Source organism: Variovorax sp. GW821-FHT06D12 (genome assembly GCF_059419205.1).
This window is the reverse complement of record NZ_JBWKRI010000004.1, coordinates 279,478-393,175: the sequence shown is the minus strand read 5'-3', so window position 1 is coordinate 393,175 and position 113,698 is coordinate 279,478. Positions and strand designations below refer to the sequence as shown.

General features: G+C 69.0%; 101 protein-coding genes and 1 pseudogene (2 of these 102 running past the window's edge). 44 read left to right on the top strand and 58 right to left on the bottom strand.

The annotated features are described in order from the left end of the window. The 6 genes from AC07SQ_RS15495 to AC07SQ_RS15470 all read left to right on the top strand — a co-directional run. Positions 1-1,745: the 3' portion of a sensor histidine kinase gene (locus tag AC07SQ_RS15495; protein ID WP_495273129.1), read on the top strand. Its footprint begins 82 nt before the window's first position; 1,745 of the gene's 1,827 nt are visible here — the last part of the coding sequence; its start codon lies off the left edge, out of view; it ends in the stop codon at positions 1,743-1,745. A 92-nt stretch (positions 1,746-1,837) separates the two neighbouring features. Continuing rightward, entirely contained in the window at positions 1,838-2,449 is a 612-nt protein-coding gene (locus tag AC07SQ_RS15490; RefSeq protein ID WP_495273128.1) for a cytochrome b, read from the top strand. Further along, on the top strand, positions 2,446-3,030 hold the full coding sequence (locus tag AC07SQ_RS15485; protein WP_307636060.1) for a YceI family protein: 585 nt from the start codon (positions 2,446-2,448) through the stop codon (positions 3,028-3,030). Before AC07SQ_RS15490 ends, AC07SQ_RS15485 begins: the two co-directional genes overlap by 4 nt. A gap of 38 nt (positions 3,031-3,068) precedes the next feature. Next, positions 3,069-3,701 carry a YceI family protein gene (locus AC07SQ_RS15480; RefSeq protein ID WP_070063738.1) on the top strand — a complete coding sequence of 211 codons (633 nt, stop codon included), beginning with the start codon at positions 3,069-3,071 and terminating at the stop codon, positions 3,699-3,701. Between the two features lie 25 nt (positions 3,702-3,726). Next, on the top strand, positions 3,727-4,374 hold the full coding sequence (locus tag AC07SQ_RS15475; protein ID WP_095743356.1) for a LysE family translocator: 648 nt from the start codon (positions 3,727-3,729) through the stop codon (positions 4,372-4,374). A gap of 173 nt (positions 4,375-4,547) precedes the next feature. Further along, positions 4,548-4,994: a hypothetical protein gene (locus tag AC07SQ_RS15470; protein WP_062480322.1), complete on the top strand. Its 447-nt coding sequence runs from the start codon at positions 4,548-4,550 to the stop codon at positions 4,992-4,994. A gap of 67 nt (positions 4,995-5,061) precedes the next feature. Here AC07SQ_RS15470 and AC07SQ_RS15465 read toward each other — a convergent pair whose 3' ends face one another. The 7 genes from AC07SQ_RS15465 to argS all read right to left on the bottom strand — a co-directional run bounded on the left by AC07SQ_RS15465 (position 5,062) and on the right by argS (position 13,190). Further along, entirely contained in the window at positions 5,062-6,678 is a 1,617-nt protein-coding gene (locus AC07SQ_RS15465) for a phospholipase D family protein (protein WP_495273127.1), read from the bottom strand. Positions 6,679-6,688: 10 nt separating this feature from the next. Next, positions 6,689-8,278, bottom strand: coding sequence for an RNA polymerase factor sigma-54 (gene rpoN / locus AC07SQ_RS15460; RefSeq protein ID WP_495273126.1), 1,590 nt, complete (start codon positions 8,276-8,278; stop codon positions 6,689-6,691). A 17-nt stretch (positions 8,279-8,295) separates the two neighbouring features. Then, entirely contained in the window at positions 8,296-9,090 is a 795-nt protein-coding gene (lptB, locus tag AC07SQ_RS15455; protein ID WP_070063734.1) for an LPS export ABC transporter ATP-binding protein, read from the bottom strand. Beyond that, entirely contained in the window at positions 9,087-9,806 is a 720-nt protein-coding gene (lptA, locus tag AC07SQ_RS15450; protein ID WP_070063776.1) for a lipopolysaccharide transport periplasmic protein LptA, read from the bottom strand. The genes lptB and lptA overlap by 4 nt, the downstream gene beginning before the upstream one ends. 122 nt (positions 9,807-9,928) lie before the next feature. Beyond that, positions 9,929-10,573 carry a thiol:disulfide interchange protein DsbA/DsbL gene (locus tag AC07SQ_RS15445; protein ID WP_070063733.1) on the bottom strand — a complete coding sequence of 215 codons (645 nt, stop codon included), beginning with the start codon at positions 10,571-10,573 and terminating at the stop codon, positions 9,929-9,931. Positions 10,574-10,725: 152 nt separating this feature from the next. After that, complete coding sequence (locus AC07SQ_RS15440; RefSeq protein WP_369644945.1) at positions 10,726-11,490, bottom strand: SPOR domain-containing protein; 765 nt, start codon at positions 11,488-11,490, stop codon at positions 10,726-10,728. A gap of 14 nt (positions 11,491-11,504) precedes the next feature. Beyond that, a complete protein-coding gene (gene argS / locus AC07SQ_RS15435; RefSeq protein WP_070063731.1) occupies positions 11,505-13,190 on the bottom strand; it encodes an arginine--tRNA ligase in 1,686 nt (561 codons plus the stop codon). Positions 13,191-13,322: 132 nt separating this feature from the next. Here argS and AC07SQ_RS15430 point away from each other — a divergent pair, with 132 nt between their 5' ends. Beyond that, the gene (locus tag AC07SQ_RS15430) at positions 13,323-13,688 is read left to right on the top strand and encodes a hypothetical protein (protein ID WP_095949699.1); all 366 of its coding nucleotides are present in this window, start codon (positions 13,323-13,325) and stop codon (positions 13,686-13,688) included. Positions 13,689-13,776: 88 nt separating this feature from the next. Here AC07SQ_RS15430 and AC07SQ_RS15425 read toward each other — a convergent pair whose 3' ends face one another. From AC07SQ_RS15425 to AC07SQ_RS15410, 4 genes are all read right to left on the bottom strand, one after another. Beyond that, positions 13,777-14,229 carry a DUF2214 family protein gene (locus AC07SQ_RS15425; RefSeq protein WP_056584391.1) on the bottom strand — a complete coding sequence of 151 codons (453 nt, stop codon included), beginning with the start codon at positions 14,227-14,229 and terminating at the stop codon, positions 13,777-13,779. A gap of 64 nt (positions 14,230-14,293) precedes the next feature. Beyond that, positions 14,294-15,220 (bottom strand): LysR family transcriptional regulator, encoded by a 927-nt coding sequence (locus tag AC07SQ_RS15420; RefSeq protein ID WP_062479733.1) that lies wholly within the window; start codon positions 15,218-15,220, stop codon positions 14,294-14,296. Between the two features lie 32 nt (positions 15,221-15,252). Next, positions 15,253-16,443 (bottom strand): CaiB/BaiF CoA transferase family protein, encoded by a 1,191-nt coding sequence (locus AC07SQ_RS15415; RefSeq protein WP_495273125.1) that lies wholly within the window; start codon positions 16,441-16,443, stop codon positions 15,253-15,255. After that, complete coding sequence (locus AC07SQ_RS15410) at positions 16,436-17,371, bottom strand: hydroxymethylglutaryl-CoA lyase (RefSeq protein ID WP_495273124.1); 936 nt, start codon at positions 17,369-17,371, stop codon at positions 16,436-16,438. Before AC07SQ_RS15410 ends, AC07SQ_RS15415 begins: the two co-directional genes overlap by 8 nt. Positions 17,372-17,460: 89 nt before the next feature. Between AC07SQ_RS15410 and AC07SQ_RS15405 the strand changes: the two genes are divergently transcribed. Further along, the gene (locus AC07SQ_RS15405; protein ID WP_495273123.1) at positions 17,461-18,201 is read left to right on the top strand and encodes an IclR family transcriptional regulator; all 741 of its coding nucleotides are present in this window, start codon (positions 17,461-17,463) and stop codon (positions 18,199-18,201) included. Between the two features lie 3 nt (positions 18,202-18,204). On the opposite strand, the gene AC07SQ_RS15400 is transcribed toward AC07SQ_RS15405, so the two are convergent. Together AC07SQ_RS15400 and hisC are read right to left on the bottom strand one after the other, a co-directional pair. Then, on the bottom strand, positions 18,205-19,173 hold the full coding sequence (locus tag AC07SQ_RS15400; protein WP_495273122.1) for a Bug family tripartite tricarboxylate transporter substrate binding protein: 969 nt from the start codon (positions 19,171-19,173) through the stop codon (positions 18,205-18,207). A gap of 46 nt (positions 19,174-19,219) precedes the next feature. Next, positions 19,220-20,203: pseudogene (hisC, locus tag AC07SQ_RS15395) on the bottom strand (histidinol-phosphate transaminase); the annotation flags it as partial. Positions 20,204-20,458: 255 nt separating this feature from the next. Between hisC and AC07SQ_RS15390 the strand changes: the two are divergent. Next, positions 20,459-22,633, top strand: a complete 2,175-nt coding sequence (locus AC07SQ_RS15390) for a malate synthase G (RefSeq protein WP_070063724.1) — start codon at positions 20,459-20,461, stop codon at positions 22,631-22,633. Between the two features lie 151 nt (positions 22,634-22,784). After that, positions 22,785-24,050, top strand: coding sequence for an MFS transporter (locus tag AC07SQ_RS15385; RefSeq protein WP_495273121.1), 1,266 nt, complete (start codon positions 22,785-22,787; stop codon positions 24,048-24,050). 16 nt (positions 24,051-24,066) lie between these two features. On the opposite strand, the gene AC07SQ_RS15380 is transcribed toward AC07SQ_RS15385, so the two are convergent. Together AC07SQ_RS15380 and AC07SQ_RS15375 are read right to left on the bottom strand one after the other, a co-directional pair. After that, positions 24,067-24,849 carry a hypothetical protein gene (locus tag AC07SQ_RS15380; protein WP_495273120.1) on the bottom strand — a complete coding sequence of 261 codons (783 nt, stop codon included), beginning with the start codon at positions 24,847-24,849 and terminating at the stop codon, positions 24,067-24,069. After that, entirely contained in the window at positions 24,842-25,069 is a 228-nt protein-coding gene (locus AC07SQ_RS15375) for a hypothetical protein (RefSeq protein ID WP_062479749.1), read from the bottom strand. The genes AC07SQ_RS15380 and AC07SQ_RS15375 overlap by 8 nt, the downstream gene beginning before the upstream one ends. Before the next feature lie 396 nt (positions 25,070-25,465). Between AC07SQ_RS15375 and AC07SQ_RS15370 the strand changes: the two genes are divergently transcribed. Further along, complete coding sequence (locus AC07SQ_RS15370) at positions 25,466-26,041, top strand: fasciclin domain-containing protein (RefSeq protein ID WP_495273119.1); 576 nt, start codon at positions 25,466-25,468, stop codon at positions 26,039-26,041. A 1-nt stretch (position 26,042) separates the two neighbouring features. Here AC07SQ_RS15370 and AC07SQ_RS15365 read toward each other — a convergent pair whose 3' ends face one another. Next, positions 26,043-26,969, bottom strand: a complete 927-nt coding sequence (locus AC07SQ_RS15365; protein WP_495273118.1) for a LysR substrate-binding domain-containing protein — start codon at positions 26,967-26,969, stop codon at positions 26,043-26,045. 82 nt (positions 26,970-27,051) lie between these two features. Between AC07SQ_RS15365 and AC07SQ_RS15360 the strand changes: the two genes are divergently transcribed. The 5 genes from AC07SQ_RS15360 to AC07SQ_RS15340 all read left to right on the top strand — a co-directional run bounded on the left by AC07SQ_RS15360 (position 27,052) and on the right by AC07SQ_RS15340 (position 31,096). Beyond that, entirely contained in the window at positions 27,052-27,408 is a 357-nt protein-coding gene (locus AC07SQ_RS15360) for a DUF2917 domain-containing protein (protein ID WP_062479754.1), read from the top strand. A gap of 168 nt (positions 27,409-27,576) precedes the next feature. Beyond that, on the top strand, positions 27,577-28,401 hold the full coding sequence (locus tag AC07SQ_RS15355) for an enoyl-CoA hydratase-related protein (RefSeq protein ID WP_495273117.1): 825 nt from the start codon (positions 27,577-27,579) through the stop codon (positions 28,399-28,401). A 7-nt stretch (positions 28,402-28,408) separates the two neighbouring features. Continuing rightward, positions 28,409-29,566 (top strand): acyl-CoA dehydrogenase family protein, encoded by a 1,158-nt coding sequence (locus AC07SQ_RS15350; RefSeq protein ID WP_307636079.1) that lies wholly within the window; start codon positions 28,409-28,411, stop codon positions 29,564-29,566. 58 nt (positions 29,567-29,624) lie between these two features. Beyond that, positions 29,625-30,881: a 6-phosphofructokinase gene (locus tag AC07SQ_RS15345; protein ID WP_492732364.1), complete on the top strand. Its 1,257-nt coding sequence runs from the start codon at positions 29,625-29,627 to the stop codon at positions 30,879-30,881. Continuing rightward, complete coding sequence (locus tag AC07SQ_RS15340; RefSeq protein ID WP_495273116.1) at positions 30,878-31,096, top strand: cysteine-rich CWC family protein; 219 nt, start codon at positions 30,878-30,880, stop codon at positions 31,094-31,096. The genes AC07SQ_RS15345 and AC07SQ_RS15340 overlap by 4 nt, the downstream gene beginning before the upstream one ends. On the opposite strand, the gene AC07SQ_RS15335 is transcribed toward AC07SQ_RS15340, so the two are convergent. Next, positions 31,087-32,418 (bottom strand): zinc-binding metallopeptidase family protein, encoded by a 1,332-nt coding sequence (locus AC07SQ_RS15335; RefSeq protein WP_495273115.1) that lies wholly within the window; start codon positions 32,416-32,418, stop codon positions 31,087-31,089. The genes AC07SQ_RS15340 and AC07SQ_RS15335 overlap by 10 nt on opposite strands. A gap of 131 nt (positions 32,419-32,549) precedes the next feature. Here AC07SQ_RS15335 and AC07SQ_RS15330 point away from each other — a divergent pair, with 131 nt between their 5' ends. Further along, entirely contained in the window at positions 32,550-34,040 is a 1,491-nt protein-coding gene (locus tag AC07SQ_RS15330; protein ID WP_495273114.1) for a DHA2 family efflux MFS transporter permease subunit, read from the top strand. 137 nt (positions 34,041-34,177) lie between these two features. Then, a complete protein-coding gene (locus AC07SQ_RS15325) occupies positions 34,178-35,263 on the top strand; it encodes an ABC transporter substrate-binding protein (protein ID WP_495273113.1) in 1,086 nt (361 codons plus the stop codon). 19 nt (positions 35,264-35,282) lie between these two features. Here the strand turns inward: AC07SQ_RS15325 and AC07SQ_RS15320 are convergent, their stop codons facing one another. From AC07SQ_RS15320 to AC07SQ_RS15285, 8 genes are read right to left on the bottom strand one after another with little or no spacing between them, the layout of a single operon-like run. Next, the gene (locus tag AC07SQ_RS15320; RefSeq protein WP_062479768.1) at positions 35,283-35,702 is read right to left on the bottom strand and encodes a hypothetical protein; all 420 of its coding nucleotides are present in this window, start codon (positions 35,700-35,702) and stop codon (positions 35,283-35,285) included. A gap of 54 nt (positions 35,703-35,756) precedes the next feature. Next, entirely contained in the window at positions 35,757-36,527 is a 771-nt protein-coding gene (locus tag AC07SQ_RS15315) for an SDR family NAD(P)-dependent oxidoreductase (RefSeq protein ID WP_495273112.1), read from the bottom strand. Further along, positions 36,524-37,321: an SDR family oxidoreductase gene (locus AC07SQ_RS15310; RefSeq protein WP_495273111.1), complete on the bottom strand. Its 798-nt coding sequence runs from the start codon at positions 37,319-37,321 to the stop codon at positions 36,524-36,526. Before AC07SQ_RS15310 ends, AC07SQ_RS15315 begins: the two co-directional genes overlap by 4 nt. Next, on the bottom strand, positions 37,318-38,709 hold the full coding sequence (locus AC07SQ_RS15305; RefSeq protein WP_495273110.1) for a transaminase: 1,392 nt from the start codon (positions 38,707-38,709) through the stop codon (positions 37,318-37,320). Before AC07SQ_RS15305 ends, AC07SQ_RS15310 begins: the two co-directional genes overlap by 4 nt. An 11-nt stretch (positions 38,710-38,720) precedes the next feature. After that, positions 38,721-39,392, bottom strand: coding sequence for an HAD-IA family hydrolase (locus AC07SQ_RS15300; protein ID WP_495273109.1), 672 nt, complete (start codon positions 39,390-39,392; stop codon positions 38,721-38,723). Then, positions 39,389-40,633 (bottom strand): Tm-1-like ATP-binding domain-containing protein, encoded by a 1,245-nt coding sequence (locus tag AC07SQ_RS15295; RefSeq protein ID WP_495273108.1) that lies wholly within the window; start codon positions 40,631-40,633, stop codon positions 39,389-39,391. Before AC07SQ_RS15295 ends, AC07SQ_RS15300 begins: the two co-directional genes overlap by 4 nt. Next, a complete protein-coding gene (locus AC07SQ_RS15290; protein ID WP_495273107.1) occupies positions 40,630-42,021 on the bottom strand; it encodes an aminotransferase class III-fold pyridoxal phosphate-dependent enzyme in 1,392 nt (463 codons plus the stop codon). Before AC07SQ_RS15290 ends, AC07SQ_RS15295 begins: the two co-directional genes overlap by 4 nt. Before the next feature lie 35 nt (positions 42,022-42,056). Then, positions 42,057-43,499 (bottom strand): NAD-dependent succinate-semialdehyde dehydrogenase, encoded by a 1,443-nt coding sequence (locus tag AC07SQ_RS15285; protein WP_495273106.1) that lies wholly within the window; start codon positions 43,497-43,499, stop codon positions 42,057-42,059. 143 nt (positions 43,500-43,642) lie between these two features. On the opposite strand from AC07SQ_RS15285, the gene AC07SQ_RS15280 reads away from it, so the two are divergent. The 13 genes from AC07SQ_RS15280 (at position 43,643) to AC07SQ_RS15220 (ending at position 57,617) form a co-directional block, all read left to right on the top strand. After that, positions 43,643-44,173 (top strand): MarR family winged helix-turn-helix transcriptional regulator, encoded by a 531-nt coding sequence (locus tag AC07SQ_RS15280; protein ID WP_495273105.1) that lies wholly within the window; start codon positions 43,643-43,645, stop codon positions 44,171-44,173. A 125-nt stretch (positions 44,174-44,298) separates the two neighbouring features. Next, on the top strand, positions 44,299-45,294 hold the full coding sequence (locus AC07SQ_RS15275) for a helix-turn-helix domain-containing protein (RefSeq protein ID WP_495273104.1): 996 nt from the start codon (positions 44,299-44,301) through the stop codon (positions 45,292-45,294). A gap of 101 nt (positions 45,295-45,395) precedes the next feature. Continuing rightward, on the top strand, positions 45,396-46,850 hold the full coding sequence (locus AC07SQ_RS15270) for an amidase (RefSeq protein ID WP_495273103.1): 1,455 nt from the start codon (positions 45,396-45,398) through the stop codon (positions 46,848-46,850). Between the two features lie 63 nt (positions 46,851-46,913). Further along, positions 46,914-47,897 carry a Bug family tripartite tricarboxylate transporter substrate binding protein gene (locus AC07SQ_RS15265; protein WP_495273102.1) on the top strand — a complete coding sequence of 328 codons (984 nt, stop codon included), beginning with the start codon at positions 46,914-46,916 and terminating at the stop codon, positions 47,895-47,897. A 107-nt stretch (positions 47,898-48,004) separates the two neighbouring features. Continuing rightward, entirely contained in the window at positions 48,005-49,339 is a 1,335-nt protein-coding gene (locus tag AC07SQ_RS15260; protein ID WP_095949726.1) for an ABC transporter substrate-binding protein, read from the top strand. Beyond that, the gene (locus AC07SQ_RS15255) at positions 49,336-50,091 is read left to right on the top strand and encodes an ABC transporter ATP-binding protein (protein ID WP_495273101.1); all 756 of its coding nucleotides are present in this window, start codon (positions 49,336-49,338) and stop codon (positions 50,089-50,091) included. The genes AC07SQ_RS15260 and AC07SQ_RS15255 overlap by 4 nt, the downstream gene beginning before the upstream one ends. After that, complete coding sequence (locus AC07SQ_RS15250; protein ID WP_495262696.1) at positions 50,078-50,776, top strand: ABC transporter ATP-binding protein; 699 nt, start codon at positions 50,078-50,080, stop codon at positions 50,774-50,776. Before AC07SQ_RS15255 ends, AC07SQ_RS15250 begins: the two co-directional genes overlap by 14 nt. Before the next feature lie 12 nt (positions 50,777-50,788). Beyond that, positions 50,789-51,655, top strand: a complete 867-nt coding sequence (locus AC07SQ_RS15245) for a branched-chain amino acid ABC transporter permease (protein WP_495273100.1) — start codon at positions 50,789-50,791, stop codon at positions 51,653-51,655. Positions 51,656-51,669: 14 nt separating this feature from the next. Next, the gene (locus AC07SQ_RS15240) at positions 51,670-52,701 is read left to right on the top strand and encodes a branched-chain amino acid ABC transporter permease (RefSeq protein ID WP_495273099.1); all 1,032 of its coding nucleotides are present in this window, start codon (positions 51,670-51,672) and stop codon (positions 52,699-52,701) included. Further along, on the top strand, positions 52,698-53,810 hold the full coding sequence (locus AC07SQ_RS15235; RefSeq protein WP_495273098.1) for a class II histone deacetylase: 1,113 nt from the start codon (positions 52,698-52,700) through the stop codon (positions 53,808-53,810). Before AC07SQ_RS15240 ends, AC07SQ_RS15235 begins: the two co-directional genes overlap by 4 nt. 63 nt (positions 53,811-53,873) lie before the next feature. Continuing rightward, positions 53,874-54,506 carry a CHAP domain-containing protein gene (locus AC07SQ_RS15230; RefSeq protein ID WP_495273097.1) on the top strand — a complete coding sequence of 211 codons (633 nt, stop codon included), beginning with the start codon at positions 53,874-53,876 and terminating at the stop codon, positions 54,504-54,506. 20 nt (positions 54,507-54,526) lie between these two features. Continuing rightward, positions 54,527-55,294: a class II glutamine amidotransferase gene (locus tag AC07SQ_RS15225; RefSeq protein ID WP_062477710.1), complete on the top strand. Its 768-nt coding sequence runs from the start codon at positions 54,527-54,529 to the stop codon at positions 55,292-55,294. A gap of 115 nt (positions 55,295-55,409) precedes the next feature. Further along, a complete protein-coding gene (locus AC07SQ_RS15220) occupies positions 55,410-57,617 on the top strand; it encodes a TonB-dependent receptor (RefSeq protein ID WP_495273096.1) in 2,208 nt (735 codons plus the stop codon). On the opposite strand, the gene gshB is transcribed toward AC07SQ_RS15220, so the two are convergent. From gshB to AC07SQ_RS15175, 9 genes are all read right to left on the bottom strand, one after another. Continuing rightward, positions 57,618-58,571, bottom strand: a complete 954-nt coding sequence (gene gshB / locus AC07SQ_RS15215) for a glutathione synthase (protein ID WP_095743317.1) — start codon at positions 58,569-58,571, stop codon at positions 57,618-57,620. Beyond that, positions 58,571-59,854 carry a benzoate/H(+) symporter BenE family transporter gene (locus tag AC07SQ_RS15210; RefSeq protein ID WP_495273095.1) on the bottom strand — a complete coding sequence of 428 codons (1,284 nt, stop codon included), beginning with the start codon at positions 59,852-59,854 and terminating at the stop codon, positions 58,571-58,573. Before AC07SQ_RS15210 ends, gshB begins: the two co-directional genes overlap by 1 nt. A gap of 41 nt (positions 59,855-59,895) precedes the next feature. Then, positions 59,896-61,764, bottom strand: a complete 1,869-nt coding sequence (locus tag AC07SQ_RS15205) for a potassium transporter Kup (protein ID WP_159273598.1) — start codon at positions 61,762-61,764, stop codon at positions 59,896-59,898. Positions 61,765-61,920: 156 nt separating this feature from the next. Then, positions 61,921-63,237, bottom strand: a complete 1,317-nt coding sequence (gshA, locus tag AC07SQ_RS15200) for a glutamate--cysteine ligase (protein WP_062477724.1) — start codon at positions 63,235-63,237, stop codon at positions 61,921-61,923. A gap of 184 nt (positions 63,238-63,421) precedes the next feature. Further along, positions 63,422-64,714: a glutamate-5-semialdehyde dehydrogenase gene (locus AC07SQ_RS15195; RefSeq protein ID WP_070063688.1), complete on the bottom strand. Its 1,293-nt coding sequence runs from the start codon at positions 64,712-64,714 to the stop codon at positions 63,422-63,424. A gap of 73 nt (positions 64,715-64,787) precedes the next feature. Continuing rightward, positions 64,788-65,858 carry a DNA polymerase III subunit delta gene (gene holA / locus AC07SQ_RS15190; protein WP_062477727.1) on the bottom strand — a complete coding sequence of 357 codons (1,071 nt, stop codon included), beginning with the start codon at positions 65,856-65,858 and terminating at the stop codon, positions 64,788-64,790. 23 nt (positions 65,859-65,881) lie between these two features. Beyond that, positions 65,882-66,403, bottom strand: a complete 522-nt coding sequence (locus AC07SQ_RS15185) for an LPS-assembly lipoprotein LptE (protein WP_062477729.1) — start codon at positions 66,401-66,403, stop codon at positions 65,882-65,884. 35 nt (positions 66,404-66,438) lie between these two features. Beyond that, positions 66,439-69,069, bottom strand: coding sequence for a leucine--tRNA ligase (gene leuS / locus AC07SQ_RS15180; RefSeq protein ID WP_159273596.1), 2,631 nt, complete (start codon positions 69,067-69,069; stop codon positions 66,439-66,441). 87 nt (positions 69,070-69,156) lie between these two features. After that, positions 69,157-70,632, bottom strand: a complete 1,476-nt coding sequence (locus AC07SQ_RS15175; RefSeq protein ID WP_495273094.1) for an FAD-dependent oxidoreductase — start codon at positions 70,630-70,632, stop codon at positions 69,157-69,159. Positions 70,633-70,762: 130 nt separating this feature from the next. Between AC07SQ_RS15175 and AC07SQ_RS15170 the strand changes: the two genes are divergently transcribed. From AC07SQ_RS15170 to AC07SQ_RS15145, 6 genes are all read left to right on the top strand, one after another. Beyond that, positions 70,763-72,421 (top strand): alpha-amylase family glycosyl hydrolase, encoded by a 1,659-nt coding sequence (locus AC07SQ_RS15170; RefSeq protein ID WP_495273093.1) that lies wholly within the window; start codon positions 70,763-70,765, stop codon positions 72,419-72,421. A gap of 5 nt (positions 72,422-72,426) precedes the next feature. Then, positions 72,427-74,607, top strand: coding sequence for a 1,4-alpha-glucan branching protein GlgB (glgB, locus tag AC07SQ_RS15165; protein WP_495273092.1), 2,181 nt, complete (start codon positions 72,427-72,429; stop codon positions 74,605-74,607). Between the two features lie 709 nt (positions 74,608-75,316). After that, positions 75,317-77,395 carry a glycogen debranching protein GlgX gene (gene glgX / locus AC07SQ_RS15160; protein WP_495273091.1) on the top strand — a complete coding sequence of 693 codons (2,079 nt, stop codon included), beginning with the start codon at positions 75,317-75,319 and terminating at the stop codon, positions 77,393-77,395. 91 nt (positions 77,396-77,486) lie between these two features. Then, positions 77,487-78,824 (top strand): glucose-1-phosphate adenylyltransferase, encoded by a 1,338-nt coding sequence (gene glgC, locus AC07SQ_RS15155; protein ID WP_495273090.1) that lies wholly within the window; start codon positions 77,487-77,489, stop codon positions 78,822-78,824. A gap of 14 nt (positions 78,825-78,838) precedes the next feature. Then, a complete protein-coding gene (gene glgA, locus AC07SQ_RS15150; protein WP_495273089.1) occupies positions 78,839-80,308 on the top strand; it encodes a glycogen synthase GlgA in 1,470 nt (489 codons plus the stop codon). Positions 80,309-80,351: 43 nt separating this feature from the next. Continuing rightward, on the top strand, positions 80,352-82,835 hold the full coding sequence (locus AC07SQ_RS15145) for a glycogen/starch/alpha-glucan phosphorylase (RefSeq protein WP_495273088.1): 2,484 nt from the start codon (positions 80,352-80,354) through the stop codon (positions 82,833-82,835). Positions 82,836-82,859: 24 nt separating this feature from the next. On the opposite strand, the gene AC07SQ_RS15140 is transcribed toward AC07SQ_RS15145, so the two are convergent. The 4 genes from AC07SQ_RS15140 to AC07SQ_RS15125 all read right to left on the bottom strand — a co-directional run bounded on the left by AC07SQ_RS15140 (position 82,860) and on the right by AC07SQ_RS15125 (position 85,606). Continuing rightward, on the bottom strand, positions 82,860-83,330 hold the full coding sequence (locus tag AC07SQ_RS15140) for an ExbD/TolR family protein (protein ID WP_099794719.1): 471 nt from the start codon (positions 83,328-83,330) through the stop codon (positions 82,860-82,862). A 15-nt stretch (positions 83,331-83,345) separates the two neighbouring features. After that, positions 83,346-84,041 carry a MotA/TolQ/ExbB proton channel family protein gene (locus AC07SQ_RS15135; RefSeq protein ID WP_095743304.1) on the bottom strand — a complete coding sequence of 232 codons (696 nt, stop codon included), beginning with the start codon at positions 84,039-84,041 and terminating at the stop codon, positions 83,346-83,348. A 28-nt stretch (positions 84,042-84,069) separates the two neighbouring features. After that, entirely contained in the window at positions 84,070-84,870 is an 801-nt protein-coding gene (dapB, locus tag AC07SQ_RS15130; RefSeq protein ID WP_495273161.1) for a 4-hydroxy-tetrahydrodipicolinate reductase, read from the bottom strand. Positions 84,871-85,045: 175 nt separating this feature from the next. Continuing rightward, complete coding sequence (locus AC07SQ_RS15125; RefSeq protein WP_062481043.1) at positions 85,046-85,606, bottom strand: outer membrane protein assembly factor BamE; 561 nt, start codon at positions 85,604-85,606, stop codon at positions 85,046-85,048. An 85-nt stretch (positions 85,607-85,691) separates the two neighbouring features. Between AC07SQ_RS15125 and fur the strand changes: the two genes are divergently transcribed. Next, positions 85,692-86,111 carry a ferric iron uptake transcriptional regulator gene (fur, locus tag AC07SQ_RS15120; protein WP_062481042.1) on the top strand — a complete coding sequence of 140 codons (420 nt, stop codon included), beginning with the start codon at positions 85,692-85,694 and terminating at the stop codon, positions 86,109-86,111. Positions 86,112-86,170: 59 nt separating this feature from the next. Here fur and hprK read toward each other — a convergent pair whose 3' ends face one another. From hprK to AC07SQ_RS15100, 4 genes are all read right to left on the bottom strand, one after another. Next, positions 86,171-87,130 (bottom strand): HPr(Ser) kinase/phosphatase, encoded by a 960-nt coding sequence (gene hprK / locus AC07SQ_RS15115; RefSeq protein ID WP_062481041.1) that lies wholly within the window; start codon positions 87,128-87,130, stop codon positions 86,171-86,173. Positions 87,131-87,234: 104 nt separating this feature from the next. Then, positions 87,235-87,702: a PTS sugar transporter subunit IIA gene (locus AC07SQ_RS15110; RefSeq protein WP_042581318.1), complete on the bottom strand. Its 468-nt coding sequence runs from the start codon at positions 87,700-87,702 to the stop codon at positions 87,235-87,237. A gap of 192 nt (positions 87,703-87,894) precedes the next feature. Continuing rightward, a complete protein-coding gene (gene hpf, locus AC07SQ_RS15105) occupies positions 87,895-88,224 on the bottom strand; it encodes a ribosome hibernation-promoting factor, HPF/YfiA family (protein ID WP_013538898.1) in 330 nt (109 codons plus the stop codon). A 321-nt stretch (positions 88,225-88,545) separates the two neighbouring features. Further along, a complete protein-coding gene (locus AC07SQ_RS15100; protein WP_495273087.1) occupies positions 88,546-90,663 on the bottom strand; it encodes an ATP-dependent helicase in 2,118 nt (705 codons plus the stop codon). Between the two features lie 225 nt (positions 90,664-90,888). On the opposite strand from AC07SQ_RS15100, the gene corA reads away from it, so the two are divergent. Both corA and AC07SQ_RS15090 read left to right on the top strand, forming a co-directional pair. Beyond that, positions 90,889-91,875, top strand: coding sequence for a magnesium/cobalt transporter CorA (corA, locus tag AC07SQ_RS15095; RefSeq protein WP_056584267.1), 987 nt, complete (start codon positions 90,889-90,891; stop codon positions 91,873-91,875). Positions 91,876-91,932: 57 nt separating this feature from the next. Further along, positions 91,933-92,685, top strand: a complete 753-nt coding sequence (locus AC07SQ_RS15090; RefSeq protein WP_062481040.1) for a YoaK family protein — start codon at positions 91,933-91,935, stop codon at positions 92,683-92,685. Positions 92,686-92,694: 9 nt separating this feature from the next. Here AC07SQ_RS15090 and AC07SQ_RS15085 read toward each other — a convergent pair whose 3' ends face one another. From AC07SQ_RS15085 to AC07SQ_RS15035, 11 genes are all read right to left on the bottom strand, one after another. Next, complete coding sequence (locus tag AC07SQ_RS15085) at positions 92,695-93,435, bottom strand: 5'-methylthioadenosine/adenosylhomocysteine nucleosidase (RefSeq protein ID WP_369632709.1); 741 nt, start codon at positions 93,433-93,435, stop codon at positions 92,695-92,697. A 36-nt stretch (positions 93,436-93,471) separates the two neighbouring features. Then, a complete protein-coding gene (locus tag AC07SQ_RS15080) occupies positions 93,472-95,103 on the bottom strand; it encodes an ABC transporter substrate-binding protein (RefSeq protein ID WP_070063394.1) in 1,632 nt (543 codons plus the stop codon). A gap of 47 nt (positions 95,104-95,150) precedes the next feature. Continuing rightward, positions 95,151-96,170 carry a peptide ABC transporter ATP-binding protein gene (locus AC07SQ_RS15075; protein ID WP_495273086.1) on the bottom strand — a complete coding sequence of 340 codons (1,020 nt, stop codon included), beginning with the start codon at positions 96,168-96,170 and terminating at the stop codon, positions 95,151-95,153. After that, positions 96,167-97,192: an ABC transporter ATP-binding protein gene (locus AC07SQ_RS15070; RefSeq protein ID WP_495273085.1), complete on the bottom strand. Its 1,026-nt coding sequence runs from the start codon at positions 97,190-97,192 to the stop codon at positions 96,167-96,169. The genes AC07SQ_RS15075 and AC07SQ_RS15070 overlap by 4 nt, the downstream gene beginning before the upstream one ends. A 17-nt stretch (positions 97,193-97,209) precedes the next feature. Continuing rightward, positions 97,210-98,118, bottom strand: a complete 909-nt coding sequence (locus tag AC07SQ_RS15065) for an ABC transporter permease subunit (RefSeq protein WP_095949747.1) — start codon at positions 98,116-98,118, stop codon at positions 97,210-97,212. Positions 98,119-98,122: 4 nt separating this feature from the next. Beyond that, positions 98,123-99,127: an ABC transporter permease subunit gene (locus AC07SQ_RS15060; protein WP_095743299.1), complete on the bottom strand. Its 1,005-nt coding sequence runs from the start codon at positions 99,125-99,127 to the stop codon at positions 98,123-98,125. A gap of 54 nt (positions 99,128-99,181) precedes the next feature. Continuing rightward, a complete protein-coding gene (locus AC07SQ_RS15055; RefSeq protein WP_070063399.1) occupies positions 99,182-100,861 on the bottom strand; it encodes a long-chain-fatty-acid--CoA ligase in 1,680 nt (559 codons plus the stop codon). 100 nt (positions 100,862-100,961) lie between these two features. Beyond that, positions 100,962-102,461, bottom strand: a complete 1,500-nt coding sequence (locus tag AC07SQ_RS15050; protein WP_495273084.1) for an NAD(P)(+) transhydrogenase (Re/Si-specific) subunit beta — start codon at positions 102,459-102,461, stop codon at positions 100,962-100,964. Then, complete coding sequence (locus AC07SQ_RS15045) at positions 102,458-102,787, bottom strand: NAD(P) transhydrogenase subunit alpha part 2 (RefSeq protein WP_062481510.1); 330 nt, start codon at positions 102,785-102,787, stop codon at positions 102,458-102,460. Before AC07SQ_RS15045 ends, AC07SQ_RS15050 begins: the two co-directional genes overlap by 4 nt. Positions 102,788-102,836: 49 nt before the next feature. Further along, a complete protein-coding gene (panD, locus tag AC07SQ_RS15040) occupies positions 102,837-103,199 on the bottom strand; it encodes an aspartate 1-decarboxylase (RefSeq protein WP_062481508.1) in 363 nt (120 codons plus the stop codon). A gap of 16 nt (positions 103,200-103,215) precedes the next feature. Then, positions 103,216-104,346: a Re/Si-specific NAD(P)(+) transhydrogenase subunit alpha gene (locus tag AC07SQ_RS15035; RefSeq protein WP_095743297.1), complete on the bottom strand. Its 1,131-nt coding sequence runs from the start codon at positions 104,344-104,346 to the stop codon at positions 103,216-103,218. A gap of 402 nt (positions 104,347-104,748) precedes the next feature. Between AC07SQ_RS15035 and AC07SQ_RS15030 the strand changes: the two genes are divergently transcribed. The 3 genes from AC07SQ_RS15030 (at position 104,749) to AC07SQ_RS15020 (ending at position 106,485) form a co-directional block, all read left to right on the top strand. Next, positions 104,749-105,471, top strand: coding sequence for a response regulator transcription factor (locus AC07SQ_RS15030; RefSeq protein WP_062481504.1), 723 nt, complete (start codon positions 104,749-104,751; stop codon positions 105,469-105,471). An 83-nt stretch (positions 105,472-105,554) separates the two neighbouring features. Beyond that, positions 105,555-105,983, top strand: coding sequence for a DUF4019 domain-containing protein (locus AC07SQ_RS15025; protein ID WP_495273083.1), 429 nt, complete (start codon positions 105,555-105,557; stop codon positions 105,981-105,983). 28 nt (positions 105,984-106,011) lie between these two features. Further along, the gene (locus tag AC07SQ_RS15020) at positions 106,012-106,485 is read left to right on the top strand and encodes an NUDIX hydrolase (protein WP_495273082.1); all 474 of its coding nucleotides are present in this window, start codon (positions 106,012-106,014) and stop codon (positions 106,483-106,485) included. Positions 106,486-106,492: 7 nt separating this feature from the next. Here AC07SQ_RS15020 and mnmA read toward each other — a convergent pair whose 3' ends face one another. Then, positions 106,493-107,593, bottom strand: a complete 1,101-nt coding sequence (gene mnmA / locus AC07SQ_RS15015; protein WP_070063404.1) for a tRNA 2-thiouridine(34) synthase MnmA — start codon at positions 107,591-107,593, stop codon at positions 106,493-106,495. 145 nt (positions 107,594-107,738) lie between these two features. On the opposite strand from mnmA, the gene AC07SQ_RS15010 reads away from it, so the two are divergent. After that, complete coding sequence (locus tag AC07SQ_RS15010; protein WP_495273081.1) at positions 107,739-109,457, top strand: long-chain-fatty-acid--CoA ligase; 1,719 nt, start codon at positions 107,739-107,741, stop codon at positions 109,455-109,457. A gap of 3 nt (positions 109,458-109,460) precedes the next feature. On the opposite strand, the gene AC07SQ_RS15005 is transcribed toward AC07SQ_RS15010, so the two are convergent. The 4 genes in view from AC07SQ_RS15005 to AC07SQ_RS14990 are tightly spaced (at most 44 nt apart) and all read right to left on the bottom strand, a layout consistent with a single transcriptional unit that may run on beyond the window. Continuing rightward, on the bottom strand, positions 109,461-110,453 hold the full coding sequence (locus AC07SQ_RS15005) for an LLM class flavin-dependent oxidoreductase (RefSeq protein ID WP_369630983.1): 993 nt from the start codon (positions 110,451-110,453) through the stop codon (positions 109,461-109,463). Positions 110,454-110,497: 44 nt separating this feature from the next. Next, positions 110,498-112,162 (bottom strand): FxLYD domain-containing protein, encoded by a 1,665-nt coding sequence (locus AC07SQ_RS15000; RefSeq protein WP_495273080.1) that lies wholly within the window; start codon positions 112,160-112,162, stop codon positions 110,498-110,500. Positions 112,163-112,179: 17 nt separating this feature from the next. After that, entirely contained in the window at positions 112,180-112,785 is a 606-nt protein-coding gene (locus AC07SQ_RS14995; RefSeq protein WP_447740413.1) for a hypothetical protein, read from the bottom strand. Positions 112,786-112,801: 16 nt separating this feature from the next. Continuing rightward, positions 112,802-113,698, bottom strand: the final stretch of a protein-coding gene (locus AC07SQ_RS14990; protein ID WP_495273079.1) for a VanW family protein. Its footprint extends 897 nt past the window's final position; the window shows 897 of its 1,794 coding nt (coding positions 898-1,794); the start codon falls outside the window, past its right edge — the gene reads right to left on this strand; its stop codon occupies positions 112,802-112,804.

Sequence of the window (113,698 nt, the reverse complement as noted above, 5' to 3'; positions counted from 1 at the left end):
TGCGGTTGTCGATCCGCCCGCTCGGGCCGGTGCTGCTGGTGCAGTACCTGCTCAACTGCGGCGTGGCGGCGCTGTTCGCCTGGCAGTTCTCGCCGGTGCGCGCGCTGGTGTGGCTGGCGCTGGTCACCGGCGTCACGGTGATGCGCGGCTTCTTTCCGCAGCGCCTGCCAGAGCCGTTCACGCCCACGAATCTGCGCGAGGCCCAGCGCCAGCACACGCTGCGCACGGCCATCTGGGAGCTGGCGCACGGCCTGGCGGGCGTGCTGCTGTTCAACCCCGAGCGGCCCGACCTGCAGCTGCTGCTGGGTCTCATCCTCATGGGCATGACGCTGTCGTCGGCGTTCTCGGTGTCGTTCTACACGCCGGCCACGCAGCTGGCCATCACGCTGCTGCTGGCGCCGGTGATCGTCACGGGCCTGTGGCTCGGGGCGCCGGTGATGATGGCGGTCGCGGTGATCGGCATCGGCCTGACCGCGATGATGTGGAAGCTGGTGGCCGACCATTCGCGCCAGCTCGAGGAGAACATCGGCCTGCGCCTGAACGAGCGCACGCTGCGCGAACAGGCGCTGGCCGGCCTGCGCGCCTCCGAGCAGGCCCAGGCCGAGCGGCTGCGCTTCTTCTCGGCGGCCAACCACGACCTGCGCCAGCCGGTGATGGCCATCGGGCTGCAGGCCGAGGTGCTGCGCCAGCAGCTGCAGCACGGCACCGACAGCGCCGCGGTGCAGCATACGGTGGCCTCGCTCTCGCGCGCGCAGCAGGCGCTCGAGGGCCTGACCAACCAGCTGCTCGAGATCGGCCGCATCGAGGCCGCGGTCGATCCGCTGCGCCCGGCGGCGGTGGCGCTGGCGCCGCTGCTGAACGAGCTGGCGCGCCAGGCCGGCGAAGGCCGCGTCGCGGTGCGCTGCCCGACCGATGCGGTGGCCTGGACCGACGCCGTGGCGCTGCGCCGCGTGCTCTCCAACCTGCTGGACAACGCCCTCAAGTTCACGCCGCGCGGGCGCGTGTTGCTGGCCGTGCGGGCGCGCCGCCGGCCCGGCACCGACACCGGGCGCGCGTGGCGCGTCGAGGTGCGCGACAGCGGCATCGGCATCGCCGCCGAGTCGCAGACCCGCGTGTTCGACGACTTCGAGCAGGTCGGCAACGTGGAGCGCAACCTGCAGCACGGCCACGGCCTGGGGCTGGCGATCGTGCGGCGGCTGGCGGGGCAACTGGGCATCGAGGTCGCGCTGCGTTCGGCGCCGGGCAAGGGCTCGGTCTTCAGCTTCGAGCTGCCGGCCGCCCGCCCCGGTGCGGCGGCCGTGCCGGCGCCCGCGCCCTCCGTGGCGCGGGACGAGCCCGATGCCGACGCCGTGCTGCGCCCCGGCCTCGCCGTGCTGGTGGTCGAAGACAACATCGTGGTGGCCGACAGCCTCTCGGCGCTGCTGCGGCACTGGCACGTGGCGCCGCGCATCTACGCCAGCGCCGCCGAGGCGCTCGCGCTGGCCGACCTGGACGCGCTCGACGTGGCGCTGTGCGACATCCGCCTGCCCGGCGCGTTCAACGGCATCGCGCTGGCCGAGCGGCTGGCGCAGCGCAAGCCCACGCTGACGATCGCACTGATCTCGGCCGACATCACCGAAGCCACGCAGCAGCTGGCCGCCACGCGCGGCTGGCACGCACTGCGCAAGCCGGTGCAGCCGGACGCGCTGCGGCGCGTGCTGCTGCGGGCCCAGCAGCAGCAGCAACAACCGCCGGCGTCGACGTAGCGCGCGGTGCCTTCCGGCGGGGGCCGGCCCCGCTGCGGTGTCATCGCTTCCGAGCTATGCTCCGCGCACAGGCCGCCGCCGCCCCTGCCCCGATGCCCGTCGAACCACTTTCCGCCCCTGCCGTTGGCGCCGCCGCCCTGCGCGAGCCCCGCTATGGGCGGGTCGCGATGACCTTGCACTGGCTGCTCGCGGCGATGATCGTCGGCTCGCTCGGCGTCGGGCTCTACATGACGGGCCTGCCCTTCTCGCCGCAGCGCCTGAAGCTCTACAGCTGGCACAAGTGGGCCGGCATCACCATCCTCCTGCTGTCGGCGCTGCGGCTGCTGTGGCGCCTCACGCACCGCCCGCCGCCGCTGTCGGCGCGGGTGCTGGCGGCCATGCCGACCTGGCAGCGGGCCGCCCACCGCATCAGCCATGCGCTGATGTACCTGCTGTTCTTCGCGGTCCCGCTGTTCGGCTGGGCCTACAGCTCGGGCATGGGCGTGCCGGTCGTGTGGTTCGGCCTGCTGCCGCTGCCCGACCTGGTGACGGTCGACAAGGACTTCGCCGAAGCCGTGCTCAAGCCGCTGCACCAGCGCAGCGCCTTCCTGCTGGCCGGCGTCACGCTGCTGCACGTGGCGGCGGCGCTCAAGCACCACTGGATCGACCACGACGGTCTGTTGCAACGCATGTGGCCCGCGCCACGCAAGGAATCCGCCGGATGACGACCCGTCTTTTGTGGGGCACCGCCGCCCTCTTCGGCTTTGCGCTGCACGCCGCGGCCGAGCCCCTGCCGGCCACCACCGCCAAGCTGGTGCCCGAGAAGAGCCAGATCGCCTTCGTCAGCAAGCAGATGGGCGTGCCGGTGGAGGGCAGCTTCAAGCGCTTCGACGCACAGGTCGCCTTCGACCCGAAGAAGCCCGAGGGCGGCTCGGTCGTGCTGCAGATCGACACCGCCAGCGCCGGCTTCGGCGTGCCCATGAGCGATGCCGAGCTGCCCAAGCCGACCTGGTTCGACACCGCGCACTTCCCGCAGGCCAGCTTCCGCTCGAGCGCCATCAAGGCGCTGGGCGAAGGCCGCTTCGAGATGGCCGGCAAGCTCACCATCAAGGGCGTCAGCAAGTACGTGACGGTGCCCGTGAGCATCGTGTCGTCGGGCGGCGCGTATTCGGTCGCCACGGGCACCCTCACGATCCAGCGGCTCGACTACAAGGTGGGCGACGGCGAATGGACCGACACCTCGGTGGTCGGCAACGAGGTGCAGGTGCGCTTCAAGCTGACGCTCGCGGGCCTCGGGCCGCTGTGACGACGATTTCATTTCCCATGCATCTCTCTTCCTTTGCCATGAACAAGCTCTTCTTCGCCGCGGCCCTTTGCGCGGGCGCGGCCCTGCCGCTGGCCGCCACGGCCCAGGAATACACGGCGCCGCCGCTGGCCGCCAAGCCCGCGGGCGGGCCGGCCAAAAATGCGAGCTACGTGATCGACCCGACCCACACCTTCGTCATGTACGAGATGGGCCACTACGGCACCACCACCAACCGCGGCCGCTTCAGCACCAAGGACGGTTCGGTGCAGATCGACGGCACCGGCGCCAGCGGCAAGGTCGACATCACGATGGACATCAGCTCCATCAACACCGGCGTCGACCTGCTCAACCGCCACGTGCAGAGCAAGGACTTCTTCAACGTCGCCGAATTCCCCACCGGCCGCTTCGTGGCCGAGCGCATCGACTTCAGCGGCGACAAGGTGACCGACGTGCCCGGCACGCTCACGCTCATGGGCCAGACCAAGCCGGTGACGCTGAAGGCCGTGCGCTTCAACTGCTACCTGAACCCGCTGATCAACCGCCAGGTCTGCGGCGGCGACTTTGAGGCCACCGTGCAGCGCAGCGACTGGGGCATCACCTGGGGCCTGAACTTCGGCTTCGAGAACAAGGTGAAGCTGCTGGTGCAGGTCGAAGCCGTGAACGTGCAATGAACCCATCCCCCACCGGAGCCCACTCATGACCGACGCCCACCTCCTGTCCCTGCTCGGCATTGCCGGCGCCATGGCCGTGGGCGCGATGAGCCCGGGCCCGAGCTTCGTGATGGTGGCACGCACGGCCGTGGCCTCGCGCAGCGACGGGCTCGCGGCGGCACTGGGCATGGGCGCCGGCGGGCTGGCGTTCTCCATCGCGGCGCTGGCCGGGCTGCAGGCAGCGTTTCTCGCGGTGCCGGCGCTGTACCTCGCGATCAAGGCCTTCGGCGGCGCCTACCTGATCTACCTGGGCTTTCGCATCTGGCGCGGCGCGCGGCAGCCGCTCGCGATCACGCCCGACACGGACGCCTCGCCCCGCAGCCAGGGCCGCAGCGGACGCACCTTCCTGCTCGGCCTGGCCACGCAGATCAGCAACCCGAAGACGGCGGTGGTGTACGCGAGCATCTTCGCGGCTTTCCTGCCGCGCGAGGTGCCGCTGGTGCTGGCGCTCGCAGTGCCGGCCGTGATCTTCTGCATCGAGACGGGCTGGTACGCGATCGTCGCGCTGGCGCTGTCCTCGGCCGCGCCGCGCGCGGCCTACCTGCGCTACAAGACCTGGATCGACCGCGCCGCCGGCGGCGTGATGGGCCTGCTGGGCCTGCGGCTGGTGTGGTCGGCGGTGCGCGGCACCTGATCGATCAGGTTCGACCGGCGATGCCGGCTCCGGGCAACGCACCCGGGGGAAGCCGCGTCTTTCTTCACGCGGTCTGGATTTCTTGAGGGGATGTGCGCGGCAGCCGGGTTGTTTTCAATCGGCAACGGCTATGGTCCCGCTTCCAGGTCCAGCTTCGTCATCAAGCCCATCGCATGCCATTCGTCCACCAACTCCTGATCGCCGCCGCTCTCACGGTTGTTGCAACACAGTCCTCTTCCGCGACGCTACAGGACGAAGATCTGAACAGGGCCCTGCAGGGCGTGTGGTGCAACTCCGATGACGGTGGAAAAACGTGCCATGGGTATGACGAATACGTCGACGGCACAAGCTCCTTTTGTGGGGCTTTTCCTGAAAGCAAGGAGCCCTACACCGCGGCAATGCGCTACAAGATTCAGGGCAATCGCATCTGCGCCGTGATCACTGCGAGCAGCAACCCGATCATTGGGCCCGGCTTTTCATTCTGCGATGAGATTCTTGAGATCGACGAACACTCCGTGCGCTCTTACATGGCCTGGTTCGATACGGTCGAGACGAGATTTCGTGTCCCGAAGTCTCAAATGACCTGCGCGACTCCCGAAAAGCCACCGCTCCCGCGTTGAGGCTCGCCGCCAGCGACCATCTGCGGCAGCGCCATGCTTGCAAAGCCTTTCGCGAAGCACCGCTGCGCTACAGCAAGCTCTCGGGCGTGAGCGGCGCCAGCAGCTCGAGCATGGTGCGGTCCCAGAAGCCCGAGTCGGGTTCTTCGTGCAGCACGGTGGTCTTGCCGCCTTCCTCGCTGACCCATTCGATGCGCCGCGAGCCGACTGCGCCCGCATCGGCGCCTTCGGCAAAGCGCAGCCGGTAGGCGCCCTGCTGCTTGAGCACGTCGAGCAGCTTCAGGGTCTGCTGCGCCATCTCGGGGCTGCGGATGAACAGGCCGATCTCGGTGTTGTGGATCTCGGAGCGCGGATCGAAATTCATCGAGCCGACGAACAGGATGCGCTGGTCGATCACCGCCGACTTGGCGTGCAGCCGCCCCACCGACGTGCCGAACAAACCCAGCCGCACGCTGCGCCGCGTGCGCGCGGAACTCAGCTCGTGCAGCTCGGCGCCCAGCGCCAGCATGTCGGCGCGGTAGCGGCGGTAGGCGGTGTGCACCAGCGGTTCGTCGGTGGCAGCGAGCGAATTCGTGACCACGCTGATCTTCACGTTGCGCCCGCGGATCTCGCGCATCACCTCGAGCCCCGACGCGCCCGGAATCAGGTAGGGCGAGACCAGCGTCACCTCGCTGCGCGCGCGGCGCATCTGCTCGACCACGTTGTAGCGCACGCTGTCCACGTCGAGCAGCGGCACGCCGCCATACGACGCGGTCTTGCCGATCACGCGGTCGGGTGAATCGGCATAAGCCTCGGCGGTGGTCCAGATCAGGCCGAGCTTGCCGGCGTCGAGGTCGTCGGCCACCGGGCTGTAGCCGAGCAGGTCGTTGGGCGCAGGCCTGGGCGGCGGCGGCGTGGTGTCGGGGCCGGTGGCGGCGTCGAAACGGCGCTGCAGCTCTTCGCGCGGCAGGTCGGTGTGCACGACCGCGCCGATCGGACGCACGTGCGGGCTGTTCCAGTACTGGTCGAACAGCACGCCCAGGCGCGGGATCAGCGCGCCCGTGACGAAGGTGTCGAGGTCGATGAAGTTCGGGCCGGTGGTGCGGCGGAAGTACTGGTTGCCGATGTTGCGCCCGCCCGCCACCGCCATCGCGCCGTCGGCGATGAAGAGCTTGTTGTGCATGCGGCGGTTGACGCGGCTGAAGTCGAACAGCGACGCGGTGAAGCGCTTGAGCAGGCTGCCGCGCCCGGCCGGGAACGGGTTGAACAGGCGCAGCTCCACGTTCGGCGTGGCGGCCAGGCCGAGCAGCAGCTCGTCTTCGCCGGAGGTGTACAGGTCGTCCATCAACAGGCGCACGCGCACGCCGCGTTGCGCCGCATCGCGCAGGGTGCGCAGCAGGTAGCGGCCGGTCTCGTCGTTCTCGATCTGGTAGTACTGCACGTCGAGCGTGCGCTGGGCGCGGCGCGCGAGCTGGATGCGGGTGTCGAAGGCGAAGTCGCCGCCGGGCATCAGGCGAAAGCCGCTCAGGTCGGGGTCGGGCTGCGAGGCCAGCGCGATGCGGCCGAGCGCGGTGTCGTTCGAGACGGCGATGGCCTTGGTGGGCGGGCGCGGCGCCTCGTCGGGCAAGGTGGCGCAGCCGGCGAACAGCGATGCAGCCACGATGGCGAAGACCCAATGCCCACAACGCGACAGCAGGCGACGGGTCATCGGTGGCTTTCTACAGGGCCTTGCGAAGGTTGGCCGGCGCGATGCGAAGCGCTTCGCGGTATTTGGCCACGGTACGGCGTGCGCACTCGATGCCCTGCTCTTTCAGCATCTCGGAGATCTGGCTGTCCGACAGCGGCTTCTTGATGCTCTCGGAGCTCACGAACTGCTTGATGAGCGCGCGCACCGCGGTGCTCGATGCGTTGCCGCCAGTCTCGGTGCCGAGCGCCGAGCCGAAGAAGTACTTGAGCTCGACCGTGCCGAACGGCGTGGCCATGTACTTGGCGGTGGTCACGCGCGAGATGGTCGATTCGTGCAGGCCCAGCTCGTCGGCGATCTCTCGCAGCACCAGCGGGCGCATCGCGAGTTCGCCGTGCACGAAGTAGCTCTTCTGCCGCTCGACGATGGCGTTGCTCACGCGCAGGATGGTGTCGAAGCGCTGCTGGATGTTCTTGATGAACCAGCGCGCCTCCTGCAGCCGCTGCGACAGCGCCTGGCTGCCCTCGCCCTTGTGCGACTTGAGCGCACCGGCGTAGATGTCGTGCACGCGCAGGCGCGGCATGACCTCGGGGTTGAGCATGACGCGGAACTTCACGTTGGTGCCGCGCCCGGTCTTGGTGACGATCACGTCGGGAATGACGATGTTGCGCTCGACGTCGACGAAACGGCGGCCCGGCTTGGGTTCGAGCCGCGCAATGATCTGCAGCGCCGAGCGCACCAGCTCTTCGTTGGTGCGCGTGAGCGTGGCCAGGCGCTTGAAGTCGCGCCGCGCGAGCAGCTCCATCGGCTGCTTGCAGATCGCGATGGCGGTCTTGCGCACGAGCGCGTCGGCCTCGGTCTCGTCTTCGCTGGCGAGCGCCTTCAGCTGGATGCTCAGGCATTCGCCGAGGTCGCGCGCGCCGACGCCGGCCGGCTCCAGGCTCTGCAGCAGGCCCAGCGCCACCTGGAAGTGGTGCACGAGGTCGTCGAACTGGTCGTTGTCGTCGCCCGCCAGGCCCGAGGCCAATGCGGGCAGCGAGTCTTCGAGGTAGCCGTCGTCGTTGAGCGACTCGATCAAAAAGCGCAGCGCGGCGCAGTCGTTTTCATTGAGCCGCAGGCTCAGCGCCTGGCGGTGCAGGAACGACTGCAGCGACTCCTGGCTGCGCGCGAGTTCGGTGGCGTCGGCACGCTCGTCGTCGCCCAGGTTGTTCTGGCGCGCGGGCGCGTCGCTGCCCCACTCGCTGTCGTCGGGCGCCATGTCGACGGTGCCGTCGCCTTCCCAGTCGGGCTCGCGCTCGGCGATCTCGGCGGCGGGGCCGTCGGTGTCGGGGGTCGAGGTGGTGGTGTCGCTGGACGTGGAGGAAGTGCTGGCGGCGGACGGCGTGAACTCGGCCTCGCCCTCGCCCGCGTCGTCGCGCGGCACCGGCGCGTCGGCCGTGTCCAGCCCGAACTCCTCGCGCGCCGCTTCTTCCGCGGTGCGTTCGAGGAACGGGTTCTCGTCCAGCATCTGCTCGACCTCCTGGCTCAACTCGAGCGTGGAGAGCTGCAGAAGCCGGATCGACTGCTGCAGCTGAGGCGTCAAGGCCAGATGCTGCGAGACGCGAAGGGACAGCCCTTGCTTCATGGAGACCCGACCCTCCCTTACATGCGGAAGTGCTCGCCCAGGTACACCCTGCGTACCTCGGCGTTGTCGACGATCTCCGAGGGTGTGCCTTGTGCCAGCACGTGCCCGTCGCTGATGATGAACGCGTGATCGCAGATGCCCAGCGTCTCACGCACGTTGTGGTCGGTGATGAGCACGCCGATGCCGCGCTCTTTCAGGAAGCTGATGATCCGCTGGATCTCGATCACCGCGATCGGGTCGATGCCGGCGAAGGGCTCGTCCAGCAGGATGAAGCGCGGCTGGGTGGCCAGCGCGCGCGCGATCTCGACGCGGCGGCGTTCGCCGCCCGACAGCGCGAGCGCGGGCGAATCGCGCAGGTGGTCCACGCGCAGGTCGGCCAGCAGGTCGGCCAGGCGCTCTTCGGTGTGCTGCTTGGTCAGCGGCATCATGCGGCCGTTGGCGTCGGGCTCGCGCTGCAGCTCGAGCACGGCGCGCACGTTTTCCTCGACCGTGAGCTTGCGGAAGATCGAGGCTTCCTGCGGCAGGTAGCTCAGGCCCATGCGCGCGCGGCGGTGAATGGGCATGTGGGCGATGGGCTCGCCGTCGATGGTGATCTCGCCGGCGTCGGCGCGCACCAGCCCGACGATCATGTAGAACGAGGTGGTCTTGCCCGCGCCGTTGGGGCCGAGCAGTCCGACGACCTCGCCCTTTTGCACGTCGAGCGAGACGTCTTTCACGACCGTGCGGCTGCCGTAGCTCTTCTTGAGGCCGCGCGCCACGAGGCGGCTGCCCGGAATGCCGTCGGCGGTCTGGGTTCCTGCGGTTTCGATCACTTGCGCCCTTCCCCTTCGGTGCCGCCCAGCGTGGTGCTCGGGCGCAGCCCGGCGCCGGGCGCGGGGGTGGGTGCCGGGGCCGCAGGCTTCTTGCCGCCCGCTGCCGGTGCGGAGCCGGGCGCCGCTGGGGCCGGCGTGGCCTTCGGCGTGAGGATGGCCTTCACGCGGCCGCCACCGCCCGCCGAGACGCCGGCGTTCGGCGGCACGAGGGAGCCGTTGACGGTGTAGGTGTCGTTGCTCTGGTCGTAGACGATCAGCGCGCCGCTGCTCTCATCGTTGGCCGTGGCGCCGATCAGCCGACGCATGACGGCGCGGCGGATGAACTTGACGTTGTCGGCGCGGCTGTCGTACTCGATGACTTCCGACTCGCCCTCGATCCACTCGTCGCCGGCGTTGCGCTTCTGCTTGTAATAGGCCAGCTTGCCGGGCGCCGCCGTGACCACGCCGTACTGGTAGCCCTCGGCGTCCTGGCGCACGTCCAGCCGCGCGCCGCGGATGATGATCGTGCCCTTCGTGACCAGCACGTTGCCGGTGAACACGCTGGTCTGTTTCAGGTCGTCGTAGCGCATCGAGTCGGACTCGATGTTCATCGGCTTGGTGCGGTCGGCGGTCTCGGCCAGGGCGCCCGAGGCGGCACCGGCCAGCAACAGCGCACCGAAAGCCAGGCGGCCGAGGCGACGAAGGGTGGGGAATGTGGGGATGGAGGGCAATGTCATAAAGGCACGAAACTTGCTCTGAAACATTGTATGCGTGGGATGGCAATTGCCCACCGCCGCCAATGAAAAAGCCCGCCGAAGCGGGCCTTGCATTCGACCAAGAAAGCAGGTCGCCGGGTCGGTCAGCCCTTCTTGGCTTCGCCGATGAGGAAGGTCGCGACCTGCAGCACCTTGGACATGCTGCCGGCGGTTTCGCCGTCCACATACCAGCGGCCCGCCACGGCCAGGGCCGGCACGCCGGCGACCTTGTAGGCCTCGGTCTGTTGCGCCGCGCGGCGGGCCTTGCTGGCCACGCCGAAGGACGCAAAGGTTTCCTTGAACTTGGCGCCGTCGAGGCCGGCACGCTCGGCCCAGGCCTGGATGTTGGCGTCGCCGTTCAGGTTCTGGCGCTGCGCGTGGATCGCGGCGAAGACCTTCGGGTGGTATTCCTCCAGCTTGCCCATGGCTTCGAGCGTGAAGTACAGGCGCTGCTTGGCTTCGACGTCGTTGCCCACGAAAGGCACCGGGATGCGGCGGAACGCCACTTCCTTCGGGGCTGCCTTGACCCAGGCTTCGAGCGAGGGCTCGAAGTCGTTGCAATGCGGGCAGTTGTACGAGAAGAACTCGACCACCTCGACCTTGCCGGCGGGTGCATCGACGGGCACGCGCTTGTCGAGCACGAGGAAATCGGTGCCGGCCTTGGGGGCGCGCTGGGCGTGTGCCGGAACGGCAGCCAGCGAAAGCAGCCCGATCGAAGTGGCGGCCAGCGAAAAGTCACGACGTTTCATGGAAAAGATTCTCCTGTGGGTACCGCAGTACAGAGCCGGCGCGCCGCCGGGAGTTCCCCGTGGGCGGCGCGACCGAGGCGCTGGAATTGACAAACGCGTGCGGCAGATGCCGCGCGGGCGAGAGCTTAAAGGCTGTTCAAGAAAGGCGTCGGTCAGCGCTGCACGCGCACCAGCGCCGATTCGAGACCGCCGCCGTCGAGCCGTTCCTTGAGCCGGTCGGCGTCGTCCTTCTTGTTGAACGGGCCGGCGCGCACGCGGTAGACCGTGCGACCGGCCTGCTCGCGTTCGGTGACCTTGGCCTCGACGCCCATGAGCGACAGCTTGGCGCGTTGCGCCTCGGCGTCGTCGGTGGTGCGGAAGGCGCCGGCCTGCACGAAGTACATGAAGGGATCGGCACCCGACGGCGACGGTGCGGCGGCCGTGTGGCTCGGCGCAGCGGACGCGGTGGTCGTGCTGCCGCCTGCGCGGGCCCGGGCGAGGTCGCCCAGCGGGTCGTTCGACGGCGGCAGCGCGTTGGCTTCGGCCGGCACCGGTGCGGGACGCGCCGGCTTGGGCGCCACCACCACGGGGGCCGGGGCGGTGACCGGCGCGGTGGCGACCGGCGGCGTGCCGGGTGCCACGGTGGCGGGGGCGCCGGTGATCGGGTTCACCGGGCCGGTGGCCGTGGCGGCCGGCGGCGTGGCGGCCGGCTTGGGCGCGCCGGCCTTGCCAGCCAGCGGCGCGTTCGGGTCCCAGTCGCGGTTCTTGCGGGCTTCGGCTTCGTCCTGCTCGGCACCGCCGCGTTGCGTCTTGTTGACGAACGGGATCGGCACCTTGGTGACGTAGACCGCGATGCCCAGGGCGACGCCCAGACCGAGCACCAGGCCGATGATCAGCCCGATGACGATGTTGCCGCGTTGTCTGCTTGTCTTCTTCATGTTCAGAGGGTGATTCACATCTTGCTCGGCGCACTGACGCCGAGGATCGCGAGGCCATTGTGCAGCACCTGCGCGGCCGCTGCGACGAGTGCGAGACGCGCCAGCTTGACCGGCTCGTCGTCCACCAGGATGCGCTCGGCATCGTAGTAGCTGTGGTAGCTGGCCGCGAGTTCGCGCAGGTAGAAAGTCACGTCGTGTGGGGCGAAATCCTTCGCCGCCGCCGTCAGCATGGCCGGGTACTTGGCCAGCAGCAGCATCAGCGCCTGGGCCGCCGGGCTGTCCAGCGGCGACAGGTCGACCGCCTTGAGCGCGGCCACGTCGCCGCCCCAGGCCGCGAGCACCGAGCAGATGCGCGCGTGGGCGTACTGCACGTAGTACACGGGGTTGTCGTTGTTCTTGGTGACCGCCAGGTCGACGTCGAAGGTGTATTCGGTGTCGGGCTTGCGGCTGAGCAGGAAGAAGCGCACGGCATCGGTGCTGGTCCACTCGATCAGGTCGCGCAGCGTGACGTAGCTGCCGGCGCGCTTGCTGATCTTGACCTCTTCGCCGCCCTTCATGACGCGCACCATGGTGTGCAGCACGTAGTCGGGGTAGCCCTCGGGAATGCCTTCGCCCGCGGCCTGCAGGCCGGCGCGCACGCGCGCGATGGTGCCGTGGTGGTCGGTGCCCTGGATGTTCACGACCTTGTGGAAACCGCGCTCCCACTTGGCGATGTGGTACGCGACGTCGGGCACGAAGTAGGTGTACGTGCCGTCCTGCTTCTTCATCACGCGGTCTTTGTCGTCGCCGTAGTCGGTCGACTTCAGCCACAGCGCGCCGTCCTGCTCGTAGGTCTTGCCGGCGGCCACGAGCTTGGCCACGGCGGCTTCGACGCGCCCGCTCGTGTAGAGGCTGGACTCGAGGTAGTAGTTGTCGAAGCGCACGCGGAAGGCCTGCAGATCGAGGTCCTGCTCGCGGCGCAGGTAGGCCACGGCGAACTCGCGAATGCTGTCCAGGTCGTCGATGTCGCCGCTGGCGGTGTACTCGCGGTCGTCCGACTTGACGGTCTTCTTGGCCTTGAAGTCTTCGGCGATGTCGGCGATGTAGTCGCCGTTGTAGGCCGGGGCCTTTTCGCCGCTGGGCCACTCGGGGTCGCCGGGCTTGAAGCCCTTGGCGCGCAGCTGCGTGCTGTTGGCCAGCGTCTGGATCTGCACGCCGGCGTCGTTGTAATAGAACTCGCGCCACACGCTCTGACCCTGCGAGGCCTGCAGGTTGCAGATGGCGTCGCCCAGCGCGGCCTGGCGGCCGTGGCCGACGTGCAGCGGGCCGGTCGGGTTGGCCGAGACGAACTCGACCAGCACCTTTTCGCCGGTGGCGGGCTGCTGGCCGAAGGTTTCGCCGGCGGCCAGCACCTCGCGCACGATCTGCTGCTTGGCGGCAGCCTTCAGGCGGATGTTGAGGAAGCCGGGGCCGGCGATCTCGATCGCCTCGACCCATTGGCCGAAAGCGGGGGTGGCGAGCAGCGCAGCGCTCAGTTCCTCGGCCAGTTCGCGGGGCTTGCGCCCCAGCGGCTTGGCGAGTTGCATGGCAGCGGTGCTGGCGAAATCGCCGTGCGCCGCCACCTTGGGCGACTCGAACGCGGCTTTGGCGCCGGCGCCGGGAGAGAGGGTTTCGAGCGTGTTCGCGAGCGCCGCGAGCAGCTCCTGTTTGACCAATAGCATCTGTGAATTTTACCGGGGGCAAACCCGGACCCAGTTAACGATCGTCATCCGATGGGCGATGTCGCCCGTTAGGATGGTCGGCCCCGAGGCGGGGCGTCTGTCACAACACAACCTTGCAAGGACATATCCACCATGAAGAAGCTCCTTTCCCTGGTCGCCTCCACCGTCGCGCTCGGCGCCTGCCTGTCGTTCAGCGCCTACGCGCAGGACAAGGCACCCGCCCCGGTCGTGGCCCCCGCTGCCGCCGCCGCACCTGCGGCAGCCCCTGCCGCCGCGGCCGCACCCGCCGGTGGCGCCAGCTGCGATGCCAAGGCCATCGACAAGAACGGCAAGCCCCTGGCCGGCGCTGCCAAGAACAGCTTCATGAAGAAGTGCACCAAGGCCGCCGCCGGACCCGCCTGCGCCGCCAAGGCCCTCGACAAGAACGGCAAGGCCCTGGCCGGTGCCGCCAAGAACAGCTTCATGAAGAAGTGCGAAGCCGACGCGGCCAAGGCCTGATCCGGCGCGGCGGCGCCGTGTGGCGCTGACATTTGTTACTCCCGAAGGGCCCGCTCATGCGGGCCTTTTCTTTTGTCTTTTGTGTTGATTACTTGCCGAAGCCGCGCGCCAGGAACACCGCCACCAGCGGGATCAGTGCGATCAGGTGCGCCTGGATCATCACCAGCTTGCGCGTCTTCAGGATGTCGGCCTCCGCCGGCAGCTTGCCCGTGGCGCGCAGCGTCTTGCGCCAGCGGAAGTAGGTCAGCGTCGGGAAGATCGACAGCACGCCCACGATGATGAACAGCGTGAGCTTCACGTGCAGCAGCGGGTTGGTCCAGTACCAGGCCGTGCCCTTCACGCCCCACCAGGTGCGCGCGATGCCGGTGGCCAGCACGGCGATGGCGGCGATGCCGTAGACCATGTCGACCTTGGCCAGCCGCTCGACCACGGCGGCATTGAGCCATTGCACGCGGCACAGCGCGGCTTCACTGGAGATGAACACGACCATCGTGAGGATGGCCAACAGATGCAGGTAGGCGAGGATGGCTTCGAGGGTCATCGGAAACTTTCTTCATCGGGGTTGCAAGCAAATGCAAAAAGCATTGTGCCGCCCGGTCACGATTTCAGGACCGCCCGCCCCAGAATTCCGGCTGCCCGTACTGCGCTTTGAGGAAATCAAGCCACAGTCGCACGCGCAGCGGCAGGTGCTTGGTGCCCGTGAACACCGCATAGATGCCGTTGGGCGGCGCGGCGAAGTCGTCGAGCAGGGGCACGAGCAGGCCGGCGTCGATCTCGGCCTCGACCTCCCAGGTGCTGCGCCAGGCGATGCCGTGACCGGCCAGGCACCAGTCGTGCAGCACCTGGCCGTCGGAACAGTCGAGCGGGCCGCTGGGGCGCAGGTGGATCAGCTCCTGCACGCCCTCCTCGCTGGTAATGCGAAAGGCCCAGCCGCGCGTCTGCGAGGCGTCGCTCGACAGCGTGAGGCAGGCGAAGCGCGACAGCTCGCCGGGGTGCTTGGGCGCGCCGTGGCGGCGCAGGAACTCGGGCGTGGCGACGCAGCGGCGGCGGTTGTCGGCCAGGCGCACGCTCACGAGCGACGAGTCGGGCAGGTCGCCCACGCGCACGGCGCAGTCGAAGCTCTCGCCCGTGACGTCGACCACGCGGTCGCTGAGGTTCAGCGAAATCGTCACCTCGGGATGCAGCGCATGAAAGCGCGGCACCAGCGGCGCGACGTGGCGGCGGCCGAAGCCGGCCGGCGCGGTCACGCGCAGGTGGCCGCTGGCCTTCACGCCGCCGGCGCTCACGCTGGCCTCGGCGTTCGCGAACTCGGTCAGGAGGCGCTGGCAGTCTTCGAGAAAGGCGCTGCCTTCGTGCGTGAGCGCGATGCGGCGCGTGGTGCGCACCAGCAGCTTGACGCCCAGGCGCTCTTCGAGCGCGTCGATGCGCCGGCCCATGATCGCGGGCGCCACGCCTTCCGCCTTGGCCGCCGCGGTGAGGCTGCCGCGGGTCGCGACCGAGACAAAGGATTCGAGCTGCTTGAGGCGGTCCATGGCGCGGGAACTATATCGCCCGCCACCGAAGATCAGTCGCCGGCCGTGACGCCTTGCGCCCGCAGCGCGGCGATGTCGCCGTCGCTGTAGCCCACTTCCTTCAGCAGCGCCGCGCTGTGCTCGCCGATGTGCGGCGGCTGCAGCCGGATGCCGGGGCGTTCGCCGCCGAGCGTGAACGGCGCGAGCGGCACCTTGGCCATGTGGCCGTCGTTCATGCGCACGGGCGCGAGGCCGCCGGTGGCGTTGAGGTGCGGGTCGTCGAACAGCTCCTGCGGCTTGGTGATGGGCGCGAAGGGCAGCTCGTTCTGCTCGAACACCGCGCTCAGTTCGGCCGCGCTGTGGTTCGCGAGGTGCGAGCGCAGGATCGGCATCATCCACTCGCGTGCGCGCACGCGGTCGTTGTTGGTCTTCAGGCGCGGGTCGGCCAGCATCTCCTCGAGGCCGAAGGCCTTGCAGAAGATGGCCCACTGCTTGTCGCTCACCGCCGCCAGGAAGATCTGCTCGCCGTCCTTCACGGTGAACACGTCGTACACGGCCCAGGCCGAGATGCGGCTGGGCATCGGGTCGGCCGCCTTGCCGGTCGCGGCGAACTGCATCATGTGCTGCGCGACCAGGAACACGTTGTTCTCGAACAGCGCCGACTGCACCTCGCAGCCCTTGCCCGTGAGCTCGCGCTGGCGCAGCGCGGCCATCGCGCCGATGGCGCCGAACATGCCGCCCATGATGTCGTTCACGCTGGTGCCCGCGCGCAGCGGGTCGCCGGCGCGGCCGGTCATGTAGGCCAGACCGCCCATCATCTGCACCACCTCGTCGAGGGCCGTGCGGTGGTCGTAGGGGCCGGGCAGGAAGCCCTTGTGGCTCACGTAGATGAGGCGCGGGTTGAGCTTGGCGAGCGTGTCGTAATCGAGCCCCAGCTTCTTCATCGTGCCGGGCTTGAAGTTCTCGCTCACGATGTCGGCGGTGGCGATCAGGCGCAGCGCGGCCTCCACGCCCTCGGGCTTCTTCAGGTCGAGCGCGATGCTCTTCTTGTTGCGGTTGAAGGTCGGAAAGAACCCCGAGCCCGAGCCCAGCAGGCGGCGTGTGTTGTCGCCCTCGATGGGCTCGACCTTGATGACTTCGGCGCCCAGGTCGGCCAGCAGCAGGCCGCAGGTCGGGCCCATGACCATGTGGGTGAACTCGACGACGCGCACGCCCGCGTAGGGCAAGGGATTGGCTTCAGACATGAGAGAGGGTTTCCTGGGCAAAGCCCTTGGGCAGGCCGGCTTCGGGCGTCATGCCGTAGACCGGCTCGCCGGGCAGGCCGGCCTTGAGCGGTGCACGCGCCGCGATGAGTTTGTCGATGTCGATGCCGGTGCGCACGCCCATGGCCTCGAACATGAAGACGAGGTCTTCGGTGACGGCATTGCCCGACGCGCCCGGCGCATACGGGCAGCCGCCGAGGCCGCCGAGCGAGGCGTCGAAGGTGCGCACGCCCTCGTCCCACGCGGCCAGGCAGTTGGCAATGCCCAGGCCGCGCGTGTTGTGCATGTGGGCGGCGCCGGCGTGCACGCCGAGTTCGGCGCGCAGCCGCTTGAAGAGGCGGCGCACCTGCGCGGGGTTGGCGTAGCCCACGGTGTCCGACAGGCCGACCTCCTGCGCGCCGGCCTCGACGCACTGCACGGCCAGGCGGATCACGTCGTCTTCCGGCACCAAGCCCTGCAGCGTGCAGCCGAAGGCGGTGGAAATGCCCGCTTCGAGCTTCACCTGCGGCGCGAGGGCGCCGCGCAGCTCGGCGATGACGCGCACCTCCTCGACCATCTCGGTCGGCGTCTTGCGCACGTTGGCCAGCGAATGCGCCACGCTGGCCGACACCGGCATCGTGAGCTTGTGCACGCCCGCCTCGAGCGCGGCCTGCGCGCCCTTGCGGTTGGGCACCAGCACCATCACCACGAGGCCGGGCAGCGTGACGGCGTGGCGCACCACCTCGGCGGCGTCGGCCATCTGCGGCAGCAGCTTCGCGGGCACGAAGGAGGCGACCTCGATCTCGCGCAGGCCGGCGGCATGCAGCGCGTCGATCCAGCGCAGCTTGTCGGCCGTGGGCATGGTGGCCTTCACGGACTGCAGGCCGTCGCGCGGACCGACCTCGCTGATGAGAACGTCGGGGGAGGTCATCGGGTGCTTTCTTGACTGTTCTATCTTGCAGAACTATATTCTGTTAAACAGAATTAAATCGGCAAGCCCGCCGACTGTCAAGCCACGCCATGCCCCGCAAAGCCCAGACCGAATCGGTGTCCGACCTCAACGCCGCCCCCGGCGGCGCCGCCGCGGTCGACCGCGCGCTGAGCCTGCTGTCGGCCTTCCGGCCTGGCGACGAGGCGCTGTCGCTCGCCCAGTTCGCCGAGCGCACGCAGCTCTACAAGAGCACGGTGCTGCGCCTGCTGGCCTCGCTCGAACATGCGCGGCTGATCCGCCGGCAGGACGACGGGCGCTATGCGCTGGGGCTGGAGATCGCGCGGCTGCACGGGCTGTACGCCGCGTCGCAGTCGCTCGACCGCCTCGTGCTGCCGGTGCTGCGCACGCTCGCCGCCGCCACCGGCGAAAGCGCGGCGTACCACGTGCGGCAGGACCAGGGCGACAGCTGGGTGCGGCTGTGCCAGTTCCGCGTCGATTCCTCGCACGTCGTGCGCGACCACGTGCGCGCGGGCGACCTGCTGCCCAACGACCGGGGCGCGGGCGCGCGCGTGCTGATCGCCTTCGGGCCTGAAGGCGAGCGGCCGCGCGGCGCCAAGGAACGCAAGCTGTACGACGCGATCCGCGCGCAAGGCTATTGCGCGCTGGTGGGCGACCGCACGGCCGAGCTGGCGGGCATCTCGGCGCCGGTGTTCCATGCGGATGGCGGCCTGGCCGCGGCGGTCACGCTGACGATGCCGACGCACCGCTATGACGCAGCCTACATCGAGCCCGTGCGCGCGGCGGCGAAAGCGCTCAGCGGGCAGGTCTGAGCATCAGGATTCAGCCTTGAAGCCTGAATTCTTGATCGGCAGTTCCCATCGCTTCAGGTGCGTCGCCTGGATGCTCGCCAGCTCCGCCGGCCCCGCATGCGCCGGCACGAGGCCCAGCGCGTAGATCTTTTCCTGCACGTCGGACAGGCGCAACGCGTCGGCCACGGCCTTGTCGATGCGCGCGACCAGCTCGGGCGACATGCCCGGCGGGCCATACAGCCCGAAGAAGGCATCGGCCGTCACGTTGATGCCGGCTTCCTTCAGCGTCGGCACATCGGGCAGCGCGCGGCTGCGCTTTTCGCCCGTCACCGCGAGGATGCGGACCTTGCCCGCGCGGTGGTGCTCGATGGTTTCCGAGGCGGTGTCCACCATCAGCGGCACCTGTCCGCCGATGAGGTCCTGCGCGGCCGGCGCGCCGCCGCGGTAGGCGACGTGCGTCATCGGCACGCCCGAGGCCTGCGCCAGCAGCTGGCCCGCGAAGTGCGGCACCGTGCCGGCGCCCGAGGTCGCGTAGTTGGCTTTGCCCGGGTTGGCCTTCATCCAGGCCAGCACCGCCTTCAGGTCGCCCGCCGGCGCGCCCGGTCCGGCCGTGACCGCGAAGTCGAAGGTGCTGCCGAGCGCGATCGGCGTGAAGTCCTTCACCGTGTCGTAGCCGAGGTTCGAATACAGCCACGGGTGGATCACCATCGCGCCGCTGGGCGAGAAGATGAGCACGCTGCCGTCCGGCGGCGAGCGCTTGAGTTCGGCCAGCGCGAGCCGGCCCGCCGCGCCGGGCTTGTTGTCGACGATGACGTTCTGTCCCAGCGACACGCGCATCTTGTCGGCCAGGATGCGCGCGACCACGTCGGCCGACCCGCCCGGCGGAAAGCCGATCAGGATGCGCACCGTGCGCTCCTGCGCGAACGCCATCGGCGCGAGCGCCGTGGCGGTGATGACGGCAGCGGCCTGCGCTGCGAACTGGCGGCGTTGCATGGGGCGGTCTCCTCGGGGTGGTTGTTCTTCGGTGTGCGTGGGGTCTTCAGCGCAGCGCGGCCAGCAGCGCCTCGTTCTGCGCCGGCAGGCCGACGCTCACGCGCAGCCATTGCGGCAGGCCATAAGGGCCGAGCAGCGAGACCTCGATGCCGGCGGCCAGCAGGCGCGCGTGCACGGCGGGCGCATCACCGACCTGCACCATCACGAAGTTGCCCGACGACGGCACGTGCGGCAGGCCCAGCGCGGCGAAGCCCGCGGCAAGCTGCTCGCGCCCGGCGGTGTTGAGTTCGTAGGTGCGCGCCAGAAAGTCGGCGTCGCCCAGCGCCGCCACGGCCGCAGCCTGGGCCGGCGTCGTCACGTTGAAGCGCGGGCGGTGCGCGTTCATGCGCGCCGTGAGCGCCGGCTGCGACACGCCGTAGCCGATGCGCAGCCCCGCCAGGCCGAAGGCCTTGGAGAAGGTGCGCGCCACGATCAGGTTGGGCAGGCGGCGCACCCATTCGATGCTGTCGTAGCGCTGCGCGGGCGACAGGTACTCGGTGTAGGCCTCGTCGAGCAGCACCGTCACGTGCGCGGGCACCGATTGCAGAAACTCGCGCAGCGGCGCAGCATCGATGAAGGTGCCGGTCGGGTTGTTCGGGTTGGCGACGAAGACCAGCTTCGTGTCGTCGCCGATGGCGGCGCGCATCGCGTCCAGGTCGTGGCCGAAATCGCGCGAAGGCACGACGGTGGCGCGCGCGTGGGCGTGCGCCGTGGCCGCCGCATAGACGATGAAGCCGTACTGCGAATAGACGACGTTCTCGCCGGGCTTGAGGCTGACCTGCGCCGCGAGCTCGAGGATTTCGCTCGACCCGCTGCCCAGCGTGAGCCACTCGGGCGGCACGTCGAGCCGCGCGGCCAGCGCCTGCTTGAGCGCGGTGCCGTTGCTGTCGGGGTAGTTGCCCGCACCTTCGAGGGCGGCGGCGGCGGCGCGGCGGGCCGACTCGGGCATGCCGAGCGGGTTTTCGTTGGAAGCCAGGAGGATCATTGCGGCGGGAGCTGATTATTTAAGAAGTTAAATATATACAGCTGCCACCGGCCCGGCCTCAGGGCCTACCCTTTGAAGCGGGGCCTGGCCCGTGGTCGATTACCTTCATTTTTGTCACAGATAAATCTCACTTTCGGCTCTTACTGGCCCGCAAAGTATCGAATACAGTTCTCCCATGGCTTCACCTGGGGCAAGTGCGCCCCACTGCTGCGCCGCCCCCGATTTCCTGTTTTTTGCATTGCGTTCCCCAAGGAGAAACACATGACCGACCGCACCACCGCCCACCGACTCCAGGTCGCGACCGAACTGCACCGCTTCGTCGAAGAGAAGGTCCTGCCCGCCAGCGGCGTGGCCAGCGACGTGTTCTGGAAGGGCTTCGACGCCATCGTCCATGACCTGGCGCCCAAGAACGTCGCCCTGCTCGCCGAGCGCGACCGCCTGCAGAGCGAACTCGACGCCTGGCACAAGAAGAACCCCGGCCCGATCGCCGACATGCCGGCCTATCGCGCCTTCCTGGAAAAGATCGGCTACCTGCTGCCGCAGCCCAAGGGCGTGAAGGCCACCACGGCCAACGTCGACTCCGAACTCGCGCTGCAGGCCGGCCCGCAGCTGGTGGTGCCGATCCTGAACGCGCGCTACGCCCTGAACGCCGCCAACGCGCGCTGGGGTTCGCTGTACGACGCGCTGTACGGCACCGACGCCATTCCCGAAACCGGCGGCGCCGAAAAGGGCAAGGGCTACAACCCGGTGCGCGGCGCCAAGGTCATCGAGTTCGCGCGCAACGTGCTCGACCAGGCCGCACCGCTGGCCAACGGCTCGCACAAGAACGCCACCGGCTACAGCGTGAAGGACGGCCAGCTGGTCGTCGCGCTGCAGGGCAGCACCACCGGCCTGGCCGATGCATCGCAGTTCGTCGGCTACCAGGGCGACGCCGCCGCGCCGTCGTCGGTGCTGCTCAAGCACAACGGCATCCACCTGGACATCCGCATCGACCGCAGCACCGCCATCGGCAAGAGCGATGCGGCCGGCGTGAGCGACCTCGTGCTCGAAGCCGCGCTCTCGACCATCCTCGACCTGGAAGACTCGGTGGCCGTGGTCGACGCGGCCGACAAGGTCGTCGCGTACGCCAACTGGCTGGGCATCGTGCAGGGCACGCTGACCGAAGAAGTCGCCAAGGGCGGCAAGACCTTCACGCGCGGCCTGAACGCCGACCGCGAGTACACCGGCGCCAACGGCCAGCCGCTGAAGCTGCACGGCCGCTCGCTCATGTTCCTGCGCAACGTGGGCCACCTGATGACCAACCCGGCCATCCTGTACGAAGGCGGCAAGGAAATCCCTGAAGGCATCCTGGACGCCGTGGTCACCACCACCATCGCCATGATCGACGTCAAGCGCAAGGGCAACTCGCGCACCGGCAGCATCTACATCGTCAAGCCCAAGATGCACGGCCCGGCCGAAGTCGCCTTTGCCAGCGAGCTGTTCGGCCGCGTCGAGCAGTTGCTCGGCCTGCCCGCCAACACCGTCAAGCTCGGCATCATGGACGAGGAGCGCCGCACCAGCGTGAACCTGCAGGCCTGCATCGCCGAAGCCGCCGCGCGCGTGGCCTTCATCAACACCGGCTTCCTGGACCGCACCGGCGACGAGATGCACACCGCCATGCAGGGCGGCCCGATGATCCGCAAGGGCGACATGAAGTCCAGCGCCTGGATCGGCGCCTACGAAAAGAACAACGTGCTCGTCGGCCTGAACTGCGGCCTGCGCGGCAAGGCGCAGATCGGCAAGGGCATGTGGGCCATGCCCGACCTGATGGCCGCCATGCTCGAGCAGAAGATCGCCCACCCCAAGGCCGGCGCCAACACCGCCTGGGTGCCCTCGCCCACCGCCGCCACGCTGCACGCGTTGCACTACCACCAGGTCAGCGTGACCGCCGTGCAGCAGGAGCTCGAGAAGATCGACGCCGACGGCGAGCGCGAGAACATCCTGAACGCGCTGCTGCAGGTGCCGATCGCTGCGCAAGCGAAGTGGACCGACGCCGAGAAGCAGCAGGAAATCGACAACAACGTGCAGGGCATCCTGGGCTACGTGGTGCGTTGGGTCGACCAGGGCGTGGGCTGCTCGAAGGTGCCCGACATCCACAACGTCGGCCTCATGGAAGACCGCGCCACGCTGCGCATCTCGAGCCAGCACATCGCCAACTGGCTGCTGCACGGCGTGGTCACCAAGGCGCAGGTCGACGAGGCCTTCCAGCGCATGGCCAAGGTGGTCGACGAGCAGAACGCCGGCGACGCGCTGTACCAGCCGATGGCCGGCCACTTCGACACCTCGGCCGCCTACAAGGCCGCGCAAGACCTCGTGTTCAAGGGCATCGAGCAGCCCAGCGGCTACACCGAGCCGCTGCTGCACGCCTGGCGCCTGAAGGTCAAGGCCGCGGCCTGACGCGCGCCTTGCGCAGTGTCGGCCACCGCCGGCACTGACGCCTCGGAGACACGCAACGAACGGCGCCCTCGGGCGCCGTTCTGCATGGGGCGCGACATGCCGGTAGCATCGACGCCGCCCTCTTCTCTCTCTCCGGTCTCCGTTTCTCTCGATGAACAAGCACGCGGCTACGCCGCCCCCGACCCGCGGGTCGACCTCGGCCGCGGCCATGCTGGTCGCACTGGCCACCGCCTTCGCGCTGAGCCAGGCCTTTCGCACCGTCGGCGCCATGATGGCCACGCCGCTCACACAGCACTTCGGCCTCACGCCGCAGGCGCTGGGCACCTGGGCCGGCACCTTCCATTTCACCTTCGGCATCATGCAGCTCGCGATGGGCGTGTCGATCGACCACTTCGGCGTGCGCCGCACCGTGCTCACCGCCTTTCCGCTGGCCATCGCGGGCGCCGCGCTGTGCACCGTGGCGCCGGGCTTCGGCGCGCTGCTGCTGGGGCAGGCACTGATCGGCGTGGGCTGCGCGCCGGCCTTCCTGGCCTGCACCGTGTTCATCGCGCGGCACTTCGACGCCGCGCGCTTCACCGCCATGTCGGGTCTGGTGATGAGCCTCGCGGGCATGGGCATCCTGTTCACCGGCACGCCGCTGGCGCTGCTGATCGAGGCCGCCTCGTGGCGCGCCGGCTATGCCGCGCTGACCGCCTTCGCCGTGCTCTCGTGGATCGTCATCTTCTGGCGCGTGCACGAGCCCGCGCGCACCACGATCGCATCGGACGACCCCGCACCCGAGCGCCAGTCGCTGCGCCAGGCCGTGCGCGACCTGCTGCCGCTGTTCGCCATGCCGCACACGCTCGGGCTGCTGTGTTTCGCCTGCGTGTCGTATGCGGCCTTCATCACGCTGCGCGGCCTGTGGCTCGGCCCCGTGCTGCACGACCGCCACGGCCTCTCGCTCGTGGCCAGCGGCAACGTGGCGCTGGTGATGACCGTCGCCGGCATGGCCAGCCCCATGCTGTTCGGCCGCCTCGACCCCGGCGGCGCGCGCCGCACGCGCTGGATGATGCGCTGCGCCTTCGCCGGCGCGGCGATGTTCGCCGCCATGGCCCTCACGCAGTCGCGCGCCATCGACATCGGCCTGCCGATCGTCTACGGCATGCTCTCGGGCTACAGCGTGCTGCTGTACGCGTACACCAAGAACGCCTACCCGGCGGCCGTCACGGGCCGCGCGATGGCGCTGCTCAACATGGCGATGTTCCTGGGCGTCTCGCTGATGCAATGGACCACCGGCGTCGCCGCCTCCTGGGCCGTGGCCCAGGGCAGCGAGCCGTTTCGCGCGGTGTTCCTCACGGTGAGCGGGATGCTGGCGGCGGGGACGCTGGCGTTTCTGCTGCTGCCGCGGGCGAAGGTGCCAGTGCGTCCCACGCCCTGATCGCCGACACGCGGCCTCACGCCGCATCCCCCAACCGCGCCCGCACCTCGCGCCGGCTCAACTGTCGCTTGGCGACGGCATAAACGTCGTGACGCCCATACATGTCGACGTGCGTAGGCAGGCCCGGCGCTGAACGTCGCGCCGCGCCGCAGCGCGTGACCATGCAACGGCGCAGCACGTCGTAGCACCTGGGCTCCGGCTGTGCCATGCTTGCGCGCTCGGGAAACTTCGCGAGCATGACCTCGAACCAGCAGCCCTCGACGCAGTGCCACTGCGTGGTCTCGTCGATCACGTGGTAGACCGCATACGGCGTGTCGCCGCGCCGCCCGGCCCGGTCCGCACGGCGCGCCGCACGCGCCTCGCGCAGGCGCCGGTTCGGCAGCAGGATGCCGGTGACCGGGTGCACGAACAGCTCGACGCCCGGCGCTTCGTGCAGCGGCACGCCGTCGCGGGTGCCCCAGCGGTGAGGCCGCACCCGCACCTCGCCGTCGCACAGCACCGCGTCGCGCGCCACGAAATCGTCGACGTGCAAAAAGATGTGCGCCTGCACCGTGCTGCGGCGATCGATGCCGCTGCACAGCTCGGCGTACACCTTGTCCCACGGCCGGTGCACCTGCTTGTGCAGCCAGCGCTTGAGCGGCTGGAGGTTTTCGCTCAGCCACTTCGGATGCTGCAGCCCGCGCTTCATGCCCAGGTGCGAACCGCGTTCGGGGCTGTTGCGCCACGGGCGGCCATCACCCTGCACGCGCCAGCCGCCGCGCGGACGCTCGACGATCACCTTGTCCATGTCGTCACGCATCGTCGGCCCTCCGCCCGAAATCGCGCGCGGCCTTCTGCAGCGCCACCTTCTGCGCGCGCCGCTCGGCGCGGTGGGTGCGCAGGTGGCGGCCTGCGCCCTGGCTGGATTCGCGGCGGGCCATCGCGGCCACCACGGGATTGCGCGGTGCCGACGCGGGCACCGCAAAGTAGAACCGGCCCAGACGCTTGTCGTCGTCGCGGGCCTTTCGTTGAGCACTCATGTGCACACACTCCGAAAAAACAAAAAGGCCCCGGCGAATGCAGTTGCGCGCGGGGCCCTTGTCGATTCGGCCGCGGCGGATGCGAAGGTGCACATCCGGCCGGGGCGGTCGGTGTGCGTCAGGTGTTCAGTGAACGGTTCATTGAATGGTGTTCTCGCCCGGGAGGTTGATCGTCGCCGTGCGCGGTGTCTGGAAAAACGGTCGCTGAAAAAGGAAGGGCGGATTCTGGCGAGGGCCTTCGCCGTGCGCAAGCCCGGCGCGGCGCGCTGTGGCGCAAAGCTGACAGCACACGTCGGTTGAATCCGCTTCGCACATCGCGCCGTATGGCATCTCAAGCGCATCGCGCCTCCGAGCTGCTGGCGGTTTCCACAGAGCCTTTCCTTCCAGGAGACATCCATGAAAAAACTCGTGATCGCCCTCGGCGTGTCGGTCCTGCTCGGCGCGTGCGCCGGCAGTGGCATGAGCAACGCCAGCGGCAGCAGCAGTGCCGCCACCCCCATGGTCGGCGGCGCGCCGATGTACCCGACGAAGGACATCGTCGACAACGCGGTGAATTCGAAGGACCACACGACGCTGGTCGCCGCGGTGAAGGCGGCCGACCTCGTGGCCACGCTCAAGAGCCCGGGCCCGTTCACGGTGTTCGCGCCCACCAACGCCTCGTTCGCGGCGCTGCCGGCCGGCACGGTCGACACGCTGCTCAAGCCCGAGAACAAGGCCACGCTCACCAAGGTGCTGACCTACCACGTGGTGCCCGGTCGCATGGACAGCGCGGCGCTGACGAGCGCGATCAACGCGGGCGGCGGCAAGGCGATGCTGAAGACCGCCAGCGGCGGCACGCTCACGGCGACGATGAGCGGCGGCACGGTGTGGGTGACCGACGCCAAGGGCGGCACGGCGGCGGTGACGATCGCCAATGTCTACCAGTCGAACGGCGTGATCCACGTCGTCAACAAGGTGCTGCTGCCAGGTTGAGTCAGCTCCGCTGCGCGGCCTCCGCCTCGTCGCGCAGCCATTGCGCGAAGTCCTGCGCGTCGCGGTTGCCCGCGGCGCGCCGCGACATCTCGATGAAGTAGCCGCGGTGCGATGCCACGCCCTGGCCGAGCGGCGCCACGAGCCGGCCGTCGCGCACCAGTTCGCGCAGCAGCGGCAGGCGCCCGATGACCACGCCCTGCCCCGCCACCGCGGCGGCCACCGCATCGGCGTACTGCGAGAAGCGCAGCGTGCTCTTCATGCGCAGGTCTTCCAGCACCATCACCTTGAGCCACGGCTCCCAGTCGGCGGTCGGGGCTTCGCTGTGGTCCGGGTACTCGATGGTCAGCAGCGTGAGCTTGGAAAAATCGGACAGCTCGCGCAGCGACGCGGCCACCTGCGGCGCGCACAGCGGGATCACCGATTCCTCGAACAGCGCCGGGCCCACGCCGCGCCCGATGGGAACGAAGCGCACCGCAAGGTCCAGCCGGCTCACGTCCAGGTCGAGCACGTCGAGCGTGGCCGACACGCGCACGTCGACCTGCGGATGCGTGCTGGTGAAGCGCGCCAGTTTCGGAATGAGCCACAGCGACGCGAAGCCCGGTGTGGTGGTGATCGACACCTGCCGCGGCGCGGCGCTGGCGCGCACGCGGGCGGTGGCGTCGCGCAGGCGCTCCAGGCTGTCGGTGACGGCGCGCTGCAGCACGCCGCCGGCCTCGGTGAGCGCGAGCGCACGGTGGCGGCGCTCGAACAGCAGCACGCCCAGGCTGGCTTCGAGCTGCTGGATCTGCCGGCTCACGGCCGACTGCGTGAGGTGCAGCTCGCCCGCCGCCAAGGTGAAGCTGAGCCGGCGCGCGGCGGCCTCGAAGCTGCGCAGCAGTTCGAGCGGCGGGAGCTCGCCGACAGGGGTTTTCACATTCTCTGGAGGCATGCAACGAGTTCCGAATGACCGCGTGTAAGAGGGGGTTCGGCTCACTATATTCATTCGTATCACGAATGCAATGGAGGTTCCCATGAGCACCACCGACCGGTCCCCTTCCACCTTTTTCTCCTCGTCGAGCTCGCGCTTCCACGTGAGCCTGCCCAGCCGCGCCGTCTTCGCCGTGCCCGACGGCGCGGGCGTGGGCATCGAATGCCGCAGCGGCGCGGTGTGGATCACGCTCGACCGCGACCCGCGCGACATCGTGCTCGGGCCGGGCGAGCGCTTCGAAAGCACCGAGCACCGGCGCGTGCTGGTGTCGGCGCTGGAGTCGTCGTGCATCTCGGTGTCGGACGCGCAGCCCGCCGCGCTGCCGAACCCGGCCTCGCGCGCACAGGCTCGCGTGCGGTCGCCTTGGCGACTGGCACTGCACGGGTTGTCCCCGGCTTGACCGCGGGCGCCGTGGCATCGAACCTCGATGCCATGGACCGCCCCCGCAGGGAGCAGCACCGCGCGCCGCCGTGACGACAGGCGGCTTTTTGCTTTGGGCGTCCGTTTTCCTTCTTTGCCTTGAAAGGGACACGCCCATGACCACCCCGACTTCCGGCGGAGCGCTCGCATGACCGCGCCGCAACAACCTCAGCAAGAGCCCTGCGTGCTGTGCGAGCAGGCCGACGGCATCGCCACGCTCACGCTGAACCTGCCGCACAAGCTGAACCCGATCGCGAAAGACCTGCAGGTCGAACTGCGCGACGCGCTCGAGCGCATCCGCGACGACCGCACGGTGCGCGCCGTGATCCTCACGGGCGCCGGCAAGGCCTTCTGCGTGGGCGCCGACCTGAGCGCGATGGCACCGCCCGGCGAGCCCGGCCAGACGCTCGGCGACCAGACCGCCGAGTGGATGCAGAAGCTCAGCAACCCGCTCATCGAGACGCTGCGCACGCTGCCAGTGCCGGTGGTGGCAGCGGTCAATGGCCCGGCGGCCGGTGCGGGCGTGGGCCTGGCACTCGCGGCCGACGTGACCATCGCCGCGCGCAGCGCCTACTTCTACCTCCCGTTCCTGCCCAAGCTGGGCATCGTGCCCGACCTGGGCTGCACCTGGGCCATTCCACGCCGCGCCGGTCGTGCACGCGCGATGGGCATGGCGCTGCTCGACGAGCGCCTGAGCGCCGGACGCGCCGTCCAGTGGGGCCTGATCTGGGCCTGCGCCGACGACGAGCAGCTGATGGACGAGGCCCGCGCCATCGCGCAGCGCCTGGCGCGCCTGCCGGCGCACGCGGTGCTCGAAGCGCGCGAGGCCTTCGAGGCCTCGGAGCACCACACGCTGAAGGAACAACTGCACTACGAGAGCGAGCGCCAGCGCGCGCTCATCGACCACCCCAGCTTCCGTGAAGGCGTGAGCGCCTTCCTGCAGAAGCGCCCCCCTGTTTTCGAAACCCGCTGACGCTCCCATGACCATCGAACGCACCCTTTTCACCGCCGACCACGAGGCCTTCCGCGACAGCTTCCGCCGCTTCATGGACAAGGAGATCGCACCCTTCCACGACGACTGGGAAGAGCAGGGCTACGTCGACCGCGCCGTCTGGTCCAAGGCCGGCGAGAACGGTTTTCTGTGCATGGCGCTGCCCGACACCTACGGCGGCGCGGGCGCCGACCTGCTGTATTCGGTGATCCAGTTCGAGGAGCTGTGGGCGCGCGGCTTCACGGGCATCGGCTTCGGCCTGCACAACGAGATCGTGGCGCCTTACATCCTGCGCTACGGCACCGAGGCGCAGAAGCAGCACTACCTGCCCAAGCTCGCCAGCGGCGAGATGGTCGGCGCCATCGCCATGAGCGAGCCCGGCGCGGGCAGCGACCTGCAGGCCGTGAAGACCAGCGCCATCCGCCAGGCCGACGGCAGCTACCTGCTCAACGGCAGCAAGACCTTCATCACCAACGGCTGGCACGCCGACCTGGTGATCGTGGTCGCCAAGACCGACCCGGCCGCGGGCGCGAAGGGCACGAGCCTGTTCCTCGTCGAGCGCGGCATGCCGGGCTTCGAGAAGGGCAAGCGCCTGAAGAAGCTGGGCCTGAAGGCGCAGGACACCTCGGAGCTGTTCTTCAACGACGTGCGCCTGCCCGCCGAGGCGCTGCTGGGCGAGGTCAACCGCGGCTTCGTCTGTCTGATGGAGCAGCTGCCCTGGGAGCGGCTGCAGATCGCGATCAGCGCGGTGGCCGCGTCGCAGGCCGCCATCGACCACACCGTGGCCTACGTGAAGGAGCGCAAGGTGTTCGGCCAGCCCGTGGGCAACTACCAGAACACGCGCTACACGCTGGCCGAGCTGCAGACCGAGGTGCAGGTGGCGCAGGTGTTCGTCGACAAGTGCATCGAGCTGCTCATGGCCGAGAAGCTCGACACCGCCACCGCGAGCATGGCCAAGTACTGGACCAGCGACCTGCAGTGCAAGGTGATGGACGAGTGCGTGCAGCTGCACGGCGGCTACGGCTTCATGTGGGAGTACCCGATCACCCGCGCGTACGCCGACGCGCGCGTGCAGCGCATCTACGGCGGCACCAACGAGATCATGAAAGAGGTGATCACGCGCGCGATGGGCCTCGGCGGGCGCTGAAGCGCCCCGCATTTGGCACCACTGGCGCCATGGAAAGGGCTGCGGGAGAATGCCGCGCATGCCCATCCTCAACGCCTTCTACGCCCAGTCGGGCGGCGTCACCTCGGTCATCAACGCCTCGGCCTGCGGCGTGATCGAGACGGCGCGCCAGCACCCGGACCGCATCGGCACGCTCTATGCCGGGCGCAACGGCATCCTCGGCGCGCTCACCGAGGACCTGATCGACACCAGCGCCGAGCCGGCCGAAGCGATCGCGGCGCTGCGCAGCACGCCCTCGGGCGCGTTCGGCTCGTGCCGCTACAAGCTCAAGTCGCTCGAAAAAAACCGCCGCGAGTACGAGCGCCTGATCGAGGTGTTCAAGGCGCACGGCATCGGCTACTTCTTCTACAACGGCGGCGGCGACTCGGCCGACACCTGCTTCAAGGTGAGCCAGCTGTCGCAGTCGATGGGCTACCCGCTGCAGGCCATCCACGTGCCCAAGACCATCGACAACGACCTGCCGCTGACCGACTGCTGCCCGGGCTTCGGCTCGGTGGCGAAGTACGTGGCGGTGTCCACGCTCGAAGCCTCGTTCGACGTGCGCTCGATGGCCGCCACCTCCACCAAGGTGTTCGTGCTCGAGGTGATGGGCCGCCACGCGGGCTGGATCGCCGCGGCCGGCGGGCTGGTGGCCGACCATGGCATTCCGGTGGTGGTGCTGTTCCCCGAGATCGAGTTCGACGCGGCCCGCTTCCTGGCGCGCGTCGACGCCATGGTGCAGCAGCACGGCTACTGCTCGGTGGTGGTGTCCGAAGGCTGCCACCACCCCGACGGCACCTTCCTGGCCGAACAGGGCGCGCGCGATGCCTTCGGCCACGCGCAACTCGGCGGCGCGGCGCCGGTGGTGGCGCAGATGGTGAAGGAGGCGCTGGGCCACAAGTTCCACTGGGCGGTGGCCGACTACCTGCAGCGCGCGGCGCGCCACATCGCCTCGGCCACCGACGTGAAGCAGGCCTACGAGCTGGGCCAGCGCGCGGTCGAGTTGGCGCTCGAAGGCCGCAACGCGGTGATGCCGACCATCGAGCGCACGAGCGACGTGCCCTATGCCTACACGCTGGGCGCGGCGCCGCTCGAGGCGGTGGCCAATGTCGAGAAGCCGATGCCGCGCGATTTCATTTCGGACGACGGCTACGGCATCACCGAGAAGTGCCGCCGCTACCTGCTGCCGCTGATCGCGGGCGAGGACTACCCTGCCTACCGCGACGGCCTGCCGGTGTACGCGACGCTGCGCAACGTGGCGGTGCCTAAGAAGCTGCCGGCCTTCGCGCTCGCATGACGGTGGTCATCGACACCGCGCGCTGTCCGCTGTGCGGCGAGGCGAACCGCTGCGCGATGGAGGTCGAGCGCGAGACCGGGCAGGCGCAGCCGCCCTGCTGGTGCATGACCGCCGATTTTTCGCTGGCGCCGCTCGACACGCTGTCGCCGGCGCTGCGCGGCCAGGCCTGCATCTGCGCGCGCTGCGCCGCAGGAAAGCCGCCGCCTCAGGACTGAGCGACGTCGCCCTGCGACTGGGATTGCGACTGCCCCTGTGCAGGCTCGGCAGCTTCCGTCGCGGCCTCCGCCACATCCCCCGCCGTCACCATCGTCGGCGCCGTGCCGCTGCGCTGCGCGGTGACCACGCCGTGGATGAACTGCAGCTTGCCCACCGCCGCGCGCGGCAGCACGAAGGGGTAGTAGTCGGGCTGGCCCATGCTGCGCGACAGCTCGTTGAGCATGCTGGTCAGCAGCACCCAGCCGTTGATGAAGTCGAGGAATTTCGCGGCGTCGGGATGCTCGGGCTGCCACAGATCGGCGGCGGTGAAGAGGTCGCTCGTGAGCTCCACGTTGCTCGCGTCGATGCCGAAGCTCATCGCCGTGTCGGCCGTGTCGGCCATGTGCAGGTAGTGGGCCCAGGTCTCGGCCCAGTCTTCCCACGGGTGCATGCTCGCGTAGCTGCTGACGAAGCGCTGCGCCCAGTCGGGCGGCGGGCCCTGTTCGTAGTGCTGCTGCAGCGCGGCGCCGTAGTCGGCGCGCTCGTCGCCGAAGAGCACGCGGTAGTCGTCGATCCAGCGCGTGGGCAGCACCAGCAGGTCCCAGTAGTAGTGGCCGATCTCGTGGCGGAAGTGGCCCAGCAGCGTGCGGTAGGGCTCATGCATCTCGGCGCGGATGCGCTCGCGCACGGCGTCTTCGGCCTCCTCGGCGTTGAGCGTGATCAGGCCGTGCTCGTGGCCCGTCATCACGTGCGGGGCGCCCGGCATGTTGCTGAGGAAATCGAAGGCCAGCCCGTGCACCGGATCGGCGTGGCGGCTCACCACCGGCAGGCCGAGCGCGAGCAGCTGCGAGATCAGGCGGCGCTTGGGCATTTCGAGCTTGCGCCAGAGTTCGCCGTTGGCCTCCACCGACAGGTCGGGGATGGTGCGCGTGACGCTGCAGGCCAGGCAGTAGCCGGGCGCCAGGCCCTGCGTGTCGGCGGGAATGGTTTCGCCCTCGCGCGGCTGCGCCACCATCCAGTTGCAAGCGGCCGGCGTCATGAGGTTGGCGCAGCGGCGGTAGGTGGCGCCGTGCGGATCGCCGAAGACGGTGAAGGTGTCGGGCAGCGCGCCCTCGCCTTCGGCCGGCGCCAGCGGCACCACGCCGAGCCGGTCGATCACGTAGCCCAGCGGCGTGTGGCAGGCCAGGCACTCGCTGTTGCGCAGGAACACGGGGCGCCCGCACTGGCAGCGGTAGGCGCGGCTGACGGTGGGGGCAGCGAGTTCGGCCGCGAGCGTGGGGGTGGCGTCGGGCACAGCGGGGTCGGCCGAGTCGTGGCCGGAATCGGAGGTCGATGGATGCATGGCTTGTTCTTTGGAGGCTTGACGCACAGGGGACAGCCGCCGCATTGTGCGACCGGCCCGCGCGCGGTCGACGCCGCAAACACCGATATGCTTGTAGGACGACGGACCCGCGACCGTCCCTGCGCCGCCCCATGACCTCCCCACAAACCCCTGACACGCCGCCCTCCATGGGTGTCCTGCGCGCCCGCTACGGCGAGCGCTACCGCTGGTACCTGCTGCTGTCGGTCATGGTGGGGACGATGGCGTCCATCATGTCCTCGACCATCGTCAACGTGGCGATCCCCGACATGAGCCACCACTTCGCGCTGGGCCAGGAACGCGCGCAGTGGGTCAGCTCGGGCTTCATGGTGGCGATGACGGTGTCGATGCTCACCACGCCGTGGCTGCTGTCGCGCTACGGCTACCGGCGCACCTACGTCGGCACCATGCTCCTGCTGCTGGCCGGCGGCATCGTCGGCGGGCTGGCCAACCACTACCCGCTGGTGCTGCTGGCGCGCGTGGCCGAAGGGTTGGCGGCGGGCGTGGTGCAGCCCATTCCGGCCATCATCATCCTGCGCGCCTTCGAGCCGCACGAGCAGGGCCGCGCCAGCGGCATCTTCGGCATGGGCGTGGTGCTGGCGCCGGCCATCGGGCCGAGCATCGGCGGCGTGCTGGTCGACCTGTTCGGCTGGCGCTCGATCTTCTTTATGGTGGTGCCCTTCTGCCTGGCCTCGATCTGGCTGGCCTACAAGTTCGTGCCCAAGACCGCGCCCGGCGGCGTGGCCGCGACGCGCGGCAGCGGGCTCGATGCGCGCGGCCTGGCGCTGGGCACCGTGGGCACGCTGTGCCTGCTGAACGGGCTGGTCGAGCTGCGCGGCGATTCGCCGCTGCAGGCCGTGCTGCTGCTGGCCGGCGCGCTCGTCGCCTTCGCCGCCTTCGTGTGGTGGCAGCGCCGGCTCATGGCCTCGGGCGGCGCGCCGCTCATGAACCTCGCGCTCTTTCGCTACCGCCAGTTCGCCATGGGCAGCCTGGTCGCCTTCATCTACGGCACCGCGCTGTTCGGCTCGACCTACCTGCTGCCGGTGTACATGCAGGTGGGGCTGCACCTGTCGGCCTCGCACGTGGGCACTACCCTGCTGCCGGCCGGCATCGTGCTGGCCTTCACCATCGCGGGCGTGGGCCGGCTGGCCGACAAGCAGCCGACCTGGCTGCTGGTGAGCATCGGCCTGGCGCTGCTGGCGGTGTCGTTCGCGCTCATGGCCGTGCTGCGGCTGGACAGCCCGCTGTGGCTGCTGGTGGTGTTCGCGATCGTCGGGCGCATCGGGCTGGGCTTCATCCTGCCTTCGCTCAACCTCGGGTCGATGCGCCCGCTGGCCAAGCCGCTCATCCCGCAGGGCGCGAGCGCGATCAGCTTCGTGCGCATGCTCGGCGGCGCCGTGGGCGTGAGCCTGTGCGCCATCATTCTCGAATGGCGCCTGGCGGCGCACGGCGACTCGCTCGCCAACCCGGTGAGCACGCCGGCGCGGCTGGCCGCCTTCGACGAGGTGTTCCTCATGCTCGCCGGCCTGTGCGCGCTGGCCGTCTGCGCGGCCTGGCAGTTGCGCGAGCCGCCCGGCGAGGACACGGCGCAACACAGGGGGTAAACCCCGGCGGCGCGGGGACTCGCTTTCGCTTTCAATTGTTATCAGTTGTATCTAAAAGCGGAATCGGTTCCATGCATCGCAGACGTTTTCTCGCCGCCTCGGCCGCGGCGACGGCCGGACTCGGCCCTCTCCTTTCCTTGCCTTCCACCGTCCTGGCCGCCGAGAACGGCGTCAGCGACGGCGAGATCGTCCTGGGCCACACCGGCATCCTGAGCGGGCCGCTGGGCGCGCCGATCAAGGTCGTGATGGCCGGCGCCGGACTGGCCTTCGACGCGGTCAATGCGCAGGGCGGGCTCGCGGGCCGCAAGCTCAGGCTGGTCTCGCTCGACGACGAGCTCAAGCCCGAGAAGGCCGTCGCCAACTACGAGAAGCTGCTCGCCGAGCACCGCGCCTTCGCCTTCTTCGGCTGCGTGGGCTCGGGCACCACGGCCGCCGCGGCCAAGGTGCTGGGGCAGAGCGGCGCGCCGATGGTGGGCGGCTACGCGGTGTCGGACTCGGCGCGCGAGAAGGTCGCCGGCGCGGGCTACTTCGTGCGCGCCACCTTCGCGCGCGAGGCGCAGGCGCTGGTGCAGCACCTGAGCACCATCGGCGTCTCGCGCATTGCCGTGGCCTACCTGGACAACCCCGGCGGCGCCGAAGTGGCGCGGCTGGTCGAGGCGGCGCTCGACGCGCTCAAGCTCAAACCCGTGGCCGCGGTGCCCGTCAAAGGCGACGGCACGACCAACGAGGCCGCGGGCAAGGCGCTGGCCGACAGCCAGGCGCAGGCCGTGCTCATGTACCTGGGTGGCGGCATCGGCGGCGAGGTCATGAAGAGCGCCTGGACCGCCGGCGGGCGCCAGATGTTCTACGGCATGTCGATCGTGCCGGGCGACGTCACGGCGAAGCTCGTCGGCGACAAGACCAGCGGCCTGGCCATCTCGCAGATCGTGCCCTACCCCTGGAGCGAGGTCGACGCCACCGCGCGCGAGTTCCGCCAGCTGGCCGAGCGCGCCAAGGTCGACATCGGCTACCTCAGCTACGAAGGCTATGTGAACGCGCTCGTGATGATCGAGGCCCTGCGCCGCACCGGCCGCGACCTCACGCGCGCCAAGCTGCATGCCACGCTGAAGGCGATGAAGCTGCGCATCGGCAACATGGAGATCGACTTCACGGGTGCGAGCAACACAGGCTCGCGCTTCATCGAGATGGTGCGGGTGACGAAGGAAGGGCGGTTCCTGCGATAGAGACAGAGGCCGGCCCCGCTCACAACCCCAGCTGCGTGAGCGCCCAGGCCACCGTGCCCAGCTGCATCACGTTGAGCACCATGCCCGCGATGTGGAGCTTGCGGAACTGCACGATCGACGTGTCCGTGGCCGGGATCGTGTGGCGCAGCAGGTCCATGCGCGGAATGATGAGCCAGCGGCGCAGCGCGAAGGCCAGGCCGGCGATGAAGGCCATGCCGACCGCGAAGAAAGGCTTGCCGCACCACGCATAGCTGAGCGCCGCCGCGCTCGCGGTGAGCACCACGGCCACGTAGTACACGTTGAACAGGCCGCGGATGAAGCGCGAATCCAGCGGGGTGTCGTGCGAGAGCACGAGCAAGGGCAGCGAGCCCATCATGAAGAACCCCATCCAGACCAGCAGGATGACGGTCGCCATGAGCGCAACGACGATGGGAAGCATCTTTGAAAACCCTCCGCGGCGCGCAAGCATACGCCCGGGCGGGCGACGCGTCTCCTACACCGCGCGTGCGGCCGCAGGCACTCGCGCCCCGCCATCGGCCACCAGCGCCGCGCCGGTCACGAAGGAGGCTTCGTCGCTGGCCAAGAACAGGCAGGCGGCGGCCATCTCCTCGGGCGTGGCCATGCGGCCCAGCGCGATGCGCGCCACCGTCTGCGCGCGCGCGGCGTCCTCGTCGATGCCGCGTTCGGCGGCCAGGTCGCGCATCTCCTGGCGGCTCATGGGCGTGTCGACCCAGCCGGGGCACAGCGCGTTCACGCGCACACCCTTCGGGCCATAGGCCTGCGCGGCCGAGCGCGTGAGCGCGACCACGCCGGCCTTGCTGGACGCGTAGCTCGCCATGCCGGCGCCGGCATTGAAGGCCGCGACCGAGGCGATGTTGACGATGGCGCCACCGCCTTGCGCGACCATGCCGGGCAGCACGGCGCGCTGGCAGCGCATGGTGCCGCCGAGGTTGACCTCGTGCAGGCGGTGCCAGTCGCCGTCGTCGATGTCGGCCGCGTCGTCGTTGCGGACGATGCCGGCGCAGTTCACCAGCACGTCGATGCGCCCGAACGCGGCCTGCACCGCGGCCACGGTGGCGCGCACGGCCGCGTCGTCGGTCACGTCGCAATCGAAGGCCGGCCCCTCGCCCACCGGCTGCGGATGTGGCCAGCCGGCCACCGCGACGCGCGCGCCTTCGGCCGCGAAGCGCGCGGCCACGGCGGCACCGATGCCGGTCGCCGCGCCGACGACGAGGCAGGCCTTGCCATGCAGGCGCGCGGTCACTCCGATGCCTCCGCGAAGAACGGGCTTTCAGGCAGCGTCGAGCCGCCATCGACCACGATCGTCTGCCCCGTGATGTAGCGCGCCGCAGGGCTCGCCAGGAAGCGCATCGCGTAGGCGATGTCTTCGGGCCGGCCCAGTTCGCCGGTCGGAATGTGGCGCGCGATGCGCGCGGCCTTGGCCGGGTCGGACAGCAGCGAGCCGCCCTGCTTGGCGATGTAGCCCGGCTCCACGCCGTTCACTGTGATGCCCTCGCGGGCGTACTCCAGCGCCGCGGTGCGGATGAAGCCGTTCACGCCGGCCTTGCTGGCCGCGTAGTGCGCGCTGCCCGGCATGGCCACGCGCGGCCCGGTCACCGACGAGGTGACGAGCAGCCGCCCGCCGCCGCGCGCGCGCAGGTGCGGCACAGCGGCCTGCGTGAGCCAGAAGCAGGCCTTGAGGTTGACGGCCAGCGTGTGCTCGAGCTGCTCGTCGGTCATGGCGTCGATGGCGGCCCATGGGTTGACGGCCGCGTTGTGGACCACGATGTCGAGCGCGCCGAACGCGCGCACCGCCTCGGCCACCGCGCGCTCGGCCTCGTCGCGCCGGCCGATGTCGCAGGCCAGCGCCTGCGCCGCGAAGCCGCGTGCGCGCAATTCAGCCGCCACGGCCTCGCCCGCACTGCCGGTGCGGTTGGCGATGAGCACCGAGGCACCGGCTTCGGCGAACACCTGCGCGATGGCCGCGCCGATGCCGCGCCCGCCACCGGTGACCAGCGCGACCTTGCCCTGCAGGCCGAAGAGATCGGGCGTGCTCATCCCTTGCACTCCCGCACGAACTCGGCGAAGGCCGCGTTGTGCTCGTCCACCTCGCGCTCGGTGGTGCCGGGGCAGCACAGCATCATGTTGTGGAAGGGCGTGATGAGCACGCCGCGGTTCATCATGAAAAGGTGCAGCAGCGCTTCGAGTTCGCCGTCGCGCGTGCGGCGCACGTCGCTCGCGTTGCGCGGTGCGTCGGCGCAAAAGAGCGTCTCCACGCGCGCGCCGACCTGCGTCGCATGCCACGGCAATCCCGCCGCGGCGATGCTGGCGTTGACACCTTCGGCCAGGCGCTGCGCGAGCACCAGCATGCGATCGAAGGCCTCGGGCGTGAGCACCTGCGAGAGCACCGCGCGCATCACGGCCACGGTGAGCGCGTTGCCCGCCAGCGTGCCGCCGAAGCCGGCGTGCGCCGACTGGCGCTTCGTCGGGTGCAGCTTGGGCAGCACCTGCCAGACGCGCTCGGCGGTCTCGGCGCTGAGGCCGAAGGCGGCGGCGGGAATGCCGCCGGCGATGGCCTTGCCGATCACGAACATGTCGGGCTCTAGGCCATGCTGCCGCGTGTAGCCGCCGGGGCCGCTCGAGATGGTGTGCGTCTCGTCGATGACCAGCAGCGTGCCGGTCTCGCGCGTGAGGCGGCGCAGCGCATCGTGAAAGCCGGGCGCGGGCGCGATCATTCCGTAGTTGGTCATGGCCGGCTCGGCCAGCACGCAGGCCACGTCGCCCGCGCGCAGCGCGCGCTCCAGCGCGGGCACGTCGTTGAACTCGACCACGGCCGACAGCTGGTCGTGCGGAAAGCCGTTGGGGTGGATGTCGTTGCGCATCGCGACGGCGCCGTCGCGCAGCTCCACATGCGCCTCTTCCACCGAGCCGTGGTAGCAGCCCGAGAACACCAGCACGCGCGGCCGGCCCGTGACCATGCGCGCCAGGCGGATGCAGGCGCGGTTGGCGTCCGAGGCCGAGGTCGTGAGGTTCCAGTACGGCAGGCCGAAGCGGCGCGACAGCTCTTCGCCGACCCAGGCCGCGTCGTCGGTGGGCAGCATCAGCGAGCTGCCCACGCGCGCCTGCCGCGTCAGTGCCTCCACCACCGCCGGGTGGCCGTGGCCGCACATGCCGCCGGTGTCGCCGAGGCAGAAGTCGGCGTAGCCGTTGCCGTCCACGTCGACGAAGCGCGCGCCGTAGGGCAGCTGTGCGTCCTGCACGTACAGGGGCCAGCCGCCGATCCAGCGGCGCATCCAGTGCGAGGGCGCGCCGTAGAGCCAGGCCTGCTGGCCCTGGGCAAAGCGTTCGCCGCTGCGCGCGTGGGTGCGCGCGTAGCGATCTTGTTCGGCCTGCATCAGGGCCTGCACGCGCTCGCGCGGCACGGTGGGTTCGAAGGTCGGGGTCATCGGGAACTCGGTCAGGAAGAAAGAGAGGAAGAAACGCCCAGCATCGAGAGTGCCTGCGCGTAGCTCGCGCCCGGATGCATCACGTCGAAGTGCACCGTGCGCAGGCCCACGCGCTGCGCGCCGGCGATGTTGCGCAGCTGGTCGTCGACGAACACGCAGGCGTCGGCGGGCAGGCCGAGCTGGTCCAGGCACTGCTGGTAGGCGCGCGCATCGGGCTTGAGGATGCCGGTGTGCGTGGCGTCCACCACCACGTCGAAGGCGCTCATGAAGGGCAGGCGCTGGCGAAAGCCCGCGCCATAGAACAGGTCGAGCTCGTTCGACAGGATGGCGAGCCGGCAACCGGCGCGCCGCGCCGCCTCGATGGCCGCGAGCGCCTCGGGGCGGATGGCGGCCTCGGGGTCGGCGCCGCGTGCGCGCTGCACGAAGGTCTCCATGCGGTCCCAGCGTTCGCCGACCAGCGCGCCCACTTCGCGCGTGCGGGCCATCCAGTAGTCGCGCTCCGAGAGCTTGTCGGCCTGCATGTCGCGCCACAGCAGATCGCTCGCGAGGTCGAAAGGGCCGCGCCAGGTGAGCGTGCCGCGCGGCAGCGACAGCGCCTCTTCGGTCAGAGCGTGGGTCTCGAACAGCGTGCGGCTGATGACGCCGCCGAAGTCGAGCACGAGGGCTTGCGCGGCGGGGCTCATGCGAGCCTCCCTGCGGGCACGGTGCCATCGGCCACCCAGGCGTCGAACACGCGCAGTGCGGCGTCACAGAAGGCGCCGTCGTTGATGTGCGCATCGAGCTCGACGAGCCGCGCCGGGTCCACGCTGCCGCGCAGTGCCTCGGTGAAGGCCGCGAGGCCTTCGGGGTCGTGCAGCGGCTCGCCGGGGCGGTCCCAGCCTTCGATGCCCTGCAGCGGCATCAGCAGGCAGGTGGCACCCTCGGCGCGTGCGAGGCGGCGCGCGATCTCGGCGGCCACGCCACGTCGGAACGCGGGCGCGCTCAGTGCCGAGGCCAGCAGCCGGTTGTGGATGTGCGTGGGCCGGCCTTCCAGGCCTTCGGGCGTGGACTGCCAGGCCGGGTAGTCGAGCATGTCGATGGCGCCGGGCGCGACGATCTGCGGCGTGCCCGCGCGGCCGGCGCCGAGCAGGCGATCGGGCCCGGCCGTCACGCACGAGCCGCCGAGCTGGTTGGCCAGCTCCTGCAGGCTGAAGTCCATCACCGCGCAGAAGCGGCCTTCGGCGGCCAGTGCTTCGAAGGCGCGTCCGCCCATGCCGGTGGTGTGGAACACGGCGACCTCGTAGCCACGCGCCTCGAGCGCGGGCTTGAGCGTCTTCATGTAGGTGAGCGCGCTGGAGCCCAGCGAGGTCATGCCCACCAGCGGCTTCTGGAAGGCCGGCACGCAGGCCTGGCGGCAGGCGCCGAGCACCGCGCCCGCGGCCTGGCTCAGGGCCGAGCGGCACAGGCTGTTGAGGCCATAAAGCCCGCCGGCCCACAGCACCATGATGAGGTCGGGCGGAATGCGTTCGGGCGGCAGCAGGTGCGAGTAGGCGATGGTCGACACCAGCACCTTCGGCACGCCCAGCGGCAGCGCCTGCGCCACGTCGAGCGCGAGGTCGGTGCCCATGGTGCCGCCCAGCGCGAGCAGGCCGTCGATGCGGCCCTCGGCCTGCCAGCGCGCGGCGAGCTTGGCGGCGCCGCGTGCCATCAATGTCATGGCGCTGTTCTCGTCGCCACTGGCTGCCACTTCGGCCACGGTCTTGCCGGCGGCCGCAGCCACTTCGGTGTTGGGAATGTCGGGCGTGAAGGGCGCGCCGTCGAGCACGCCCACGTCCATCACGACGACCCGGCCGCCGCCGGCCTCGATGCATTCGCGCATGAACAGCAGCTCGGCGCTCTTGGTGTCGGCGGTGCCGATCAGCAGGATCGTGGGCGATGCACTCACAGCGTCGCTTCCACGTCGGCCTGTACGTCGGAAAATGCGCCTTCGAGCGCATCGACCATGAAGTCCACCTCCTCGCGCGTGATGACCAGCGGCGGCGAGAGGATGAGGTTCGGGCCCGAGATGCGCACCATCAGCCCGCGCTGGTAGGCCGCCTGCGCCACCTTCGCGGCGATCGGGTTGCCGCGCGGCAGCGTGGTGCGCGTGGCCTTGTCGGCCACCATCTCGATGCCCAGCATGAGGCCCATGCCGCGCACGTCGCCGACGAAGCTGAACTTGTCGACGAAGGGCCGCACGCGCGCCTGGAAATGCGCGCCCACGCGCGCCGCGTTGCCGGGCACGTCGAGCGCCTCGATCTGGTCCAGCGTGGCGAGCGCGGCGGCGGCCGCCACCGGGTGCGCGCTGTAGGTGTAGCCGTGGCCCACCGCGGCCTGGCCCGTGGGGTCGTTGAGGAAGACCTCGGCCACCTTGCTGCCGATGGCGGTGGCGCCCAGCGGCACGTAGCCCGACGAGATGCCCTTGGCCAGGCACCACAGGTCGGCCTTCACGTTCCACAGCCGCGTGCCGAACATCGCGCCGCCACGGCCGAAGCCGGTGACGACCTCGTCGGCGATGAGCAGCACGCCGTACTTGTCGCAAATTTCGCGCACGCGCGGCCAGTAGTTGGGCGGCGGCACGATCACGCCGCCCGCGCCCTGGATCGGCTCGGCGATGAAGGCGGCCACGGTGTCGGGGCCCTGGAACTGGATCTCGCGCTCCAGCTGCATGGCGCAGATCTCGCCGAGTTCTTCCGGGTCCTGCGTGTAGGGGTTGCGGTACAGCCACGGCGTGTCGACGTGGAAGCAGCCCGGCAGCAGCGGCTCGTAGGCACGGCGGAAGTTCAGGTTGCCGTTCACGCTCATGCCGCCGAAGTGCACGCCGTGGTAGCCCTGGCGCAGCGCGATGAACTTGAAGCGGTCGGCCTGGCCCTTGAGCTTCCAGTACTGGCGCGCGAGCTTGAGCGCACCTTCCACCGCGTCGGAGCCGCCGTTGCTGAAGAACACGGCGGCCACGCCGTCGGGTTCCATGGTCTTGACCAGGCGCGCCGACAGCTCGATGGCGCGCGGGTGCGTGGTGCCGCGGAACACGTTGTAGAAGGGCAGCTCGTCCAGCTGCGCCACGATGGCGTCGCGCACGGGCTTGTTGCTGTGGCCCAGGTTCGCGGCCCACAGGCCGCCGACGCCGTCGAGCATCTTGTGGCCGTCGACGTCCCAGATCCAGCAGCCCTGGCCGCGCGCAATGATGTCGGGCTTCGTCTTGAGCATGGCCTGCGGATGCGCCATGGGGTGCCACAGGTACTGGGCGTTGTCTTGCTTGAGCGCCGCCACGGCGGCGGCTTCGGTCGTTGTCATGCAGGTCTCCGGAAGTGTTCGATGTGTGCTCATGCTCAGGACGGCACGCCGACGGTGAGGGTCTTGACCTCGGTGTAGTGCAGCAGGCCTTCGGCGCCCATCTCCTGGCCGATGCCGCTTTCCTTCCAGCCGCCGAAGGGCATCTCGGGCTGCGAGACGCCGAAGTGGTTGATGCCGACCATGCCGGCCTCGAGCGCGTCGCCCAGGCGGTGCGCGGTGTGCAGGTCGCGCGTGAAGGCGTAGGCGCCCAGGCCGTAGGGCAAGGCGTTGGCCTGCGCGATGGCTTCGTCCAGCGTGTCGTACGGTTGCAGCACAGCGATGGGGCCGAAGGGCTCCTGGCGCATCACGCGGCTGTCGGCGGGTGCGTTCGCGATCACGGTGGGCTCGAAGAAGAAGCCGGGGCGCTGCACGCGGTGGCCGCCGCACAGCAGCTGCGCGCCGCGCTCCACGGCGTCGTCGACGAAGCGCTGCATGTCCTCGATGCGGCGTGCGTGCGCGAGCGGGCCCATCTGCGTGGCGGGGTCGGTGCCGTCGCCCAGGCGCAGTGCGCGCGCGGCCTGCACGAAGGCCTCGCTCCATTCGCCGAAGCGGGCGCGCGGCACGTAGAAGCGGATCGGCGACGCGCACACCTGGCCCGCGTTGCGGAACTTGGCGGCCAGCGACTGCTTGAGCGCGAACGGAAAGTCGGCGTCGTCGCAGACGATCACCGGCGCGTGGCCGCCGAGTTCGCCGGTGAAGCGCTTCACATGCCGCGCCGCCTGCTCGCCCAGCAGCTTGCCCACGGCCACCGAACCGGTGAACGACACCTTGGCGATCGCCGGATGGTCGATGAGGAAGGACGACACCTCGGCCGGATCGCCGCACACCATGTTCAGTGCATCGGGCGGCACGCCGGCGTCGAGAAAGGCGCGCACCAGCAGCATGCAGGTGCCCGGCGTTTCTTCCGCCGGCTTGATGACCACGCTGCAGCCCGCGGCCAGCGCGCTCGCGAGCTTGCGCGCCGGCAGGTTGGCCGGAAAGTTCCACGGCGTGAAGGCCGCCACCGGCCCCACCGGCTGGCGCATCACCGACTGCGAGAGGATGCCCTCGACGCGCGGTGGCACGAGGCGCCCGTACAGGCGCTTGGCCTCTTCGGCTTGGAAGTCGATGATGTCGGCCGACAGCGTGACCTCGCGCAGCGACTCGGCCAGCGGCTTGCCTTGCTCGAGCGTGAGCACCTGCGCGATGGTCTTCGCCTGTTCGCGGATGTTCTGCGCGGCAGCACGCAGGATGTTGCAGCGTTCGAGTGCGCTCTTGCCGCGCCACTGCACGAAGCCGCGGCGCGCGGACGCGGCCGCTTCGGCGAGTTCGTCGCGGCCGGCCAGCGGCAGCTGCGCGATCGTTTCTTCAGTGGCAGGGTTGACGACCGCGCGGCGGCCGCCGGCGGTCTGCGTGCGCCATTGGCCGGCGATGTGCAGTGCGAGTTCAGGGTAGTCCATGCCCTGCACGATAGGGAGCGAGCCCCTTGCCGCGTTATCGAAAACTGGCAAACCTCGCGCAGCCTTGTGCGTCGCGTGCAAAGGCCTTCCTATACTGTCCGCGCCGATCTTCTTTCACGACGCCTCCACGCCACGACCTCACCGTGCCCCGTTCACGCACCCCTTCCCGACCGAGCGCCAAGGCCCTTCCCAAGGCACGCAGCAATGCCGCGAGCGCCCCGGCCTTCGACCTCGAGACCTTCCTGCCCTTCCAGCTCTCGGTGGTCGCCAACCGCGTGAGCCAGACGGTGGGCCAGTCGATCGCGAGCCGCTTCTCGCTGCAGATTCCGGAGTGGCGCATCGTCGTGGTGCTGGGCAAGTACGGTGCACTGTCGGCACTCGAAATCGCACAGAAGACGAGCATGGACAAGGCCCGCGTGAGCCGCGCGCAGCACCGGCTGGTGGACCTGGGCCTGGCCAACATGCACCCCTCGGCCGACGACCGCCGCAAGGTCATCGTGTCGCTCGAGGAAGAAGGCCTGGCCCTGTACCGCGACATGGTGCCGCTGGCGCACGACACCGCGCAGCGCCTGTTTTCGCAGCTCACGGCGGACGAGCGCCAGGTGCTGCAGACCATCGTGCAGAAGCTGTTCGACAGCACCACCGGCTTCGAGCCCAGCGGCGAGCTCGAATAGGGCGCGGTCGGGTGGCTTAGGGGTTTGCCCTGTCACTTTAAGATCGTTGTCAACGAAACAATCTGGTCTGGAGATTGCTTCCGGCACGGGTCTTCGCACCCCTGCCACCGCTTCGCCGGACCGCCATGACCAGCCAGACCGCCTCCGTTCTTCCTGCCTCCGCCCCCACCGTCGCGACGCGCTGGACCCTGTCCACGCACGACATCGACGCCTACGCCAGCGGCCAGAACGGCTGGCACCTGGCGTGCGACATGCTCTCGGGCGGCAGCTTCGCCGGCTTTCTCGACCACGTGCAACTGCCCGGCCTGCGGCTGGTGCGCGAGACCACCAACCGCGCGCTGCGCCAGCACGGCGAGATGAACCCCGACTGCTGCGGCTTCGCCCTCACCTGCCGGCAGGACGGCGAGGCGCGCTTCTCGGGCCAGCGGCTGGACACCGAATCGGTGATGGTCGGGCGTTGCGACGAGCTCGATCTGTGCAGCCCGCCGGGCTTCGAGCTGACGGGCATCGTGGTCGACAACGCGCTGCTGCAGTCGCTCACCGAACGCCTGAATGACCGCGCGCCGCCGGCCTGGCTCGAACGGCGCGTGGTGCTGCACTTCGACGACCCCACCATGCAGTCGCTGCGCGGCACCTTGCGCGGCGCCTTCGGTGCGCTCGACGCGATGCCCGGCCTGCTCGACGACCCCGTTGCCACGGAACAGTTGCGCGATGACGTGCTGCTGGCCTGGCTCAACGCGCTGCCCGAAGACGTCGACCTGCGCGAGCTGCGCTCCACCGAGGCGCACCGCCGCGTGGTGCGCCGCGCCTGCGAGCTGATGATGTCGCGGCCCGACGAGCCGCTGTCGATGCTGCAGGTGTGCAGCCGCATCGGCGCGAGCCAGCGCAAGCTGAACTACTGCTTCCAGGAAACGCTGGGCCTGAGCCCCGCGCGCTACCTGCGGGCGCTGCGCCTGAACGGCGTGCGCCGCGCACTCAAGCGGCCCGAGTCGCGTTCGGTGCAGGACATCGCGGCGCACTGGGGCTTCTGGCACCTGAGTCAGTTCGCGACGGACTACCGGCGCCAGTTCGGCGAGCTGCCCTCGCAGACGCTGCGCGGCGCAGCGCTCACGAGGCACTGATCCGGTGCACGGGCCGAGGGGAATCCCTCGGTTTTCGGGGCGCCAGTTTTGCCGTTTTTTGATACCTGCTTGCGGAGGCGGTCGCTATCGTTGACCGCCATATGTCCGCCACGCTGCCACCCCTTCCCAGCGCCCGTTCGCTCGCCGCCGCCCTGCAACGCCGCGAGCTCTCGTGCCGCGAGCTGATGCAGACCTGCCTCGCGCGCATCGAGCGCCTCAACCCGCAGGTCAACGCGCTCGTGTCGCTGCAAGCACCCGAAGAGATGCTGCGCCAGGCCGATGCCTGCGATGCACAGCGCGCGCGTGGCGACGCGGTGGGCCGGCTGCACGGCTTCCCGATGGCGCCGAAGGACTTCGTCGCCACCGCCGGCCTGCCCACCACCATGGGCAGCCCGGTGTTCGCCAAACAGGTCACGCCGCACGACGCGATCATGGTCGAGCGCCTGCGCCGCGCGGGCGCGCTCTTCGTGGGGCGCAGCAACACGCCCGAGTTCGGCCTGGGCTCACACACCTACAACACGGTGTTCGGCACCACGCGCAACGCATGGAACCTCGACCACGCGGCCGGCGGCAGCAGTGGCGGCGCCGCGGTGGCGCTCGCGCTGCACATGCTGCCGGTGGCCGACGGCAGCGACATGATGGGTTCGCTGCGCAACCCCGCGGCCTGGAACCATGTCTACGGCCTGCGCCCCTCGCTGGGCCGCGTGCCCACCGGGCCGGGGCCGGAGCTGTTCTTCCAGCAGTTGGGCTGCGAAGGGCCGATGGGCCGCACGCCCGAGGACGTGGCCTGGCTGCTCTCGGTGCAGGCCGGTTACGACGCGCGCTCTCCGCTGAGCCTGGCGGGCGACGGCGAGGCCTTCGCGCAACCGCTCGATGCGGAACTGCGCGGCCAGCGCATCGCGTGGCTCGGCGACCTCGGCGGTCACCTGCCGATGGACCCGGGCGTGATGGCGCTGTGCGAATCGGCGCTGCGGCATTTCGACACGCTGGGCTGCAGCGTTGCGCCCGCCGTGCCCGCCTTCGATTTCAACGCCCTGTGGACCGCCTGGCTGCGCCTGCGCGGCTTCATCGTCGCCGGTGCGCTGCGCGGGCTGCATGCCGACCCGGCCACGCGCGCGCAGCTCAAGCCCGAGGCCTGCTGGGAGATCGAGCAGGGCGAGCGCCTGAGTGCCGCCGCGCTGCATGAGGCGGCCGTCACGCGCACGCAGTGGCATGCAGCGCTGCTGCAGCTCTTCGAACGCTTCGACTTCCTGGTGCTGCCGGCCGCGCAGGTGTTCCCGCTGCCGGTCGACACGCACTGGCCGCGCGAAGTCGGCGGCCGCGCCATGGACACCTACCACCGCTGGATGGAAGTGACCATCGGCCCTTCGCTCGCCGGCCTGCCCGCGATGGCGATCCCGGCCGGCTTCTCGCAAGCCGAGGGCACGCGCGGCCTGCCGATGGGCCTGCAACTCATCGGCCGCCCCGGCGCGGACCTCGACGTGCTGCGCATGGCGCACGGCTGGCACCAGGCCGTGCCCTTCGCGAACGTGCAGTCGCCACTGCTGCAGCCGTAGCAGCAACAAGCCCCCCTGTTTCCCGTACTCCGACACATCTCACACAACCCGAGGAGAGAACCCATGCGCAGACGTTCGCTGATTGCTGCCGGCCTGGCCGCCGGCCTGTCCCCCATCGCCCTGCCCGCCCTGGCGCAGGGCCTGGGGGGCAAGACCCTGAACCTGATCGTGCCCTACCCCGCAGGCGGCGGCTCCGACATCAACGCGCGCCTGGCCGCGCCCGAGCTGTCGCGGCTGCTGGGCCAGCCGGCGATCGTCGACAACGTGCCCGGCGCCAGCGGCTCGCTCGGCGTGATGAAGGCGGCCAACGCGCCGGCCGACGGCACGGCCCTGCTCGTGGGTTCGCCGATGGAGCTGATGCTCACGCCGCTCACGCTCAGCAGCGCGCGCTACAAGGCCGAAGACTTCCGTCCCATCGGCGTGATGGCCGTCACCTCGATGGTGCTGCTGGCGCGCAGGGACCTGGGCGCGGGCAGCGTCGACGAACTCATCGCGCTCTTGCGCCGGCCCGACACGAAAGAGCTGAGCTACGGCAGCATCGGCCCCGGCTCGCTCTACCACCTGCTGGGCGAGCGCTTCATGCAGCAGACGGGCACCAAGATGCTGCATGTGCCCTACAAGGGCTTCGCGCCGCTGGTGAACGACCTGCTGGGCGGGCAGATCGACCTGGTGTTTGCGCCGCTGGCCGGCAACGTGCCCGACCTGCTGGACGCCGGCAAGGTCAAGGCGCTGGGCATCGCGGCCTCGGCGCCGCACGAACGCTTCACGGCCATTCCGCTGATCCGCAACAGCAAGGGGCTGGACGACTTCGTCTACAGCCTGTGGGCGGGCATCCAGGTGTCGCACCGCGTGCCCGAGGAAGCGCAGCAGCGGCTGCACACGGCCTTCAACCAGATGATGCTCAAGCCCGAGCTGCGCCGTGCGCTGGAACTCGGCGGCAGCAAGGTGGCGCCCGAACAGACGCTGGCCGAGCTGCGCCGCGGCTACCAGGCCGACATGGAGCGCTACCGCGCCATCGCCAAGTCGGTGAACCTGCGGCCCGAATGACATCCGCGGGCACGGGCCCGCGTTTTGCCAGTTTTCGATAACGCCGCGGCGGCGCGCAGAGAGAGGATGCGGACCTGTCCATCCTTCATCCGCCAAGGAGAACCTCCATGTCCGCCGACACGCCCGCCGCTCTCTCCTCCGACCTTTTCCGTGCAGCCTCCGGCGCCCTCACGCGCCGCCAACTCGTCATCGGCGGCGGCGCGGCCGCGCTGGCCGGCGTGCCCGCGCTGGCGCATGCGCAATCGAAGACCATCAAGATCGGCTACCTCACCACGCTGTCGGGCGTTCGCGCCAACTTCGGCGAGGCCGACCCCTGGAGCCTGGAGCGCGTGCGCGCCGCGCTGAAGGACGGCCTGACCATCGGCGGCACGACCTACAAGGTGGAGATCGTGGTGCGCGACACGCAGTCCGACGCCAACCGCGGCGCCACCATGTCCAGCGAACTGCTGCTGCGCGAGAAGGTCGACCTGCTGCTGGTGCAGGACAGCGACGCCGCACTGGCCGCCGGCCAGCTGTGCGACGTCAACGGCGTGCCGATGGTGTCGACCATGGGCCCGTGGCAGGCCATCACCTTCGGGCGCGGCTCCACGCCGCAAAAAGGTTTTCCGTTCTCGTTCCATTTCTTCTGGGGCGCCGACGACGTGCTGAAGAACTTCTTCGGCATGTGGGAGCCGCTGAAGGTGGAGCGCACGCTGGGCACGCTGTACATCGACAACGGCCCGGGCCACGCCTTCGCCGATCCGGCCACGGGCATCCCGGGCGGCGCCAAGCAGCGCGGCTACAAGGAGACCAACGGCGGCTTCTTCAAGATCGCGACCGACGACTTCAGCAACCAGGTGTCGAGCTTCAAGGCGGCGCGCGCGAACATCGTCTCGGGCTTTGCCTACGCCAACCACTTCGCCACCTTCTGGAAGCAGGCGCAGCAGGCGGGCTACCGGCCCGAGGTGGTGACGATGGCCGCGTCGTTCCTGTTCCCCAGCGCAGTGGAGTCGCTGGGCGCCGCGGGCAACGGCATGTCGACCGAGGTCTGGTGGACGCCCAACTTCCCGTTCAAGTCGTCGCTGACGGGCCAGAGCGCCAAGGCGCTCGCGGCCGACTGGGAGGCCACCACCGGCAAGCAGTGGACGCAGCCCATCGGCTACGGCCACGCGCTGTTCGAGGTCGGCATCGCCGCGCTGAAGAACGCCACGAACCCGAAGGACAAGAAGGCCGTGCGCGACGCGCTGGCCAACCTGCAGCTCGATTCGGTGGTGGGGCGCATCGACTTCAAGGGCAGCCCGATCAAGAGCGTGGCCGTCACGCCGATGGTGGCGGGCCAGTGGCGCAAGACCAAGGCGGGCAGCAAGTTCCCGTACGAACTGGTCATCACGCACAACAGCACCGCGAAGCAGATTCCGGTGGAAGACGAGCTCAAGCTGCTGTCGCAGCTCAAGGCTGCATGAGCGATTGCCTCGTCATCGACGGCCTGTGCAAGCGCTACGGCGAGATCGTCGTGGCCGACCAGGTGGCGCTCTCGCTCGCGCGCGGCGAGTGCCTGGGCGTGGTCGGGCCGAACGGCGCGGGCAAGAGCTCGCTGTTCAACCTGATCACCGGCGTGGCCGTGCCCGATGCCGGCAGCATCCGGCTCGAAGGCCGCGAGCTGGTCGGGCTGCGCGCCGATGCGCGGGCGCGGCTGGGCGTGGCGCGCGCCTTCCAGATCCCGCAGCCCTTCGCGCACCTGAGCGCCTACGAGAACGCACTGGCCGCCGCCACCTTCGCCGCGCGGCTGCCGCGCGCGCAGGCCGCGCGCCAGGCCTGGGCCGTGCTGGAGCGCACCGGGCTGGCCGACCGCGCCGACGTGCCGGCCGGCCGCCTGCCGCTGCTGGACCGCAAGCGGCTCGAGCTGGCCAAGGGCCTGGCGGCGCGGCCGCACCTGCTGCTGCTCGACGAGATCGCCGGCGGCCTCACCGAGGCCGAGGTGCAGGTGCTGGTGGCGCTGGTGCTTGAACTGAAGCAGGACGTGGCGATGATCTGGATCGAGCACATCGCGCAAGCATTGATGGCCGTGGCCGACCGCATCATGGTGCTGAACTTCGGCCGCAAGCTGCTGGAAGACACACCCGCCGCCGCCATGGCCAGCCGTGAGGTGCGCGAGGTCTACATGGGCGTGGGCGACGAAGACGCGCAAGAGGAGCACACCCATGCCGCTGCTTGAAGTGCGCGAGCTGTGCAGCCACTACGGCGACCTGCAGGCGCTGTTCGACCTCTCGCTCGACGTGGCGGAAGGCGAAGCCACCGCACTCATCGGCGCCAACGGCGCGGGCAAGTCGACGCTGATCCGCGCCATTGCCGGGCTGGGCTCGCGCAGCCGTGGCGCCATCCGCTTCGACGGCCAGGCCATCGAGGCCGAGCCGGCCGAGCGCATCGCGCGCCGGGGCATCGCGCTGGTGCCCGAGGGACGGATGCTGTTCCCCTCGCTCACCGTCGAAGAGAACCTGCGCATGGGCGCGCTGTGCGGCCGAACCGGCCACTGGACGCTGCCCACCGTGTACGCGCTGTTCCCGATCCTGCAGGAGTTCCGCCACCGGCCGGCTACGCAGCTGTCGGGCGGGCAGCAGCAGATGGTGAGCATCGGCCGCGCCCTCATGGCCAACCCGCGCCTGATGCTGTGCGACGAGATCTCGCTGGGCCTGGCACCCGTGGTCATCGAGCAGATCTACCGCGCCTTCGGCGACATCCGCGCGCAGGGCACGGCGCTGCTGGTGGTGGAGCAGGACGTGACGCGCGCCTGCCGCATCGCGCAGCGCGTGTACTGCCTGCTCAAGGGCCGCGTCACGCTGGCCGGCCGCGCCACGGACTTCAGCGCCGCGCAGATCGCCAACGCCTACTTCGGACACTGAACACATCTCCCCATGGCCTGGCTCGAAACCCTCATCAACGGCGTGCTGCTCGGCGGCCTCTACGCGCTCTTCGGCCTCGGGCTGGCGCTGGTCTTCGGCGTGATGCGCATGGTCAACCTCGCGCATGGCGAGTTCGTGGTGCTGGCGGCGTACTTCGCGGTCTTCCTGGCCACGCAGTTTCCCGGCGTGTCGCCGCTCTTCTTCATCGTGCCGGTGGCGCTGGCGGCCTTCGGCATGGGCTACCTGCTGCAGCGGTTGCTGCTGAACCGCGCGGTGGCCACCGACGATCCGCTCACGCCGGTGCTGGTCACCTTCGGCATCGCGGTGGTGCTGCGCAACCTGATGGTCGAGCTGTTCGGCGCCGACCCTCGCGCGCTCGACGGCGGCGCGCTGGCCACGGCGGGCTTCGAGATCGGCGGGCTGCGCATCGGCTGGTACCCGGTGCTGGTGCTGGTGCTCGCGGTGCTGGCCTTCGGCGCGCTGCAGTGGCTGCTGCAGCACTCGCGCTTCGGCCTCGTGGTGCGCGCCACCTCGGACCACCGCGAGATCGTGCGCACGATGGGCGTGCGCCCGCGCCATGTGTATGCGGTGGTGATGGGGCTGTCGCTGGCCTTCGCGTCGGTGGCGGGGCTGCTGCTGGCGCTGCGCACCTCGTTCACGCCGTTCTCGGGCGTGGAGCGGCTGCTGGGCGCGTTCGAGGTCGTGATCATCGGCGGCATGGGCTCGTTCCGCTGGGCGCTGGTCGGCGGCATCGCGCTGGGCGTGGCGCAGCTCGTGGGCCAGCGGCTCGATTCCAACGCGGGCGCGCTGTACGCCCACCTGCTGTTCTTCGCGGTCCTGATGGTGCGCCCCAACGGCATCGCAGGTTCCCGCACCTGAGATCACTGACTTCGATGCGCCATCCGTCCCTCGCCCCCTGGATCGGCTTCACCGCCGCGGCCCTTGCCATCGCCTTCGCGCCCACCGTGGCCGACGGCGGCCTGCTGCGCCTGCTCAGCGAGGTGCTGATCACGCTGGCCATGGCCCAGATGTGGAACCTGCTGGCCGGCTACACCGGGCTGGTGTCGATGGGCCACCAGGCCTTTGCCGGCATCGGCGCCTACCTGCTGTTCGTGGCCTCCGACCGGCTGGGCATCTCGCCCTACTGGATGGTGCCGGTGGCAGGCCTGGGCGGCGCGCTGCTGGCCGCCGTGGTGGCGCCGCTGATGTTCCGCCTGCGCGATGCCTACTTCTCGATCGGCATGTGGGTGCTGGCCGAGATCGTGCGGCTCTTGGTCGCCAAGTTCCCGCTGTTCGGCGGCGAGTCGGGCGTGCCGCTGCAGGCGGTGCGGCTGGTGGAGGCCGAGACCTTCCAGCAGAACGCGTTCTGGATCTCGGGCGCCATCGGCCTGGCAGCGGTGGCCGGCGTGTACCTGCTGATGCGCTCGCCCTTCGGCCTGGGTCTGATGGCGGTGCGCGACAACGAACTGGCCGCCACCAGCATCGGCGTGAACGTGTGGCGAAACCGCTTCATCGCCTTCGTGCTGTCAGGGCTGGGCTTCGGGCTGGCCGGCGGGGCGCACTTCATGGGCACGATGTTCGTCTCGCCCGACTCGGCCTTCGACATCAACTGGGTGGTGACGGCGATGTTCATCGTGATCATCGGCGGCATCGGCACCATCGAGGGGCCGCTGATCGGCACCGTCATCTACTTCGGGCTGCGCGAGCTGTTCAACACCTGGTTCGCGATGTCGGGCGGCTGGTACCTGATTGCGATGGGCTGCATCGCGATTGCGGTCATGCTGCTGGCACCGCGCGGCCTGTGGGGCCTGGCGCGCGAACGCTGGGGCTGGCGCGGCCTGAGCGTGCAGCGCCATCCGCCGCCGCGCGACGAAGCCTCGCTTTCCGCACCTCTTCCTCCCTCCACACAAGGACGCACCGCATGAAGACCACCGCCTTCTTTCACGACGAACGCACCTTCTGGCACGTGCCCGGCGGGCTGCATGCCCTGTTCCTGCCGGTGGGCGGCTGGGTGCAGCCCATGGCCGGCAGCGGCATGGCCGAGTCGCCCGACTCCAAGCGCCGCATCAAGTCGCTGATGGACGTGTCGGGCCTGAGCGCGCAGCTCGACGTGCTGAGCGCGCCGATGGCCAGCGAAGAAGACCTGCAGCGCGTGCACCCCGCCAGCTACCTGCAGAAGTTCAAGGCCGCCAGCGACGCCGGCGGCGGCGACCTGGGCGAGGTGGCGCCCTTCGGCCCGGGCAGCTACGAGATCGCGAAGCTCTCGAGTGGCCTGGCCATTGCCGCGATGGACAGCGTGCTGCAGGGCCGCCACCGCAACGCTTTTGCACTCACGCGCCCGCCGGGCCACCACTGCCTGCGCGAGCACAGCATGGGTTTTTGCCTGTTCAACAACATCGCGGTGGCCATCGAGACCATGAAGGCGCGCCACGGCCTGGGCCGCGTGGCCGTGATCGACTGGGACGTGCACCACGGCAACGGCACGCAGGAGATCTTCTACGACCGCCCCGACGTGCTCACGCTGTCGCTGCACCAGGAGAACTGCTTCCCGCCCGGCTACAGCGGCGCCGAAGACCGCGGCACGGGCGCGGGGCTGGGCTTCAACGTCAACATTCCGCTGCAGCCCGGCGGCGGGCACGCGGCCTACATGCATGCCTTCGAGCGCATCGTGACGCCGGTGATCGACCGCTATCGCCCCGAGCTGATCGTGGTGGCGAGCGGGCTGGACGCCAACGGCGTCGATCCGCTGGCGCGCATGCAGCTGCACCCCGAGTCGTTCCGCCAGATGATGCGGCAGGTCAACGCACTGGCCGCGAAGCACTGCGACGGGCGCGTGGTGGTGGTGCACGAAGGCGGCTACTCGGAAGCCTGCGTGCCCTTCTGCGGACTGGCGGTGGTGGAAGAACTGTCGGGCCACCGCACCGAGGTGGAAGACCCGTTCAGCGACTTCTTCGGGCTGCAGCAGCCGTCGGCGCGCTTCGATGCGTTCCAGCGTGAATTGATTGGCGAGATGGCGGCGTTGCACGGACTCTGAGGCGGCGGCATGGACTAAGCTCGTCGCTGCCGGCCCGTGGCCGCGCGTCCTGCTTCACCGTCCATGCCCCGTTTCATCAACCGCCGCACCGTCGTCGTTCTCTCTGCACTCGTCCTCGCCGCCCTGCTCGGCCTGTGGGGCGCGAGCCGCTTCAACGTCAACCCGGCGCACGCGCCCGGCGAAGTGATCGACCAGTTCGAGGGCGTGCCGGTGTACTACAACGGCGCCATCAACCACGTCGACGGGCGCAGCGTGGCGCCCGACGGCTACAACATCGGCCTGCGCTGGCAGTGCGTGGAGTTCGTCAAGCGCTACTACTACGAGCGTCACCAGCACCGCATGCCCGAGGCGCGCGGCCATGCCAAGGCCTTCTTCGACGCGGCTGTGGCCGATGGCGCGCTGAACACGGCGCGCAACCTGGTGCAGCACCGCAACGGCGGCGCGAGTGCGCCTGCGGTGGGCGACATCGTCGTGTTCGCGCCGTGGCTGTTCAATCCCTACGGCCACGTGGCGATCGTGTCGCGCGTGGACGCCGACGCGGTCGAGATCGTGCAGCAGAACCCCGGGCCCTTCGGCACCTCGCGCGAGCGCCTGCCGCTGGCGCTCACCGCCGACGGGCGCACGCAACTGGGCACCGCGCGCGTGCTCGGCTGGCTGCGGCTGCCCGCAGCTACCGCCGCCTCCCCGAAACCCTGAATCGCGGTCTAATCACAGCCATGTGCCAATTGCTAGGGATGAACTGCAACACGCCGACCGACGTGACCTTCAGCTTCACGGGGTTCGCGCAGCGCGGTGGCCGCACCGACCACCATGCCGACGGCTGGGGCATCGCGTTCTTCGAGGACCGCGGGCTGCGCCACTTCGTCGACCACCAGCCGGCCTGCGAGTCGCCGGTGGCGGAGCTGATCCGGCGCTACCCCATTCAAAGCCGCAACGTCATCGCGCACATCCGCAAGGCAACGCAGGGCGAGGTCAACCTGCAGAACTGCCACCCCTTCGTGCGCGAGCTGTGGGGCCGCTACTGGGTGTTCGCCCACAACGGCGACCTGAAGGACTTCCGCCCGCGCCTGCACGGCAACTTCCACCCGGTGGGCAACACCGACAGCGAGCACGCCTTCTGCTGGATCATGCAGGAGCTGGCCAAGTCGCACGCGGGCGTGCCCAGCGTCGAGGAGCTCACGCTCACGCTGCGCGAACTGGCGCCGCAGCTGGCGGCGCACGGCACCTTCAACTTCATGCTGTCGAACGGGCAGGCGCTGTGGGCGCATGCCTCCACCAACCTCTGGTACGTGGAGCGCCGCCACCCCTTCGTGACGGCGCAGCTCTCCGATGAAGACCTGGAGATCGACTTCGCCCAGCACACCACGCCCACCGACCGCGTGGCCGTGGTGGTGACGGCGCCGCTGACCACCAACGAGACCTGGACGCCCTTCGCCTCGGGCGAGTTGCATGTGTTCGTGGACGGCCAACGGATGCCGCGCTGAGGCCTGACATTCAGTCTTTTGGCTGACACTTTTTTGCAACAACGCAAGAAAGTATCGATGAGTGAGTGCAAACAATGAACAATAACCGTTCTCATTTGCATCCGGTCGATCTTTCATGCCCGCTCCTCGTTTCTTTCTCCGCCCGACCGTGGCCGCCTCGCTGCTGGCCCTTCACGCCCTGACGGCCCTGGCGCAGACGCCGCCAGCTGAACCTGCCAGCGGCACGCTGAGCACCGTCACCGTCGAAGCCAGCGCCGACGCCTCGGCCGAAGGCCTGACCAAGCCCTTCGCGGGCGGGCAGGTGGCGCGCGGCGGGCGCGTGGGCATCCTGGGCAACCAGGACATGATGGATTCGCCCTTCTCCAGCACCAGCTACACGCACGAGCTGATTCAGAACCAGCAGGCCAAGAGCGTGGCCGACGTGCTGCAGAACGACCCCTCGGTGCGTGTGGCGCGCGGCTTCGGCAACTTCCAGGAGTCGTACTTCATCCGCGGCTTCGTGGTGAATTCGGACGACATCGCCTACAACGGCCTGTACGGCCTGCTGCCGCGCCAGTACATCTCGTCGGAGCTGTTCGAGCGCGTCGAGGTGCTGCGCGGCGCGAGCGCCTTCCTGAACGGCGCCACGCCCACGGGCGGCGGCATCGGCGGCAACATCAACCTGCTGCCCAAGCGCGCGCCGAACGACCCGCTGACGCAGGTCACGCTGGGCACGGCCAGCGGCTCGCAGAGCTATGTGTCGACCGACATCGCGCGCCGCTTCGGGCCCGACCAGAGCCTGGGCGTGCGCCTGAACGCGGCCCACCGCGACGGCGGCACCGGCGTGAACGCCGAGCAGGTCAAGCTCGACGTGGCCTCGGTCGGCTTCGACTGGCGCAGCCGCAACGCGCGCATCTCGGCCGACATCGGCCACCAGGAACACCGCCTGACGCGCACGCGCCCGAACGTGACGCTCGGCGCCGGCGTGACGCGCGTGCCCTCGGCCCCCGACAACCAGCTCAACTACGCGCAGCCCTGGACCTACTCCAACGAGCGCGACACCTTCGGCTCGCTGCGCGGCGAGTACGACCTCACCGACAACGTGACGGCCTGGATCGCCGGCGGCGCGCGCAAGAGCCACGAGGGCAATGCGCTGGCCGGCCTCACGCTCACGAACAACCTCGGCATGGGCAACATGTCGCGCTTCGAGAACCAGCGCCAGGACAGCACCCGCACGGCCGAAGCCGGCGTGCGCGGCAAGTTCGCGACCGGCCCGGTGAACCACACGGTGGTGGCCTCGTACTCCTACTACCAGCTCAAGGAGAAGAACGCCTACAAGTGGGACTTCTTCAACCCCCTGAAGACCCACCTGTATGCGCCCATCGGCTACCCGATCCCGGCCTACACGGCGAGCGCGTTCCGTGGCAACGACATGGACAACCCCGCGCTGCTGACGCAGACGCGCCTGAGCAGCCTGGCGATCGGCGACACGCTGTCGTTCCTGGACGACCGCGCGCAGCTCACGCTCGGCGTGCGGCGCCAGAAGCTGGAAAGCACCGACTTCGCCTACGACACCGGCAAGCCCACCGCGTACGAGAAAAGCCGCACCAGCCCGATGGCCGGCTTCGTGTTCAAGCTGCAGCCGCAGGTGTCGCTGTACGCGAACTACATCGAGGGCCTGAGCAAGGGCGACACCGCACCCACGGTGTCGACCGGCGGCGCCGTGCGCAACGCGGGCACGCAGCTGTCGCCCTATGTGTCCAAGCAGAAGGAGGTCGGCATCAAGTTCGACGGCGGCCGCATCGGCGGCGGCCTGGCCTTCTTCACGACCGACAAGCCGCGCGCCCTCGTCAACAGCGCCGGCTACTACGTGGCCGAAGGCCGCGACCGCCACCAGGGCCTGGAGCTGACCGCGTTCGGCGAAGCGGCCAAGGGCGTGCGCCTGATGGGCGGCATCACTTTCCTGGACGCCAAGCAGCGCGCCACGGGCGACGCCACGACCGACGGCCGCCGCGTCATCGGCATCGCGAAGACGCTGGGCACCCTGGGTGTGGAATGGGACGTGCCGGGCGTGCGCGGCCTGTCGCTGGACGGCCGCGTGGTGTCCACGGGCCCGAGCTACGCCGACGCCGCCAACACGCTGCGCGTGCCCGGCTGGACGCGCTTCGATGTCGGCGCGCGCTACCTCACCGAGGTGGCCGGCAAGCTGGTGACGCTGCGCGCGCGCATCGACAACCTGACCAACCGCAACTACTGGGCCTCGGTGGGCGGCTACCCGAACAACGGCTACCTGGTGCTCGGCGCGCCGCGCGCCTTCACGCTGTCGGCGTCGGTCGACTTCTGATCAGGCCGAGGCCAGGTGCGCCTCGAGCGCATCGATGAACATCTTCGGCACGTCGAAGCCGGTCTGTTCGGTGATCTCCTGAAAGCACGTGGGGCTGGTCACGTTGATCTCGGTGACCGAGTCGCCGATCACGTCGAGCCCGATCAGCAGCAGCCCGCGCGGCGCGAGCACCTTGCCGATGGCTTCGGCGATCTCGCGGTTGCGCGCCGTGAGCGGCTGGGCCACGCCCTTGCCGCCGGCCGCGAGGTTGCCGCGCACCTCGGTGCCCTGCGGAATGCGCGCCAGCACGAAGGGCGCCGGCTCGCCCGCGATGATCAGGATGCGCTTGTCGCCTTGCGTCACCTCGGGCACGAAGCGCTGCACCATGATGGTTTCGGCGCCGTCCTTGTTGAGCGTCTCGACGATGGAGCCGAGGTTCAGCGCGTCCTGCTTCACGCGGAAGATGCCCATGCCGCCCATGCCGTCGAGCGGCTTGAGGATGATGTCGCCGTGCTCCGCATGGAAGTCGCGCACGGCCTGCGCGCTGCGCGTGACCAGCGTGGGCGTGACGAACTGCGGAAACTCCATGATCGCGAGCTTCTCGGGATGGTCGCGCAGCGCACGCGGCGAGTTGACCACCTTCGCGCCCTCGCGCTCGGCCTGCTGCAGCAGGTGCGTCGAGTAGATGTACTCGGCGTCGAAGGGCGGGTCCTTGCGCATGAGCACGGCATCGAAGTCCTTCAGCGCCTTCGACTCGACGATGTCGACGCGGTACCAGTCCTTCGGGTCACCCGTCAGCGTGATCTGCTGCACCACGGCCGAGACGCGCCCGCCGGAGGTCCACTGGATGTCCTGCGGCAGGCAGGCCGCGATGCGGTGGCCGCGGCGCTGGGCCTCGCGCATCATCGAGAAGGTCGTGTCCTTGTAGATCTTGAAGTGATCGAGCGGGTCGGCGACGAAGAGGATGTTTTTCATCAGGCGTTCTTTCCGGCGCCGGGAGCGGCGGCTGTGGAGGGGGTTTCTGGCGGCATGTTGCCGGAAGCGGCGATGTCCTTGCCGGCCGGGGCTTTTTCAACGGGCACGTGCACCCGTGCGCGGCCGACCTGCTGCACCGCCAGCGCCACCGCGCCGGCCACCACGCCCCAGAAGGCGGAGCCGATGCCGGCCAGCGTCACGCCCGAGAGCGTGACCAGGAAGGTGATGAGCGCGGCCTCGCGGTGCGCCTCGTCGCGCACCGCCGCCGCCAGCCCGCCGCCGATGGTGCCCAGCAGCGCCAAGCCGGCGATGGCCGCGACCAGCTCCTTGGGAAAGGCCGTGAGCAGGCCCGTGACGGCCGCGCCGAACAGGCCGATCACCACGTAGATGGCGCCGCAGCTCACGGCCGCCGTGTAGCGCCGCGCCGGGTCTTCGTGCGCCTCGCGGCCCATGCACATGGCGGCCGTGATCGCGCTCAGGTTGAGCGCGAAGGCGCCGAAGGGCGCGAGCACCAGCGTGGCGAGGCCGCTGATGGTGATGAGCTTGCTGACCGGCAGGTCGCTGTAGCCGCTGGCGCGGATCGCCGCCACGCCGGGCAGGTTCTGCGAGGCCATGGTCACGACGAACAGCGGCAGCGCCAGGCTCACGATGGCCTGCCAGGTGAACACCGGCACCGTGAACACCGGCCAGGTGAGCGAGAAGTGCACGGAGGACCATGCCAGCTCGCCGCGCGCGGCCGTGAAGGCGATGGCCACCAGCAGCGTGAGCGGCACCGCGTAGCGCGGCAGCAGGCGCTTGCCCACGAGGTAGGTGCCGAGCATCAGCAGCACCAGCGGCAGTGCGGTCTGCGCCGCCGTGAAGGCCGAAATGCCGAAGCGCGCGAGCACGCCGGCCAGCAGCGCCGAGGCGATGGCCATCGGGATCTTGTTCATCACGCGCTCGAACCAGCCCGTGGCGCCCGCGAGCACGATCAGCACCGCGCAGACGATGAAGGCGCCCACCGCCTCGCCCATGCCGTAACCCGCACCGGCCACGGCCAGCACGGCCGCGCCGGGGGTGCTCCAGGCAATCATGACGGGCTTGCGCCACCATAGCGAGGGCAGCGCCGAAGCCAGCCCCATGCCGATGCCCAGCGCCCACATCCACGAGGCCACCATCTCGGGCGTGGCGCCGAAGGCCTGGGCGGCCTGGAACACGATGGCCACCGAACTCGTGAAACCCACGAGCACGGCGACGAAGCCCGCGGTGAAGGCTGAAAGGCTCAGGTCCTTGAAGAATCGCATGCCGCGATTCTGCCGGGGCGCGCGGCCTGGCGCCGCGGGCCTCAGATCTCGATCTTGGAGCCGAGCTCGACCACGGCGTTGTTCGGCAGGCCCAGGAAGGCCGCCGCGCCGCTCGCGTTGTGGTGCATCTGCGCGAACAGCTTCTCGCGCCAGGGCGCCATGCCGCTGCCCAGCGTGGGGATCACGACGTCGCGCGAGAGGAAGTAGCTGGTCGTCATCGGCTCGAGCTGGCAGCCGCGCATGCGCGCGTTGTCGAGCGCGCGTGGCAGGTCGATGTCGTTCTTGAAGCCGTAGTGCACGATCACCTGCCAGCAGTGGTTGCCCAGCGCTTCGATCTCGATGCGCTTGTCCATCGGAATCCAGGGCACCTCGTGGTTGCGCACGGTGACGAACATGTTCTGCTCGTGCAGCACCTTGTTGTGCTTGAGGTTGTGCAGCAGCGCGTTGGGCACCACGCCCGGTTCGGCCGTGAGGAACACGGCCGTGCCGTCCACGCGCGCGGGCGGGCTCATGAACACCGAGCCGAGGAAGGACTTCAGGTCGATCGCGTCGGCATGCTGCGCCTCGCCCATGAGGCGGCGGCCTTCCTTCCAGGTGACCATCAGCGTGAACACGGCACCGCCGATCAGCAGCGGGAACCAGCCGCCTTCGAACAGCTTGAGCAGGTTCGAGGCGAAGAACAGGAAGTCGACCACGAAGAAGATCGCGGTCGAGGCGATGCACAGCGCCAGCGGCAGCTTCCAGGCGTAGCGGATCACGAAGAAGGTGAGGATCGTGGTGATCAGCATGTCGGTGGTCACGGCGATGCCGTAGGCCGCCGCCAGGCTGCTCGAGGTGCGGAACATCACGACCGCCATCACGATGGCCACGAACAAGCCCCAGTTGACCAGCGGAATGTAGATCTGGCCCGCGGTGCGCACGCTGGTGTGCTCGATGTTCAGGCGCGGCAGGTAGCCCAGCTGGATCACCTGGCGCGTGACGCTGAAGGCGCCGGTGATGAGCGCCTGCGAGGCGATCACCGTCGAGAGCGTGGCCAGCAGCACCAGCGGAATGAGGGCCCATTCAGGCGCCATCATGAAGAACGGGTTCTTCACGGCCTCGGGGTTCTCCAGCAGCAGCGCGCCCTGGCCCAGGTAGTTGAGCGTGAGCGCCGGCATGACGACCGAGAACCACGCGATGCGGATCGGCTTCTTGCCGAAGTGGCCCAGGTCGGCGTACAGCGCCTCGGCGCCGGTCACGCACAGCACCATGGCGCCCAGCAGGATGAAGCTGGTGCCCGGGTTGTCCCAGATGAACTTCAGCGCGTACCAGGGGTTCAGCGCCTTGATGATCTCGGGGTGGTGCGCGATCTGCCACACGCCCAGCACGGCGATGGCCGCGAACCACGCCAGCGTGACCGGGCCGAAGAACTTGCCGATGCCCGCCGTGCCGCGCTTTTGCACCGCGAACAGGCAGAACAGCACGACCAGCGTGATCGGGATCACGTAATGCTTGAAGTGCGGCGACACCACCTCCAGGCCCTCGACCGCCGACAGCACCGAGATGGCCGGCGTGATCACACCGTCGCCATAGAACAGCGAGGTGCCGAAGATGCCGACGATCAAGAGCAGCTGGCGCAGCCTCGGCTTGTCGGCCACGGCCTGGGAGGCCAGCGCGAGCATCGCGACCAGGCCGCCCTCGCCTTCGTTGTCGGCGCGCAGCACGAGCACGACGTACTTGATCGAGACGATGACCGTGAGGGTCCAGAAGAACATCGACAGGATGCCGTAGACGTTCTCCACGGTGAACGGCACATGGCCGTGACCGAAGACTTCCTTGACCGCATAGAGAACGCTGGTGCCGATGTCGCCGTAGACGACGCCGATGGCGCCGACGATGAGGCCGGCAGAGATGTTTTTGGGGGCTGACACGGGGGTCGATGGGAAAAGGTTGGCTCGCAATGATCGACGCGTCAGTCACGCCGGGGTGCCGCGGCCGTGCCGCGCATCCCTCCGCCCTTTTGGTTCCGTTGCTGTGGGGCCGCTATTTTGCCGTTGCCCGCTGACGCCGCAACCCGCCCCCGCCGCTCATTCGTAGATTTCGGCGTCCGGGTCGGTCGCTTCCATCTCGTAACTGGCCGCGACCATGGCCAAACGGCCCACCACGCCATACATGTAAAAACGGTTGGGGGCGCTGGCGCCGGGCTTGGCGCCCGGCTGTGGCAGCTGCGCGCTTTCCGAGAAGGCCAGCGGCACGTAGCTGGCGCCCGGCTGCTTGAGGTTCTCATCGGCGGCGCGCTCGGCGTGCACGCGGTAGAAACCGCCCACCACGTAGCGGTCCATCATGTAGACCACCGGCTCGGCCACGCCGTTGTGCACGCGCTCGTTGGTCAGCACGCCTTCCTGCACGATCAGCTCGGTGGGCTCGCGCAGGTCGCGCCCGGCGCTGGTCTTGGCGGGCGACGAGGTGGCGGTGCGCGACTTGCCGATCAGCGCCTCGACCTCCTTCGCGTCGCGCACGGTCACGACGCCCGGGCTGCCGCTGCCGCTGTGGCCGCCCTTGACGACCACGAAGGGCTTCTCGTTGATGCCGTATTCCTTGTACTTGCGGCGCACCTTGGTGAGCACCGCGTCGACATGGCTGGTGAGCACGTCGATGCCGCGGCCCTCGGCCACGTCGACGCCTTCGGCGCGCGCGTAGATCGGGTTGATCAGCCAGGGGTCGATGCCAAGCAGCTTGCCGAAGCGCTTGCACAGCTCTTCGTAGCTGTGCAGGTGGTTGCTCTTGCGGCGCACCGACCAGCCCGCGTGCAGCGGCGGCAGCAGGTACTGCTCGTGCAGGTCTTCGAGGATGCCGGGCGTTCCTGCAGAAAGCTCGTTGTTGAGAAGAATTGTGCAGGGATCGAAGTTCTTCAAGCCCAGGCGGCGCTTGGAACGCACCACCGGTTCGAGCGTCACGGTCTCGCCGTTGGGCAGCTCGATCTTCTTGGGCGACTTGATGGCCGGATCGATCGAGCCGATGCGCACATTCAGGCCCGCCATGTGGAAGATGCGCACCAGTTGCGCGACGTTGGCGAGATAAAAGGTGTTTTTCGAGTGATTTTCAGGAATGACGAGCAGGTTGCGCGCCTCCGGACAGATCTTCTCGATGGCCGCCTGCGCGGCCTGCACCGCCAGCGGCAGCATTTCCTTGGTGAGGTTGTTCCAGCCGCCCGGGAACAGGTTGGTGTCGACCGGGGCGAGCTTGAAGCCCGCGTTGCGGATGTCGACGGCGCTGTAGAACGGCGGCGTGTGCTCCATCCACTCGAGGCGGAACCAGCGCTCGATGGCGGGCATCGAGTCGAGCACCCGCTGCTCCAGTTCGTTGATCGGGCCGGTCAGGGCAGTGACGAGATGCGGAACCATGCAGCGGCCTTGTTGGTTTTGTGCTTAAAGGTGGAGTGGAATTGTAGGATTTGGGGATGGCGCGCCCGATGACAAGCAGCCAAAGAGAACAAAGCACCCCAATCCACAACACACGTTGCAAGAACACCGCGGCACGGGCCTCGCCGCGCCGCCGGCCCGATGGCCCCGGCCCTTCGGACCCCGATTAACCGCGGACTTCGCCCTGCCCCAGCACCACGTACTTGAGCGAGGTCAGGCCTTCGATGCCGACCGGGCCGCGCGCGTGGAACTTGTCGGTGCTGATGCCGATTTCGGCGCCCAGCCCGTACTCGAAACCGTCCGCGAAGCGCGTGCTCGCATTCACCATCACGCTGGCCGAATCGACCTCGCGCAGGAAGCGCTGGGCGTTGATGTGGTCGCGCGTGACGATGGCGTCGGTGTGGTGGCTCGAGTAGCGGTTGATGTGCGCAATGGCCTCGTCCAGCCCCGCCACCACCTTGATGCTGATGACGGCGGCCAGGTACTCCTCGGACCAGTCGGACTCGACCGCATCGATCACCTTGGCCTGCGGATGGTGCGCCTCGCTGGCGCGCAGGATCGCGGCGGCGGCCGGGTCGCAGCGCATCTCGACGCCCTTGGCGGCGAAGATGGCGGCGATCTCGGGCAGGAAGTGGTCGGCCACCGAAGCCGCCACCAGCAGGCCTTCGGCGGCGTTGCAGGGGCTGTACTTCTGGGTCTTGGCGTTGTCGACGATGCGCAGCGCCATGTCGAACTCGGCCGTGTCGTCCACGTAGACGTGGCAGTTGCCGTCCAGGTGCTTGATGACGGGCACCTTGGCGTCGCGGCTGATGCGCTCGATCAGGCCCTTGCCGCCACGCGGAATGATCACGTCGACGAACTCGGGCATGGCGATCAGCTGGCCCACGGCCTCGCGGTCGGTGGTCTGCACCAGCTGCACCGCATCGACCGGCAGGCCGGCTTCGGCCAGTGCCTCGGACACCAGCAGCGCCAGCGCCTTGTTCGAGTCGATGGCTTCCGAGCCGCCGCGCAGGATGGCGGCGTTGCCGCTCTTGATCGCCAGGCTCGCGGCCTCGATGGTCACGTTGGGGCGGCTCTCGTAGATCATGCCGAAGACACCGATCGGCACGCGCATCTGGCCCACGCGGATGCCGCTGGGCTGCTGCTTCATGCCGATGATCTCGCCGATCACGTCGGCCATGCCGGCCAGCTGCTCGCAGCCCTCGGCCACGGTCTCCAGGACCTTGGGCGTGAGCTTGAGCCGGTCGACCATCGGGGCCGACAGGCCGGCGGCCGTGGCGCGCTCCAGGTCCTTTTGATTGGCGACGGCCAGCGCGGGGCCGGCATCGCGCAGGCGCCGGGCCAGCGCTTTCAGTGCTCTGTTTTTGGTAGCTGCATCCGCACGGGCCATGAGGAATGCAGCGGCTTTGGCTTGCAGACCGAGGGTCTGCATGTGCTCGCTGACGTTGAACGCGTTCATAGCGGACATTTTCCCACGCGGACCTTCGGCCCGGCTGACGCGGGCCTTTTGATGGCGATCGACGGCGGGAGCGTCAGGCCCGGCGCGGCGCCGCGGCCGTGCTGCAGGCGCGGCACAGCATCAGCGCCAGCCGCTGCAGCGCCTGCCAGCCGCTGGCGGGCCAGTCGGGCTGCTTCAGGCCCTTGCAGATGCCGTCGACCAGGTGGGCCGCGCGCAGCAGCCGGGTCAGCATGCGGTCGTCCAGGCGCGGCAGCACGCGCTCGAAGGCGCGCTCGCGCGGGCCCCAGATGCGGTTCTCGCGCAGCGCCATCGGCAGCGGACGGCCGGCGGCCATGGCGTCCTTCACGCGCTTGAGGGCGCGGATGTCCTCGGCGATCGTGTAGTGCACCAGCACCTCGGCCTCGCCCTCGGCCTGCAGGCCGTCGAGCATGCGCGCCACGCGCTGCGGGTTGCCGGCCAGCACGGCCTCGGAGAGCTTGAACACGTCGTAGCGCGCCACGTTGTTGACGGCGCCCTCGACCTGCTCCCAGCTCAGCTCGCCCGCCGGGTGCAGCAGCGCGAGCTTCTGGATTTCCTGGTGCGCGGCGAGCAGGTTGCCTTCGACACGGTCGGCAAAGAACTGCAGCGTGCGCTGGCCTTCGTCGCCGGGCATCACGCGCTGGTTCTGCAGCCCCAGACGCTGGGCGATCCATTGCGGCAGCGCGGCGCGCTCGATCGGGTCGACCTGGATGCTCACGCCGTTGTTCTCCAGCGCCGAGAACCATGCGCCGGTGCGCGTGGCCTTGTCCAGGCGCGGCAGCATCACCAGCGTGAGCGTGCTGTCGTTGCCGGGCGCGCCCTCGGCCAGCTGCTGCAGGGCGACGCTGCCGTCCTTGCCGGGCTTGCCCGAAGGAATGCGGATCTCGACGATCTGCTTGTCAGCGAACAGCGAGAGCGAGCCCCCGGCCGCCAGCACTGCGCTCCAGTCGAAGTGCGCGCCGGCCACGGTGTACGAGCTGCGCTCGGTGTGGCCCTGGGCGCGCGCGGCGGCGCGGATGGCGTCGGCCGCCTCCTGCGCGAGCAGCGGCTCGTCGCCGTGGATCGTGTAAAGCGGCTTCAGGCCCTTTTGCAGGTGGGCGCCGAGCTGGGCACTGGCAAGTTGCATTGAAAAAAGAACGGAAGCGACGCTTACAGGGACTGCACCGCGGCCAGCCGGCGCATCAGTTGCTGCGCGATGTCGGCCTGCATGTCGCGGAACAGCAGGTCGGCCTCGCCTTCCTTGGCCAGCGCGTTGGTCTCGTTGAAGCTCAGGTCGCGCGTCTGCGAGACCTCGGACGCGGGCAGCAATTCCTTGCCGCCCGGCGTGCGCAGGCTGAAGCGCACGCGCAGGCGCAGCTGCAATTCGCGCAGCAGGCCGGCGGAGTTGGTCGAGATCACGAAGCGGTCGCGGTCCTCGCCCAGCACCACGAGCACGGCGTCGGCGGTGCTGGCCTCTTCCTTGGGCACCAGCGTCACGTTGCCGGCCGCGCGCAGCTCGCGCCGCAGCTGGTTGATGAGCGCCGTATTGCCTTCGAGCGACAGCGTCTTGAACGCGAAGTTCGGCGCCTTGCGCAGCGCGAAGCCGCAGCCGGACAAGGCCAGCGAAGCGCCTGCCACGCCGAGGCCCAGGAGAAAGCCGCGGCGCGGCTGCGAGGCATTGCGAATGTTCATGCGTCTGTCGTTTCCGTCGTTCTGCAGTGTCGGGTTCAGATGACCACGTTGACCAGGCGCCCGGGCACCACGATCACGCGCTTGGGCGGCGCGCCTTCGGCGAAGTTGACGAAGTCGTCGCAGGCGAGCGCCAGCCGCTCGATCTCGTCCTTCGAAGCACCGGCGGGCACCAGCAGCTTGCCGCGCAGCTTGCCGTTGACCTGCAGCATGAGCTCGACCTCGTCCTGCGCCAGCGCGGCCACGTCGACCACGGGCCAGGGGGCGTCGAGCAGGTCGCCCGATGCCTTGTCGTAGCCGAGCTGTTGCCACAGCTGGTGCGCGATGTGCGGCGTTGCCGGGTAGAGGCAGCGCAGCAGGATGCCGAAGCCCTCGCGCGCGGCGGCCGCGTCGCCCGCGCTGCCGTCGGGCTTGAAGCCCTCGAGCGCATTGAGCAGCTTCATCGCGCCCGACACCACCGTGTTGTATTGCATGCGCTGGTAGTCGTAGTCGATCTGGCGCAGCACGGTGTGCACCTCGCGGCGCAGGGCCTGGGCGGGCTTGCCGAAGCTCTGGCCGGCGAGCGCCACCGGCGCCACGTCGGCCTGGGCCACGCCGTAGTTCCACACGCGGCGCAGGAAGCGGTAGCTGCCTTCGACGGCCGCGTCGTTCCACTCGAGCGTGGCTTCGGGCGGCGCGGTGAACATGGTGTACAGGCGCGCGGTGTCGGCGCCGTACTTCTCGATCAGGTCCTGCGGGTCGACGCCGTTGCGTTCGCTCTTGCCCATCTTGCCCACGCCGCCGTACTCGACCTTGGTGCCATCGGCCAGCGTGCCGCCGGTGATGCGGCCCTGCGCGTCGAGCACCGCCGTGACTTCGAGCGGCGGGAAGTAGTCCTTGCCGCCCTTCTCGTTGCGCTTGTAGAAGATGTGGTTGAGCACCATGCCCTGCGTGAGCAGCTTGGCGAAGGGCTCGTCGGCCTTCACCAGGCCCAGGTCGCGCATGACCTTGGTCCAGAAGCGCGCGTACAGCAGGTGAAGAATCGCGTGCTCGATGCCACCGATGTACTGGTCCATCGGCATCCAGTAGTCGGCGCCCTCGGCGACCATGGCCTTGTCGTTGGTCGGGTCGCAGTAGCGCATGAAGTACCACGACGAATCGACGAAGGTGTCCATCGTGTCGGTCTCGCGCCGCGCGGCCTTGCCGCACACCGGGCACACCACGCCGGCGTGGAAGCCTTCGTGCTTGGCCAGCGGGTTGCCCGAGCCGTCGGGCACGCAGTCGGTCGGCAGCACCACGGGCAGGTCTTTTTCGGGGACCGGCACCGCGCCGTGTTCTTCGCAATGGATGATCGGGATCGGCGTGCCCCAGTAGCGCTGGCGGCTCACGCCCCAGTCGCGCAGGCGCCAGGTGGTCTGCAGCTCGCCCAGGTCCTTCTGGCCGAGCGCATGCGCCACGGCGGCCACGGCCTCCTTGTAGGTCATGCCGCTGAAGTTGTCGGAGTTGATGGTCACGCCGCGCTGCTTGTCGCCGTACCAGTCCTGCCACTTGTGATAGTCGAAGTGCGGCTCGTCGTCGACCAGCACGACCTGGATGATCTCGATGCCGTACTTGTTGGCGAAGGCGAAGTCGCGCTCGTCGTGCGCGGGCACGCCCATCACGGCGCCGTCGCCGTAGCCGATGAGCACGTAGTTGCCGACCCACACCGGCACCTGCTCCTCGGTGATCGGGTGCTTGACGGTCAGGCCCGTGGGCACGCCCTTCTTCTCTTGCGTGGCGAGCTCGGCCTCGGTCGTGCCGCCACCCTTGCATTCCTCGATGAAGGCCGCGACCTTCGGGTCGAGCGTGGCGGCGTGCGCGGCCAGCGGGTGCTCGGGCGCGACGGCGCAGAAGGTGACGCCCATGATGGTGTCGGCGCGCGTGGTGAACACGTACATGCGGCCGTCCTGAATGAGCTTGCCGCTCGCGTCCCGGATGTCATGCGTGAAGGCGAAGCGCAGGCCTTCGCTCTTGCCGATCCAGTTTTCCTGCATCAGCTTGACGCGCTCGGGCCAGCCCGGCAGCTTGTGCTGGGTGTGCTCGAGCAGTTCTTCGGCGTAATCGCTGATCTTCAGGTAGTAGCCGGGGATCTCGCGGCGCTCGACCGTGGCGCCGGTGCGCCAGCCCTTGCCGTCGATCACCTGCTCGTTGGCCAGCACGGTCTGGTCGACCGGGTCCCAGTTCACGACCTGGGTCTTGCGGTAGGCGATGCCCTTTTCGAGCATCTTCAGGAACAGCCACTGGTTCCACTTGTAGTAGCTCGGATCGCAGGTGGCGATCTCGCGGCTCCAGTCGATGGCCAGGCCCATGGCCTGGAGCTGGCCCTTCATGTAGGCGATGTTCTCGTAGGTCCACTTGGCCGGCGGCACGCCGTTCTTCAGCGCCGCGTTCTCGGCCGGCAGGCCGAAGGCATCCCAGCCCATGGGCATCAGCACGTTGTAGCCGCTCATGCGCAGGTAGCGCGTGAGCATGTCGTTGATCGTGTAGTTGCGCACGTGGCCCATGTGCAGCTTGCCGCTCGGGTACGGCAGCATCGAGCAGGCGTAGTACTTCTTGCGGCTCGCGTCCTCGGTGACACGGTAGACATCGGCGGCGCGCCATTGCGCCTGGGCAGCGGACTCGACGTCGCTGGGTTTGTAGCTGGGGTTCATGACATCTCGGCAGGGCCCGGCTCGACGGCGGCCGGGAAGGCGGATTATCGCGCCGTGCGTGATCGTCCCCCGGGCTCCATGCCGGAATCAGGCCCTTTCCTGCGGCGGCGGGGCGGGCGTCCACTCGTCGCCGAACAGTTCCGGCTCGCTGTAGGCCTCCAGATTCGCCCAGTGGTGGGCCGCGTCTTCCCGGTAGAACAGGCTGGCAAGCCCCGCCGCCAGGCGCCGCGCGCCGTCGCTGATGGCCGGGATGTCGCCCGACACCGTGCCGTGGGACAGCGCCGCCGGGTAGCAGAAGCAGTGGATGCGATCCAGCCCCGGGCAGGCACCCGGCGCTTTTTCCTGGAATTCGAAGGCCGGCCCGAGGTCGGGCGAATCGGTCAGTTCGCGGTCTTCGTCGCCGGGCGCGGGCGTGAAACGGTTTTTCCAGGTACGAATGTGCGCGGAAATGCCCGCGAATTCGGGGCGGGCGGCCCAGTCGACCTGGAAACCGGTCGACACGATCAGGAAGTCGAATTCGAAATCGCCTTTCGGCGTGGTCACGCGCAGCGCCTCGCCCTGCGGCGCCACGGCCAGGATGGGGCAGCCGAAGTTGAAAAAAGCATTGGCGTGCCGCGACACCCGCAGCGTGCTGCCGTGCGGCGGCGGCACGTTCAGCACGTTGATGTAGTGGCGGATGCGCCACTTCAGCTCGTCAGGCAGGTCGTAGTGCCCCTGCGTGAGCCCCGGCACGCCGGCGCCCTTGCCCTTGTTGACGCGCGGCAGGTCGGGCCGGCGGATCAGCAGCTCGACGCTGTGCGCGCCGGCTTCGAGCGCGGTGGCGGCGCTGTCCATGGCCGAGGAGCCCGCGCCGACCACGCCCACGCGCAGGCCTTTCAGGCGGCCGTAGTCCATCTCGTCGGAGGAATGCGCCCACCTGGCACGCGGCAGGCCGTCCACGAACGCCGGCACGGCCGGGCCGCCCAGGCCGTCGCGGCCGGTGGCCAGCACGACGCGGCGCGCCAGCACGCGGCGCTCGCCGTCCGGCGTGCACAGGTCCAGGCGCACGGCGCTGGCGTCGGGCAGCGGTTGCAAGCCCGTAACAGCGGTGTCGTTGCGCACATCCACGCCCATCACGCGGCGGTACCAGACCAGGTAGTCCATCCATTGCAGGCGCGGGATCTTGTCCATCGCGGCCCAGGCCTCGGTGCCGAACTGGGCCTCGAACCAGGCGCGGAAGGTCAGCGAGGGCAGCCCCAGCGCCGGGCCCGTGAGCTCCTTGGGCGAGCGCAGGGTTTCCATGCGCGCCGTGGTGGCCCAGGGGCCTTCGCGCCCGGCCGGCGCGCGGTCGAAGATCACCGCGCGGATGCCCTGCTGCGCCAGCGCGCCCGCCGCGGCCAGCCCGGCCTGGCCGCCGCCGATGATGGCCACGTCGAGCACGGGTTCGCCGTCGACCTGGCGCGGCGGCACCCAGGCGCGGGCGGGCCAGCCGAGGTAGTCGAGGTCCTGGGCGAGCCGGCGTTCGAGCGCGGCGAGGCCGATGGGTGGGGCAGAGGGGGAGAAGGCGGTGTCGTCGGTGGTCATCGGTCGGGGGTCGGGGCGGCAGCGCCCCGCCCTGCTGAATTTACCCACTTCCGCGCGGCGCCCGCCTGCCACAGCGTACCGCTGGCCCGGATTTCGCATGCCACAATGAATTTCGACCACAGGGGCAGGCATGAGCGGCAGCAACGGCGAATGGTGGCGGGGCGCGGTGATCTACCAGATCTACCCGCGCAGCTTCATGGACAGCAACGGCGACGGCGTCGGCGACCTGCCCGGCATCACGTCGAAGCTCGACCACGTCGCCCGCCTGGGCGTCGACGCGGTCTGGGTCTCGCCCTTCTTCCGCTCCCCCATGAAGGACTTCGGCTACGACGTGGCCGACTACCGCGCGGTCGATCCGCTGTTCGGCACGCTGGCCGACTTCGACGCGATGCGCGCACGCATGCATGCGCTGGGCCTGAAGCTGATCATCGACCAGGTGCTCTCGCACACCTCCGACCAGCACGCCTGGTTCGCCGAAAGCCGCAGCTCGCGCGACAACCCGAAGGCCGACTGGTACGTCTGGGCCGACCCCAGGCCCGACGGCACGCCGCCCACCAACTGGCTCTCGGTCTTCGGCGGCTCGGCCTGGCAGTGGGACTCGCGCCGCAGGCAGTACTACCTGCACAGCTTTCTCACGGAGCAGCCCGATCTCAACTTCCATTGCGCCGAAGTGCAGGACGCCCTGCTCGGCGAAGTGCGCTTCTGGTGCGAACGCGGCGTGGACGGCTTCCGCTTCGACGCCTGCAACCACCAGTTCCACGACGCGCTGCTGCGCGACAACCCGCCGGCCACGACCGCGTCGATCGACGAGGTCAGCACCGTGCGCGCCGACAACCCCTACGCGATGCAGCAGCACCTGTACGACAAGAGCCAGCCCGAGAACCTCGTGTTCCTCGAGCGCCTGCGCCGGCTGCTCGACGGTTACGGCGCGGTCGCGCTGGGCGAGGTCGGCGACGAGAACGCGCCGCCTGTCATGGCGCAGTACACCGAACTCGGCAAGCGCCTGCACCTGGCCTACAGCTTCAGCCTGCTCACGGCCGACCACAGCCCGAAGCACCTGCGCCACCAGGTCGAATCGCTCGACACCGCACTGGCCGTGACGGGCGGCTGGGGCTGCTGGGCGGTGTCGAACCACGACGTGCCGCGCGTCGCCACGCGCTGGAGCGACGGCGCCGCGCCCGACACCCGCCGCGACCGGCTCTGGCTCGCGCTGCTGCTCGCGCTGCGCGGCAGCGCCAGCCTCTACCAGGGCGAAGAGCTGGGCCTGCCCGAGGCCGACGTGCCCTTCGAACTGCTGCAAGACCCCTACGGCCGCGCCTTCTGGCCCGAGTTCAAGGGCCGCGACGGCTGCCGCACGCCGATGCCCTGGACCACCGACGCGCCCAACGCCGGCTTCAGCACCGGCACGCCCTGGCTGCCGGTGGACGGCGCCCACCTGCCGCTGGCCGTCGACCAGCAGGAAGCCGACCCCGGCTCGATGCTCGCCTTCAGCCGCGCGCTGCTGCACTGGCGCCGCACCCAGCCGCTGCTGCGCACGGGCGCGCTGGCGTTCGTCGATGCGCCCGCGCCGCTGCTGCACATCGTGCGAAGCGACGGCGACGCGGTGCTGCATGCGATCTTCAATACGGGGAGCGAACCGGTGTCGATTCCGTTGCCCGCGCCGCTGGTGCCGCTGGCCGGCCACCCGCTCGCGCCGACCGCGACCGTCATCGCCGATCCAAAGCCCCTGCTGACGTTGGCGCCTTATGGCGTGTGCTTCGGCACGACTGCCGAAGCAGGAGGACGCTGAACCCCATGCCCCCTTCTCCCTTCCTCCAAGCTGCCGACATCCACGCGCTGATGCGCGCCGAGCACGGCGACCCGTTCGCCGTGCTCGGCCCCCACGAGACCGCCGACGGCCTCGAGGTGCGCGCGCTGATGCCCGGCGCGCGGCAGGTGGCCGTGGTGCATTCGCGCACCGGCTGGCCGCTGTCGATCCTTGCGCGGCACGAGGGCTCCGACCTGTTCAGCGGCCTCGTGCCCGCGGCCGAGGCGCGCATGGGCTACTCGTTCCAGGTCGACTGGGAGACCGGGCACGCCTCGCGGCTCGAAGACCCCTACCGCTTTCCGTTCGTGCTCGGCGAGACCGACGTGTGGCTGCTGGCCGAGGGCACGCACCTGCGGCCGTGGGAGCGGCTGGGCGCGCACCTGCGCGAGATCGACGGCGTGAAGGGCGTGGCCTTTGCCGTGTGGGCGCCGAATGCGCGGCGCGTGTCGGTGGTCGGCGACTTCAACAACTGGGACGGCCGGCGCCACATGATGCGGCTGCGCCGCGAGTGCGGCGTGTGGGAGATCTTCGCGCCGCACGTGGCGACCGGCGACAGCTACGAATTCGAGATCCTGTCGTCGCGCGGCGAGGTGCTGCGCAAGGCCGACCCCTTCGCGTTCTCGTCGCAGCTGCGCCCCGGCACCGCCTGCGTCGTGGCGCCGCTGCCCGCGCCCGTGCCGATGCCCGCCGGGCGCGCCGAAGCCAATGCGCGCGAGGCTCCGATCAGCATCTACGAAGTGCACCTGGGCTCGTGGCGCCGCAAGCACCATGGGCAGGAATGGCTGGACTACCGCGAGCTGGCCGACACGCTCGTGCCCTATGTGCGCGACCTGGGCTTCACGCACATCGAGCTGCTGCCCATCACCGAGCATCCCTTCGACGGCTCGTGGGGCTACCAGCCCATCGGCCTGTATGCCCCGACCTCGCGCTTCGGCACGCCCGGCGACTTCCGCCATTTCGTCGAAGCCGCGCATGCCGCGGGGCTGGGCGTGATCCTCGACTGGGTGCCCGCGCACTTTCCGACCGACGCGCACGGTTTGGGCAACTTCGACGGCACCGCGCTGTACGAATACGCCGACCCGCGCGAGGGCTTTCACAACGACTGGCAGACGCTGATCTTCAACTACGCCCGCACGGAGGTGCGCAACTACCTCGTCGGCAACGCGCTGTACTGGCTGGAGCGCTACGGCGTGGACGGCCTGCGCGTGGATGCGGTGGCCTCGATGCTGTACCGCGACTACAGCCGCAAGGCCGGCGAGTGGGTGCCGAATGCACAGGGCGGGCGTGAGAACCTGGAGGCCATCGATTTCCTTCGCCGCATGAACCGCGTGGTGGGCGTGGAGCGTCCGGGGGCCGTGACCATTGCGGAAGAGTCGACGAGCTTTCCCGGCGTGACGCGGCCGCCGGAAGACGGCGGGCTGGGGTTTCACTACAAGTGGAACATGGGGTGGATGAACGACACGCTGGCGTATGCCGGGACCGATCCGGTCTACCGCAAGCACCATCACCAGCAGATCACTTTTGGCCTGATGTACGCGCACAGCGAGAACTTCGTGTTGCCGCTGTCGCATGACGAAGTGGTGCACGGCAAGGGGTCGATGATCGGGCGCATGCCCGGGGATGAATGGCAGAAGTTTGCGGGGTTGCGCAACCTGTATGGGTACCTCTGGGCTTATCCGGGGAAGAAGCTGCTGTTCATGGGGGGGGAGTTTGCGCAGTACGCGGAGTGGAATGCGGATCGCGGGCTGGACTGGCACTTGCTCGAACATGCGGGGCATCAAGGGGTGCGGCGGTTGGTGCGCGATCTGAACAACGTGTATCGGCACTTTCCTGCTTTGCATGAGCTGGACCACGAGGGGGCTGGGTTCGAGTGGTTGGTGCATGACGATGTGGCGCAGTCGGTGTTTGCGTTTGTTCGGCGGGCTCGGGATGGGGGGGTTGTTGTGGTGGTTTGCAACTTCACGCCTGTGCCTCGGGATGGCTATCGATTGGGGGTGCCTTGTGCGGGTTCGTACCGGGAGGTCATCAATACCGATGGGGTGGTTTACGGTGGGAGCGGTGTGGGGAATGGGGTGGTTGAGAGTTCTCCGGTGGGATGGCATGGGAAGAGCGATTCGATCGTGATCAGCGTGCCGCCACTCGCTACTTTGATGTGGGTGGTGGCTTGAAACGCTCTGTGTTCGTTTGGGTTCCGGGGCCGGGTCTCGGCCCGGCGGCCGACCTACTTTTCTTTGCTTCGCCAAAGAAACGTAGGCAAAAGAAAGGCGACCCTGCTGTCTGCGTCCCTCCGCTTCGCTGCGGGCAACCTGCGGTGCTCACGTTTCGCGGGGTCTCGCCCAAACTCGCTTCGCTCAAACAAGGGCGAGCCCTGATCCGCGAAACGCTCCGCTCCTCGGCGCATACAGAAGGGGGTTGGATACCAACGGGCCATCGCTTCGCTCGGCCAGTGGGCCGCAGCAGGCGCTTCGCGCCTGCTGCGGCGAGGATGGGTAGCGATGTTGGTTGGAACATGAACGCAAGCTCGGACACGGGCGCAGATGTGCCTCCAAGCACCAGCACCACGAGCACAAACGCAGGCTTCGGCTGTTGGAAATTCCCGGGCCGAGCGAAGCGACGGCCCGCCCGGTATCAAAGCACCTCTGGCTGCGCCGAGGAGCGCAGCGTTTCGCGGATCAGGGCTCGCCCTTGTTTGAGCGAAGCGAGTTCTGCGAGACCCCGCGAAACGCGAGCACCGCAGGTTGCCCGCAGCGAAGCGGAGGGACGCAGACAGTGGGGTCGCCTTTCTTTGCTTACTTTCTTTGGCGAAGCAAAGAAAGTGAGTCGCCCGCCGGGGCGAGTCCCGGCCTCGGAAAGCAAACGCCGCCAGGGGTTCAAAGCATGCTGAGCCCAGGCCACCCCTACCCCCTAGGCGCAACGCTCACTGGGCAAGGCGTCAACTTCGCCCTCACAGCGCCATCCGCCAGCAAAGTAGAACTCTGCCTCTTCGACAGCACAGGCAAAAGCGAACAACAGCGCCTACCGCTCCCAGAGTGCACAGACGGCATCTGGCACGGCCACCTCCCCACCGCCCGCCCCGGCCTGATCTACGGCTACCGAGTCCACGGCCCCTGGTCCCCCCAAGAGGGCAAGCGCTTCAACCCCGCCAAGCTCCTCCTCGACCCTTACGCCCGAGAAATCCTAGGCCACTACAACGGCAGCGACCTCTTCCTGGGCCACGCCCCCACAGACCCGACCCAACGCGACCACAGAGACAACGCCCCCATCGCCCTCACGGCCCGCGTCACAGCACCCAGCAACGCACCCCAAACAACGGGCCAGGCTCACATCCCCCCCACCGACCGCGTCCTCTACGAACTCCACATCCGCAGCCTCACCCACCAGCACCCCGGCGTGCCCGAACCGCTAAGAGGCACCTACGCAGGCCTGGCAGAACCCGCAGTGCTAGACCACCTGCAACGCCTGGGCATCACCACCCTCAGCCTCATGCCCGTGCAGCACCGCGCCGACGAACAGCGCCTGCTCGCCAAGGGCCTGACCAACCACTGGGGCTACAACACCATCGGCTGGTTCGCCCCCGAAGCGCGCTTCTGGAGCGGCCGCCCCGGCACCACGCCCGCCAGCGAGTTCCGCGCCATGGCCGATGCGGTGCATGCGCGCGGCATGGAACTGGTGATCGACGTGGTCTACAACCACAGCGCCGAAAGCGACGAGCTCGGCCCCACGCTCTCGCTGCGCGGCATCGACAACGCCCTGTACTACCACCTGCGCCCCGACGACCGCGCCCTGTACGAGAACTGGGCCGGCACCGGCAACTGCCTCAACCTCGGCGAGCCGCGCGTGCTGCAGCTGGTGATGGACAGCCTGCGCTTCTGGGCCTGCGAGATGGGCGTCGACGGCTTCCGCTTCGACCTCGCCCCGGTGCTGGGCCGCGACGCACAACGCGGCTTCGATGCGCGCGCGCCCTTCTTCGCGGCGATGGCGCAAGACCCGGTGCTGTCGCGCACGCTGCGCATCGCCGAGCCCTGGGACCTCGGTCCCGGCGGCTACCGGCTCGGCGAGTTCCCGCCCGGCTGGCTCGAATGGAACGACCGCTTCCGCGACACGCAACGCGGCTTCTGGCTGCGCCAGGGGCGCGAGGGCGCCGCCGACCTGGGCGACTTCGCGCACCGCTTCACGGCCTCCAGCGCAAGCTTCGCGCACGACGGCCGCGCACCGACCGCGAGCGTCAACTTCATCACCGCGCACGACGGCTTCACGCTGCGCGACCTCGTGAGCTACGAACAGCGCCACAACCTGGCCAACGGCGAAGACAACCGCGACGGCCATGCGCACAACCTGAGCACCAACTGCGGCGTCGAAGGCCCGAGCGACGACCCCGCCGTGCGTGCGATGCGCGCGCGCCTGCAGCGCACGCTGCTCGCCACGCTGCTGCTGTCCCAGGGCACGCCGATGCTGCTGGCCGGCGACGAGCTCGGCCACAGCCAGGGCGGCAACAACAACGCCTACTGCCAGGACAACGAGACCACCTGGCTCGGCTGGATCGGGCTGTCCGACCCGGCCAGCGAACGCGCGCGCCTGACAGCCTTCGTCGCGCGGCTCACCGCGCTGCGGCGCGAGGCGCCGGCGCTGCGCAGCGGGCGCTGGTGGCCGGCCGAGCCGCCGGCCGACGGCGCACCGCCGGGCCTGCGCTGGCTGCGGCCCGACGGCCAGCCGATGGCCCCGGCCGACTGGCACGCGGGCACGGCCCTTGCGATCCTGTTCGGGCATGCCGAGGACGCCTGGCTGGTGCTGGTGAATGCGGGCCCGGGCCCCGTCACCTTCACGCTGCCGAATGGAGACTGGCGCTGCTGCCTGGCGACCGATGCCGAAGACCCCGACGCCTTGCGCGCCGCGCCCCGCCCGCTGGGCCGCGCGGTGGAGGTGCCGGTTTCGAGCCTCTGGCTTGCAAGAACGTAGGAGCCAAGCCCACGGCGCAGTGCCAGACTCGGTGCGGACACTCTGAAGACGACGACGAATTCAACAAGCGAACGAACGAACGGAGACACAGATGGACAAGCTCAACACCCAGGGAACCCAGGCCCCGCAGCCCCCCCTGCAGGCCCATCAACTGGTCCGCCGCACCATCGCGCTGGTGCTGGCCGGCGGCCGGGGCTCCCGCCTCAAGCAGCTCACCGACCGGCGCGCCAAGCCGGCCGTGTACTTCGGCGGCAAGTTCCGCATCATCGACTTCGCGCTGTCCAACTGCCTGAACTCCGGCATCCGGCGCATGGCGGTGGTCACGCAGTACAAGTCGCACTCGCTCATGCGCCACCTGCAGCGCGGCTGGAGCTTTTTGCGCGCCGAGCTCAACGAGATGGTCGACGTGCTGCCCGCGCAGCAGCGCATGGGCGACGAGCACTGGTACCGCGGCACGGCCGACGCGGTGTTCCAGAACCTGGACATCATCCAGACCCGCTCCACGCCGCACGACTACGTGGTGGTGCTGGCCGGCGACCACATCTACAAGATGGACTACTCCATCATGCTCAAGGACCACGCCGAGCGCGGCCTGGGCTGCACGGTCGGCTGCATCGAGGTGCCGCGCCACGAAGCCACGGCCTTCGGCGTGATGGCGGTGGACGACGGCCGCCAGATCACCAGCTTCCTGGAGAAGCCCGCCGACCCGCCCGCCATGCCCGGCCACCCCGACCTGGCGCTGGCCAGCATGGGCATCTACATCTTCGACTCGGCCTACCTGTACCAGCTGCTCGAGGAAGACAACGCCAACCCCGATTCGAGCCACGACTTCGGCAAGGACATCATTCCGCGCGCCGTGGCCGAGGGCCGCGCGCTGGCGCACCCGTTCAGCATGTCGTGCGTCACGCGCGCCTCGCGCGGGCCCGACGCCAAGGCCTACTGGCGCGACGTGGGCACGATTGATGCATTCTGGGCAGCCAACCTCGACCTGGCCTCGATCACCCCGGAGCTCGACATCTATGACACGGACTGGCCCATCTGGACCTACCAGCGGCAGCTGCCGCCGGCCAAGTTCGTGCTCGACCGCGAGGGCCGCCACGGCATGACGGTCAACACCATCGTCTCGGGCGGCTGCATCGTCTCGGGCTCGAAGGTGAGCAGCTCGGTGTTGTTCTCGGGCGTGCGCATCCACTCCTTCTGCGAGATCAACGAGGCCGTGCTGCTGCCCGACGTCGAAGTGGGCCGCGGCTGCCGGCTCAACCGCGTGGTGATCGACCGCGCCTGCGTGATCCCCGACGACACGGTGATCGGCGAAGACGCCGAGGCCGACGCCGCGCGCTTCGAGCGCACGGAAACGGGCGTGGTGCTGGTCACGCGCGAAATGCTCAAGCGGCTCGCGCCGGACCCCGCGCCCGCGGCCGCTGCCTGATCGACCGCACCACCATGCGCATCCTCCAGGTCAGCGCCGAGCTGTTTCCCCTCCTGAAGACCGGCGGCCTGGCGGACATCGCCGGCGCCCTGCCCCTGGCGCTCATGGCCGCGGGGCAGGAGGCGCGCGCGCTGCTGCCGGGCTTTCCCGCCATCGTGGCCGGCGTGCGCGACCTGACGCCGGTGGCCGAGTTCACCGCGCCCTGGGGCGAGCGCTTCGGCCTGCGCGCCGGGCACGTCGCCATCGCCGGCGCGCCGCCGATTCCCACCTACGTGATCGACGCGCCCGCGCTCTACGACCGACCCGGCAATCCGTACGAAGACACCACGCGCCAGCCCTACAGCGACAACCACCGGCGCTTCGCGCTGCTGGGCTGGGCGGCGGCGCAGCTCGCGCAAGGGCTCGACCCCGGCTGGCGGCCCGACATCGTGCACGCGCACGACTGGCACGCGGCGCTCGCGCCCGCCTACCTGGCCTTCGCGCGGCGCGCGGGCGGCCCGCGCACGGGCAGCGTGTTCACGGTGCACAACCTGGCCTACCAGGGCGTGTTCGCGCCCTGGCACTTCGCCGAACTCGGCCTGCCGGCACCGGCCTTCCACATGAACGGGCTGGAGTACCACGGCCAGATCTCCTTCATGAAGGGGGGCCTGTACTTCGCCGACCAGCTCACCACCGTGAGCCCGACCTACGCGCTCGAGATCCAGACGCCCGAGCAGGGCTGCGGCCTCGACGGCCTGCTGCGCCAGCGCGCCGGCGTGCTCAGCGGCATCCTCAACGCGGTCGACGACCAGGTCTGGAACCCGTCCACCGACGCCGCGCTGGTGCAGGGCTACCAGGCGCCCGAGGGCCGCCACATGGCCGGCAAGGCGCGCTGCAAGTCGGTGCTGCAGCGCCAGCTGGGACTGGCCGAGCGCCCCGACGCGCCGCTGTTCATCGTGGTGAGCCGGCTCACCGAACAGAAGGGCCTGCACCTCGTGCTCGGCGGCCTCGACACGCTGCTCGCGCAGGGCGGCCAGCTCGCGCTGCTGGGCAGCGGCGAAGGCTGGCTCGAAGAGGCCTTCCGCCAGCGCGCGGCGGCGGCGCCCGCCTCGGTGAGCGTCACCATCGGCTACGACGAGACGCTGGCGCACCAGCTCTTCGGCGCGGGCGACGTGACGATCGTGCCTTCGCTGTTCGAGCCCTGCGGCCTCACGCAGATGTACGGCCTGAAGTACGGCAGCCTGCCGCTGGTGCGCCGCGTCGGCGGGCTGGCCGACACCGTCGTCGACTGCACGCTGGAAGACATGGCCAGCGGCGCCGCCACCGGCTTCGTGTTCGACCGCTTCGAGGACGCCGACTACGACCGCGCCCTGCGCCGCGCCTTCGCGCTGTACGAGCGCGCCCCCGACTGGCGCCGCGTGCGCGGCAACGCCATGCGGCGCCCGGCCGACTGGGGCACGGCGGCCGCGCAGTACATCGATGTGTACCAACGGGCGCTGGCCTGAAGCCCCCGCCCCACACCCCACCACCCACTCCGGGAACGCCTCCATGACGATCAAGGACTTCGCCTACGACCACCCCGACCGCGACGTTGCCGCCTTCAAGCGCGCGGTGGCCAACAAGCTGATCTACGCCGTCGGCAAGGACCCCGTGGCCGCCAGCCCCGACGACTGGCTGCACGCCACCGCGCTGGCCGTGCGCGACCAGCTCGTCGAGCGCTGGATGACGACCACGCGCGCCAACTACGCGCAGGACCTCAAGCGCGTGTATTACCTCTCGATGGAGTTCCTCATCGGGCGCACCTTCACCAACGCGCTGCTCGCCGTCGACCTGTACGGCACCGTGCGCGAGGCGCTGGCCGACTTCGGCGTCGACATGGCGGCGCTGGCCGAGCGCGAGCCCGATGCGGCGCTCGGCAACGGCGGCCTCGGGCGGCTCGCGGCCTGCTTTCTCGATTCGATGGCCACGCTCGGCGTGCCCGGCATGGGCTACGGCATCCGCTACGAGTACGGCATGTTCCGCCAGCGCATCGTCGACGGCCAACAGGTCGAAACGCCCGACTACTGGCTCACGCGCGGCAACCCGTGGGAGTTCCAGCGGCCCGAGGTGAACTACCGCGTGCGCTTCGGCGGCCACGTGCAAAAGCGCGAAGGCAAGAACGCGCCCTACGGCGCGGCCGACTGGGTCGACACGCACGACGTGCTCGCCGTGGCCTACGACACCATCATTCCCGGCTACGGCACGCAGGCCACCAACACCTTGCGGCTGTGGTCGGCGCGCGCCACCGAGGAGATCGACCTGTCGGCCTTCAACCGCGGCAACTACATGGCGGCGGTGGAGAGCAAGAACCACTCCGAGAACGTCTCGCGCGTGCTCTACCCCGACGACTCCACGCCCTCGGGCCGCGAGCTGCGGCTGCACCAGGAGTACTTCTTCTGCAGCGCCAGCGTGCAAGACCTGCTGCGGCGTTACCTGCGCAACCACACGAGCTTCGACCAGCTGTCTGACAAGGTCAGCATCCACCAGAACGACACGCACCCGGTGCTGGCCGTGCCCGAACTCATGCGCCTGCTGCTCGACGAGCACGGCCTGGCCTGGGACGTGGCCTGGGGCCACACGCAGAAGGTGTTCAGCTACACCAACCACACGCTGATGCACGAGGCATTGGAAACCTGGCCGGTCGAGATGCTCGGGCGCATCCTGCCGCGCCACCTGCAGATCCTGTACGACATCAACGCGAAGTTCCTGGCCGCCGTGACGCAGACGCACGGCCAGGACGTCGAGCTGGTGCGCCGCCTCTCGCTGATCGACGAGACCGGCGAGCGCCGCGTGCGCATGGCCTACGTGGCGGTGCTCGCGAGCCATTCGGTGAACGGCGTGTCGGGGCTGCACTCGGAGCTGATGAAGCAGTCGATCTTTGCCGACTTCGCGAAGATCTTTCCCGAGCGCTTCAACAACAAGACCAACGGCGTCACGCCGCGCCGCTGGCTCGCACAGGCCAACCCGCCGCTGGCCGCGCTGCTCGACCAGCGCATCGGCAAGGGCTGGCGGCGCGACCTGTCGCAGCTCGAGGCATTGCGCCCGATGGTCGCGCAGCCCGCCTTCGTGCGCGCCTTTCGCCATGCCAAGCGCGAGAACAAGCTGCGGCTGGCCAACTGGGTCGGCGAGCACCTGAAACTCGACCTGGACACCGACGCGATGTTCGACGTGCAGGTCAAGCGCATCCACGAGTACAAGCGGCAGCTGCTCAACGTGCTGCACGTGATCGCGCGGTACCACCGCATCCTCGATGCGCAGGCCAGCGGCACGCCGGTCGACATCGCGCCGCGCGTGGTCGTGTTCGCGGGCAAGGCGGCGTCGGCCTATGCGATGGCCAAGCAGGTGATCCGGCTCATCAACGACGTGGCGACCACCGTGAACGCCGACGCGCGCGTCGGCAAGCTGCTGAAGGTGGTGTTCCTGCCGAACTACAGCGTGAGCCTGGCTGAAATCATCATGCCGGCGGCCGACCTGTCGGAGCAGATTTCCACCGCGGGCACCGAGGCCTCGGGCACCGGCAACATGAAGTTCGCGCTCAACGGCGCGCTCACCATCGGCACGCTCGATGGCGCCAATGTCGAGATGCGCGAGAACGTCGGCCCCGAGAACATCTTCATCTTCGGCCACACCACGCCCGAGGTGGCCGACATCCGCGCCCGCGGCTACCAGCCGCGCGAGATCTACGAGGAGAACGCCGAACTCAAGCGCGTGCTCGATGCCATTCGCGACGGCGCGTTCTCGCCAGGCGAGCCGGCGCGCTACCAGGGCATCTACGACGCGCTCGTGAACTGGGGCGACCACTACCTGCTGCTGGCCGACTACGCAAGCTATGTCGCGAAGCAGGCCGAGGTCGATGCGCTGTACCGCGACGCGGAGGCGTGGACGCGCATGGCGATCCTCAACGTGGCGGGGATGGGCGCGTTCTCGTCTGACCGGACGATCGCGGAGTACGCGCATGAGATCTGGCATACGAAGCCAGTGATGCTCGGCTGAGGCGAGCGGGCCGGGCCCGCAAGCTCAGCGCGGTTTGGCGGGGGCCGCCTCGGCCTCGGTGACAAAGCCGATGCGGCTCAGCCCGGCCTTGTTCGCGATGCCCATGAGCGCCACCACCTTGCCGTAGGGCACGGTCTGGTCGGCGCGCAACTGCACCTCGGTGTCCTTGCTGTCGGCGGCGGCCTTTTCGAGCTGGGCGGTCAGTTCCTCATCGGTCACGGGCTTGTCGTTCAGGAAGACCTTGCCCGACGCATCGACCGACAGGCTCACGAACTTCGGCGTGTCGTTGGGCTGGCCCGCGTCGGTCTGCGGCAGGTCGAGCTTGATCGAGCTGGCCATCAGCGGCGCGGTGATGATGAAGATCACCAGCAGCACCAGCATCACGTCGACCAGCGGTGTGACGTTGATGTCGGACAGCGGCCGCTGCCCGCCCGCGCCCATGGCCCGCCCGCCGCCTGCGGCGCTGCTGCCCAGTGAGGTGCGTCCGAAGGCCATGGTGTGCGTGGTGCCTTAAACGGGCATCGGCCGCGCGGGCGGCGGTGCGGCAGGTGCCGGCGCTTCGCCGAAGCTGCCGAGCAGGTCGTGCGCGAAGCCTTCGAGCTCGGCCTCGACGCGGCCCACGACGCGGCCGAACACGTTGTAGGCCAGCACGGCCGGAATGGCGACCGCGAGGCCGAAGGCCGTCATGACGAGCGCCTCGCCGACCGGCCCGGCCACCTTGTCGATGGTGAAACCGCCGGTCTGGCCCGCGATGCCCGCGAGCGCGCCATAGATGCCCCAGACGGTGCCGAGCAGGCCGACGAAGGGCGCGGTGGCACCCACGGTGGCCAGCAGGATCTGCCCGGCCTGCAGGCGCCGCAGCGCGCCGTGCAGCGCGCCGCGCAGCACGCGCGTGAGGCGCTGGTTGCGGTCGACCGTGGCGCCCAGCGTGCCGCCGGGGGCTTCGGTGGCGGCCTGGCGCAACGCGGCCACGGCGGGGCGCACGAGTTCGGCGCGGTCGAAGGCTTGCAGCTTCTGCTCGGCTTCGACCAGGGTGGCCGACTGCCAGAACGCCGCGATGCTGCGCAGCACGTCGCGCGTGCCGCCGCGCAGCAGCCAGGCTTTCCAGAGGATCACGACCCAGCTGGCGATCGACATCGCGAGCAGCAGCGCGGCCACCGAACGGCTGACGCCGTCACCGTGGGTCAGCAGTTCGAGCACGCTCATTCGCGTCCTTGGTTGTGGTGCGCCTGGCTTAGCGCAGGCCGAGTACGTCGAACATGTCGAACAGGCCGCTGCGCTGGCCGCTCAGGAAGCGCACCGCACGCAGCGCGCCCTGCGCGTAGGTCACGCGGCTGGACGACTTGTGGGAGATCTCGATGCGCTCGCCGATGCCCGCGAACAGCACGGTGTGGTCGCCCACGATGTCGCCGCCGCGGATGGTGGCGAAGCCGATGGTCGACGGGTCGCGCTCGCCCGTGATGCCTTCGCGGCCGTACACGGCGCAGTCCTTGAGGTCGCGGCCCAGCGCGTCGGCGATCACCTCGCCCATCTTGAGCGCGGTGCCCGAGGGCGCGTCGACCTTGAAGCGGTGGTGGGCCTCGACGATCTCGATGTCGTAGCCGGTGGCCATCGCGCGGGCGGCCATGTCGAGCAGCTTGAGCGTGACGTTGACGCCCACGCTCATGTTGGGCGCCATCATGATGGCGATGTCTTGGGCGATCTCGGCGATCTCGGCCTTCTGCGCATCGCTGAAGCCGGTGGTGCCGATCACGGCCTGTACGCCCAGCTCGCGGCACACGGCCAGGTGCGCCATCGTGCCTTCGGGTCGGGTGAAGTCGATCAGCACCTGCGCGTCCTGCAAGCCGGTGCGCAGGTCGGCCACGATGGGCACGCCGCTGGTGAAGCCCAGGAAGGCCGCGGCATCGGCGCCGAGGGCGGCGCTGCCGGCGATGTCGAGCGCGCCGGCCAGGCGGCAGTCGGGCGCGTTGCGCACGGCTTCGATGAGCATGTGGCCCATGCGGCCCGAGGCGCCGGCGATCGCCACCCGGCGCAGCGCGGGAGCGGAGGAAGAAGAATCGGAGGTGGGGGTGGTGGTCGGTTCAGTCACGGGGATTCGGTCGTTGAAAAGTCCCTACGGGAGCCATGGACACCGACGAAAGCCGCCCCACCGGTCCGGCGGGCACCGCCCGCAGGAGGGGTGGCCGCCGCCGGAGCCCTGCCGCGCACGCTCAGCGCGCGGCTTCGAGCGGGGGGTAGGCGGCCGGCAGCGCGGGCATGGGGGCTGCCGGGGTGCCGGTGGTGTCGGCTTTCTTGTCGGCCTTGGGCGCGAATTTCTTGAGCTCTTCTTCGGTGGCCTCGAGCTGCGGCACCTTGCCGCTCTTGCGGCGGGTGTCGAGCGTGGCGACGAATTCTTCTTCGCTGGGCATTTCGTCGCCCTCGAAGCGGTCCATGAGTTCGCCGTTGAAGAACACGGTCAGGCGGCGCTCCTGCGGATCGACGCCCTGGCGGCGGATCGTGAAGACGTAGTCCCAGCGGTTGGCGTGGAAGACGTCGTTCAGCAGCGAGGTGCCGAGGATCTCGCGCACCTGTTGGCGCGACATGCCGGGCTTGAGTGCCGCGACCTGTTCCTTCGACACGAAATTGCCCTGCACCACTTCGACTTTGTAGGGGGTGACGGCAGACAGCGCGCCACGCGTGCGTTCGCTGAAACCGCTGCAGGCACCGAGGGCGAGCGTCGCCGCAATGGCAGCAACCAGCAACCAGGGCCGGCGTTGGAGGATGGCAGGCATGGGAGAAGAGGGGGTAGCGATATGATCGAACATTGTAGCGGTCGAGCCTGAAGGCCCGGCCTCAGCCCAGGGCGCAGGAACCATCATGGCCAACATCGACGAACTCAAGAACACCGGCCTCAAGGCCACCTTGCCGCGGCTGAAGATCCTCGAGATCTTCCAGACCGGCAGCCAGCGGCACATGACCGCGGAAGACGTCTTCCGCGTGCTGCTCAACGAACACTCCGACATCGGCCTGGCCACCGTGTACCGCGTGCTCACGCAGTTCGAGCAGGCCGGCATCCTGGAGCGCAGCCACTTCGAAAGCGGCAAGGCGGTCTACGAACTGAACGAAGGCACGCACCACGACCACCTGGTCTGCACCTCGTGCGGCAAGGTCGAGGAGTTCTACGACGCCGAGATCGAGCGCCGCCAGCAGATGATCGCCAAGGACAAGGGCTGGGTCCTGCAGGACCACGCCATGTCGCTGTACGGCCTGTGCGGCGACTGCGTCAAGAAGCGCTGACGCTGAAGACCTGCTGAAGCAGAAAGCGGCCCTTCACTTTGAAGGGCTTTTTTCTTTGCTCAGTCCGGGTCGCGCCCGCTTTCCATCGCCTTGTGGTGGCGCGCCACGAAGTCGGCATAGGTGTCGATGCCGCGCAGCTGCAGGATCGAGTTGCGCACTGCCGCCTCCACCAGCACGGCGATGTTGCGCCCGGCCACCACCTGGATGATGACCTTGCGCACCGGGATGCCCAGTACGTCCTGCGTGAGCGGCGCCGAGGGCATGCGCTCGTAGTCGCGCTCGAAGCTGTCGCGCCGCACGAGGTGCACGATGAGCTTCAGCCGCATCTTCCGGCGCACGGCCGTCTCGCCGAAGATCGCGCGGATGTCCAAGAGGCCGATGCCGCGCACTTCCAGCAGGTTCAGCAGCAGGTCGGGGCAGCGGCCCTCGATGGTGTTCTGGTTGATGCGGTACAGGTCGACCGCGTCGTCGGCCACCAGGCCGTTGCCGCGCGAGATCAGCTCCAGGCCGAGCTCGCTTTTGCCCAGGCCCGACTCGCCCGTGATCATCACGCCCATGCCCAGGATGTCCATGAACACGCCGTGCATCGAGGTGCGCTCGGCGAAGTGCTTGGACAGGTAGGCGCGCAGCAGGTCGATCACGAAGGCCGACGACTCGCGCGTGGCAAACAGCGGCAACTGGGCGCGTTCGCAGATCGACAGCAGCTCGTCGGGCGCGGCCTGGCCGTCGGCCAGCACCAGCATCGGCGGTTCCAGCGTGACGATGCGCCCGATGCGGCGCACACAGTCTTCCTTGCTGCCGCGCGTGAGGTAGGCCACCTCGCGCGCGCCGAGGATCTGCACGCGGTACGGGTGGATGTAGTTCAGGTAGCCGACCAGGTCGGCGGCCGACTGCGCGCGGCTGATGACGTCGGGGTCGAACTGGCGCTCCGAGGCACCCAGGCCCGCGAGCCATTCCCAGCGGAGCGACCCGCGGAACTCCTCGAACATGGCATCGGCGCTGATGACGGTCGGCTTCATGCGTGCGGCGGCCGGCGCGGGGCGCCGGCATTCTGGTCAGGATGGAGGGAGAGAAAAGCGTCGCCGCAGCTTATCAGCAGCAGCGGCAGGCCCGGCACGGGCGCTCAGGCGACCTGGGTCGATTGCCAGCCGGCAATGAGGCCGTGCAGCGCGGCGGCATCGGTGCTGGACTTGATCTGCTCGCGCAGGCCGGCGTCGCTCAGCAACTCGGCAATTTCGGACAGGATTTCGAGGTGCTTCTGCGTGGCCGCTTCGGGCACCAGCAGGAAGATCAGCAGCGCCACGGGCTGCTCGTCGGGAGCGTCGAAGCCGATGGGGTTCGCCAGCTGGAACACCGCGGCCATCGGCGCCTTGAGGCCCTTGATGCGGCCATGCGGAATGGCGACGCCGTGGCCCAGGCCGGTGGAGCCGAGGCGCTCGCGCGCAAACAGGCTGTCGGTGATGAGGGCACGGCCCAGACCGTGAAGGCTCTCGAACAGCAGGCCGGCTTCTTCGAAAGCACGTTTCTTGCTGGTGGCGTCAACGCTCACGAGCACTTGAGCGGGCGGCAGGATGGACGCGAGGCGATTCATGGTGGGGTCAGAGCGGGGGCGATTATGCACCTCCTCGGTAAAAACCCCCAGTCCCCCTAATTACTTTCGTCTACATGTGTTGCCGTGAGGCGTCGCTTCCTCTGGAGGCCCTTGCAAAGCCCCACCAATGTGGTCGGACAAACAAAAGGCCGCCCGAAGGCGGCCTGAGATGCGGGGCGCGGGGCCCGGCGTTTACATCACGCGCTTGGGCGCCACGTGATGGTGGTCCTGCAGGCGATCCTTGTGGCGGACCACCTGGCGGTCGAGCTTGTCGACCAGCTCATCAACCGCGGCGTACAGATCAGCGTGGCTCGATTCCGCGAACATGTCATTGCCCTTGACGTGAATGTTGCACTCCGCCCTTTGGCGGCGTTCCTTTTCCTTCTGCTTTTCCACCGTGAGGATCACCTTGACATCGACCACCTGGTCGAAATGTCGCGTGATCCGGTCCAGCTTGCTCGTGACGTAGGTGCGCAAGGCAGGTGTGACGTCGAGGTGATGACCGCTGATCGTCAAATTCATGAATGACCTCCTGAGAATTGACGGTTGGGGAAATGACCGCGCTCCGGGATGAAGCGTGGCCGGCGAAACAGGTGAGGTTGGGAGAGAGGGAGAAGAGGAAGGGAGATGAAGAAAGGGGGGCGGTCGGATTCACTATGCCCAAGCTGTCACGGTATTGCAATACCGGGGCTTGCCCGAGTGACGGGCCGGTGTATTGCATGCCCTAATCCGCTATTGATTCCATAGCTGCCCCCGTGCAGTGGCATGCCGTTGCGGCACATTGGAAGCAAGTGTTTCCATGTGCAGCGCGCAGTGCCCCTCCCGCCCGAAGGGCCGGCCCGTTCAGCGCCAGGCGACGCGCATGCGGTTGCGCAGGTCGATCACCGCGGCCGGCGGCGGCACAGCGGGCGGCAGCACCGGCGGCGGCGGCCAGGTCTGCAGCTCGAAGCCCGCGAGGTCGGACTCGGTGATGAAACGGGTGCGGTTGGCGTACAGGTGCCGGTCGCCGCGCGCCGCCTGCTGCGTGATGTGGAAGCGCTGCGGCATCACCAGGTGCAGGTGGTCGCGGGCCCGCGTCATCGCGACGTAGAGCAGGCGCCGCTCTTCCTCGAGTTCATGCGCACCCTGTGCCACGTCGGCCGGCATGCAGCCGTCGACCACGTTGATGACGTGCACCGAGTTCCACTCCTGGCCCTTGGCCGAATGGATGGTCGACAGGATCAGGTAGTCCTCGTCGAGCGAAGGCGGGCCGGGCCGGTCGCTGGTGGCCTCGGGCGGGTCGAGCGTGAGTTCGGTGAGAAAGCGCTCGCGCGAGCCATAGCCGGCCGCCAGCCGCGCCAGCTGTTCGACGTCGGCACGCCGCACGCCCGAGGTGTCTTCGTACAGCCGCTCCAGGTGCGGCTGGTACCACTGCATCGCCACCTCCACGTCGGCCGGCCACTGCAGCGACGGCGCGCGCAAGGCGGCGTAGGCCTGGGCGAAGTCGGCCCACTGTTCACGCGCGGCCGACGGCGGTACGAAGTCGCGCACGGCCGCGGCCGGGTCGGCCGCCTGGTCCATCGCGTCGAGCAGGCGCGTGCCGGTGGCCGGGCCCACGCCGGGGATGAGCTGCGTGACCCGGAAGCCCGCCATGCGCCCGCGCGGGTTCTGCGCGAAACGCAGCACGGCGAGCAGGTCCTTCACATGCGAGGCCTCGAGGAACTTGAGCCCGCCGAACTTCACGAACGGGATGTTGCGCCGCGCCAGCTCCAGTTCGAGCGCCGCGCTGTGCGACGAGGTGCGAAACAGCACCGCCTGCGACTTCAGCGCCAGCCCGCCCTCGCGGTGCGCCAGGATCTTGTCGGCCACCCAGCGCGCCTGCCCGGCCTCGTCGGGCACGAGCACCAGCACCGGCTTGCCGGCCGAGGGCTTGTCGGTCCACAGCGTCTTGGCGTGCCGCTCGGCGGCCTGCGCGATGACGCGGTTCGACACGTCGAGGATCGGCTGCGTCGAGCGGTAGTTGCGCTCCAGCGTGACGATGCGCGCCTGTTGGCTGAACTGCGAAGGAAAGTCGAGGATGTTGCGCACCGTGGCGCCGCGGAACGAGTAGATCGACTGCGCGTCGTCGCCCACCACCGTCACGCCGCGCCCGTCGGGCTTCATCGCGCGCAGGATCTCGGCCTGCAGCAGGTTGGTGTCCTGGTACTCGTCGACCAGCACGTGGTCGAAGCGTGCGCCGACGTGCGCGGCCAGCGCGGGCTCGGCGACCATCTCGGCCCAGTAGAGCAAGAGGTCGTCGTAGTCGAGCACGTTCTGCTGCTGCTTGGCTTCGACGTAGGCGCCGAAGAGCGCCTTGAGCTGCGCCTCCCACTCGGCGCACCAGGGAAAGCTGTCCTTCAGCACGGTGGCCAGCGGCGCGCGCGTGTTCACGCAGCGCGAGTAGATCGACAGGCAGGTGCCCTTGCGCGGGAAACGATTGACCGTGGACGACAGGCCCAGCTCGTGCCGCACCAGCCCCATCAGGTCTTCGGCGTCGCCGCGGTCGTGGATGGTGAAGTTCTCGTCCAGCCCGATCTGCGCGGCGTACTCGCGCAGCAGCCGTGCGCCGATGCCGTGGAAGGTGCCGGCCCACGGCAGCGCGGGCGGGCGCTCCGACTTCAGGCCCAGCACGCGCGCCAGCACCTGGCCCGCGCGGCGCTCCATTTCCTGCGCGGCGCGGCGCGAGAAGGTGAGCAGCAGCAGGCGCTGCGGATCGACCCCGTCCGCGATCAGGTGCGCCACGCGGTGCGCCAGCGTGCTGGTCTTGCCCGAGCCGGCACCGGCGATCACGAGCAGCGGCCGGTGGTCGGCGCCGACCGCCGCGCCCACGCCGTGCTCGACCGCCGCGCGCTGGTCGTCGTTGAGCGTGGCAAGCGCCGCGGCCAGGCGCTCGGCTTGCGTCTTCGGCGGGGTGGAAAGAACGGGGGACGCAGGGGTCTGCATGGGCACGACTTTACTGTATGTCCGTCCAGTTCGAGTGCCTTGTCGCCCTGTGGCCGGTGACATAATCGCGCCTCGCTGCAACCGGAGACTCCCCTTGGAAACCGCCCCGTCTCGGCAGCTTTCAACTCCCTGGCGACGCTGCGCGTGATGTACTGACGCCGGGTCCGCGGGAATTGAAAGCGCCCCGCCCTCGCCCATCGTTCAGTCACCCCCGGGAGTGAGCCCATGCTCAACATCTTTACGCTCGCCAACGGCCGCCTCGTCCAGGAAGAGATCGAGTCGCTCGAAGAGCTCTCCAAGTTCCAGCCGATCTGGGTCGACCTCGAGTCGCCCACGCTCGAGGAAAAGCGCTGGATCAAGCAGTACTACGGCCTCTCGATTCCCGAAGACGCGATGGACGAGGACATCGAGGAATCGGCCCGCTTCTACGAGGAAGACAACGGCGAGCTGCACATCCGCTCCGACTTCTTGATCGACGACGACGAAGACCCGCGCACGGTGCGCGTCGCCTTCATCCTCAACCAGCACAACACCGACCTGCGCAGCCGCGGCGTGCTGTTCTCGATCCACGACGAAGACGTGCCCGTGTTCCGCTTGCTGCGCATGCGCGCACGCCGCGCGCCGGGGCTGATCGAAGACGCCAAGGAAGTGATGCTCAAGCTCTTCGACGCCGACGCCGAGTACTCGGCCGACACGCTGGAGAACATCTACGACGAGCTCGAAGTGGCGGGCAAGAAAGTGCTGTCGGGCAACGTCAGCGACGAGCTGGCCGGCGAGGTGCTCGGCGCCATCGCACGGCAGGAAGACTTGAACGGCCGCATCCGCCGCAACGTGATGGACACGCGCCGCGCCGTGAGCTTCATGATGCGCAGCAAGATGCTCAACGCCGAGCAGTTCGAAGAGGCGCGGCAGATCCTGCGCGACATCGAATCACTGGACAACCACACGGCCTTCCTCTTCGACAAGATCAACTTCCTGATGGATGCGACCGTCGGTTTCATCAACATCAACCAGAACAAGACCATCAAGATCTTCTCGGTGGCCAGCGTCGCGCTGCTGCCGCCCACGCTGATCGCGAGCATCTACGGCATGAACTTCAAGTTCATGCCCGAGCTCGACTGGGCCATGGGCTACCCCTACGCCATCGCGCTGATGGCCGCGAGCGCGCTGGTGCCGATGTGGTACTTCCGCCGGCGCGGCTGGCTCAAGTAGTTCTTCACACTGGGTGCTAGAGTGGCTGTCGGCAGGCAGCTGCCCCTGGAGAGCCCCGTGCGCAGACTTCGTTTCCTCACCAACCGCCACCGCGCGCCGTCGACGAACACCGCGCTCGGGCTGCTGCTGGCCTTCAACGCCGGCGCCATCAATGCGGGCGGCTTCCTCGTGCTGCACATGTACACCTCGCACATGACCGGCTTCGCCTCGCAGCTGGCGGACGGCATGGTGCTGGGCAACCTCACGCTGCTGCTGAACGCGCTGGGCGCGATCCTGGCGTTCGTGAGCGGCGCCGCGGTCTGCGCGGTGCTGGTGAACTGGGCGCGCCAGCACCGGCTGCATGGCGTGTATGCGCTGCCGCTGCTGCTGGAGGCCGCGCTGATGTTCCCGTTCGGGCTCGCCGGCGCGATCACGCTGACCTGGGCCACGCCGTTCGCGGTGCCGCTCACGGTGCTGCTGCTGTCGTTCATCATGGGCCTGCAGAACGCCGTGGCATCGAAGACCTCGGGCGGCAGCACGCGCACCACCCACATGACCGGCAACATCACCGACGTGGGGATCGAGCTGGGCAAGATGCTCTACTGGAACCGGCGCGCGCCGTCCACGCCGCTGCCGGTGCGCCACGATCGCAGCCGGCTTCGCCGCTGCGGCGGGCTGGTCGCGATGTTCGTGCTCGGCGGCGCCGTGGGTGCGCTGGGCTTCAAGCACGTGGGCTTCATCTGCGTCGTGCCGCTGGCCGCGCTGCTGCTGGCGCTGTCGATCCCGCCGCTGCTGCGCGACCTGCCGCAGCTGCGCCGGCTCGCGCCGTAGGCGGGTTCTTCAGGCCGCGTCGCGCGGCAGGGAGGCGAGCCAGGCGTCGACGAGCGCCAGGCTGTAGCGGCTCGCCACCTCGGCCACGAAGCGCGTGAAGTCGCCGTGCGCGGCATCGTCGGCGCGGTCCGAGATGGTCCGCAGCGCCGCGAAGGGCACGCCGTAGTCGTGGCAGGCCTGCGCCATCGCAGCGCCTTCCATCTCGACCGCGAGTGCGTCGGGCAGCGAACGCTGCAGGGCCCCACACTCCGCGGTGGTCGACACGAAACGGTCGCCGCTGATCAGCAGGCCGCGATGCACCTTCGGTGAACGCAGATGGAACTCATCGACCGCCTTCTGCCCCACCAGGCCCACCGGATCGCGCAGCGTGCCTTCGGCCACCGCCGCCAGCGCATCGCCGATGGCCGCATCGGCCGCGAAGCGCGAACGCCCCATCAGCGGCACCTCGTACTTCGGAAAGATCGGCGAGGCGTCCATGTCGTGCTGCAGCAGCTCGGTCGCCACGACCACGTCGCCGACGTTCACGCCCGGCGCCAGCCCGCCCGCCACGCCCGTGAACACGATCGCCCGCACGCCGAAGCGCTCGAGCAGCACCGTGGCCGTGACCGCCGCCGCGACCTTGCCGATGCGCGACAGCACCGCGACCACGGGCTGACCCTGCAGGTGGCCGACCCAGAAGTCGCGGCCGGCCATGTGCACGCGCTGCTCGTCGGGCATGCGCGCGAGGAGCGCACTGAGCTCCTCGTGCATGGCCGCGACGATGGCGATGGGCGCAGCGACCACGGCTTACTTGATGTCCACGCCGTAGAAGGTGTGGCGGCCGAACGGACTCAATTTGAAGTCGACCACCTCCTTGCGCACCGGCTTCAGCTGCACCGCGTGCGCGATGGTGAACCACGGCGCCTGCTCCTTGAAGATGACCTGCGCCTTCTTGTAGAGCGCGTCGCGCTCCGACTGCTTGGTCGCGCTCTTGGCCTTCACCACGAGGTCTTCGTAGGGCTGGTAGCAGAACTTCGAGATGTTGCTGCCACTGGCCGACTTGGCCGAGGCGCAGCCCAGCAGGGTGTACATGAAGTTGTCCGGGTCGCCGTTGTCGCCGGTCCAGCCCAGCATGCCCATCTGGTGCTCGCCGGCCTGCAGGCGCTTGCGGTACTCGCCCCACTCGAAGCTCTTGATCTCGGCCTTGACGTTGATCTTGGCCAGGTCGGCCTGCATCAGCTCGGCGATGCGCTTGGCGTTCGGGTTGTACGGGCGCTGCACCGGCATGGCCCACAGGTCGGTGCTGAAGCCATCGGGGAAGCCGGCCTGCGCCAGCAGCTTCTTGGCGGCTTCGGGGTCGTACGGGTCGTCCTTGACGGCATCGTTGTAGGACCACAGCGTGGGCGGAATCGGGTTCTTCGCGGCCACGCCGGTCGTGAGGTACACGCCGTCGATGATGGCCTTCTTGTTGATCGCCATGTTGATGGCCTTGCGCACGCGCACGTCGTCGAAGGGCTTCTTCGTCGTGTTGTACGAGAGGTAGCCCACGTTCAGGCCCGGCTGCTCCAGCACCTGCACGTTCGGGTCCTTGCGGATCGCGTCGAGGTCGGCCGGGTTCGGGTACGGCATGACGTGGCACTCGCCCTTTTGCAGCTTGGCCCAGCGCACCGAGGCATCGGGCGTGATTGCGAACACGAGGTCGTCGATCTTGGCCTTGCCGCCCCAGTACTGCGGGAAGGCCTTGAAGCGGATGATCGCGTCCTTCTGGTACTGCACGAGGTAGAACGGCCCGGTGCCGACCGGGTCCTGGTCGACCTTCTCGGGCGTGCCGGCCTTCAGCATCGCGATGGCGTACTCCTTCGACTGGATGCCCGCGTACTGCATCGCCAGGTTGGCCAGGAACGGCGCCTCGGCCTGGTTGAGCGTGATCTTCACCGTGTGGTCGTCGATGCGGTCCACCGACTTCAGCAGCTTGGGCATGCCCATGTCGTTGAAGTAGGAGTGGTTCTGGCTCGTGACCTTGAAGAAGGGATCGCTCTCCTTCCACTGGCGCTCGAGCATGAAGATGAAGTCGTCGGCGTTGAAGTCGCGCGTGGGCTTGAAGCTCTTGCTCGTGGTGTGCCACTTCACGCCCTTGCGCAGGTGGAAGGTGTACACGGTGCCGTCGGCCGAGATGTCCCATTTTTCAGCCAGGCCCGGCATCACCTTGGTGCCGCCGCGCTCGAACTCGACGATGGTGTTGTAGACCTGCGTGGTCACGTCGAAGGACGTGCCGGTGGTGTTCATGCCCGGATAGAAGTTTTCCGGGCTTCCTTCGGAGCAGTACACCAACGTCTTGGCTGACACGGCGCCGCAGGCCAGGGTAAGGGCCGTGAGCGCTGCCGGTGCCAGGAGCGCCAGCTTTTGTGAGCGGCGCGAAACGGAGGACTGGGTCTTCATGGGGACTCCTCGAGACAGGGTTGAAAAAATCGCCACTCCACTCTTCTTCAGGACGCGGCGAGCACGGGACCATCGGCGCGCACGGCGGGCGCGCCATCGAGAAACTGCTCGGCGTAGTGGCAGGCCACCAGCCGTTCGTCGAGCGCGCGCAGCGCGGGGCGCTCTTCGCGGCAGCGCGGCTGCACGTGCGGGCAGCGCGTGCTGAAGACGCAGCCCGAAGGCGGGTCCAGCGGCGACGGCAGCTCGCCCTTGAGCACGATGCGCTGGCTGCTCAGGCCCGGCGTCGAGGCCAGCAGCGCCTGCGTGTAGGGATGCAGCGGCCGCGCGAAGATGCGCGACTTGGGGCCCTGCTCCACCGCGTGGCCCAGGTACATCACGAGCACGTCGTGCGCGATGTGGCGCACCACGCCCAGGTCGTGCGAGATGAAGAGGTAGGCCAGGCCCAGCTCGGCCTGCAGGTCGGCCAGCAGGTTCAGCACCTGGGCCTGGATCGACACGTCGAGCGCCGACACCGGCTCGTCGGCCACCAGCAGGCGCGGCGACAGCATGAGCGCGCGCGCGATGGCGATGCGCTGGCGCTGGCCGCCCGAGAACATGTGCGGGTAGCGGTTGGCGTACTCGGGGCGCAGGCCGACGCGGGCCAGCATCTCGCGCGCGCGCTCGGCGCGCTCCGGCTTGCTCAGCGTGGTGTTGATGGCCAGCGGGTCTTCGAGCACCGCCGAAATCTTCTTGCGCGGGTTGAGCGAGCCATACGGGTTCTGGAACACCAGCTGCACCGCCTGGCGCAGCTCGCGCTTGCGTTCATGCGGCGGGCTCACCGCATCGGCGCCGATCAGCGTCAGCTGCCCGGCCGTGGGCTTCTCGATCAGCGCGACCATGCGCGCGAGCGTCGACTTGCCGCAGCCCGATTCGCCCACCACAGCGAGCGTGCGGCCGCGTTCGAGGCGGAACGAGATGTCGCCCACGGCGCGCAGTTGCGCCGGCGCACGGAACAGCCCGCGCCGCACGTCGTAGGTGCGCTGCAGGTTGCGCGCCTCGGCGACGATCTCCGGCGACACGTCGCTCATGGCAGCACCTCCGCGATGGCAGCGCGCGGCGGGTCTTGCGCGATGGCTTCGGCGCGCCCCGGCTCGCCGAGCGGAAAGTGGCAGCGCACCTCGGCGCCCTGCCACGCACGCAGCGCCGGTCGCACCTGGCAGGCACGCTCGGTGACGTAGCCGCAGCGCGGTGCGAACAGGCAGCCCGCGGGCCGGTCGTGCACACCGGGCACCACGCCGCTGATGGTCGCGAGCCGCCCCTCGGGCGCGGCACGCTCTGGCAGCGCCGCGAGCAAGGCCTCGGTGTAGGGGTGCTGAGGCGACGCGAACAAGCGATCGACGCGCTGGTGCTCCATCACCTGCCCCGCGTACATCACGGCGATGCGCTGCGCCATCTCACTGACCACGCCCATGTTGTGCGTGATGAGCACGAGCGCCATGCCGCGCTCCTTCTGCAGGTCGCGCAGCAGGTCGAGGATCTGCGCCTGGATGGTCACGTCGAGCGCGGTGGTCGGCTCGTCGGCGATCAGCAGGCGCGGGTTGCAGGCGATGGCCATCGCGATCATCACGCGCTGGTTCATGCCGCCCGAGAGCTGATGCGGGTAGCTGCCCAGGCGCGACGATGCGGCGGAAATGCCGACCTGTTCGAGCAGCTCGGTGGCGCGCTTCTTCGCCTCGCGCTTGTCGAGCTTCAGGTGCAGCCGCAGCGTTTCCATCAGCTGGAAGCCGATGGTGAAGCAGGGGTTGAGGCTGGTGGTCGGCTCCTGGAAGATCATCGCGACCTCCTTGCCGACCAGCGTGCGGCGCGCCTTGTCGGAGATGCCGAGCAGCTCCTTGCCCGCAAAGCGCATGTGCTCAGCGCGCACGCGGCCCGGGTAGCCGACGAGGCCCATGAGCGCCATCATCGTGACGCTCTTGCCCGAGCCCGACTCGCCGACGATGCCGAGCACCTCGCCTTCTTCGAGCGTGAGGCTCACGCCGTCGACGGCGTGCAGCACGCCGCCTTGCGTCGGGAACTCGACGTGCAGGTCCTTGATGTCCAGCAAAGGCATCTGTGCTCTCCTTTGCGTCAGCGCTTGAGCTTCGGGTCGAGCGCATCGCGCAGCCCGTCGCCCAGCAGGTTGAAGGCCAGCACGGCCGCAAGGATGGCGAGCCCCGGGAAGGTCACGACCCACCACGCGCGCAGCACGAACTCGCGCGCATCGGCCAGCATCGTTCCCCACTCGGGCGACGGCGGCTGTGCGCCCAGGCCGATGAAGCCGAGCGCCGCCGCATCGAGGATGGCGGTCGAGACGCCCAACGAGGCCTGCACGATCAGCGGTGCCGAACAGTTGGGCAGCACCTCGCGGAACATCAGGCGCAGCGTGCTGGCGCCGCTCACGCGCGCCGCGGTCACGTAGTCGCGCGAAACCTCGGCGATGACCGTGGCGCGCGTGATGCGCACGTAGTGCGGCAGCACCACGATGGCCACCGCGAGCATGGCGTTGACGAGCCCCGGCCCGAGGATCGCGACGATCACGATGGCCATCAGCAGGCTGGGCATCGTGAGGATGATGTCCATCATCCGCATGATCGCGATCTCCAGCGCGCCGCGAAAGAAGCCGGCGACGAGCCCGAGCACCACGCCCACCACCACCGACAGCGCCACCACCGCGACGCCGATCGACAGCGACAGCCGCGCGCCGTGCATGAGCCGCGACAGGATGTCGCGCCCGATGGCGTCCGTTCCCAGCAGGTAGGTCCACGAGCCGCCCTCCTGCCAGGCCGGCGGCTTGAGGAAAGCGGCGGCGTTGGTTTCGTTCGGTGCATGCGGCGCGATCCACGGCGCGAACAGCGCCACCAGCAGCAGCACCACGATGGTGACGAGACCGATGACCGCACCCCGGTTCGCCGAGAAGGCGGTCCAGAACTCGCGCCAGGGACCGGGAGGCGCCGAGGCCTGCGAGCCGGGGGGAACGGCGTGGGTGTTGCTCGTCATCGACTCAATGCCTGATCCGCGGGTTGATGACGCCGTAGGCGATGTCCACCAGCAGGTTGAGCAGCATCACGATGCCGCCCAGCAGCAGCATGCCGCCCTGCAGCACCGGGTAATCGCGCCGCCCGATGGCCTCGATGAGCCACTTGCCGACGCCGGGCCAGGAGAAGATGGTCTCGGTCAGGATCGCGCCGGTGAAGAGCACGCCGATCTGCAGGCCGATCACCGTGACGACCGGGATCAGTGCGTTGCGCAGCGCATGCAGGCCCACCACGCGAAAGCGCGACAGGCCCTTGGCGCGCGCGGTGCGGATGTAGTCCTCGCCCAGCACCTCGAGCATGGCCGAGCGCGTCATGCGCGCAATGACGGCCAGCGGCACGGTGCCCAGCACGATGGCCGGAAGAATGAGGTGGTGCAGCGCCGACCAGAAGGCCTCGGTCTCGCCGGCGCGCAGCGCGTCGATCAGCAGGAAGCCGGTCTGCGGCTCGACGAAGTACTGCACCGAGATGCGGCCCGACACCGGCGTCCAGCCCAGCTGCACCGAGAAGAACAGGATGAGCAGCAGGCCCCACCAGAAGATCGGCATCGAGTAGCCGGTGAGCGACGTGGCCATCACGCCGTGATCGAAGATGGAGTTGCGCCGCACCGCCGCGAGGATGCCGGCCGGCAGCCCGAGCAGCAGCGCGAAGAGAATCGCGCACACGCCGAGCTCGACGGTGGCCGGAAAGAGCGCGAGGAACTCGCTCATCACCGTGTCCTGCGTGATGAGCGACTTGCCCAGGTCGCCCTGCAGCACGCGGCCGATGTAGATGCCGTATTGCACGAGCAGGGGCTTGTCCAGGCCCATGGCGGTGCGCAGCTCGGCATGGCGCGCGGGGTCGATCCCGCGCTCGCCGGCCATCGTCTCGATGGGGTCACCCGGCACCAGCCGGATGAGAAAGAAGGCCAGCAGCGTCATGCCGATGAAGGTCGGCACGAGCAAGCCTAGGCGAACGTAAATGAATCTGAGCATCGACCCGCGAATATGCAAGATCGATGCCCCGGCCCCACCCGGGCGGAACCCTTACTACTTCTTGCTATCCCGCAGCTCGCGCCGCAGGATCTTGCCCACCGGGGTCTTGGGCATGTCGGTGCGGAACTCGATCACGCGCGGCTGCTTGTAGCCCGTGAGGTTGGCGCGGCAGTACTCGCGCACCTGCGCTTCGGTGAGCGACTCGTCCTTCTTGACGATGACGAGCTTCACGGCCTCGCCGGTCTTGTCGTCGGGCACGCCGACCGCGGCGCATTCGAGCACGCCGGGCAGCATCGCCACCACGTCCTCGATCTCGTTCGGGTACACGTTGAAGCCCGACACCAGGATCATGTCCTTCTTGCGGTCGACCACCTTGAAGTAGCCGCGCTCGTCGACCACGCCGATGTCGCCGCTCTTGAAGTAACCGTCGGGCGTCATGACCTTGGCGGTCTCGTCGGGGCGCTGCCAGTAGCCGGCCATGACCTGCGGGCCCTTGATGGCGATCTCGCCGCGCTCGCCGGTCGGCACTTCGTTGCCGTCGTCGTCGAGCAGCTTGAGCCAGGTGCTCGGCAGCGGCAGGCCGATGGTGCCGGTGTAGGCCGTGCTGTTGGTCGGGTTGCAGGTGGTCGAGGGCGAGGTTTCCGAGAGGCCGTAGCCTTCGCAGATGGGGCAGCCGGTTTTCTCGAGCCAGAGCTTGGCCACCGCAGCCTGCACCGCCATGCCGCCGCCGACCGAGACCTTCAGGTTCTTCCAGTTGACGGTGTTGAAGTCGGGGTGGTTCGCCAGCCCGTTGAACAGCGTGTTGACGGCCGGGAAGCTGTGAATGGTGTGCTTGGACAGTTCCTTGAGCACGCCGGGAATGTCGCGCGGGTTCGGGATCAGGATCAGCTTGCCGCCCGTGCGCATGCTCAGCATCATGCCGACCGTGAACGCGAAGATGTGATACAGCGGCAGCGCGCACACGCTGGTGGGCTGCTCGTTGGCCGGCACCTTGGCCATGACGGGCTCGTTCCAGGCCTCGGACTGCAGCACGTTGGCGATCACGTTGCGATGCAGCAGCACCGCGCCCTTGGACACGCCGGTGGTGCCGCCGGTGTACTGCAGCACGGCCACGTCGTCGGGACCGGTGGCCACGGGCTTGAGCGAACCGCCCGCGCCCTTGTCGAGCGCGTCGTTGAAGCGCACGGCGCCCGGCAGGCTGAAGTGCGGCACCAGCTTCTTGACGTTGCGCACCACGTAGTTGACCAGCGCGCCCTTCAGGAAGCCGAGCCGGTCGCCCATGGAGGCCAGCACGATGTGCTTGATCGGCGTGCTCGCGATGCACTGCTGCAGCGTGGTGCCGAAGTTCTCCATGATGACGATCGCCTTGGCGCCCGAGTCCTTGAGCTGGTGCTCGAGTTCGCGCGGCGTGTACAGCGGGTTCACGTTCACCAGGATCAGGCCGGCGCGCAGGATGGCCGCCACCGCGATCGGGTACTGCGGGCAGTTGGGCATCATCGCGGCGACACGGTCGCCCTTCACGAGGCCCAGGCCCTGCAGGTAGGCCGCGAAGGCCTTGCTGAGCTTGTCGGTCTCGCCGTAGCTCACGTCCTTGCCCATGAAGCTGTAGGCCGTGCGGTCGGCGTACTTGGTGAAGCTCTCCTCCATGAGCGCCACCAGCGACGGGTAGTGCGACGCGTCGATGTCGGCGGGCACGCCTTGCGGGTAGCTGCTGAGCCAGGGGCGTTCGGTCATGGATGTGTCTCCTCGGAGTCGGATGAGTTTTTAAAAACGAAAACGGCGCACGTGAGGCGCCGCGACGATCAGGCCCGCATCGCGGGCACGGACCTTCGGCCTATTCGATGGCCTTGCCCATATCTTCCACTACTTTTTTCGCATCGCCAAAGACCATCATGGTCTTGTCCATGTAGAAGAGCTCGTTGTCCAGGCCCGCGTAGCCGGCGGCCATGGAGCGCTTGTTCACGATGACGGTCTTGGCCTTGTAGGCTTCCAGGATCGGCATGCCGTAGATCGGCGTGCCCTTGGTGAGCGCGGCCGGGTTCACCACGTCGTTGGCACCCAGGATGATCGCCACGTCGGCCTGCGCGAACTCGCCATTGATGTCCTCCATCTCGAACACCTGGTCGTAGGGCACCTCGGCCTCGGCCAGCAGCACGTTCATGTGGCCCGGCATGCGGCCGGCCACGGGGTGAATGGCGTACTTCACCTTGACGCCCTTGTGCGTGAGTTTCTCGGCCAGTTCGTTCACGGCGTGCTGGGCGCGCGCCACGGCCAGTCCGTAGCCCGGAACGATGATCACCGTCTCGGCGTTGGACAGCATGTAGGCCGCGTCGTCCGCGCTGCCGCTCTTGACCGGGCGCTGCTCCTTGTCGCCGCTGGAGGCCGTGGTTGCCTCGCCGCCGAAGCCGCCCAGGATCACGTTGAAGAACGAGCGGTTCATGGCCTTGCACATGATGTAGCTCAGGATCGCACCCGAAGAGCCCACCAGCGAACCGGCCACGATCAGCATCGCGTTGTTCAGGCTGAAGCCGATGCCGGCCGCCGCCCAGCCCGAGTAGCTGTTGAGCATCGACACCACCACCGGCATGTCAGCGCCGCCGATCGGGATGATGATGAGCACGCCCATCACGAAGGCCAGCGCCAGCATCGCGAAGAACGCCGGCCAGCTTTCGGTGGCCACGAACACCAGGCCCAGGGCGATGGTCGCCAGGCCCAGCACCAGGTTCAGCATGTGCTGGCCCGAGAACTGCACCGGCGCGCCCTGGAACAGGCGGAACTTGTACTTGCCCGAGAGCTTGCCGAAGGCGATGACCGAACCGCTGAAGGTGATGGCGCCGATGGCCGCACCCAGGAACAGCTCGAGCCGGTTGCCATAAGGAATGGCATGGCGCACGAAGCCCTCGAAGAGGACCGCGCCGTCGGGCGTGCGCGCACCGACGACAGCCGCCACGGGCGCGGCGGTGATGCCGAAGGCCCAGGGCTCGGCCACCGCGGCCACACCGATGAACACCGCGGCCAGGCCGATCATGCTGTGCATGAAGGCGACCAGCTCGGGCATCTTGGTCATCTCGACCTTGTTGGCCATGAAGGCGCCCAGACCGCCACCGACCACGACGGCGGCCAGCACCCAGCCGATGCCGGTGGTGAAGTCGACGTTGAGGGCGCGCGCCTGTCCGTGGACGAGCGCGATGGTGGTCAGCACGGCGATCGCCATGCCGGTCATGCCGAAGATGTTGCCGCGGATCGAGGTGGTGGGATGGGACAGGCCCTTCAGGGCCTGGATGAAGCAGACGCTGGCAACAAGGTACAGCAGCGTGACGAGGTTCATGCTCACTTGGCGGCTCCCTCTGCAGCCTTGGGGGCGGCCTTCTTGTCTTTCTTCTTGAACATCTCGAGCATCCGGCGCGTGACCAGGAAGCCGCCGAAGACGTTCACCGCGGCCAGCGCCACGGCGAGCACGCCCATGGTCTTGCCCAGCGGCGTGGTGGTGAGCGCGGCGGCCAGCATGGCGCCCACGATCACGATGGCCGAGATGGCGTTGGTCACGGCCATGAGCGGCGTGTGCAGCGCGGGCGTGACGGTCCAGACCACGTGGTAGCCGACGTAGATGGCCAGCACGAAGATGGTCAGGTTGATGACGGTGTGCGAAACGATTTCCATGGTGTTGTGTTCTCCTCGTTCGGTCTCTGTCTCTTGGTCCCGGGCTCTGTCAGAGCTTCTTGACTTCGTTGATGCGGTTGGCATCGCCAAGCAGCACCACCTTGGGCTTGTAGTCGGCGGCTTCGGCCTCGGTCATGGGGGCGTAGGTGCAGATGATGAGCAGGTCGCCCACATGCGCCTTGCGCGCCGCCGCGCCGTTGAGCGAGATGGCGCCCGAACCGCGCGCCGCCTTGATGATGTAGGTCGAGAAGCGCTCGCCGTTGTTGACGTTGTACAGCTCGATCTTTTCGTACTCGCGCATGTCGGCCGCGTCGAGCAGGTCTTCGTCGATGCCGCACGAGCCTTCGTAGTGCAGGTCGGCTTCGGTCACGGTGGCGCGATGCAGCTTCGCGCGGAGCATGGTGCGGTTCATGGAAGGCAGCCTGCTCTTACTTGCGCGTGACCTGGCCGTCCTGCGTGACGCGGCAGGCGGCGACGATGTCGTCCTCGAGGTCGATCTTGAGCGCGCCTTCCTTCGTGACGACGAGCTTGAGGAAGTCGAGCACGTTGCGCGCATACAGCGCCGACGCGTCGGCCGCCACCAGCGCCGCGAGATTGGTTTCGCCCACGATGGTCACGCCATGCTTGACCACGGTCTTGTCGGCCTCCGACAGCGGGCAGTTGCCGCCGATGCCGTCGGCGCCCTTGCCGGCCGCGATGTCGACGATCACCGAACCCGGCTTCATCGACTTGACCATGTCCTCGGTGACGAGGGTGGGCGCGGCGCGGCCCGGGATGAGCGCGGTGCTGATGACCACGTCGGCCAGCGCGACGCGCTTGGCGACCTCGGCCTGCTGGCGTGTGAGCCAGCTGGCGGGCATCGGGCGGGCGTAGCCGCCGACGCCTTCGGCCGCGTCTTTCTCTTCCTGCGTCTCGTAGGGCACGTCGATGAACTTGCCGCCCAGCGACTCGATCTGTTCCTTGACGCTCGGACGCACGTCCGAGGCCTCGATGACGGCGCCCAGGCGCTTGGCCGTGGCAATGGCCTGCAGGCCGGCCACGCCGACGCCCAGGATGACGACGCGCGCGGCCTTCACGGTGCCGGCGGCAGTCATGAGCATGGGGAAGAAGCGCTGGTACTTGTCGGCCGCGATCATCACGGCCTTGTAGCCGGCGATGTTGGCCTGCGAGCTGAGCACGTCCATGCTCTGGGCGCGCGTGGTGCGCGGCGCGGCTTCGAGCGCGAAGCCCGTGACGCCCGCGGCGGCCAGGCGCTGCAGGCCGGCCGCGTCGAAAGGATTGAGCATGCCGATGACGACCGCGCCGGCCTTCAGCTGCGCCGCTTCGGCGTCGCTGGGCGTGCGCACCTTGAGCACCATGTCGGCGGAGAGCGCCCCGGCCGCATCGGTGATCTCGGCGCCTGCCGTCTGGTACGCCGCGTCGGTGACGCTGGCTGCAATGCCGGCACCGGCCTGCACACGCACGGTATGCCCGGAGGCCACCAGTTTCTTCACCGTTTCGGGTGTAACGGCCACTCGGGTTTCGCCAGCCGCTGTCTCGGCAGGCACGCCTATCAACATAGAGTTCTCCTCAGGGGGAAGGGGCAGCACGGATTGCGGGCAGAGCTTACAGCAAGATTACAAGCGCACCTGTCGCCAGAATGCCGCGTTCTTTTTGCTGCTCAACGCCCGCAGGCACTGCACATGTAGCTATTTAATTGATAGCAAATTGGCGGCCGGTACGACCCCGGGGGAAACACGGGTGACCGCCGCAGAAGCGCTTGTGGCGCCTTCGCTCGCTCTGGTTCTAGATTGCAATCAACTAACACCAATTGGATTCAATTGGCAATTGAACCACATACATAAAATCAATTTGCGTGAATTAATAGCAATTCACAGCAATGATTTCAGACGCAGATAGATACACTTCGATTCATATTGCGGACACATAGAGGTCCACACAGGGCGGAACAAGGGAATGGAATGCGCATTGCAGTACTCGACACCGAGCCGGACCAACTCCGGTTGATCAACCAATCCATGGCGAGCCTCGGTCACGAGTGCCACACGTACGCTGCCGGCAAGGCGCTGCTGCACGCCATGCGCCGCGAAACCTTCGACCTGCTGGTCCTCGACTGGCGCCTGCCGGACATGAACGGCCCGGACGTCGTCAAGACGATCCGGCAGGACTACAAGAGCCGCATGCCGATCCTGTTCGTGACCGAGCACCACGACGACAGCGACATGGTCGAAGGCCTCAATGTCGGTGCCGACGACTTCATGGCCAAGCCGCTGCGCCCGATCGAGTTCGAAGCCCGCATCAATGCGCTGCTGCGCCGCGCCTACCCCTCGCGCAACGAGCCCGAAATGGTGTTCGGCCCATACCACTTCTTTCCGCCCTCGCGCACCATCCGGGTCCACGGCGAGCTGGTCGAGCTGAAGAACCGCGAATACGAACTCGCGCTCTTCCTGTTCCAGAACCTGGGGCGCCTGCTCTCGCGCGAGCACCTGCACGAGGCGGTCTGGGGGCTGGGCGTCGAGGCGCTGTCGCGCTCGCTCGACACCCACGTGTCACGCCTGCGCACCAAGCTCGAGTTGCGCCCGTCGAACGGCTTCCTGCTGCTGGCCGTGTACGGTCTGGGCTACCGGCTGGAAACCATCGAGGTCGACACACGGCCCGCCGCTGCAGCTTCCAACGCGCGCTGAGCGCACGCCCCGGCAGGCCGGGCGGGGAACCCCTCCTCCCCGTCGGCCTCCAACTTGTTCTGTCCGAACAAGTGCCCTTCCCCATGACCCGGCTCCTCCTGGCCGCACTGCTCCTGCTGTGCAGCGGCCTGTTCCCCGCCCTCGCCGAAGACGTCGAGGCCAGCGACATGGTGCGCGGCGGACTGCAGGCGATCCAGATGATCGACCGCGACCAGGCCGGCGAGCTGTGGGACGGCGCCACGCCCGCCACCCGCAAGCGCATCACCCGCACCGACTTCGCCAGCAAGGTGGCCAGGAGCCGCGCCCCGCTCGGCGGGCCGCAGCAGCGCACCTGGGTGGCCGTGCACCGGCAGGTCGTGACCGACCCGGACGCCGATGCGGCCGGCCAGTACGTCAGCGTCGAGTACGAGACCCGCTTCGGCAACACCCCCGATCGCACGCTGCGCGAACGGGTGAGCTTCCGGCTCGACGCCGACCGCATCTGGCGCTTCAGCGGCTATGTCGTGCGATAGGCGAGATGCCGATAGACTCGCGCCCACGATGCCCACACGCTGGAAACCCAATGTCACCGTGGCCGCGGTGATCGAGCAAGACGGCCGCTTCCTGCTCGTCGAAGAGCAGACCGACGACGGCCTGAAGCTCAACAACCCGGCCGGCCACCTCGACCCCGGCGAGTCGCCCGAGGACGGCTGCATCCGCGAGACGCTCGAGGAAACAGCCCACGCCTTCACGCCGACCGCGCTGCTCGGCGTGTACATGGCGCGCTCGGCCGAGCAGCCCGACGTGACCTACATGCGCTTTGCCTTCACCGGTGAACTGGGCGCACGCGAAGAGGGTCGCGCGCTCGACGAAGGCATCGTGCGCACGCTGTGGATGAGCGTGGACGAGATCCGCGCCAGCGTCGCGCGCCATCGCAGCCCGCTGCTGCTGCGCTGCGTCGAGGACCACCTCGCCGGCAAGCGCCACCCGCTCGCGCTGATCCACACCGAAGACAGCGTGCGGCAGCCCCGCTGAGGCCGGTTCAGACGATGACGCCGCCCCCGAGGCAGCGCTCGCCGTCGTACAGCACGGCCGACTGCCCCGGCGTGACCGCCCATTGCGGCGCACCGAAGCGCAGGCTGAACGCGCCGTTGGCGCCCTCGCCCAATTCGCAGGCTGCGTCGGCCTGCCGGTAGCGCGCCTTCGAACCGTAGGCGCCCGCGGTGGGCGCCTCGCCGGCGACCCAGCTCGCGTCGTCCGCCTTCAGCTCGGACGACAGCAGCCACGGATGGTCGTGCCCCTGCACCACCCACAGCGTGTTCTTCTCGACGTCCTTGCGCGCGACGAACCAGGGCGAATGGTCGCCCGCGCCGCGCTGGGCGCCCTTTTCCTTCACGCCGCCGATGCCCAGCCCCTGGCGCTGGCCCAGCGTGTAGAAGCTCAGGCCCTGGTGCTCGCCGAGCTTGCGGCCGCGGTCGTCCTTGATCGGGCCCGGCTCCTTGGAGATGTAGCGGTTCAGGAAGTCGCGGAACGGCCGCTCGCCGATGAAGCAGATGCCGGTCGAGTCCTTCTTCTTCGCGTTGGGCAGGCCGATTTCTTCCGCGATGCGGCGCACCTCGGTCTTGTGCAGCTCGCCGACCGGGAACAGCGTCTTCGACAGCTGCGCCTGGTTCAGGCGGTGCAGGAAGTAGCTCTGGTCCTTCGAGTTGTCGAGCCCCTTGAGCAGCTCGTGCCGGCCCGTGGCCTCGTTCAGGCGCACGCGGGCGTAGTGGCCGGTGGCGATCTTCTCGGCGCCCAGCCGCATGGCGTGGTCGAGAAAGGCCTTGAACTTGATCTCGGCGTTGCACAGCACGTCGGGGTTGGGCGTGCGGCCGGCCTTGTACTCGCGCAGGAACTCGGCGAACACGCGGTCCTTGTAGTCGGCGGCGAAGTTGACGTGCTCGATCTCGATGCCCAGCACGTCGGCCACGCTGGCGGCGTCCACGAAGTCGATGTTCGACGAGCAGTACTCGCTGTCGTCGTCGTCTTCCCAGTTCTTCATGAAGATGCCGACCACCTCGTGCCCCTGCTGCTTGAGCAGGTGCGCGGTGACCGCGGAGTCCACCCCGCCGCTCAGCCCGACCACGATCCGTTGTTTTGCCATAAGCCCGCCATTGTCCCAGCCCGACGACAGGGGCATCCGGCGTGTGGGAAATCGGGAAAACCCGTGTCGCCGGCTTGTCAGCCGCCACTCCACGATGCGAAAGGCCGGCGCTACAGTGCCCCGAAACACAGCGGAGACAACACGCATGGCGACCCCTTCCCTCTCTGGCGACCCCACCCCCTGGACGCGCAACTACCCGCCCGGCATGCGCTGGGACGCCGACCTGCCCGTCAAGCCGGTGCAGCAGATGCTCGACGAAGCGGTCGCGCGCTGGCCCGACCATTCGGCCGTCGAGTTCATGGGCCAGTCGCTCAGCTACCGCCAGCTTGGTGACGCGGTCGACCGTGCCGCCAAGGGCCTGCAGGACCTGGGCGTGAAGCCGGGCGTGCATGTCGGCCTGTACCTGCCGAACACGCCGCACTACCCGATCGCCTTCTTCGCCGTGCTCAAAGCCGGCGGCACGGTGGTGAACTACTCGCCGCTGGACGCCGAGCGCGTGCTGGCCCACAAGATCGAGGACAGCCGCACCGACATCCTCGTCACGCTCGACCTCGTGAACCTGTACCCGCTGATGGCGCGCCTGCTCGACAGCTCGCGCCTGAAGACGCTGGTGGTCGGCAGCCTCGGCGACTACGGCGCGGCGGGCGACAAGGTGCAGGCCCAGCTGCAGGGGGCCGGCCAGATCGCACCGGTGCCCACCGACGACCGCCACGTGCGCTTCACCGACCTGCTCAAGAGCGAAGGCACGCACCAGACCTACCCGCTGGGCGACCTGGCCGAAGAGATCGTCGTGCTGCAGTACACCGGCGGCACCACCGGCCTGCCCAAGGGCGCGATGCTCACGCACGCCAACCTCACGTCGGCCTCGGCGCAGTACTACGAATCGACGCGCGGCGAGCCGCCGATCCTCGACGAAGGCAAGGAGCGCTTCCTGGTCGTGCTGCCGCTGTTCCACATCTTCGCGCTGAGCGCCGCGATGCTGCTGGGCGTGCGCCTGGGCGCGGCGCTGGTGCTGCACACGCGCTTCGATGTCGACGCGGTGATGAACGAGCTCGCGGCCAGCCGGATCAGCGTGTTCCCCGGCGTGCCGACCATGTACACCGCCATCCTTTCGCACCCCAAGGCCAAAGAGATGGACCTGCGCTCGCTGAAGTTCTGCGGCTCCGGCGGCGCGCCGCTGCCGGTGGAGGTAGAGCAGCGCTTCTTCGAACTCACCGGCTGCCACCTCAACGAAGGCTGGGGCATGACCGAGACCTCGCCCGTGGGCACCTTCACGCCCGCGCGCGGCGTGCGCAAGGCCGGCTCGTGCGGCATGCCGCTGCCGCGCGTGCGCATCAAGCTCGTGAGCCTGGACGACCCGACCAAGGACGTGACCGCGTTCGGCGAACCCGGCGAGCTGTGCGTGCAGGGCCCGAACGTCATGAAGGGCTACTGGAACAACCCGAAGGCCACCGCCGAGTCGATGACGGCCGACGGCTACTTCCGCAGCGGCGACGTCGCGAAGGTGGACGCCGACGGCTACCTGTACATCGTCGACCGCACCAAGGACATGCTGCTGTGCGGCGGCTACAACGTGTACCCGCGCGTGCTCGAGGAGGCGGTGTACGAGCACCCGTCGGTGGCCGAGGTCTGCGTGATCGGCGTGCCCGACGAGTACCGGGGCCAGTCGCCCAAGGCTTTCGTGAAACTGAAGGACGGCGCGGACGATCTCACGCTCGACGCGCTCAAGAGCTTCCTGAAGAACCGCCTGGGCAAGCACGAGATGATCGGCGCGCTAGAGATCCGCGCCGAGCTTCCCAAGACCGCCGTGGGCAAGCTCTCGAAGAAAGACCTCGTGGACGAGGAAGCCCGCAAGCGGGCCTAGCCTCTACGACTTCTTCTGACCGAAGGCCTCGGCCAGCAGCTCGTACGAGCGCAGCCGGGCCGCGTGGTCGAACACCTGCGAGGTGATCATGAGTTCGTCGGCACCCGTGCGCGCCACGAACGCTTCCACGCCCTGCTTCACGGTCTCGACCGAACCCACCGCGGAGCACGACAGCACCGAGTCGAGCAGCGCGTTCTCGGCCGGGCCGACCTTCTGGCGGTAGTTCTCCACCGGCGGCGGCAGGCGCCCCGGGCGGCCGCTGCGCAGGTTCACGAAGGCCTGCTGCCACGAGGTGGCGCGGAACTCGGCCTCCGCGTCGGTGTCGGCCGCGAACACGTTGAAGCCCAGCATCACGTACGGCTTGCTCAGCTGCGCCGAGGGCTTGAAGGTCTCGCGATAGATCTGGATGGCCTGCATGATCTGCTGCGGTGCGAAGTGCGAGGCAAAGGCATACGGCAGGCCCAGGTGCGCCGCCAGCTGCGCGCCGAAGGTGCTCGAGCCCAGGATCCACACCGGCACCTCGAGCCCCGCGCCGGGCACGGCGCGCACGGCCTGCTGCGGGTTCTTCGACATGAAGTCCATGAGCTCCATCACGTCCTGCGGGAACTGGTCGGCGTCCGACTCCAGGTTGCGCCGCAGGGCGCGCGCGGTGCGCTGGTCGGAGCCGGGCGCGCGGCCCAGGCCCAGGTCGACGCGTCCCGGGTACAGCGACTCCAGCGTGCCGAACTGCTCGGCGATCACCAGCGGCGAGTGGTTGGGCAGCATCACGCCGCCGGCGCCGATGCGGATGGTGGAAGTGCCCGCGCCCACGTGCGACAGCAGCACGGCCGTGGCCGCGCTCGCGATGCCCGGCATGCCGTGGTGCTCGGCCAGCCAGTAGCGCGTGTAGCCCAGCTTCTCGCCGTGCTGCGCCAGCGACAGCGAGTTGCGGAACGACTGCGCGGCATCGCTGCCTTCGGTGATCGGGGAAAGGTCGAGGATCGAAAGCGGAATCATGGCGCGATCATGGCGCGAACCGCCCGATGCCGTCACGCGCGGGGCTATTCGGTTTGGTATAGCGTCGCGACGCTCGCGAAATCACGCCCGTGCTGCGTCACATGGACCTGGAAGGGCACGCTCTCGCCCGGCGCGATGGCCGGCAGGTTCTCGATCAGCTTGAAGCCGGTCAGCTGGTCGTTGCGGTCGCGCAGGCTCACCCACAGGCGCACCTTGGCTGCGATGGCCGTGCCGGGGTTCTTCACCGTGCCCGTGACCTCCACGCTCTTGTAGGTGAAGCGCTGGCTGAAGTTGAGCAGCACGCTGCCGGTGCCGGCCTGGGTGCTCGTCACCTGCACCTCCAGCGGCTTGCGCGGGCCAGGCAGTGCGGCGCGGCGCATCGGCTTCCACTCGACGCGGGTCTGCGTGATGCGGTCCACGGCCTTGGGCTCCAGCAGGACCGGAAAGCGCTCGCCCGGGTACAGATAGGCCAGCGCGTCGAGGCGCGTGGTGCCGTCGGCCGTGCTGCCGCCGAAGCGCGAGATCACGGCGCCGGGCGCAATGGCGATGGCGTCGGTGCTGCGGTTCACCAGCTCGGTCATGAACAGCGGCCGCTGGATCGTGCTGCGCCCCGCCACCAGCGGCAGCAGTTCGAGCTGCCGCGGGTCGAAGCGCTCGCTGTCGTCGGCCAGCAGGTCTTCGGTGCCCAACCGCAGGTCGGGGTGGAAGGCCTCCGGCGCGCCGGCCGTGCGGATCACGCGGTCGGCGCTCAGCACCGTCGTGCGCGCGCCCGAGGGCGTGACCGTGCGGTAGCCGATGCGGTAGTCCCACGCCGCGATGGCGGCGCCGCGGCCGAAGCGGCTGAGGTCGACATCGATCGCCGTGCGTGCGCCGGGCGCCAGCTCGGACCCCGGCGCATGGCCGCGCCCGACGCCGATCACCTGGCCCGCGTCGTCGTACACCGTGACCAGCGCCTCGATGCTGCCGAACGCCGGCGCACCCGCGGCGCCCGCATGCACGAGGCGCCCGACCAGGCGCACGCGCTCGCCCTGCTGCACCAGCCGCACGCGCGAGAACGCCAGGCGCGGCCCTTCGGCAGCGCTGCGGGGTTCGGACAGCTTCTCGACCGTCACGTCCTGCCGCGTGACGTTCTGGCCCGAGGGCAGGTCGACCAGCACGGGCGCGGACTCGCCGGGCATCAGCACGTCGATCGGCAGACTTTCGTTGCGCTCGTTCAGCCGCGTGTCGCCGTCGTGGAACACCACCTTCAGGCCGGGCCGCTCGAGCGGCCGGCCGGTCTCGTTGCGCGCCAGCACCAGCAGCTTCGGCCGCTCGCCGACCAGCACCTGGCGCGGCTCGAAGAGCTTCAGGCCGTCGGTCGCGATGGTGCGCTCGACGATCGCGCGCGCCACCGAAGGCGTATCGCTGCGCTTGCCGGAGCCGAACAGCAGCATCGCGACCTGGACGGCCACCGCCACGCCGAGAAAGCCGATCACGACGAAGCCGATCGTGCGCAGCATCTGCTTCTGGCGCAGCGCCTGTTCGGCCGCGATCTGCTGGCCGGCGTGGTGCTTGACCTGCTGCAGCACGCGCTCGAGGCGGTCGGACACGTCGTCTTCCACCAGCGACATCGAGCCGCAGTGCGAACAGGTGTATTCGTTCAGGCCGGTGCGGCGCAGCGCGCTGCTGCCGCACTCGCCGCATTTGAGGGTCTGCAGGTCGATGCTCATGTGTTTTCTTTTTTGTCTTACCAGCCGAACACGTCGACGATGCCTTCGGCCGCCGCCGCACTGCCCAGCAGCGGCACGAGGCGCTCGACCAGGCGCGCGCGGTGCACCGGGTCGACCTCGCAGTCGTCCTCGTCGGTGAAGATGGCGTCGCCCGCTTCGTCCCACACCTGGCCGATGGTGCCCAGGCAGGCGGCCATCTCGAAGATGTCGGCGAAGAGCGGTTCGTCTTCCTCCCAGGCGCCCGTGCCATGCATCGCGAACTGGATCGCGCCGGTGCGCAGGTCGAAGATGAACGGATCGGCGCCCTGGTCGGCCACCACCAGCCAATGGTCGGGCCAGTCGGCAATGCGCTCGCCGGTGATGCCGTGCCAGCGGTAGCCGGCCTGCAGCTGCCACAGGCGCGAGAGCGCGGGAATGCTGAACGGGTTGCCGGTGGTCGGCACCGTGAGGCCCGCGTAGCCCACGCGCTCGTTGACCCACTCGCCGAGCGGGCCGACCTGTTCGTAGAAGGTGGCGAGGGCGGCGGGCAGCGCCAGCTCGCCGTGCCAGTGCTCGGCGGCGGATTGCGGCGCCAGCGCGCCATGGGAAGCCAGGGCCGCGCGGGCCTGTTCGATCGATGCCACGGGGGTTGTTCTCCGTTCAGGTCAGGCGGACGGCTTGCAATGCGGTGCGCAGTGCGTCGATGTCGCCGGGTGCGACCTCGTGCACGCCCGGCACGCCGGCCAGGCCGCAGGCGGTCGATGCCACCACGGGCACGCCGGCCGCCACGGCGCGCAGCAATGCGCGCGGTGCGTGCTCGACATGCGCGGGCAGCACGACAACGCTCGCACCGGCCAGCACGTCGCCTTGCCAGTTCATGTGTTGAGGGGGTTCGATGCCGTGCCAGAGCTGCGCGTCGTCCGACGGTGCGCCGAGCACGCGCAGGCGGCACGGCCAGCCTTGCAGCGCGGCGGCGAGTTCGCGCGCGCCCTTGCGCGCCAGTGCGCTGGCGGCGAACACGACGAGCGGCGGTTCTTCGCGCTTGCTGTGCGAGGCCTTCATCTGCGGCAGCGCCCAGTCGAGCCGCTGCAGCGTGGCCTGCGGCGCGTACTGCGCCATGGCCTGTGCCACCCCTGCATGCGGCGTGACGACGACCGCCGCGCGCGCGAGCGCGAGCGCCTCGTCGCGTACCAGCGACGCATCGGCGCGAAAGTCGCGCAAGGTGGCGTCGTCGGGCCAGCGCTGCGATGCGGCATCGAGCTGCTTTTCAATGTCTGCCATCGGCAGTGCGCTGGCCAGCACGGTGATGCGGCGCCCGTCGAGCGCGCCGAGGCGCTGCAGATGCGGCAGCAGCGACTGCTCGACCACCAGGTGCGTGTGCGCAGGCACCAGCCGCGCGGCAAAGGCCTGCGCGAGCCAGCGCTGGCCGTCGATCAGGCTGGCCTGGCGCCGGCCCGCCTGCCGCGCCCAGAGCCGCTGCCACACGGCACGGCGCAGGCTCGCGGCCCACGCGGTGGTCACCGCTGCGTTCGTCGCGGGCTCGCGATGCCAACCGAT

Coding starts and splice junctions, on each gene's coding strand:
- AC07SQ_RS15490 (WP_495273128.1), top strand. CDS start 1,838: ATGCCCGTCGAACCACTTTCCGCCCCTGCCGTTGGCGCCGCCGCCCTG.
- AC07SQ_RS15485 (WP_307636060.1), top strand. CDS start 2,446: ATGACGACCCGTCTTTTGTGGGGCACCGCCGCCCTCTTCGGCTTTGCG.
- AC07SQ_RS15480 (WP_070063738.1), top strand. CDS start 3,069: ATGAACAAGCTCTTCTTCGCCGCGGCCCTTTGCGCGGGCGCGGCCCTG.
- AC07SQ_RS15475 (WP_095743356.1), top strand. CDS start 3,727: ATGACCGACGCCCACCTCCTGTCCCTGCTCGGCATTGCCGGCGCCATG.
- AC07SQ_RS15470 (WP_062480322.1), top strand. CDS start 4,548: ATGCCATTCGTCCACCAACTCCTGATCGCCGCCGCTCTCACGGTTGTT.
- AC07SQ_RS15465 (WP_495273127.1), bottom strand. CDS start 6,678: ATGACCCGTCGCCTGCTGTCGCGTTGTGGGCATTGGGTCTTCGCCATC.
- rpoN (WP_495273126.1), bottom strand. CDS start 8,278: ATGAAGCAAGGGCTGTCCCTTCGCGTCTCGCAGCATCTGGCCTTGACG.
- lptA (WP_070063776.1), bottom strand. CDS start 9,806: ATGACATTGCCCTCCATCCCCACATTCCCCACCCTTCGTCGCCTCGGC.
- AC07SQ_RS15445 (WP_070063733.1), bottom strand. CDS start 10,573: ATGAAACGTCGTGACTTTTCGCTGGCCGCCACTTCGATCGGGCTGCTT.
- AC07SQ_RS15440 (WP_369644945.1), bottom strand. CDS start 11,490: ATGAAGAAGACAAGCAGACAACGCGGCAACATCGTCATCGGGCTGATC.
- argS (WP_070063731.1), bottom strand. CDS start 13,190: ATGCTATTGGTCAAACAGGAGCTGCTCGCGGCGCTCGCGAACACGCTC.
- AC07SQ_RS15430 (WP_095949699.1), top strand. CDS start 13,323: ATGAAGAAGCTCCTTTCCCTGGTCGCCTCCACCGTCGCGCTCGGCGCC.
- AC07SQ_RS15425 (WP_056584391.1), bottom strand. CDS start 14,229: ATGACCCTCGAAGCCATCCTCGCCTACCTGCATCTGTTGGCCATCCTC.
- AC07SQ_RS15420 (WP_062479733.1), bottom strand. CDS start 15,220: ATGGACCGCCTCAAGCAGCTCGAATCCTTTGTCTCGGTCGCGACCCGC.
- AC07SQ_RS15415 (WP_495273125.1), bottom strand. CDS start 16,443: ATGTCTGAAGCCAATCCCTTGCCCTACGCGGGCGTGCGCGTCGTCGAG.
- AC07SQ_RS15410 (WP_495273124.1), bottom strand. CDS start 17,371: ATGACCTCCCCCGACGTTCTCATCAGCGAGGTCGGTCCGCGCGACGGC.
- AC07SQ_RS15405 (WP_495273123.1), top strand. CDS start 17,461: ATGCCCCGCAAAGCCCAGACCGAATCGGTGTCCGACCTCAACGCCGCC.
- AC07SQ_RS15400 (WP_495273122.1), bottom strand. CDS start 19,173: ATGCAACGCCGCCAGTTCGCAGCGCAGGCCGCTGCCGTCATCACCGCC.
- AC07SQ_RS15390 (WP_070063724.1), top strand. CDS start 20,459: ATGACCGACCGCACCACCGCCCACCGACTCCAGGTCGCGACCGAACTG.
- AC07SQ_RS15385 (WP_495273121.1), top strand. CDS start 22,785: ATGAACAAGCACGCGGCTACGCCGCCCCCGACCCGCGGGTCGACCTCG.
- AC07SQ_RS15380 (WP_495273120.1), bottom strand. CDS start 24,849: ATGCGTGACGACATGGACAAGGTGATCGTCGAGCGTCCGCGCGGCGGC.
- AC07SQ_RS15375 (WP_062479749.1), bottom strand. CDS start 25,069: ATGAGTGCTCAACGAAAGGCCCGCGACGACGACAAGCGTCTGGGCCGG.
- AC07SQ_RS15370 (WP_495273119.1), top strand. CDS start 25,466: ATGAAAAAACTCGTGATCGCCCTCGGCGTGTCGGTCCTGCTCGGCGCG.
- AC07SQ_RS15365 (WP_495273118.1), bottom strand. CDS start 26,969: ATGCCTCCAGAGAATGTGAAAACCCCTGTCGGCGAGCTCCCGCCGCTC.
- AC07SQ_RS15360 (WP_062479754.1), top strand. CDS start 27,052: ATGAGCACCACCGACCGGTCCCCTTCCACCTTTTTCTCCTCGTCGAGC.
- AC07SQ_RS15355 (WP_495273117.1), top strand. CDS start 27,577: ATGACCGCGCCGCAACAACCTCAGCAAGAGCCCTGCGTGCTGTGCGAG.
- AC07SQ_RS15350 (WP_307636079.1), top strand. CDS start 28,409: ATGACCATCGAACGCACCCTTTTCACCGCCGACCACGAGGCCTTCCGC.
- AC07SQ_RS15345 (WP_492732364.1), top strand. CDS start 29,625: ATGCCCATCCTCAACGCCTTCTACGCCCAGTCGGGCGGCGTCACCTCG.
- AC07SQ_RS15340 (WP_495273116.1), top strand. CDS start 30,878: ATGACGGTGGTCATCGACACCGCGCGCTGTCCGCTGTGCGGCGAGGCG.
- AC07SQ_RS15335 (WP_495273115.1), bottom strand. CDS start 32,418: ATGCATCCATCGACCTCCGATTCCGGCCACGACTCGGCCGACCCCGCT.
- AC07SQ_RS15330 (WP_495273114.1), top strand. CDS start 32,550: ATGACCTCCCCACAAACCCCTGACACGCCGCCCTCCATGGGTGTCCTG.
- AC07SQ_RS15320 (WP_062479768.1), bottom strand. CDS start 35,702: ATGCTTCCCATCGTCGTTGCGCTCATGGCGACCGTCATCCTGCTGGTC.
- AC07SQ_RS15310 (WP_495273111.1), bottom strand. CDS start 37,321: ATGAGCACGCCCGATCTCTTCGGCCTGCAGGGCAAGGTCGCGCTGGTC.
- AC07SQ_RS15305 (WP_495273110.1), bottom strand. CDS start 38,709: ATGACCCCGACCTTCGAACCCACCGTGCCGCGCGAGCGCGTGCAGGCC.
- AC07SQ_RS15300 (WP_495273109.1), bottom strand. CDS start 39,392: ATGAGCCCCGCCGCGCAAGCCCTCGTGCTCGACTTCGGCGGCGTCATC.
- AC07SQ_RS15290 (WP_495273107.1), bottom strand. CDS start 42,021: ATGACAACGACCGAAGCCGCCGCCGTGGCGGCGCTCAAGCAAGACAAC.
- AC07SQ_RS15285 (WP_495273106.1), bottom strand. CDS start 43,499: ATGGACTACCCTGAACTCGCACTGCACATCGCCGGCCAATGGCGCACG.
- AC07SQ_RS15275 (WP_495273104.1), top strand. CDS start 44,299: ATGACCAGCCAGACCGCCTCCGTTCTTCCTGCCTCCGCCCCCACCGTC.
- AC07SQ_RS15270 (WP_495273103.1), top strand. CDS start 45,396: ATGTCCGCCACGCTGCCACCCCTTCCCAGCGCCCGTTCGCTCGCCGCC.
- AC07SQ_RS15265 (WP_495273102.1), top strand. CDS start 46,914: ATGCGCAGACGTTCGCTGATTGCTGCCGGCCTGGCCGCCGGCCTGTCC.
- AC07SQ_RS15260 (WP_095949726.1), top strand. CDS start 48,005: ATGTCCGCCGACACGCCCGCCGCTCTCTCCTCCGACCTTTTCCGTGCA.
- AC07SQ_RS15255 (WP_495273101.1), top strand. CDS start 49,336: ATGAGCGATTGCCTCGTCATCGACGGCCTGTGCAAGCGCTACGGCGAG.
- AC07SQ_RS15250 (WP_495262696.1), top strand. CDS start 50,078: ATGCCGCTGCTTGAAGTGCGCGAGCTGTGCAGCCACTACGGCGACCTG.
- AC07SQ_RS15245 (WP_495273100.1), top strand. CDS start 50,789: ATGGCCTGGCTCGAAACCCTCATCAACGGCGTGCTGCTCGGCGGCCTC.
- AC07SQ_RS15240 (WP_495273099.1), top strand. CDS start 51,670: ATGCGCCATCCGTCCCTCGCCCCCTGGATCGGCTTCACCGCCGCGGCC.
- AC07SQ_RS15235 (WP_495273098.1), top strand. CDS start 52,698: ATGAAGACCACCGCCTTCTTTCACGACGAACGCACCTTCTGGCACGTG.
- AC07SQ_RS15230 (WP_495273097.1), top strand. CDS start 53,874: ATGCCCCGTTTCATCAACCGCCGCACCGTCGTCGTTCTCTCTGCACTC.
- AC07SQ_RS15225 (WP_062477710.1), top strand. CDS start 54,527: ATGTGCCAATTGCTAGGGATGAACTGCAACACGCCGACCGACGTGACC.
- AC07SQ_RS15220 (WP_495273096.1), top strand. CDS start 55,410: ATGCCCGCTCCTCGTTTCTTTCTCCGCCCGACCGTGGCCGCCTCGCTG.
- gshB (WP_095743317.1), bottom strand. CDS start 58,571: ATGAAAAACATCCTCTTCGTCGCCGACCCGCTCGATCACTTCAAGATC.
- AC07SQ_RS15210 (WP_495273095.1), bottom strand. CDS start 59,854: ATGCGATTCTTCAAGGACCTGAGCCTTTCAGCCTTCACCGCGGGCTTC.
- gshA (WP_062477724.1), bottom strand. CDS start 63,237: ATGGTTCCGCATCTCGTCACTGCCCTGACCGGCCCGATCAACGAACTG.
- AC07SQ_RS15195 (WP_070063688.1), bottom strand. CDS start 64,714: ATGAACGCGTTCAACGTCAGCGAGCACATGCAGACCCTCGGTCTGCAA.
- holA (WP_062477727.1), bottom strand. CDS start 65,858: ATGCAACTTGCCAGTGCCCAGCTCGGCGCCCACCTGCAAAAGGGCCTG.
- AC07SQ_RS15185 (WP_062477729.1), bottom strand. CDS start 66,403: ATGAACATTCGCAATGCCTCGCAGCCGCGCCGCGGCTTTCTCCTGGGC.
- leuS (WP_159273596.1), bottom strand. CDS start 69,069: ATGAACCCCAGCTACAAACCCAGCGACGTCGAGTCCGCTGCCCAGGCG.
- AC07SQ_RS15175 (WP_495273094.1), bottom strand. CDS start 70,632: ATGACCACCGACGACACCGCCTTCTCCCCCTCTGCCCCACCCATCGGC.
- AC07SQ_RS15170 (WP_495273093.1), top strand. CDS start 70,763: ATGAGCGGCAGCAACGGCGAATGGTGGCGGGGCGCGGTGATCTACCAG.
- glgB (WP_495273092.1), top strand. CDS start 72,427: ATGCCCCCTTCTCCCTTCCTCCAAGCTGCCGACATCCACGCGCTGATG.
- glgX (WP_495273091.1), top strand. CDS start 75,317: ATGCTGAGCCCAGGCCACCCCTACCCCCTAGGCGCAACGCTCACTGGG.
- glgC (WP_495273090.1), top strand. CDS start 77,487: ATGGACAAGCTCAACACCCAGGGAACCCAGGCCCCGCAGCCCCCCCTG.
- glgA (WP_495273089.1), top strand. CDS start 78,839: ATGCGCATCCTCCAGGTCAGCGCCGAGCTGTTTCCCCTCCTGAAGACC.
- AC07SQ_RS15145 (WP_495273088.1), top strand. CDS start 80,352: ATGACGATCAAGGACTTCGCCTACGACCACCCCGACCGCGACGTTGCC.
- AC07SQ_RS15140 (WP_099794719.1), bottom strand. CDS start 83,330: ATGGCCTTCGGACGCACCTCACTGGGCAGCAGCGCCGCAGGCGGCGGG.
- AC07SQ_RS15135 (WP_095743304.1), bottom strand. CDS start 84,041: ATGAGCGTGCTCGAACTGCTGACCCACGGTGACGGCGTCAGCCGTTCG.
- AC07SQ_RS15125 (WP_062481043.1), bottom strand. CDS start 85,606: ATGCCTGCCATCCTCCAACGCCGGCCCTGGTTGCTGGTTGCTGCCATT.
- fur (WP_062481042.1), top strand. CDS start 85,692: ATGGCCAACATCGACGAACTCAAGAACACCGGCCTCAAGGCCACCTTG.
- hprK (WP_062481041.1), bottom strand. CDS start 87,130: ATGAAGCCGACCGTCATCAGCGCCGATGCCATGTTCGAGGAGTTCCGC.
- AC07SQ_RS15110 (WP_042581318.1), bottom strand. CDS start 87,702: ATGAATCGCCTCGCGTCCATCCTGCCGCCCGCTCAAGTGCTCGTGAGC.
- hpf (WP_013538898.1), bottom strand. CDS start 88,224: ATGAATTTGACGATCAGCGGTCATCACCTCGACGTCACACCTGCCTTG.
- AC07SQ_RS15100 (WP_495273087.1), bottom strand. CDS start 90,663: ATGCAGACCCCTGCGTCCCCCGTTCTTTCCACCCCGCCGAAGACGCAA.
- corA (WP_056584267.1), top strand. CDS start 90,889: ATGCTCAACATCTTTACGCTCGCCAACGGCCGCCTCGTCCAGGAAGAG.
- AC07SQ_RS15085 (WP_369632709.1), bottom strand. CDS start 93,435: ATGCACGAGGAGCTCAGTGCGCTCCTCGCGCGCATGCCCGACGAGCAG.
- AC07SQ_RS15080 (WP_070063394.1), bottom strand. CDS start 95,103: ATGAAGACCCAGTCCTCCGTTTCGCGCCGCTCACAAAAGCTGGCGCTC.
- AC07SQ_RS15075 (WP_495273086.1), bottom strand. CDS start 96,170: ATGAGCGACGTGTCGCCGGAGATCGTCGCCGAGGCGCGCAACCTGCAG.
- AC07SQ_RS15070 (WP_495273085.1), bottom strand. CDS start 97,192: ATGCCTTTGCTGGACATCAAGGACCTGCACGTCGAGTTCCCGACGCAA.
- AC07SQ_RS15065 (WP_095949747.1), bottom strand. CDS start 98,118: ATGACGAGCAACACCCACGCCGTTCCCCCCGGCTCGCAGGCCTCGGCG.
- AC07SQ_RS15060 (WP_095743299.1), bottom strand. CDS start 99,127: ATGCTCAGATTCATTTACGTTCGCCTAGGCTTGCTCGTGCCGACCTTC.
- AC07SQ_RS15055 (WP_070063399.1), bottom strand. CDS start 100,861: ATGACCGAACGCCCCTGGCTCAGCAGCTACCCGCAAGGCGTGCCCGCC.
- AC07SQ_RS15045 (WP_062481510.1), bottom strand. CDS start 102,787: ATGGAAATCGTTTCGCACACCGTCATCAACCTGACCATCTTCGTGCTG.
- panD (WP_062481508.1), bottom strand. CDS start 103,199: ATGAACCGCACCATGCTCCGCGCGAAGCTGCATCGCGCCACCGTGACC.
- AC07SQ_RS15035 (WP_095743297.1), bottom strand. CDS start 104,346: ATGTTGATAGGCGTGCCTGCCGAGACAGCGGCTGGCGAAACCCGAGTG.
- AC07SQ_RS15030 (WP_062481504.1), top strand. CDS start 104,749: ATGCGCATTGCAGTACTCGACACCGAGCCGGACCAACTCCGGTTGATC.
- AC07SQ_RS15025 (WP_495273083.1), top strand. CDS start 105,555: ATGACCCGGCTCCTCCTGGCCGCACTGCTCCTGCTGTGCAGCGGCCTG.
- AC07SQ_RS15020 (WP_495273082.1), top strand. CDS start 106,012: ATGCCCACACGCTGGAAACCCAATGTCACCGTGGCCGCGGTGATCGAG.
- mnmA (WP_070063404.1), bottom strand. CDS start 107,593: ATGGCAAAACAACGGATCGTGGTCGGGCTGAGCGGCGGGGTGGACTCC.
- AC07SQ_RS15010 (WP_495273081.1), top strand. CDS start 107,739: ATGGCGACCCCTTCCCTCTCTGGCGACCCCACCCCCTGGACGCGCAAC.
- AC07SQ_RS15005 (WP_369630983.1), bottom strand. CDS start 110,453: ATGATTCCGCTTTCGATCCTCGACCTTTCCCCGATCACCGAAGGCAGC.
- AC07SQ_RS15000 (WP_495273080.1), bottom strand. CDS start 112,162: ATGAGCATCGACCTGCAGACCCTCAAATGCGGCGAGTGCGGCAGCAGC.